At 56.8% G+C, this 115343-nt stretch carries 87 protein-coding genes (2 of these 87 cut by a window edge); 37 read left to right on the top strand and 50 right to left on the bottom strand.

Annotation, left to right across the window (positions count from 1 at the left end; genetic code table 11):
* Positions 1–437, top strand: the 3' portion of a protein-coding gene (locus tag H9I52_RS08435) for a PA2169 family four-helix-bundle protein (RefSeq protein ID WP_139516936.1). The gene continues 10 nt to the left of window position 1, outside the view; only the last 437 of its 447 coding nucleotides appear in the window; its start codon lies beyond the left edge, outside the window; its stop codon occupies positions 435–437.
* A 133-nt stretch (positions 438–570) separates the two neighbouring features.
* On the opposite strand, the gene H9I52_RS08430 is transcribed toward H9I52_RS08435, so the two are convergent.
* A complete protein-coding gene (locus tag H9I52_RS08430; RefSeq protein WP_139516935.1) occupies positions 571–2526 on the bottom strand; it encodes a DEAD/DEAH box helicase in 1956 nt (651 codons plus the stop codon).
* 428 nt (positions 2527–2954) lie between these two features.
* A complete protein-coding gene (locus tag H9I52_RS08425) occupies positions 2955–3146 on the bottom strand; it encodes a cold-shock protein (RefSeq protein ID WP_139516934.1) in 192 nt (63 codons plus the stop codon).
* A 260-nt stretch (positions 3147–3406) separates the two neighbouring features.
* Between H9I52_RS08425 and H9I52_RS08420 the strand changes: the two genes are divergently transcribed.
* A complete protein-coding gene (locus tag H9I52_RS08420; protein ID WP_187453502.1) occupies positions 3407–3829 on the top strand; it encodes an acyl-CoA thioesterase in 423 nt (140 codons plus the stop codon).
* 124 nt (positions 3830–3953) lie between these two features.
* On the opposite strand, the gene H9I52_RS08415 is transcribed toward H9I52_RS08420, so the two are convergent.
* The gene (locus tag H9I52_RS08415; protein WP_222940441.1) at positions 3954–4436 is read right to left on the bottom strand and encodes an HNH endonuclease signature motif containing protein; all 483 of its coding nucleotides are present in this window, start codon (positions 4434–4436) and stop codon (positions 3954–3956) included.
* Positions 4437–4788: 352 nt separating this feature from the next.
* On the opposite strand from H9I52_RS08415, the gene H9I52_RS08410 reads away from it, so the two are divergent.
* Both H9I52_RS08410 and H9I52_RS08405 read left to right on the top strand, forming a co-directional pair.
* On the top strand, positions 4789–8217 hold the full coding sequence (locus H9I52_RS08410) for a UvrD-helicase domain-containing protein (protein WP_187453501.1): 3429 nt from the start codon (positions 4789–4791) through the stop codon (positions 8215–8217).
* Between the two features lie 151 nt (positions 8218–8368).
* Complete coding sequence (locus H9I52_RS08405) at positions 8369–9631, top strand: TCR/Tet family MFS transporter (protein ID WP_187453500.1); 1263 nt, start codon at positions 8369–8371, stop codon at positions 9629–9631.
* Positions 9632–9699: 68 nt separating this feature from the next.
* On the opposite strand, the gene H9I52_RS08400 is transcribed toward H9I52_RS08405, so the two are convergent.
* From H9I52_RS08400 to H9I52_RS08375, 6 genes are all read right to left on the bottom strand, one after another.
* Complete coding sequence (locus H9I52_RS08400) at positions 9700–11157, bottom strand: TolC family protein (RefSeq protein WP_187453499.1); 1458 nt, start codon at positions 11155–11157, stop codon at positions 9700–9702.
* A gap of 39 nt (positions 11158–11196) precedes the next feature.
* Positions 11197–14361, bottom strand: a complete 3165-nt coding sequence (locus tag H9I52_RS08395; protein WP_187453498.1) for an efflux RND transporter permease subunit — start codon at positions 14359–14361, stop codon at positions 11197–11199.
* Positions 14362–14426: 65 nt separating this feature from the next.
* The gene (locus H9I52_RS08390; RefSeq protein WP_316248014.1) at positions 14427–15551 is read right to left on the bottom strand and encodes an efflux RND transporter periplasmic adaptor subunit; all 1125 of its coding nucleotides are present in this window, start codon (positions 15549–15551) and stop codon (positions 14427–14429) included.
* A 95-nt stretch (positions 15552–15646) separates the two neighbouring features.
* Positions 15647–15919, bottom strand: a complete 273-nt coding sequence (locus H9I52_RS08385; RefSeq protein WP_187453496.1) for a hypothetical protein — start codon at positions 15917–15919, stop codon at positions 15647–15649.
* 141 nt (positions 15920–16060) lie between these two features.
* Positions 16061–17455, bottom strand: coding sequence for a sensor histidine kinase (locus H9I52_RS08380; RefSeq protein ID WP_187453495.1), 1395 nt, complete (start codon positions 17453–17455; stop codon positions 16061–16063).
* An 8-nt stretch (positions 17456–17463) separates the two neighbouring features.
* Positions 17464–18141, bottom strand: coding sequence for a response regulator (locus H9I52_RS08375; protein WP_187453494.1), 678 nt, complete (start codon positions 18139–18141; stop codon positions 17464–17466).
* A gap of 310 nt (positions 18142–18451) precedes the next feature.
* Between H9I52_RS08375 and H9I52_RS08370 the strand changes: the two genes are divergently transcribed.
* Complete coding sequence (locus H9I52_RS08370) at positions 18452–18784, top strand: hypothetical protein (RefSeq protein WP_187453493.1); 333 nt, start codon at positions 18452–18454, stop codon at positions 18782–18784.
* Here the strand turns inward: H9I52_RS08370 and H9I52_RS08365 are convergent.
* Positions 18773–19693, bottom strand: coding sequence for an alpha/beta hydrolase (locus tag H9I52_RS08365; protein ID WP_187453492.1), 921 nt, complete (start codon positions 19691–19693; stop codon positions 18773–18775). The two genes, H9I52_RS08370 and H9I52_RS08365, sit on opposite strands and share 12 nt — an antisense overlap.
* A gap of 95 nt (positions 19694–19788) precedes the next feature.
* Here H9I52_RS08365 and H9I52_RS08360 point away from each other — a divergent pair, with 95 nt between their 5' ends.
* Entirely contained in the window at positions 19789–20445 is a 657-nt protein-coding gene (locus H9I52_RS08360; RefSeq protein ID WP_187453491.1) for a VOC family protein, read from the top strand.
* Positions 20446–20486: 41 nt separating this feature from the next.
* Here the strand turns inward: H9I52_RS08360 and H9I52_RS08355 are convergent, their stop codons facing one another.
* Genes H9I52_RS08355 through H9I52_RS08345 form a run of 3 tightly spaced genes read right to left on the bottom strand, consistent with a single transcriptional unit; the run spans position 20487 to position 26345 of the window.
* A complete protein-coding gene (locus H9I52_RS08355) occupies positions 20487–23780 on the bottom strand; it encodes an efflux RND transporter permease subunit (protein WP_187453490.1) in 3294 nt (1097 codons plus the stop codon).
* Between the two features lie 22 nt (positions 23781–23802).
* Entirely contained in the window at positions 23803–24972 is a 1170-nt protein-coding gene (locus tag H9I52_RS08350) for an efflux RND transporter periplasmic adaptor subunit (RefSeq protein ID WP_187453489.1), read from the bottom strand.
* A gap of 11 nt (positions 24973–24983) precedes the next feature.
* Entirely contained in the window at positions 24984–26345 is a 1362-nt protein-coding gene (locus tag H9I52_RS08345) for a TolC family protein (RefSeq protein WP_187453488.1), read from the bottom strand.
* A gap of 522 nt (positions 26346–26867) precedes the next feature.
* Here H9I52_RS08345 and H9I52_RS08340 point away from each other — a divergent pair.
* Complete coding sequence (locus tag H9I52_RS08340) at positions 26868–29843, top strand: PD-(D/E)XK nuclease family protein (RefSeq protein WP_187453487.1); 2976 nt, start codon at positions 26868–26870, stop codon at positions 29841–29843.
* A 100-nt stretch (positions 29844–29943) separates the two neighbouring features.
* Positions 29944–30378: a nucleoside deaminase gene (locus tag H9I52_RS08335; protein WP_139516916.1), complete on the top strand. Its 435-nt coding sequence runs from the start codon at positions 29944–29946 to the stop codon at positions 30376–30378.
* 138 nt (positions 30379–30516) lie between these two features.
* Here H9I52_RS08335 and H9I52_RS08330 read toward each other — a convergent pair whose 3' ends face one another.
* From H9I52_RS08330 to H9I52_RS08305, 6 genes are all read right to left on the bottom strand, one after another.
* Positions 30517–31530: a methyltransferase gene (locus H9I52_RS08330; RefSeq protein WP_187453486.1), complete on the bottom strand. Its 1014-nt coding sequence runs from the start codon at positions 31528–31530 to the stop codon at positions 30517–30519.
* An 86-nt stretch (positions 31531–31616) separates the two neighbouring features.
* Positions 31617–32870 carry a radical SAM protein gene (locus tag H9I52_RS08325; protein WP_187453485.1) on the bottom strand — a complete coding sequence of 418 codons (1254 nt, stop codon included), beginning with the start codon at positions 32868–32870 and terminating at the stop codon, positions 31617–31619.
* Positions 32871–32878: 8 nt separating this feature from the next.
* On the bottom strand, positions 32879–34573 hold the full coding sequence (locus H9I52_RS08320) for a hypothetical protein (protein ID WP_187453484.1): 1695 nt from the start codon (positions 34571–34573) through the stop codon (positions 32879–32881).
* 18 nt (positions 34574–34591) lie between these two features.
* Positions 34592–35455, bottom strand: a complete 864-nt coding sequence (locus H9I52_RS08315) for a hypothetical protein (protein ID WP_187453483.1) — start codon at positions 35453–35455, stop codon at positions 34592–34594.
* 102 nt (positions 35456–35557) lie between these two features.
* Entirely contained in the window at positions 35558–37174 is a 1617-nt protein-coding gene (locus tag H9I52_RS08310) for an FAD-binding protein (protein ID WP_187453482.1), read from the bottom strand.
* A 17-nt stretch (positions 37175–37191) separates the two neighbouring features.
* Positions 37192–37527 (bottom strand): hypothetical protein, encoded by a 336-nt coding sequence (locus H9I52_RS08305; RefSeq protein WP_187453481.1) that lies wholly within the window; start codon positions 37525–37527, stop codon positions 37192–37194.
* Between the two features lie 531 nt (positions 37528–38058).
* On the opposite strand from H9I52_RS08305, the gene H9I52_RS08300 reads away from it, so the two are divergent.
* Together H9I52_RS08300 and H9I52_RS08295 are read left to right on the top strand one after the other, a co-directional pair.
* Complete coding sequence (locus tag H9I52_RS08300; RefSeq protein WP_187453480.1) at positions 38059–39183, top strand: MBL fold metallo-hydrolase; 1125 nt, start codon at positions 38059–38061, stop codon at positions 39181–39183.
* 258 nt (positions 39184–39441) lie between these two features.
* Positions 39442–40068, top strand: coding sequence for a superoxide dismutase (locus tag H9I52_RS08295; RefSeq protein ID WP_262386032.1), 627 nt, complete (start codon positions 39442–39444; stop codon positions 40066–40068).
* 137 nt (positions 40069–40205) lie between these two features.
* Here the strand turns inward: H9I52_RS08295 and H9I52_RS08290 are convergent, their stop codons facing one another.
* Complete coding sequence (locus tag H9I52_RS08290) at positions 40206–41453, bottom strand: cysteine desulfurase-like protein (protein WP_187453478.1); 1248 nt, start codon at positions 41451–41453, stop codon at positions 40206–40208.
* Between the two features lie 36 nt (positions 41454–41489).
* Positions 41490–41780, bottom strand: a complete 291-nt coding sequence (locus H9I52_RS08285) for a YciI family protein (protein WP_139516906.1) — start codon at positions 41778–41780, stop codon at positions 41490–41492.
* 288 nt (positions 41781–42068) lie between these two features.
* On the opposite strand from H9I52_RS08285, the gene H9I52_RS08280 reads away from it, so the two are divergent.
* Positions 42069–44267 carry a penicillin acylase family protein gene (locus H9I52_RS08280; protein WP_222940440.1) on the top strand — a complete coding sequence of 733 codons (2199 nt, stop codon included), beginning with the start codon at positions 42069–42071 and terminating at the stop codon, positions 44265–44267.
* A 77-nt stretch (positions 44268–44344) separates the two neighbouring features.
* Here the strand turns inward: H9I52_RS08280 and H9I52_RS08275 are convergent, their stop codons facing one another.
* The 7 genes from H9I52_RS08275 to H9I52_RS08245 all read right to left on the bottom strand — a co-directional run bounded on the left by H9I52_RS08275 (position 44345) and on the right by H9I52_RS08245 (position 54451).
* A complete protein-coding gene (locus H9I52_RS08275; RefSeq protein ID WP_187453477.1) occupies positions 44345–45868 on the bottom strand; it encodes an NCS1 family nucleobase:cation symporter-1 in 1524 nt (507 codons plus the stop codon).
* Between the two features lie 178 nt (positions 45869–46046).
* On the bottom strand, positions 46047–47444 hold the full coding sequence (gene preA, locus H9I52_RS08270) for an NAD-dependent dihydropyrimidine dehydrogenase subunit PreA (RefSeq protein WP_187453476.1): 1398 nt from the start codon (positions 47442–47444) through the stop codon (positions 46047–46049).
* A gap of 29 nt (positions 47445–47473) precedes the next feature.
* The gene (locus H9I52_RS08265) at positions 47474–48805 is read right to left on the bottom strand and encodes an FAD-dependent oxidoreductase (RefSeq protein WP_187453475.1); all 1332 of its coding nucleotides are present in this window, start codon (positions 48803–48805) and stop codon (positions 47474–47476) included.
* Between the two features lie 95 nt (positions 48806–48900).
* The gene (locus tag H9I52_RS08260) at positions 48901–49767 is read right to left on the bottom strand and encodes a nitrilase-related carbon-nitrogen hydrolase (RefSeq protein ID WP_187453474.1); all 867 of its coding nucleotides are present in this window, start codon (positions 49765–49767) and stop codon (positions 48901–48903) included.
* A 129-nt stretch (positions 49768–49896) separates the two neighbouring features.
* Entirely contained in the window at positions 49897–51273 is a 1377-nt protein-coding gene (gene hydA, locus H9I52_RS08255; protein ID WP_187453473.1) for a dihydropyrimidinase, read from the bottom strand.
* Between the two features lie 190 nt (positions 51274–51463).
* Positions 51464–52816, bottom strand: coding sequence for an aminotransferase class III-fold pyridoxal phosphate-dependent enzyme (locus tag H9I52_RS08250; protein ID WP_187453472.1), 1353 nt, complete (start codon positions 52814–52816; stop codon positions 51464–51466).
* Between the two features lie 162 nt (positions 52817–52978).
* Positions 52979–54451 (bottom strand): CoA-acylating methylmalonate-semialdehyde dehydrogenase, encoded by a 1473-nt coding sequence (locus H9I52_RS08245; protein WP_262385993.1) that lies wholly within the window; start codon positions 54449–54451, stop codon positions 52979–52981.
* Positions 54452–54725: 274 nt separating this feature from the next.
* Between H9I52_RS08245 and H9I52_RS08240 the strand changes: the two genes are divergently transcribed.
* From H9I52_RS08240 to H9I52_RS08230, 3 genes are read left to right on the top strand one after another with little or no spacing between them, the layout of a single operon-like run.
* Entirely contained in the window at positions 54726–55544 is an 819-nt protein-coding gene (locus tag H9I52_RS08240; RefSeq protein WP_187453471.1) for a phosphatase PAP2 family protein, read from the top strand.
* 34 nt (positions 55545–55578) lie between these two features.
* A complete protein-coding gene (locus H9I52_RS08235; RefSeq protein WP_187453470.1) occupies positions 55579–56616 on the top strand; it encodes a YncE family protein in 1038 nt (345 codons plus the stop codon).
* A complete protein-coding gene (locus H9I52_RS08230) occupies positions 56613–57320 on the top strand; it encodes a phosphatase PAP2 family protein (protein ID WP_187453469.1) in 708 nt (235 codons plus the stop codon). The genes H9I52_RS08235 and H9I52_RS08230 overlap by 4 nt, the downstream gene beginning before the upstream one ends.
* A 177-nt stretch (positions 57321–57497) precedes the next feature.
* On the opposite strand, the gene H9I52_RS08225 is transcribed toward H9I52_RS08230, so the two are convergent.
* From H9I52_RS08225 to H9I52_RS08215, 3 genes are read right to left on the bottom strand one after another with little or no spacing between them, the layout of a single operon-like run.
* Positions 57498–60665, bottom strand: coding sequence for an efflux RND transporter permease subunit (locus H9I52_RS08225; RefSeq protein WP_187453468.1), 3168 nt, complete (start codon positions 60663–60665; stop codon positions 57498–57500).
* An 11-nt stretch (positions 60666–60676) separates the two neighbouring features.
* Positions 60677–61642 (bottom strand): efflux RND transporter periplasmic adaptor subunit, encoded by a 966-nt coding sequence (locus H9I52_RS08220; RefSeq protein ID WP_187453467.1) that lies wholly within the window; start codon positions 61640–61642, stop codon positions 60677–60679.
* Positions 61643–61673: 31 nt separating this feature from the next.
* Complete coding sequence (locus H9I52_RS08215; protein ID WP_187453466.1) at positions 61674–62984, bottom strand: TolC family protein; 1311 nt, start codon at positions 62982–62984, stop codon at positions 61674–61676.
* 231 nt (positions 62985–63215) lie between these two features.
* Here H9I52_RS08215 and H9I52_RS08210 point away from each other — a divergent pair, with 231 nt between their 5' ends.
* The 4 genes from H9I52_RS08210 (at position 63216) to H9I52_RS08195 (ending at position 68458) form a co-directional block, all read left to right on the top strand.
* A complete protein-coding gene (locus H9I52_RS08210; RefSeq protein ID WP_139516893.1) occupies positions 63216–63893 on the top strand; it encodes a response regulator transcription factor in 678 nt (225 codons plus the stop codon).
* Positions 63890–65140 carry a sensor histidine kinase gene (locus tag H9I52_RS08205; protein WP_187453465.1) on the top strand — a complete coding sequence of 417 codons (1251 nt, stop codon included), beginning with the start codon at positions 63890–63892 and terminating at the stop codon, positions 65138–65140. Before H9I52_RS08210 ends, H9I52_RS08205 begins: the two co-directional genes overlap by 4 nt.
* 288 nt (positions 65141–65428) lie before the next feature.
* Positions 65429–65878, top strand: a complete 450-nt coding sequence (locus tag H9I52_RS08200) for a PepSY-like domain-containing protein (RefSeq protein ID WP_139516891.1) — start codon at positions 65429–65431, stop codon at positions 65876–65878.
* 105 nt (positions 65879–65983) lie between these two features.
* On the top strand, positions 65984–68458 hold the full coding sequence (locus H9I52_RS08195) for a TonB-dependent receptor domain-containing protein (protein ID WP_187453464.1): 2475 nt from the start codon (positions 65984–65986) through the stop codon (positions 68456–68458).
* A gap of 46 nt (positions 68459–68504) precedes the next feature.
* On the opposite strand, the gene H9I52_RS08190 is transcribed toward H9I52_RS08195, so the two are convergent.
* The 11 genes from H9I52_RS08190 to H9I52_RS08140 form a co-directional block, all read right to left on the bottom strand.
* Positions 68505–69413, bottom strand: coding sequence for a sensor histidine kinase (locus H9I52_RS08190; protein ID WP_187453463.1), 909 nt, complete (start codon positions 69411–69413; stop codon positions 68505–68507).
* A gap of 3 nt (positions 69414–69416) precedes the next feature.
* On the bottom strand, positions 69417–70097 hold the full coding sequence (locus H9I52_RS08185) for a response regulator transcription factor (RefSeq protein WP_187453462.1): 681 nt from the start codon (positions 70095–70097) through the stop codon (positions 69417–69419).
* A 152-nt stretch (positions 70098–70249) separates the two neighbouring features.
* Positions 70250–72625 carry a SulP family inorganic anion transporter gene (locus H9I52_RS23010; protein ID WP_187453461.1) on the bottom strand — a complete coding sequence of 792 codons (2376 nt, stop codon included), beginning with the start codon at positions 72623–72625 and terminating at the stop codon, positions 70250–70252.
* 343 nt (positions 72626–72968) lie between these two features.
* A complete protein-coding gene (locus H9I52_RS08175) occupies positions 72969–73829 on the bottom strand; it encodes a DUF5694 domain-containing protein (protein ID WP_262385992.1) in 861 nt (286 codons plus the stop codon).
* Between the two features lie 124 nt (positions 73830–73953).
* Positions 73954–76419, bottom strand: a complete 2466-nt coding sequence (locus tag H9I52_RS08170; RefSeq protein ID WP_222940438.1) for a glycoside hydrolase family 2 TIM barrel-domain containing protein — start codon at positions 76417–76419, stop codon at positions 73954–73956.
* A gap of 106 nt (positions 76420–76525) precedes the next feature.
* Positions 76526–77698, bottom strand: a complete 1173-nt coding sequence (gene uxuA, locus H9I52_RS08165; RefSeq protein ID WP_222940437.1) for a mannonate dehydratase — start codon at positions 77696–77698, stop codon at positions 76526–76528.
* 20 nt (positions 77699–77718) lie between these two features.
* Entirely contained in the window at positions 77719–78534 is an 816-nt protein-coding gene (locus tag H9I52_RS08160; protein ID WP_187453460.1) for an SDR family oxidoreductase, read from the bottom strand.
* A 5-nt stretch (positions 78535–78539) separates the two neighbouring features.
* Complete coding sequence (locus H9I52_RS08155) at positions 78540–79736, bottom strand: glycoside hydrolase family 88 protein (RefSeq protein ID WP_187453459.1); 1197 nt, start codon at positions 79734–79736, stop codon at positions 78540–78542.
* A 60-nt stretch (positions 79737–79796) separates the two neighbouring features.
* Positions 79797–80993 (bottom strand): alginate lyase family protein, encoded by a 1197-nt coding sequence (locus tag H9I52_RS08150; RefSeq protein ID WP_187453458.1) that lies wholly within the window; start codon positions 80991–80993, stop codon positions 79797–79799.
* Positions 80994–80998: 5 nt separating this feature from the next.
* Positions 80999–82420, bottom strand: a complete 1422-nt coding sequence (locus tag H9I52_RS08145) for a RagB/SusD family nutrient uptake outer membrane protein (protein ID WP_187453457.1) — start codon at positions 82418–82420, stop codon at positions 80999–81001.
* 29 nt (positions 82421–82449) lie between these two features.
* Positions 82450–85518, bottom strand: coding sequence for a SusC/RagA family TonB-linked outer membrane protein (locus H9I52_RS08140; RefSeq protein WP_139516883.1), 3069 nt, complete (start codon positions 85516–85518; stop codon positions 82450–82452).
* A 337-nt stretch (positions 85519–85855) separates the two neighbouring features.
* Here H9I52_RS08140 and H9I52_RS08135 point away from each other — a divergent pair, with 337 nt between their 5' ends.
* The 4 genes from H9I52_RS08135 (at position 85856) to H9I52_RS08120 (ending at position 91286) form a co-directional block, all read left to right on the top strand.
* Positions 85856–86914 (top strand): LacI family DNA-binding transcriptional regulator, encoded by a 1059-nt coding sequence (locus H9I52_RS08135; RefSeq protein ID WP_187453456.1) that lies wholly within the window; start codon positions 85856–85858, stop codon positions 86912–86914.
* A 164-nt stretch (positions 86915–87078) separates the two neighbouring features.
* Positions 87079–88395 carry a family 1 glycosylhydrolase gene (locus H9I52_RS08130; RefSeq protein WP_187453455.1) on the top strand — a complete coding sequence of 439 codons (1317 nt, stop codon included), beginning with the start codon at positions 87079–87081 and terminating at the stop codon, positions 88393–88395.
* A gap of 158 nt (positions 88396–88553) precedes the next feature.
* Positions 88554–89381 carry a mechanosensitive ion channel family protein gene (locus H9I52_RS08125; RefSeq protein WP_187453454.1) on the top strand — a complete coding sequence of 276 codons (828 nt, stop codon included), beginning with the start codon at positions 88554–88556 and terminating at the stop codon, positions 89379–89381.
* A gap of 126 nt (positions 89382–89507) precedes the next feature.
* Positions 89508–91286 (top strand): chloride channel protein, encoded by a 1779-nt coding sequence (locus tag H9I52_RS08120; protein ID WP_187453453.1) that lies wholly within the window; start codon positions 89508–89510, stop codon positions 91284–91286.
* Between the two features lie 51 nt (positions 91287–91337).
* Here the strand turns inward: H9I52_RS08120 and H9I52_RS08115 are convergent, their stop codons facing one another.
* Positions 91338–92528 (bottom strand): hypothetical protein, encoded by a 1191-nt coding sequence (locus H9I52_RS08115; RefSeq protein WP_187453452.1) that lies wholly within the window; start codon positions 92526–92528, stop codon positions 91338–91340.
* Between the two features lie 42 nt (positions 92529–92570).
* On the opposite strand from H9I52_RS08115, the gene H9I52_RS08110 reads away from it, so the two are divergent.
* Positions 92571–93902 (top strand): TIGR03862 family flavoprotein, encoded by a 1332-nt coding sequence (locus H9I52_RS08110; RefSeq protein ID WP_187453451.1) that lies wholly within the window; start codon positions 92571–92573, stop codon positions 93900–93902.
* Between the two features lie 49 nt (positions 93903–93951).
* Here H9I52_RS08110 and H9I52_RS08105 read toward each other — a convergent pair whose 3' ends face one another.
* The gene (locus H9I52_RS08105) at positions 93952–94200 is read right to left on the bottom strand and encodes a hypothetical protein (protein ID WP_139516876.1); all 249 of its coding nucleotides are present in this window, start codon (positions 94198–94200) and stop codon (positions 93952–93954) included.
* A 223-nt stretch (positions 94201–94423) separates the two neighbouring features.
* Here H9I52_RS08105 and H9I52_RS08100 point away from each other — a divergent pair, with 223 nt between their 5' ends.
* A complete protein-coding gene (locus H9I52_RS08100) occupies positions 94424–95875 on the top strand; it encodes a diadenylate cyclase (protein WP_139516875.1) in 1452 nt (483 codons plus the stop codon).
* Between the two features lie 76 nt (positions 95876–95951).
* Here H9I52_RS08100 and H9I52_RS08095 read toward each other — a convergent pair whose 3' ends face one another.
* On the bottom strand, positions 95952–96941 hold the full coding sequence (locus H9I52_RS08095; protein WP_187453450.1) for an aldo/keto reductase: 990 nt from the start codon (positions 96939–96941) through the stop codon (positions 95952–95954).
* 158 nt (positions 96942–97099) lie between these two features.
* On the opposite strand from H9I52_RS08095, the gene H9I52_RS08090 reads away from it, so the two are divergent.
* The 5 genes from H9I52_RS08090 (at position 97100) to H9I52_RS08070 (ending at position 100273) form a co-directional block, all read left to right on the top strand.
* The gene (locus H9I52_RS08090) at positions 97100–97609 is read left to right on the top strand and encodes a DUF4112 domain-containing protein (RefSeq protein WP_187453449.1); all 510 of its coding nucleotides are present in this window, start codon (positions 97100–97102) and stop codon (positions 97607–97609) included.
* Between the two features lie 91 nt (positions 97610–97700).
* Positions 97701–98138 (top strand): hypothetical protein, encoded by a 438-nt coding sequence (locus H9I52_RS08085; RefSeq protein ID WP_187453448.1) that lies wholly within the window; start codon positions 97701–97703, stop codon positions 98136–98138.
* A 44-nt stretch (positions 98139–98182) separates the two neighbouring features.
* On the top strand, positions 98183–98827 hold the full coding sequence (locus H9I52_RS08080; protein ID WP_262385991.1) for an SCO family protein: 645 nt from the start codon (positions 98183–98185) through the stop codon (positions 98825–98827).
* Entirely contained in the window at positions 98824–99243 is a 420-nt protein-coding gene (locus H9I52_RS08075; RefSeq protein ID WP_187453446.1) for a c-type cytochrome, read from the top strand. Before H9I52_RS08080 ends, H9I52_RS08075 begins: the two co-directional genes overlap by 4 nt.
* A 73-nt stretch (positions 99244–99316) precedes the next feature.
* Entirely contained in the window at positions 99317–100273 is a 957-nt protein-coding gene (locus H9I52_RS08070; protein WP_187453445.1) for an enhanced serine sensitivity protein SseB C-terminal domain-containing protein, read from the top strand.
* Between the two features lie 102 nt (positions 100274–100375).
* Here the strand turns inward: H9I52_RS08070 and H9I52_RS08065 are convergent, their stop codons facing one another.
* Complete coding sequence (locus H9I52_RS08065) at positions 100376–100897, bottom strand: DUF2062 domain-containing protein (RefSeq protein WP_165699439.1); 522 nt, start codon at positions 100895–100897, stop codon at positions 100376–100378.
* 98 nt (positions 100898–100995) lie between these two features.
* Here H9I52_RS08065 and H9I52_RS08060 point away from each other — a divergent pair, with 98 nt between their 5' ends.
* From H9I52_RS08060 to H9I52_RS22830, 3 genes are all read left to right on the top strand, one after another.
* Entirely contained in the window at positions 100996–101937 is a 942-nt protein-coding gene (locus H9I52_RS08060; protein ID WP_187453444.1) for a YihY/virulence factor BrkB family protein, read from the top strand.
* An 81-nt stretch (positions 101938–102018) separates the two neighbouring features.
* Positions 102019–103404 carry a DEAD/DEAH box helicase gene (locus H9I52_RS08055; RefSeq protein ID WP_139516866.1) on the top strand — a complete coding sequence of 462 codons (1386 nt, stop codon included), beginning with the start codon at positions 102019–102021 and terminating at the stop codon, positions 103402–103404.
* 153 nt (positions 103405–103557) lie between these two features.
* The gene (locus H9I52_RS22830) at positions 103558–103773 is read left to right on the top strand and encodes a hypothetical protein (RefSeq protein ID WP_222940436.1); all 216 of its coding nucleotides are present in this window, start codon (positions 103558–103560) and stop codon (positions 103771–103773) included.
* A gap of 194 nt (positions 103774–103967) precedes the next feature.
* Here H9I52_RS22830 and H9I52_RS08045 read toward each other — a convergent pair whose 3' ends face one another.
* Positions 103968–104405 (bottom strand): hypothetical protein, encoded by a 438-nt coding sequence (locus H9I52_RS08045; RefSeq protein WP_187453443.1) that lies wholly within the window; start codon positions 104403–104405, stop codon positions 103968–103970.
* Positions 104406–104791: 386 nt separating this feature from the next.
* Positions 104792–105028 (bottom strand): hypothetical protein, encoded by a 237-nt coding sequence (locus tag H9I52_RS08040; RefSeq protein ID WP_139516864.1) that lies wholly within the window; start codon positions 105026–105028, stop codon positions 104792–104794.
* Between the two features lie 417 nt (positions 105029–105445).
* Here H9I52_RS08040 and H9I52_RS08035 point away from each other — a divergent pair, with 417 nt between their 5' ends.
* The 5 genes from H9I52_RS08035 (at position 105446) to H9I52_RS08015 (ending at position 113530) form a co-directional block, all read left to right on the top strand.
* Positions 105446–106387: a zinc-dependent peptidase gene (locus H9I52_RS08035; RefSeq protein WP_187453442.1), complete on the top strand. Its 942-nt coding sequence runs from the start codon at positions 105446–105448 to the stop codon at positions 106385–106387.
* 209 nt (positions 106388–106596) lie between these two features.
* Entirely contained in the window at positions 106597–108450 is a 1854-nt protein-coding gene (locus H9I52_RS08030) for a M2 family metallopeptidase (RefSeq protein WP_187453441.1), read from the top strand.
* 225 nt (positions 108451–108675) lie between these two features.
* On the top strand, positions 108676–110016 hold the full coding sequence (locus H9I52_RS08025; protein WP_187453440.1) for a rhamnogalacturonan acetylesterase: 1341 nt from the start codon (positions 108676–108678) through the stop codon (positions 110014–110016).
* Positions 110006–111061, top strand: a complete 1056-nt coding sequence (locus tag H9I52_RS08020; protein ID WP_222940435.1) for a glycosyl hydrolase — start codon at positions 110006–110008, stop codon at positions 111059–111061. The genes H9I52_RS08025 and H9I52_RS08020 overlap by 11 nt, the downstream gene beginning before the upstream one ends.
* An 81-nt stretch (positions 111062–111142) precedes the next feature.
* Positions 111143–113530, top strand: a complete 2388-nt coding sequence (locus H9I52_RS08015) for a glycosyl hydrolase family 95 catalytic domain-containing protein (protein ID WP_222940434.1) — start codon at positions 111143–111145, stop codon at positions 113528–113530.
* A 102-nt stretch (positions 113531–113632) separates the two neighbouring features.
* On the opposite strand, the gene H9I52_RS08010 is transcribed toward H9I52_RS08015, so the two are convergent.
* Together H9I52_RS08010 and H9I52_RS08005 are read right to left on the bottom strand one after the other, a co-directional pair.
* Entirely contained in the window at positions 113633–114352 is a 720-nt protein-coding gene (locus H9I52_RS08010) for a pirin family protein (protein WP_139516859.1), read from the bottom strand.
* A 192-nt stretch (positions 114353–114544) separates the two neighbouring features.
* Positions 114545–115343, bottom strand: partial view of an XRE family transcriptional regulator gene (locus H9I52_RS08005; protein ID WP_187453438.1) — the 3' portion only. Its footprint extends 8 nt past the window's final position; 799 of the gene's 807 nt are visible here — the last part of the coding sequence; its start codon lies off the right edge, out of view; the stop codon is at positions 114545–114547.

The raw sequence follows: 115343 nt of genomic DNA, 5'->3' as shown, positions 1-115343 counted from the left end.
AAACAACAACGGCCGCCCTCAACGAATTACTCGAAACGCTAAAAGATGGCCAGAAAGGCTATGCAGAAGCCATGACCGACGTGGAAGACGCCGATCTGAAAGATACCTTTAAGAAATATGCTGCCCAGCGCTCCAGCTACATCACCGAGTTGGAAGACCAGATGTTCAAGCTGGACCTCAAGCCAGACGAAAGCAGCTCCGTAACCGGCACCGTGCACCGTGCCTTTATCAATCTTAAAGGGCTGGTGACCAGCAAAGACCGCCATAGCATTCTGGCAGAATGCGAGCGTGGCGAAGACTACGCCAAGAAGGCTTACGAAACCGCGCAAAAAATCCAGGATCTGCCGGGCGAGCTGAAAACCATCATCGACAAGCAGGCTGCTGGTATCAAGCAAGGCCACGACGAAATCAAGGCTCTGCGCGATTCGTCAAAATAGTATTCGACTCCTGAGCAATCAGAAGCCATTTTTCACAATTCCTTAACTATAAGGTAGTTGTGAAAATAAGATAAAAAGAAAACGCCCCGACTGCCAAAACAGTCGGGGCGTTTTCTTTTTATGCTAAGCGATACTATTCGTCAAAGCTTTGGTTGTCGCGACGGCCTTTATAGCCACCTTCGCTGCTGCCACCGCGGCTATTGCCACCGTAGCTTCCACCGCCGCGGTTGCCGCCGTAGCTGCTACCGCCACCGCGGTTGCCACCAAAGCTGCTGCCACCGCGGCTTCCGCCGTAGCTGCTGCCGCCTTCGCGACGGTCGCCGTAGCTTCCACCGCCGCGGTTGCCACCGTAGCTGCTGCCACCACCGCGATTGCCACCGTAGCCACCACTGCCACCCTCGCGACGATCACCAAAGGGAGCGCGACGAGCCGGACGGTTTTCATCGGCGCCGAAGCTGCGACGTTCGCGGTTGCCGCCTTCCTCCTGTGCATCTCCTTCTTGACGAGGAGTGGCGATGTTGAAGGAAACCGGACGGCCTTGGATGGAGGTGCGGCCCAGCGCCGAGATGATCTCATCGGCAAACTCGGAAGGCACTTCTACAAAGCTAAACTTATCGTAGAGCGCGATATCGCCAACTTTACCAGCGGTGAGGCCGGTGTTTTCGGCGATCAGATCCACGATGTCACGTGGATGCACACGGTCTTTTTTGCCCATTGTCACGAACAAACGCGTGAAACCCGGACGAACGGCGCCACGCTCGCGGTCAGCTTCCAGGCTTTTTTCAGCCTGTTTGCCTTCCTTCATGGTCATTTTCAGCAACGCAGCTGCAATGTCCAACGAGGTAGTTTCTTCTTCCTGGTCGAGCAGACGCTGCACACGGGCAACGTACTTTTCTAAGTTGCCTTTCTCGATGATTTCTTTGATCTGGTTCAGGAACAGCGTGGTTTTCACCTCCGATACGTCCTCAAACGACGGAATGCGTTCCTGCTTGATCTGCGCTTTGGTAAAGCGCATGATGTCGCGCAGCTTGTAAATATCGCGACCCGACACGAATGTGAAGGCGCGACCCGATTTGCCGGCGCGGCCCGTACGACCAATGCGGTGCACGTAATATTCTTCGTCGGCGGGAAGGTCGTAGTTTACAACAGCTTCTACATTTTCTACGTCGATACCACGGGCGGCTACGTCGGTGGCTACCAGAATTTCCAGCGTGCCTTTGCGGAACTTATCCAGCGTGTTCTGGCGCTGCTGCTGGCCCATGTCGCCGTGCAGTCCTTCGGCAAAATAGCCTTTGGCTTGCAGGTCGCCTACGATGTCGTCTACCATGCGCTTGGTGTTAGCAAACACAATGGCTGACTTCAGGTTGAACATGTCGATCAGACGGGTGAGCACGTCCTTTTTCTGCGGACCTCGCACTTCGTAGTAGCTCTGCTCGATGTTCGAGACGGTCATTTCCTGATGATTGACCTTCACGATTTGCGGATCGCGCTGGTACTTCTTCGTCAGTTCCATGATCGGCTTGCTCATCGTGGCCGAGAAGAACACCGTCTGGCGTTCGGCCGGCATCTTCGAGAGCACCGTTTCGATGTCGTCGCGGAAGCCCATGTCGAGCATTTCGTCGGCTTCGTCGAGGATGACGGTTTTCACCTTGTCAAGCTTCAGCGTACCGCGTTCGATGTGGTCCATCACACGGCCGGGCGTACCGATTACGATTTGCACGCCGCGCTCCAGAGCACGGAACTGACGATCGTAGCTCGAGCCACCGTAGATCGGCACTACGGCCAGACCACGCTTGTACTTGCCGAGTTTCTGAATTTCACCCGACACCTGCACAGCAAGCTCACGGGTGGGGCACAGCACCAATACTTGCACGTCGCGCGAGTCGGAATCGACGCGCTCAATGGCGGGGATACTAAAAGCTGCGGTTTTGCCGGTACCCGTTTGGGCCTGACCAATTACGTCTTTGCCTTCCAGCAAAACGGGGATAGCAGCGCTTTGGATTGGCGAAGCCTCTTCGTAGCCTACTTCCGTGATAGCGCGCTGCATCTCCGCAGAGAGCGCGAGCTCGTCAAATTTTACTTTTTCCATGTCAATGGTTGATGGAGAATAAACAATGCTCTGAAAACAGCAGATTCAGCGACGTTCTTCTCCCACTCAACAACAACGACAAGCGACGGAAGCAACGGACGGAAGACGGTGACGGCCAGTATGTTAAACAAAAGCAGCCGTAGCTGCGCGGAACGGGGCCATTCTCAATGCGGCTGCAAAGGTACGAAAAATATAGTACAATATCTAGGTTAGACAGAAAATCTCTAAAAGACGCCGCATGGCACAGAAAAACAACCCTCTGCTTCTTCTTGCTGCATCGTTAACGTAAACCAATTTTTATAGTTGGGCTACGCAACTCCTCGCATAAACATAATACATTGATAATCAAGTGTTTACACCTAAGCATTAAAACAAAAAAGCATGCCAGATAGCATGCTTTTTTGTTTCGACTATGAGACGAAATCAGCTTACGCCAACTTCACCTTTACAGCGTTCAGGCCTTTTTTGCCTTGGGCTACTTCATACTCAACTTTGTCGTTCTCGCGGATATCATCCACTAGGTCGCTTACGTGTACGAAAATGTCTTCGCCAGTAGCGTCGTTTTTGATGAAACCAAAACCTTTGGTGTCATTGAAGAATTTTACAGTTCCTGTCTGCATGATGGGTTTGTAAGAGTTTCTTTAAGATAATGCAGCCACTGAAAAAACTGCTGAAACTCTAGGCATCTGGCAGGCGAAACGAAGCTCATTCTCTTAAGTTGAGTCAAAGATACTATATAATTTCCTGAATTGATGCAATACCCCCCATAGAAACGTTGTTAGGGAGGCGAGTCGGACTGCTGTCTTCCGCCCAAAACCAATCGAAAATCGCCTCTTATTCGTCTGAAAGGCACATTTTCTGCTGCCGCACTTTTTTCTATATGACTGACCTTACTGGCCCTGCTTTTCGCTTTTCCCGCACATTTCAAGTCGTCGAAAGCGACATTGACGAGCTTGGCCACGCCAATAATGTGCAGTATGTGCGTTGGGTGCAGGATACGGCCGGCGCCCATTGGCTCACGGCCTACCCGCCGGGCGAGCGCGAAGCTTATATATGGGTAGTGCTCGAACATCGCATTCGTTATCATCGCTCGGCCTTCGCTGGCGAGGAGCTACGTGCTACTACTTGGATCGGGGAAGTAAAAGGCGCGCAAAGTCAGCGCTTTGTGCACATAGAGCGCGTTTCAGATGGGGTGCTGCTCTGTGAGGCTGAAACGCAATGGGTACTGCTTGACCCCGCTACTCAGCGGCCGAAGCGTGTGACGCCGGATTTGATCGAGCGGCTGTGGGGACCGGTGGGATAAAAAGAGTAGAGCAAACAGTAAGCTAAGTATACAGCGCCTATAATCATTGGTTATCGAACGAACAACTGATAGCCCACTTTCTTCTATGCTAAACCCCAGAGGATGCGTCCTATACTGTTTATGTTCACATAATATGACTGCTCTTTTGCCAATTATGCCTAGCGCATAGTAATTGAATATTGTCGGCTCTCAGGGATGTACCACCTTTAGAGAAAGGGAGGATATGATCAAAGTGTAAATTATCAGCGCTTCCACATTGAATACATTTCCCATTATCCCGTTTCCATACCTCCAGTTTAACAGAAGTCGGTATCAATCTATTATGACCAATATCTTTTAGTTCTTCAACCCGCTTATTCTTTTGATCAATACTTCTATCCGTCACATGGAGCTTGAATTTAAATACATTTCTATCCTCTGATTTTGATTTTTCAATCCAAGAATCGATCAGTTCGAATACGCCGTTATATACCCAAATACCATCTTTTATTTTCTCATATACCTTGACCAATTCAGGAGAGCGCCCATTTTTATACCCTTCTGCTGCCTGAAAGAATTTCCCATTTTGTGTGAGCCGGCCACTTGGCAATACCATTGGCTGATTCATTTTTTGGCACGTCGTGTCCTTCGTAGATAAGGACGTCTCCATTATTCTCAATTCTATCAGCGTACGGAGCACCTTTCCGTAAAGACATCAATATCACACTCACCTCGCCTCCCACTTGGAAGTTCATTCCTCTTTGCAATGAGTATCCTACTTCAAGGCACATCTCATTATAACAAATTATATCGCCCGGTTGTGCCATGGTATTAGTCGTGAGTGCTAAGATGCCCTAAGTAGTTGCCTGTATATCTCCCGATTTTATTGGCATAGTGCGCAATTAGGGCCAATCTACTCAAATGGGCTATAGTGACATTACTTCTGCTTTACTTTTGCAGAAAGCCACTCTCCTTCCAAAATGCCCCAAACCTTTCGCATCTATTCCTCTTCCGCCGGCTCTGGCAAAACGTACCAGCTTACCAAGGAATACCTGAAGCTGGCGCTGGGCTCCGAAGATCCAGCGTATTTCAAAAGCATTCTGGCGATCACGTTTACCAACGATGCGGCTGGGGAAATGAAGCATCGCATCATCGAGGCGTTGCGGCGCTTTGCATACCCTATTGATAATCAGGAGGATGTATTGCTGCGCGAAATAGCGGAAGAATTAGCGGCGGACGGCCACTTGCCGCGTCATGCCCAAACTGCCGCGGAGCGGCAACAGGAGCTGCGGCGGCGGGCGGCGGCTACGTTTCGGCTGGTGCTGTATCACTACGCCGATTTTGCCGTCAGCACCATCGACTCGTTTGTGCAACGCATTGTGCAGACGTTCACGCGAGAGCTGGGCTTGCCGGCTACGTTTGAAGTAGAGCTAGACAGCGACACCGTTCTACAAAGTGCTGTGGCACTGTTACTTGATAAAGTAAACCGCGATCCCAACAGCAAGCTCCTCTCCCGCTCTCTGGCCGACTACGCCCTGACCAAAGCCGACGAAGGCCGTAGCTGGAACAACCTCTCCGACGAGCTAGTCCAGTTTGGCCGCTTTCTGCTTAGCGAACCCGTTCACGAAGCCGTGGCCCAACTGCAGCAACTGTCGTTGCAAGATTACCGCCGCCTGCACGAGACGCTGCGCAAACGCAAGGAAGAAATCGAAATTACATTTCAGGCCGTCGCGGCGCGGGCACTGGCCACGTTGGACGCGGCAGGCGTCATGGAGGCTGATTTGTACCAAGGCAAGAGCGGCATCATTGGCTACTTTGCGAAGTGGCAGGAGCGCTTATTGCCTGATAAAGAAGCCAATAGCTACGTACGCGCCACCATCGAGCAAGACAAATGGTACAGCGGAAAAGTCAAGACGGCGGCCGACAAGCTGCGTGTGGATGCAGTAAAAGCCGATGTAACCGCTGCTTATCAAGAGCTTGAAAATCTGCGTGCCGCACAACTATCAGATTATCTGATAGTTACTGGGATGCTGCCGTACCTGTTTCAGGTATCGTTGCTGAGCGAACTGAGCAAGGCCGTGGACCAGCTCAGCCGGGAGCGCGGCGTGGTGCTCATTGCCGAGTTCAACCGCCGCATTGCCCAGATTGTGTTGCGCGAGCCGGTGCCCTTTCTCTACGAGCGCATGGGCGAGCGCTACCTGCATTTGCTCATCGACGAGTTTCAGGATACCTCTGTGCTTCAGTGGAATAATTTGCTGCCGTTGGTAGAAAATGCTGTTTCGACCGGCAACCTTTCGCTGGCCGTGGGCGACGCCAAGCAGGCCATTTACCGTTGGCGCGGCGGGGAGATGGAGCAGATTCTGCGGCTGCACAAAAATCAAACAGAATACCTCTACGGGCGCATTGCCGACGAGGAATTACGCGATCTGTTGCAGAGCCGCTACATCACCCTCGACCAAGCGCTGGAACCCCGACAGCTCAATGTAAATTACCGCTCGGCACCGGGCATTATCCAGTTCAACAACGACTTTTTCGGGCAAGTAAGCCAAACGCATCCGCAACTGCCGTTGGTGCAAGGTATTTACGATGAGGAGTTTGGGCAGGAGTCGCCCGACCGACTGCCTGCTGCCTCGGGCTCACCGGGTCATGTTGAACTGCTCTTTACCGACAACGACACGCTTGCCCGTCGCTACGACCCCGCCACCGGCGCTTACACCGAGGAGCCACTGCCCGGTCTTGCGCCCAACCACGTTTTCGACTACGACGAAAGCACGCTTTACCTGACGCTGCAATTGGTTGAGCAAGCCGTGCACGACGGCTTTCGCCTTCAGGATATTGCCGTGCTGTGCCGTCGGCGCGACAGCAGCCGGCGCGTGGCTAAGTTCTTGAAAGAGAGAGGCTATCCTATCATTTCTGCCGATTCGCTTTCGCTGGAGTTTGCGGAGGTGGTCAATTTGCTGGTGGCGGTATTTCGGGTGCTCAACCAGCCCGCCGATACGCTGGCCCGCGCCGAGGCCTTGTTGCTAGTGGACAAAGTGGTACGGCGCGTGGCGCCGACACCGGCCCGCGCCCGCCACATCGCCGGGCTGGCCAACGAAGCGCATGCCCTGCCCTTCTTCGACGAATTGCGCACGCTGGGCTACGACGTGCAGGAGCGCGAAACCGGCAATCTGGGCCTGTACGAGCTCACCGAGCGGCTGATTGGCACGTTTGGGCTATTGGGCCGCAACGAGGAAAGCGAATACCTTTTCCGCTTCCTCGACCTGACCTTGGAATACAGCCTGCGCTTCGGCAACAATCTTAATAACTTCTTGTCTTACTGGGAGTTAAAGAAAAGCACTTTGAGTATCAATGCGCCCGCCGGCCGTGATGCCATCACCATTACCACGGTGCACAAGGCGAAAGGGCTGGCGTACGGCGTAGTCATCGTGCCCTTCGCCGACTGGTCGCTGACGCCCTACCGCGGCACGCTGTTGTGGGGCCGGTTGACGACCGATGAAAAACCAGTGCCCGAGATGCCCGCCGTGGCCGTCGTCAGCCAGACGCAGGCGCTGACGTGCACGCCCCTCGCCTTGCAATACACCGAGGAGTTGGAAAAGACGTTTCTGGAAGGCCTCAACATGCTTTACGTGGCCTTCACGCGGCCGCGCCACCGCCTCTACGTCATCACCCGGCAGCCCAAACCAACCAAAGCGACCAAAGAGGGCGATACTACGGATACGCCCGAACAGGCCCGTACGGTGGCGGAGCTTTTGCATCGCTATTTGGTGGCTACCCACCAGTGGGACGACGAGCGCACGGCATATATCCTTTCCGACGGCCAAAATGCGGTTCCGAGTGCTAATAAACAGGCTCTTAGCCCCGACCTGTATCCTCTTACCAACTTGGCCAGCACGCCTTGGGAAGAGCGCCTGCGGCTGCGCCGGCATGCCAACACCGTCTTTGATTTCGACGATCAACAAGTGCAGCGAGAGTGGAACCGCAAGCTTCATTACGCCCTGCGCCGCATCATTTTAGCCATTGATGCCGACCGCGTGGCCGCGCAATTGGTGGCCGAAGGACTTGTGAGCACCCGCGAGCGCGCAGAGCTGGTGGAGAAGCTGCACCACGTAACCCAGCACCCGCAAATGGCGCACTACTTCAGCCATTCGGTGTTGGTAGAAACGGAGCGGGAGATTCTGGTGGGTGGCGCGCGCCGCCAAGATTACAAGCCCGACCGCATCGCCTTCGAGCCCAACATGGGACTGGCACCCGGCCGCGTTACGCTGGTGGATTTTAAAATTCCGCCGCCCGAAGCGCAGCACAAACGCCAGTTGCAGCAATATGCCGAGCTATTTCGCCAGCTGGGCTACTCCGATGTGCAATGTGTGCTGTATTATTTTGACACGGAGGAAGTACTTGTGTTTTAAGCAGTTACCTAGGCAAGTTACCTGCCGGTCATAATCAAGACTACTTCCAAATTTTTTAGTTTTATGCTAATAAAATTAGATATATTGATATTTATTCGTATCTTACAGCATGCAGATGCGTAGTCTGCACTTGTCTAAATAGCAGAGAACTATGTCCGATAAACGCCAAGCTGCCCTCGGCTTCATCTTCGTAACGCTGCTGCTGGACGTCATTGGGTTCGGCATCATCATTCCGGTTATCCCTAAGCTCATCAGTCAGCTGACGGGCGGCGGTATGAGCGAGGCGGCCAAGTACGGCGGTTGGCTGGGCTTTGCATTTGCCAGCATGCAATTTCTGTTTTCGCCCGTGCTCGGCAACCTCAGCGATCAATACGGACGGCGGCCGGTGCTGTTATTTGCGTTGTTTGGCTTTGGGCTCGACTACTTATTTGTGGCCTTTGCGCCCAGCGTGGGGTGGCTGTTTGTAGGGCGCATCATTGCGGGCATTACGGGCGCCAGCTTCACGACTGCCTCGGCCTACATCGCCGACATCAGCCCACCCGAAAAACGGGCGCAGAACTTCGGCATGATCGGGGCCGCCTTTGGACTAGGGTTTATTATCGGGCCTGTAATTGGCGGGTTGCTGGGGCATTTTGGGCCGCGGGTTCCCTTTTTGGTAGCCGCAGGACTCACAATGCTCAATTGGCTCTACGGATTCTTTGTGCTGCCCGAATCGTTGGCCACCGAGAATCGGCGCCAGTTTGAGTGGAAACGCGCCAACCCGGTGGGGTCGCTGCGGCAACTGCAACGTTACCCCGTCATCATGGGCATGGTGGGCTCGCTGGTGCTGCTCTACATTGCGGCCCACGCCGTGCAGAGTACGTGGTCGTACTTTGTGATGTACCGCTTCAACTGGAACGAAGGCTGGGTTGGGGCTTCGCTTGGGGTGGTCGGGCTGCTGACGGCACTGGTACAGGGCTTGCTCATTCGCGTTCTGAACCCAAAGCTGGGAGCAAAACGCTCCGTGGCGCTCGGTCTAAGCCTGTATGCCACTGGCTTTCTGCTCTTTGCATTTGCCGACAAAAGCTGGATGATGTTTGCCTTTTTGGTGCCTTATTGCTTGGGCGGCATCGCCGGACCGGCGCTCCAAAGCATCATTTCCACGCAGGTGGCGGCCAACGAACAAGGCGAACTGCAAGGTGCGCTCACCAGCCTAGTTAGTTTGACGGCCATTGTCGGGCCGCCGCTCATGACCAACCTGTTCTCGTATTTCACGGGTCCGAGTGCGCCGGTGCATTTCCCAGGGGCTGCGTTTCTGGCCGGTGCTGTGCTCACGATTATCAGCGTGCTGCTGGCCATGCGCTCCTTAAACAGGAATTCCGGACACGTAATTATTCCAGAGGAAGTGGCGGCGACTGAAACGCCTGTCCACTAACTTCATTTCACAACGTGCTCGTTACCAAGTATTTAACAAAAAACTAGGTAATGAGCACGTTGTCTCGGTTACCGCGTTACACCCCAGCCGCCGCCCAATGCCCGGTACAAATCAATGAGTAGGAAGAACTGCTCGCGGCGGGCGTTGGTGAGCTGCAATTCGGCTTCCAGTACGCTGCGTTGGGCCGTTATCACCTCCAGGTACGTGGCGTAGCCAGCCACAAAGAGGTCGTTGGAGATGGACACGGCTTTGTTGAGCGAGGTAACTTCCTGCTCTTTAAGCTGATACACCTGCCGGTAGTTATCGATACCCTGCAAGTTGGTTACCACTTCCTGATAGCCCGTGCGGATAGCTTTTTGGTAGGCATAAAAGGCGCCCACGTTGTCGGCCGTCGAGCGGACGTACTCGGCTTTCAGGGCGGCGCGGTTGACGAGCGGCGCGGTTAGGCCACCCACGATACCGTACGCAATTGATTCCGGCCCCTGAAACAGCAGCGAAGTTTTGAAGGCGTTGAAGCCTACATACGGCGACAACGTCAGGGAGGGCAAAAACGCGGCACGAGCCGCCGAAATATCGGCGCGTGAGGCAGCCAGCTCTAGCTCAGCCTGTTGCACATCGGGCCGACGCAGCAGCATCGTGGCCGGCAAGCCCGCCGAAACGGTTGCCGGCAACTGCTGCTCCCGAATGGGCTGGCCGCGCACAATGGGCTGCGGATAACGCCCCAGCAGCAGATTCAGCTGGTTTTCGACCCGCACAATTTCCTGGCGGCGCGCAAATTCGAGGCTGCGCGTGTTCAGCAGCTGCGCCCCGAACTGCTGCACGGCCAGCTCCGTAGCGCGGCCACCCAGCTTTTGCACCTGTACAATTTCGTAAGCTCGCTGTTGCAGCCCCACGTTCTTCCGAATTACATTCACCTCATTATCAAGGGCTAGCAACTCAAAATACAGGCGGGCTACTTCGGCCACGAGCGCGGTCGTGATCAGCTGCCGGCCTTTTTCGGTAGCCAGCAGGCGGGTATAAGCAGCTTTGCGGCGGTTGCGCAGCTTCCCCCAGATATCCAGCTCCCAGGAACTGCGCAGGCCCAGGAAATAGTCGGGGGTGGGATTGGGAATGCGCTGACGCCCATCGATGTTAGGCGACAGGTTCGTGTCGTAATTGCCCACGCCGTTGAGCGTGTACTTGCCGTATCGCTCCACTCCCGCCGACGCCATGCCATTGACGGTGGGAAACAGGGCGCCTTTGGTAATCAGGACGTTAGCACGGGCAACTTCGATGCGCTGAATGGTGGTGAGCAGGTCGAAATTGCGGTTGAGCGCCGTGTCGATCAGGCTGACCAAGTTCGGATCGGTAAAGAACTGCGACCAGGGCATATCGGCAATGCTGGCCGTGGTATCGGTGCGATTGAGAAACGAAGCCGGGGCCTTCGGCAAGGACGGCAGCTGCGGGGGCGCCGCCACTTTGCACCCCGTAACGAGCGCGGCCGAGCAGATAAAAAGCAAGAAGCGCTTTAATAGTTTATGTAACATATTTACTCTGAGCATCTTATCAAATAGCTATGCGCTGCCCTAAGCCCGCGCAACTTCCAGTTCTTCGGTCGCAGGCTGGCTCTCTTTTCGGCCTTTTTTCTCCGCCAGCTTCGCGAACAGCACGTACAGACCCGGAATCAGCACCACGCCCGCCACGGTGCCCACTAGCATGCCCGACGCGGCCGCCGTGCCGATGGAGCGGTTGCCCAAAGCCCCGGCGCCGCTGGCCACGCACAGCGGAATCAGACCCGCAATGAAGGCGAACGAAGTCATCAGGATAGGCCGCAGACGCGACACGGCGCCTTCCACGGCGGCGTTGAGAATAGAATGGCCTTCCCTCTGACGCAGCACCGCAAACTCGATGATGAGGATGGCGTTTTTGCCCAGCAGCCCAATGAGCATCACGAGCGAAACCTGAGCGTAGATGTTGTTTTCCAGCCCCAGTAGCTTCAGCCCCAGAAACGCCCCGAAGATGCCCGTCGGCAACGACAGCAGAACCGGCAGCGGCAGCAGGAAACTTTCGTATTGGGCTGCTAATAAGAGGTATACAAACACCAAGCAGACCGCAAAAATGTAGATCGCCTGGTTGCCCGACAGGATCTGCTCGCGCGTCATGCCCGACCACTCGAAACTATAGCCGCGGGGCAACTCTTTGGCGGCCACTTCCTCGATGGCGTTGATGGCATCGCCGGAGCTGTAGCCGGGGGCCGCGTCGCCGTTGAGCATGGCCGAGGTGTACATGTTGTAGCGCGTGAGCTGCTCGGGGCCGTACACGCGTTCCAGCCGGATAAACGTGGAATACGGCACCATCTCGCCGCGGTCGTTTTTCACGAAAAGCTTCAGCAAGTCTTCGGGCTTGGTGCGGTAGTTGGGCGCAGCCTGCACCATTACCTTGTACATCTGCCCGAAGCGGATGAAGTTGGAGGCGTAATAGCTGCCCATCAGGGTTTGCAGCGTACTCATGGCGTTTTCGATAGTGACGCCTTTTTTGGCGGCCATATCTTGGTCAACGTGAATGAGATACTGCGGAAATGTGGGGTCGAAACCCGTGAAAGCGCTCCCGATTTCAGGGCGTTGGTTGAGGGCGGCAATGAAATCTTTGGCGACTTTATCGGTCTGCTGCAGATCGCCACGACCGGTCTTGTCGAGCAGGCGCAGCTCAAAGCCGCTGGAGTTACCGAAGCCGGGCACGGTAGGCGGCGGGAAAAACTGAATCTGAGCGTCGGTGATGCCTTTGGTTTTGGCTTCCAGCAGCGTAATGATCTCACTGACAGACTCTTTTCGTTCTTCCCACGGCTTGAGGTTGATCATGCCCATGCCGTAGGAAGCACCCGCCACTTCGCTCATCAGGCTGTAGCCGGCCAGGTTCGAAACCGACTCCACGGCATCGATGCCTTTGGTTGCCTGCTGGATTTTGTCGAGGACGCGATCGGTGCGCTCCACGGTGGCGCCGGGCGGCGTGGTTACGTTCACGTAAATCATGCCCTGATCTTCGGTCGGGATGAAGCCGCCTGGCAGAATCGCACTAACCCCCCAAGTAGCCGCGCAGAAAAACAAAAACAGCCCAATGGTGATAGCACGGCGCCGCGCCACAAAGCTTACCAACTGCTGGTAGCGAGCCGAAAACGCTGCGTAGCCTCGGTTGAACCAAGCGAAAAAGCGGTTGATCAGCCCTTTCTTTTCGGCCTGATTCTCAGGATCATACTTCAGGATGAGTGCACACAAAGCTGGCGTCAGAGTCAGGGCGTTAATACCTGAGATCACGATGGAAATGGCCAGCGTTAGCGAAAACTGCCGGTAGAATACGCCCACCGGCCCGGTCATAAACGCGACCGGCACAAACACGGCCGACATCACCAGCGTGATGGCGATGATGGCGCCGCCCATTTCGCCCATAGCGGCAAACGTAGCTTCGCGAGGCGACAAATGCTGCTCGTGCATCTTGGCGTGCACGGCCTCCACTACCACAATCGCATTGTCGACCACAATGCCGATGGCAAGCACTAATGCAAAGAGGGTCAGCAGGTTAATCGAAAAGCCAAAGAGCTGCATAAAGAACAACGTGCCCACCAACGCCACCGGCACGGCCAGCGCCGGAATCAGGGTGGAGCGCCAGTCCTGGATGAACAGGTACACCACCAGAAACACCAGCAAAAATGCCTCGAACAAGGTGCGGACCACTTCATGAATGGAAGCGTCGAGGAAGCGCGACACGTCGTAGGCGATGTTGTAGGTCATGCCGGGCGGAAACGAAGTGCCTTTTAGCTCGGCCATGCGCGCTTTCACATTCGCAATTACTTCGCTGGCATTGGAGCCGGGGCGCTGCTTGAGCATGATGGAGGCTGAGGGGCGCCCGTCGGTTTTGGAGAGCATGCCGTAGCTCATCACGTCGAACTCGACGTCGGCCACGTCCCGAAGCCGGAGCACCGAACCGTCGGCGTTAGCCCGAAGCACGACGTTTTTGTATTGCTCCGGCTCAAACATTTTGCCGGTGTAGCGCAGCACATATTGCAGCATCTGTGGGGCTTTGCCGGAGCTTTCGCCCGTTTTGCCAGGGGCCGCTTCCACGTTTTGATCGCGGATGGCTTTGATAACTTCATCGGCCGACACGCTGTACGAAGCCAGTCGGTCGGGCTTGAGCCACACGCGCATCGAGTACTCGCGCGAGCCCATGATCTCGGCGAAGCCCACGCCGTCGATGCGCTTGAGCTCCTGCAACACGTTGATATCGGTGAAGTTATAAATGAACTTCTCGCCTACCGCCGGATCGTCGCTCATCACGTTGAGGTAGAGCAGCATGCTGTTGACTTCCTTCTCGGTGGCCACGCCGGCCTTAATCACTTCTTCCGGCAGCTCGTCGATTACCGTTTGCACGCGGTTCTGCACGTTCACGGCCGCCACGTCGGGGTCAATGCCTACCTGGAAGAACACCGTAATCACCGTCAGGCCGCTGTTGCTGCTCACCGACGACATGTACGACATGCCCGGCACTCCGTTGATGGCACGTTCGAGCGGCGTGGCCACGGCTTTGGCGCATACCTCGGCGTTGGCGCCGGTATAGCGCGCCGTCACGGTCACGGAGGGCGGCACAATGTCGGGAAACTGCGTAATGGGCAGCGTAAAGAACGCCAGCAAGCCCAAAAACACGATAACAAGCGAAATAACCAGCGACAGAACGGGCCGCCGGATAAACAGATTAAACATATGCGGAAGTTGACGGTGGCACGAAACGCCTCAAGGGCCGGTCGCAGATACAGGGGCGGCGGGCGTTAGTGGGCGCCGGCCAGGATCTGCCCCATCAGCACGGGGCGCGGCCGGATGGTAGCCCCTTCACGCAGATCCTGCATGCCTTCGTACACGATTTTTTCGCCCGGCTTCAGGCCCGATTTCACCACGTAGAAATACGACAGCCGTGTGCTCGGCACAAAGCTTTTCTGCTTGACTTTGCCGGCGGCGTCCACCACGAAGACGTAGTTTTTGTCCTGAATTTCGAACACAGCTTTCTGGGGCACCAGCACCACGTCGTGCACGGTATTGCTGAGGCGCACGCGGCCCGTCGCGCCGTGTTTTAGGATTTTGTGGGGGTTATCAAACCGTGCGCGGAAGGAAATAGAGCCTGTTCCTTCGTTGAACTCACTCTCAACGGTTTCAATTTTGCCCGGCGGCGTGTATTGCGAACCATCGGCCAGAATCAGCTGCACCGCATTGTTGTTGCGGCTGGGGTGCTGCTGCCGCGTCTTGATATATTCTAAATACTCGCCCTCCGACACGCCAAAATACGCGTACACGGCGCGGTTGTCGGAAACGGTAGTGAGCAGCGTGCCGTTGTCGACTAAGCTCCCGACTTTCAGCGGAATACGGTCGATGATGCCATCGAACGGCGCCCGTACCATCGTGTACGACAGGCTCAGGGCCGCCGTAGACTGCGCCGAGCGTGCTTCGTCAATCTGGGCCTGGGCAGCGCGGAGCTTGGCTTGCGCGACTTCCAGCTCGCTTTTGGCAATGATCTTTTTGTCGACCAGCAGCCGTACCCGCTCGGCTTCGAGCTGCGCGACTCTGGACTGCGCAACAGCATTGCTCAGGTTGGCGCGGGCTTTGGCCAGCTGCGTTTTGTATTCGGCGTCGTTGATGCGGAACAACGGCTGTCCGGCCTTCACTTCCTTGCCTTCGTCCACGTAGATTTTCTCAATAAATCCTTGGACACGCGCCCGCACTTCTACGTTTTTAATCGATTGGATATCAGCAACATAATCGTGATGCAAAACCGTATCCTGCGCCACTAGCTCCAGCACGGGCAGCACCTCGACCGCCACGGCCGTTTTGGTGTTGTCGGCCTGGCTGGTTTCGGTGCAGCTGGCCCCGGCTACACTAAGCGTGGGCAGGAGCAGCCACACAAGAGATCTACGATACTTTGGCGACATGAGAAGGGCGTTAAAACGAAATTTTATTTTGTAAATATCTTATGATCAATGTATTACCAAAACCATAGTCAGTACTGCGCCCGCGTTGTCAGCGGTTCGATGTGGTTGAACACCTTCACCAGCAGGCTGTCTTTGCGCATCTGTTCGGCTTGGCAATGGGCCAGCATCGAGCGCGTGAGTTGCAGCTCCGCCTCCGACTCGGTTGCGTCGTCGCTGAGCAGGCTTGTTTCCGACAGGTTGTTTGTTAAAGGACTGAGCAGATAGCAGTTAAGTCCCACAGAAAGCACAATGGCCCCGATCAGCAGGTAGATCAGCACCAGATGACGGTTGTCCTTGAGCATCGGTTTTGAGCGCTAGTTGTGCTGCAAAGGACCGCCCACGACATTAAAACCGTCTGAGAAGGAGATTAGAAAACATTAAAAAAGCGAGGTGCCTGTCTGGTACAAGCACCCCGCTAGCGGTCAGATAATTTACTTGGTCAGCTACGCTTTATCGCTGACAGTCATCCTGTTACGAGGCACGGGCAGCCGCACGGTAACCGTAGTGCCCTCTCCTACCCGCGACGCAAGGTGCAGCTGCCCGCCGTGGCGCTGAATAATCTTGTATGTGATGGCCAGGCCTAGGCCATAGCCGGGCATGCTTTTGCCGTTTTCGCCACGGTACAAAGGCTCCAGAATGCGTTGTTGCTCTTGCAGCGCTATGCCAATTCCATTATCTATAACCTTGATAATCAATGCACTGTCTTTTGCATAACCAAACTGAACGGTTACGGCATCCTGCGAATATTTGCAGGCATTTTCCAGAATATTGAAAAGCGCTGTAGTCAGCAGGTGCGCGTTACCCTGCACGGTGAAAGCATCGTCGAGCTCTTTGGGCAGCGGGCCAAATTCCAATTTTAAGGTGCGGCCGGGGTACTTAGTTTCGCAGTAGCCCATGGCCTGCGTCAGGCACTCGTCGAGGCGCACGGGCTGGCGCTTGAAGGAGGTGTCGTCGGCTTTGGCGAGCGCCAGCAGGCCGTTGGTGAGGGCCACCAACCGCTTGATTTCCTCCACGGCCGAGCCGATGCTTTGCTTGGTTTCGGACAGGTCGGTGTCGTAGGCCTGAGAGGTTTCGAGCGTACCGAGCAGGTTGGTCAGGGGTGTGCGCAGCTCGTGCGACGCATGCGAAAGAAAGCTTTTTTGCGACTCAAACGCCTGCTCAACGCCGCTGAGCATCTTGTTGAACGTGATGGCCAGCCGCGCGATTTCGTCCTGCTGGTTGCCCTCGTCGACGCGCAGGCTCAGGTTGGAAGCCGTGATGCGCTCCACCTGCCGAATTACGCGCGCAATGGGTTTCAGCGACTCATCGGCAAAGTACCAACCCGCCACAATGATGAGCACCAATGACCCGACGTTGCCCACCACCAGCAACAGCAGCAGCTTCCGAAACTGCTGATTACCAAATTGATCGTAGCCCGAAACAAACAAGAAGTACGTTTGGCCCGCGTGGGGGTAGCGCAGCCCCACGGTTTCCAGCTTACCCTCTTCGAAACGCACAAACTTCTCCTTATCTAACACCTTGCTATACAACACATTACTGGCCAAAGCCGGCGCATCGCCGATATGGTACAGCAAGCGCCGGCGAACATCGTAGATGCTAATGCGCTCGTCGTGCATGGTCATCATGTCTTTCCTGCGAAAGCTGCGCAGCATCTCGTCGCGCAGGTTGGCCCGCCTAATCAGGAGGCTGGCCATGAGCTGCGCTTTGGCTTCGAGGCGGTGGTAGTATTTCTGCTGCCGCGATACGGCGTTGAAGTAGTAGATAAACGCAGAAAAGCAGAGCTGAATGGCCACCACCAGCAGCATAAACCGCAGTATCAACTTATTGCGAATCAGCATCTTCCGGTTCACCCTTCGCGCATTACGTAACCCATGCCTACCACCGTGTGAATGAGCTTGGGCTTGAAATCGCGGTCGATTTTCTTGCGCAGATAGCTCACGTACACGTCGATGACGTTGGTGTTGGTATCAAAATTCAGTTCCCAGACCCGCTCGGCAATATCGACTCGCGAAATGACCTTGCCGCGGTTCAGCAGCAGGTATTCGAGCAGCGCGTACTCCTTGGTAGTCAGGTCGATGCGCTGCTGGTTGCGCGTCACGGTCTTGGAGTCGAGATTCAGCTCCAGGTCGGCAATGCGCAGCAGGCGCTTTACGCTGCCGGCATCGGAGTTGCGTTTGGCCAGCGCCCGCGTTCGCAGTAGCAACTCTTTGAATTCGAAAGGTTTAACCAAATAATCGTCGGCACCGGCCTCGAAGCCGCTTACTTTGTCGTCGAGGCTGTCTAGAGCGGTGAGCAGCAGCACGGGCACCTGCGGGTCGTCGGCCCGGATGAGGCGACACAGCTCAAACCCGTTGATATAAGGCAGATTGATATCGAGGATAATCACCTCGTAGGCATGCTGCTGAAACAGCGAGCGGCCCATGCGCCCGTCGTAGGCAATATCCAACTCATAGCCTTCATTCTCAAAGCCTTTCTTTACGAATGAGGCCAGTTTGGGCTCGTCTTCTACCAGCAGTATTTTCATAGGCGATGGGCAAAAGTAGCTTTTCCGTCGCTGAGTGGTACGCAATTGCGCCGCAGGCGGCGGCTCAGGCGCACAGGTAATTCCGCGCTTGCTGAGGCATCCTTTTCGCTGACTTTCAAGTACTTCCTTATACCTATCGAGCAAGCATGCAGAGAATAAAACAAGGTCTTGGAGCCGCGGCAACCACAAGATGCTCTACTATATTACTTTTCTGCTGATACCATTCATAGAACCTTATGCCGAGAAGGAGCAAAGCATGACCGCCAGGGAGGTTATGCAATCGGCCCTACGCCCCTTACAAAAATGCAGCATGGCTAAGCAACTTCTGCTGACTGTAGCGTCCAGCTTCCGCCTGACGGGCTTGGGGCTATTGGTAACTCCACAAGAAGGTAACACACAGTCCCTGAGCAAGTTCGACCTGCATACCAAGCTGGAAGTAAACTTGGTTTTCCCCGACGGGCATCAGGAGGCAGCCACGGCCAGCATAGAGGAAATGTCGCGGCAAACCGGCGCAGACGACGCGCCGGCTTACCACGACGAGCATGTATTGTTGCTGGAAAGCGACCTGATTCGGGAAGTGCCCGTTGGCACCGAAATCTGGTGGGCCGGGCAGGCGTACGACCCGTATGCGTTACTTCGTTAGCCAGCCGTTGGCATCAAACCAATTTTGCAGGCTGGCCACCCAATCGTCTTTGGTGGTTTTGTTGTGCATCCCGAAACCGTGGCCGCCTTTCGGGTATAGGTGCATTTCGGCGGGCACTTGGTGGTGCAGACAAGCTTCGTAAAATACGATGCTGTTTTTCACGGGCACGGTTTTGTCATCCTGCGCATGAACTAAGAAAGTAGGCGGCGTTTGGGCTGAAACTTGCAACTCATTGGAATACAGCTTCGTCTGGGCTGCATCGGGCGTTTTGCCAATCAAGTTATCGCGTGAGCCGGCGTGTTTGAGGCTGTCGGAAAAGCTGATGACGGGGTAGAGCAGCACCAGAAAATCGGGGCGCACGGAGGTATTATCCTTGGTGTCGCCCACGGGCTTCGTGAAGTGCGTGCCGGCTGTAGAGGCCAGATGCCCACCCGCCGAAAAGCCCATGATACCCACGCGCTGCGGGTTAACGCCGTACTTCGCGGCCTGCTGACGCACCATGCGCAGGGCCTGCTGGGCGTCGAGCAGTGGCGCGATGGACTTATCGACCTGGCTTAGGTCGTCGGGTAAGCGGTACTTCAGCACAAACGCTGTGACGCCCATCGTGTTGAGGCGCTGAGCCACTTCGCGTCCTTCCCCGTCAATAGACAAGCGGCTGTAACCTCCTCCCGGACAGATAATTACGGCCGTGCCGTTGGCCTTGCCTTTCTCCGGCTGATACACCGCCAAGGTAGGCTGCACCACGTTGCTGATGCGCTCGGTGCCATCGGCCACTTTTATACTTTTTTCCTGAACGCTGCTGGGTTTCGAATCCGGAATGGTGCCGGGATAGAGCGGAAGAATCTGATTCTGAGCCAATAGAAGATGCGTAACAAAGCTTAAGGCAGCGGCAAGAAGCGGTTTTTTCATGGTAAATTAGGGTAGGTCAGGGTTGATACGCCCAAATTACTGGAACGGATGAAAATCGAGAATCAAACAAGGGCCACGCTTTCAAACTCACCGCTATGATTCTGAAAGAAGTGCATTTGCAAACTGCGGATCTGGCTGCCACCACAGCCTTTTACGCCGAACTGCTGGAGTTGCCTGTTCAGGCCCAAACAGAAACGGCGGTGGCGTTTCGGGTGGGCTTCTCGCTGCTGAGTTTTCGTCTTTCCAACGCTGCCCAACGCCCATTTTATCATTTTGCCTTTACCATTCCCAGCAACCAAGTAGCGGAAGCTCATGCTTGGATAAGCGCCCGCACGACCATCCTGCCGGCTCCAGAAGGCGGCACCATTCTCGATTTTCCCAACTGGAACGCCAAGGCGTTTTATTTTCACGATCCCAACGGCAACATTCTGGAGTGCATCGCCCGCTTCGACTTGCCCAACGCCGTTGCGAACGGCTTCTCTTCGGCTTGCTTTCTGGGCCTGAACGAAATTGGCCTTCCAACCCCCAATGCGCCGCAGAGCGCCGAGGCGATCCACCGACAATACGACGTGCCGTACTTCGTGCGCGGTCCCCGCTTGCCCGAATTCGTGGTAATGGGCGATGATACTGGCCTGTTCATCATGCCGACCATCGGGCGAGGCTGGCTGCCCACTGGTCGGCCCGCCGAGCGTTTCGGAATCAGGGTAGTATTTGAAGAGAAGGGCAAAACACAAGTTATTGATAATCAATAACTTGTGTTTTGCCCTTCTCTAGTCAACTTATTTAGTCAGGCTTAGGTGCCTAGCTCCGGCGGCGTTTGCACTTTGCGTTTTTTCTCTTCGGTCACGACGTCGTTTTTAGCGTCTTCGGCCGGGCCTTCGGGCGGCGTATTGGGCTCCTTGGAGCCGTGGACCGCGTGGCCATGCTCTTCCGGTTTGTACGTAGCCTCAAGCTCAGCCAGTTTTTTCTTGCCGTAAGCCAGCTTCGTAATGCCGACAAACAGCACCGGCACCGTGAAAATGGCCAGGAACGTAGCCGCCAGCATCCCGCCTGTCACGGTCCAGCCGATAGTTTGGCGCGATACGGCGCCCGCGCCTGAGGCGAATGCCAACGGTAGCACGCCCAAAATAAACGCCAGCGACGTCATAATGATCGGGCGCAGGCGCAGCTTCACAGCTTCCATGGTCGCCTCGACCACGTTCATGCCCCAATCGACGCGCTCTTTGGCAAATTCGACAATCAGAATGGCGTTTTTGGCCGACAAACCAATCAGCGTAATCAGACCGATCTGGGCATACACGTTGTTGGTGAGTTTGGGCAAAAACGTAAGCGCCACAATGGCCCCGAAAGCGCCCAGCGGCACGGCCAGCAATACTGAAAACGGCACCGACCAGCTTTCATAAAGCGCTGCTAGCAAAAGGAATACAAACACAATCGACAACGAGAAGATGATGATTGTGCTGTTGCCGGAGCTGATTTCCTCGCGGCTCAGGCCCGAAAAGTCGAAGCCGTAGCCAGCGGGCAGCGTTTCGGAAGCCACTTCCTGCAGCGCCGCAATAGCCTGCCCCGAACTATAGCCGGGTTTGGCATCGCCGTTGATCTCGGCGGCGCGGAACAGGTTGTAGTGCGAAATCAAGGGCGCGTTCTCTACTACTTTGGTGGTAATCAGCGAGCTAAGCGGTACGTTTTGCCCTTGTTGGTTGAGCACGTAATAGCTGCCCACGTCGGCAATGTCCTTACGATAGAAGGTATCGGCCTGCGCGACGACGCGGTAGTTGCGGCCGTATTTGGTGAAGTCGTTGATGTAGGCGCTGCCCATGTACGTGGAGAGCGTCGTGAAAATATTAGTCAGCGGAACGCCCAGCTTTTTCGCCTTCTCCCGATCGACAATTACTTGGTAACCAGGCGTTTTGGCGGTAAAGAAGGTGAACGCCCGCCCAATTTCAGGACGCTGATTAGCGGCGGCCACAAACTTATTTACTACCGCTTCAAAGGCCTTGATATCGGTGTTGCCCTCGCGCTGCTCCAGCTGAAAGCTGAAGCCGCCTGTGTTGCCCAAGCCCGGAATGGCCGGCGGCGGCACCACCACAATATTGGCGCCTTTGATCACCGAAAATTCTTTTTGGAGCCTAGCAATCACGCCTTGTAGCTGGTCGGCCTCGTCCTTGCGCTCTTCCCACGGCTTCATCTGGATAAAGAAGGTACCGCTGCTGGGCTTAAACGAAAAGTTCAGGGCGTTCAGGCCGCCCACCGCCGTATAGGCCCGGATGGCGGGCACCTTCTCCCCGATGATCTTTGACATCTGGTCCAGAATGGCCTTGGTACGGGCGCTGGAAGCACCCTGCGGCAACTCGACGGAGATAAACAAGCGGCCTTCGTCCTCGGTCGGGATGAAGCCCGAAGGCTTGGAGCGAAACAGCAGGAACGTGCCCGCATACACGCATACGAGCAGAATCACGACAAACGGCGTGGCTTTCAGGGCACGTTTTACGCCGTTGGAATAGTGTTCGGTGGTGCGTTCAAACCATTTGTTGAATCTATAAAACAGCTTATTCAGGCCCTTCGAATCCTCCCGTTGCTCGGTCGGGCGCATCAGCAGCGAACACAGGGCTGGCGTGAGCGACAAGGCCACAAAAGCCGAAATCACCACCGAAATGGCGATGGTAATGGCAAACTGCTGGTACAATTTGCCCACAATGCCCGGAATGAAGCCTACCGGCACAAACACCGCCGCCAGAATCAGGGCAATTGCAATTACCGGCGCCGTAATGTCCTTCATGGCCTTGGACGTGGCTTCGCGGGCCGAGATCTGTTCGTTGTCGATGTAGTGCTGCACGGCTTCCACCACCACAATGGCATCGTCGACCACGATACCAATGGCCAGCACGAAGCCAAAGAGCGTCAGCGTGTTAATAGTAAAGCCCAGCGGAATAAACAGGATGAACGTGCCCACAATTGCCACCGGAATGGCCAGAATCGGGATGAGCGTCGCGCGCCAGCTTTGCAAGAAGATGAACACCACCACGGTTACCAGCGCCAAGGCTTCGAGCAGGGTTTCTATTACTTCCTTGATGGACACCTGCACCACCGTAATCGACTCAAAAGCAGCCTTATACGTAACGTCGGGCGGGAACTTCGCCTTCAGGTTATCCATCGTTTCGTAAATGCCCTTCGCCGTTTCGAGGGCGTTACCGCCGGGCGTTTGGTTGATGAGCAGCAGCGTCGTCGGGATGCCGTTGGTGGTGTTGTAGCGCGAGTAGTCAAACTGGCCGAGTTGCACGCGGGCCACGTCTTTGAGGTACACCACCGACCCATCTTCGGGCTTGGTGCGCACCACGATGTTCTCGAACTCCTCGACTTTGTTGAGGCGCCCGTTCACGATGATCGTGTACTGAAAAGCCTGACTCGAATACTGCGGCGCCGTGCCCACCGAGCCGGCTGCCACCTGCACGTTCTGCTCGCGCAGAGCATTGGTCACGTCCGTTACGTTGAGGCCGAGTTGGGCCATCTTGTCGGGCTTGAGCCAGATGCGCATGCTAAAGTCCTGACCCAGAGCCGTAACGTCGCCTACGCCGGGCACGCGCAAGAGGGCGTCGCGCACGTACACGTTGGTATAGTTGTCGAGGAAAGCGGTGCTGTGGCTGCGCTTGGGCGAATAAATCGCCAGCACCATCAGCGTGGTCGGGTTCCGCTTCTTCACCGTCAGGCCCAGGCGCTTAATCTCGTCGGGCAGGGTGGGTTCGGCCACGCTTACGCGGTTCTGCACGTCGAGCGCGGCAATGTCGACGTTGGTGCCAATGTCGAAGGTGACGTTGGTCGAAACGCGGCCGTCGTTGGTGCCGTTGCTTTGCAGGTAGGCCATTCCGGGCGTACCGTTTACCTGCGTTTCGATGGGCGTCATTACGGTTTGCTCCACCGTTTGGGCATCGGCCCCGGTATAGCTACCCGAAATCTGGACGACGGGCGGCGAAATATTAGGGTATTGGCTGACCGGTAGGTTCAGGATCGACAACACGCCCACAATCAGAATGACAATGGAGATGACGATGGCCGTAACCGGGCGCCTGATAAAAACGTCTGAAATCATGCTTTGCGGGCGCTAGAATACATTATTTGGCCGCCGTGGGCTTGCCTTCCTGAGGCGCCGCCGCGGGCTGGTTGGGGTCGCCGACACGGACTGCGGCCCCTTCGCGCAGGTTCTGGATGCCCTCGCTGACGATGGTTTCGTTTTCCTTAAGCCCCTGACGCACTACTACTTTGTCTTTTACACGCGTGCCGAGCGCTACTTTGCGCTGAGCTACTTTGCTGCTGTCGCCGAGCACGTACACGAAGTACTCGCCCATTTGCTCGGTTACGGCCTTAAACGGGATGGTAAGTTGGTTGCCCGTATCGGAGTTGAGCACGCGCAGCGTACAGTTCATACCAGCTTTGAGCATGCGGTCGGGGTTTGGAAACTGAATCCGGACGCGCAGCGTGCCGGTTTGCGGGTCCACGGCCCGGTCGATGGTCACGATTTTGCCGGCTTGCTTATATTCTTGATTACCAGGCAGAACCAGCGTAAACAACGAGTCGCGGTGAATGCCGGCGTTTTGTTGCAGCTTGGCAAAGCGCGGAATGTCCTGCTCGGCAATGCTCACATCCACCGCAATTGGGCTCTCCGACGAGATAGTGTTTATCAGCGTAGTGCCCTGACTCACCAAGCCACCCAAGCGCACCTGCGTAATGCCGATGGTGCCGCTGAGTGGGGCCGTGAGCACAGAATGGCGCAGGTCGAGGGCCACGCTGCTCACGGCGGCGCGGGCCGCCGCAATCTGCGAGGCGGCGTTGGCGGCGTTGGCGTTGGCCACGTCCACTTGTTGCAGGGCAATGGCGTCTTGCTGCGCCAAGCGGTTGTAGCGCTGGGCGTCTTTGGCCACGCGGGCGTAGTTGGTTTGGGCTACCTGTAGCTGCGCCTGGGCCTGGTTGTAGGCCGCCGCATAGCGGGTACGGTCGATGGCGTAAAGCTTCTGCCCTTTGGTAACGCGCTGACCGTCTTTTACATAAATATCTGTCAGATAACCATTTACCTCAGCCCGTATTTCCACTTCGTTCAGCGGAACCACCGTACCAGGATACGTATCGAGTGCCACAACAGGCTCTTCGTCTACTTTGTACACGGCCACCGAAACGGGCGGCGGCGGGGCATTCTTTTTGGCCTCTTCTTCCTTCTTGTTGCCACACGAGGCAACGAGTACGGAGCTTATAAGTACGGGCAACAGCCGCGTGATATTCCGATTCATGAGAGCCGATTTTACGGATTGAAGGTGATGTCGCCGAGGGCGCGCTGCACATCCAGCTTGCTGGAGAGCACGTTAAACATGGCGTTGTAATAATTGAGCTGGGCCGTACGCAGGTCGGTTTCGGCGATGATCACGTCCAGAAACGTGCGAATTCCCTCGCGGTATTGCAGGTTGAGAATGCGGTACACTTCCTTGGCATCCTGCAGGTTTTGCTGCAGCACGTTCAGCTCGTTGAAAGCGCCTTTATAAGTAGCCAGCGCTTGCTGGTATTCGGTATTGATCTGGTTTTTAGTGTCATACAAATCCAGGTCGAGCCGGTCTTGCTGGAGCTGCGCGATCTTCAGGTTTTGCAGCCGCCGTGTGCCGGTAAATATGGGCACGGCCAGTTGCAAGCCCGTTTGCGAGTTCGGAAACGCCCGGCTGTAGAGGTCCGAGAAGTTATTGTTCTGGTAAACCCGGTTGTAGTTGATGTAGGCGTTGAGCGAGGGCAGAAAGCCGTAGCGGTAGTAGTCGATGTTGATGCGCTGCAGATTTTGCTGCGTCTGGAGCTGCTGCACCTCAATGCGCTTTTCGTAGGCCAGCTGGGTAGTCGTGTCGAGCAGAACTTCGCGCGCCATCTGGAGCGTGTCGTAGGTCAGGGCCAACTTATTTTCCGGCGACAAGCCCATTAACTGCTTGAGGGAAGCATACTTACCAGTAAGCGATTCGGCCGTAGTGCGACGCTGGGCGTAGGCGTTTTTCAACGAAATCGAAGCCCGCAGAAAGTCGGTTTTGTCGACGATGCCCACGTTGTACTGGGCCTGCGCATCCTTCACCTGCCGCTCCTGCCGCTGAATGTCTTCAAGCAAAATCCGCAACTGCTCCTGCGTGAGCAGAATGTCGTAAAAAGCCTTGCTCACACTGGTCACCACGTCGATTTTGAAAGCCGTGGTGTTTTGGCTGGTGCGCAGCCGGATAAAGCGCGCCGAGCGGGCGGCCAGCAGCACGTCGTTGTTGAACAGCAACTGATTGCCGGTCAGGCCCAGCGTAGACGTATTTTTCAGGCCCACGCGCACCAACTGCGGGCCGGCGGCCGGGTCCTGAAAGTTGGGCAGCACCGACGTCGGCAGCAGCAGGTTATGGCCGTAAGTGGCCGTGCCCTGAATCTGGGGCAACCACTCGGAAAGCCCGATCCGGATGTTGCGCTCCCCTATCTCCTGGTCGATAAGTGATTGGCGGATAACGGGTTGGTTGCGCAACGCAAATTCTACGCATTCTTGCAAGGTCGCTTGCGGCGGTAAGGTACCAGCCGGTTTCACCTGCGCCCTGGCCGGGCCCGACATGATAAAAATCAGTCCCAGCCACAGCAGCAGAACCTGTTTGGTGTATTTCATTACAAAGTGTTTGAACCGAATGCATCCCCCGAGCCCGTTGCCAGTGGCACCCCTGTCGGCGTACAACGAGGGCTTTCTACGTTGGCGAAGCTGGAGCAGTTAGCTAGTCTTGTCAACAGAATATAAGTACTTGATTATCAATTTGTTATAAAACAAGCTAAAAGCCTATGCCCGGCGCTGCAATGGTCGGGCATGTGGGAAAAGCGCCAGACCCGTCAAATTGTTCTGGAATTTTTTCAACTGCCTGGTGATGCGCGCCGCCAAATACTTGTTGATCAACTTAGAAAGCCGGTTTCCGCACCGGAAAAAAAGTACTGCCTTGCCGCGCCGCCAGCCCCATTTGGCTCCCCTCTTCGTGGTCAAACAGCAGGCCGGGGCAACTTCAAAAGCGGCGCGGCAGGCGGTACCAAGCACCAGAGACACCGGATGCGATGGCTCCGTTGCATCCGGGCGGCGGGCCTCATTGGCGCGGCGATCCGCCGAATGCGCCGTACCTTTAAAGGATAGTTTACCGCTCGCTTTATGCCCTCTACCCTCTCCACGCCGCCCCTTTCGCCTTCGCTGGAAGCCACCGCTACATTGCCTTTTCTTACCCAGACGGCCCGCGATCTGGCCACGCGGTTTCCCGGCTCCGAACTCTCGGACTTGGTAGTGGTGGTACCGACGCGCCGGGCGGTGGTATATCTTAAAAACGAGCTTTCCCTGGCCGCTGATGCGGGTTCGGCGCTGTGGTCGCCGCGGGTGGCGGCCATGGAAGACTACATGGTGGAGCTGGCCAGCGTGCAGGTAGAAGAACCCATTGCGCTGCAACTCTTGCTGTTCGACATCCTGCGCGGCGTCGACAAAAACCTTGATTTTGACCAGTTTGTGGGTTGGTCGGGGCTGTTGCTGCAAGACTTTTCCAACCTCGACCAAAACCTGGCGTCACCCGCCAAGGTGTTCGACTACCTGACCCAGGCCAAAGCCCTGGAGCGCTGGGACTTGACCCTGGAACCTGCTGAGGCCAGCACCACGGCCCAATATTTTCGCTTCTGGGACGACCTGGAGAAAGTGTACTGGCGCTTGCGCAAGCGCATGGAACAAGACCGGCTGGCCTATCCGGGCTTAGCGTATCGCTTGGCGGTCAATAGAATGCAGAACCGCTTGGAAAACGGCGACGCAGTGGCGAAGCATATTTTCCTGGGCTTGGGCTCGTTGTCGCGGGCCGAGGAAAAGCTCATTCGCTTGCTGCTGAAAGAAGGCCGCGCCGAGGTGCGCTTCGATGGCGACGCGTTTTACATGGACAACGACTCGCCTAACCGCGCCGGCCAGCACTTGCGCCGCTACCGCAAGCAGTGGGATTTGCCCAACGAAAACTTCGGCGGCCCGGCCGATTTGTTGCGTTCGTTGCCGCGCGAAGTGCAGTTTGTAGGCGTGGCCAATGCCTCCATGCAAGGCAAAGTGGCCGGGCAGTTGCTGGCCGAATCGCGCCGCCAGAACCCGAAGGCCAAAGTAGCCGTGGTGCTGCCCGACGAAACGCTGCTCTTGCCCGTGCTCCACGGCCTGCCGCCCGATGCTGTGCCGGAGTACAACGTGACGATGGGTTTGAGCTTTCAGAGCACGCCGCTGTTCAACCTAGTCGATCTGCTGTTTGAAGTGCACCTGACCGGCATTCGTGAAGGGTCGCCGGAAACCGGCTACGGCGTGCCGCGCTACCATCATTTGGCGGTCACGAAGCTGCTGCAACATCCTTTTTTGCGTCGTTACCAGCAATGGCTTGATAAACAAGCCGATACCCCGCAATACCAAGCCCTGCTGGAGCACGTCTGCAACCAGATTGTGAAGCGCAACGCCGTGTTACTGCCCGCCAGCGAGCTGCTGGAAATTGGCAAGCAGCACCCGCTGATTCAGGCGCTCTTTGCTACCTGGGACAACTGCGACGACATCATCGCGGCCTGCTACACGCTGATTGATCTGCTCAAGAAGGCGTACCAAGATCAACATTCGGCTATTGAGGCCGAGTACTTGTTCTTGTTTTTCACGCTGGTCAAGCGGCTCGATTCGGTGTTCGACTGCCGAGAGCAACGGCTGTCGGTGCGCTCGTTTCGGCGGTTTCTGTACGAGCAGATGGCCCGCACGCGCCTGCCCTTTTCCGGCGAGCCCATCGCCGACGTGCAAGTGATGGGGTTGCTGGAAACCCGCGCCCTGGACTTCGACCACATCATCATTCTGAGCTGCAACGAAAACGTGCTGCCCGCGCCCAAGCGCCACAGCTCGCTTTTCCCCTACGACGTGCTCACGCAGTTTAAAATGCCGACTTACGCCGATCACGAAGCGGCGACCGCGCACCAGTTCTGGCGGTTGTTGCAGCGCGCCCGCAAGGTCGATCTGCTGCACGTGCTGCCCGGCGCTGAGGGCACGCGCACTGGCGAACGCAGTCGGTTTTTGCTCCAAATTGAGAACGACTTGCTGCCCCAAAACCCCAGCATGGTGCTGCGCGACTTGGTGGCCAGCGTGGCAGACGATGCACCTGACTCGGCCGGGCACCGCGAATACGGCGGCGATCTGGTGCTGGAAAAGGACGCCGAAATGCTGGCGGGTTTGCGCGGGGTATTGGAGCGTGGCCTTTCTCCTTCGGCACTTAACCAGTTCATTACCTGCTCGTTACAATTCTACTTCGCACGACTGGCCAAGTTTCAGGAAGCCGAAGAAGTCGAAGAGCGTCTGGGCGCGGATGGTTTCGGCACGGTGGTGCACGAGGCGCTGGAAAACCTGATGCGCCCCTATCTACAAGATAAACAGGCCATTACGGCAGCCGACATTCCGGGCTTGCTCAAGCTGGTGCCCGCCGAAGTAGAGCGGGCCATGCGCAAGGAGGAAAAAGACCGCCACGCTCGCCCCGACGAAGGCCTGAATCACGTGCTGGGGCAAGTCGCGGCCCAACTCGTGCGGCGTTACCTCGAAAGCCTGCTTGAGCAACCCGGCGCCTTGCCGCTCCGAGTAGCCGCGCTGGAAGAGATTCTCGAAACGTTCGTACCTGTGACGTTGGCCGATGGCGAAGCGCTCATGGTGCGCGTGTACGGCTTCACCGACCGCCTCGACGAGCTGCCCGACGGCCGCTTGCGCGTGGTGGACTACAAAACGGGCCTCGTGCAGGCCTACGACCTGAAGCTGCAAAAGCGCGGCGAAGATGCCGCGGCGGCCACCGAGCGCTTGGTCACGGAGGCGACTACTACCGCCGACAAAGTCCGGCAGCTCTGGCTCTATCGCTTCATGCTGGAGCGCGAAAACCGGCCTGCCGCCAACGCAGCCATCATTTCGCTGCGCAACCTCAGCGCCGGCCCGATGACAGCCGACATGGAGTTCCTGACCCAGGATGGGCAGTCGTTTGTAGAAAAAGGCGAAGCCCTGCTCGCGCGTTTTGTGCAGACCATCTTAGATCCGGCGGAGCCAATCCGGAAGACCGATGATCTGGAGCGGTGCGTATTTTGCCCCTACCGGGGCATTTGCGCGCGGTAGCTTTTCGGCCTCCCTGTCCGAATTTGCCCTATTTTGCAATCCCAAACTGCTATTTCTCACCCCAGGCTGTGCTGAAAGGCACTACCTCAACTACTACCCCATGGACGAATTCATGCAAGCCGCCATCGACGAGGCGCGCCAGGGCCGCCGGGAAGGCGGCATCCCGATTGGCTCCGTGCTCATCCGCGACGGCAAAATCGTGGCCCGTGGCCACAACAAGCGCGTTCAGGAAGACAATCCCATCAAGCACGGCGAAATGGATTGCCTGTTCAACGCCGGGCGGCAGCGCACCTACCGCGACACCGTCATCTATACCACCCTGATGCCCTGCTACATGTGCGCGGGCACCATCGTGCAGTTCAAGATTCCGAAGGTGGTGGTAGGTGAGTCGCGGACGTTTGGCGAGTCGCGGGAGTTTCTGGAAAGCCACGGCGTGGAAGTAGTCGATCTCAACCTCGACGAATGCGTGGAAATGATGCAGGAGTTTATCGAAGCCGAGCCCACCCTTTGGAATGAAGATATTATGGAGCTGTAAGCTTGCCTTATGAAACTTCCGAAACGGGAGCGGCTGCGTAGCCGCTCCCGTTTCGTTTGTAGCCAATTGAGCCTAAGGGTCTATTTATACAACCCATTGACAATCAATATTTTATGTAGATAAAATATTTAAACTTCTCTATTTGCCAACCCCTTCCAAAACGCTGAAAGGCGACATCGTGGGTACGATGCGGGCCAACTCGAAGCCTGCTTTATCAAACAGAACGCGGTATTCGGCTTCCGTACGCTCGCAGCCCGGCAACAACAGAAGCATCTGTAAATCAAGGAATTTGGCGGGCGAGGGCGCGTTGCCTTCCGGCACTACCATTTCCACCACCAGCACTTTGCCGCCCTTGTTCATGGCCCGGCGGCAATTTTGGAGGATGGTCACGCATTGCTCGTCGTTCCAGTCGTGGATGATGTGCTTCATGATGTAGGCATCGCCACCGGTCGGCACTGACTCGAAAAAATCGCCGCCTTCAATCGTGCAGCGCTCCCGCACGCCGTGCGCAGCCAACAGCTTTTCGGCATCGGCGGCAATGACGGGCCGATCGTAGAGCAAACCCTGCACGTTGGGGTAGCGCGCCAAAATGGACGCCAGCAAAAAGCCGTGGCCGCCGCCCACGTCTACTAGCTTGGAGATACCCGAAAAGTCGTACCCGTTCACGACCGCAACGCTGGAAAAAGCGCTGTTGCTGGTCATGGCGTCGTTGAACACTTGGCCGGCTTTTTCGTGGCTCCAGAAATACTCAAACGACGTCATGCCGTGCACTTTGTCGAACGCCGGCTTGCCCGATTTCACGCTGTAGGGCATCTCGGCCCACGTCTGAAACTGCCAGTCAGTCGTGATCATAATGGCGAAAGCCCGCAGGCTTCCCGGCACATCGCTTTGCAAAGGCTCGGCCATGGGCGTCAAGGAAAACCGCTTGTCGGCATCTTCCGCATACACGCCAATGCTGGCACAAGCCCGCAACACCCTGTACAACGAGCGCGCATGAACGCCGGTAAGCTGCGCCAACTCTTCGGCTGTTCTAGGGCCGGCTTTCAACAAATCCGCAATGCCCAGCTCGGCTGAAACACTTATGGCACGCGACGCGGCAAAGCCAAACAGCCTTTGCATCAATTGGTCTGGGGGCGCAAGATCTTGTGCCATAAGCGGTTATGTTTTAAGGTGATTCGGGTAGGCGTGAATAGTCAGCATCAGGTTACGCGCAAGGACGCCGCGCACCATGCCGAAATTCAAATTGAGGAAGGGTGAAACAACTGGCACCCGTTGCTGCGGACCTGCCCCAGCGACTCGTCGAGGGAGGCACAGGCCAGCGCGCTGCCGCTTTTTTTCTGGCAGAACGGGCACGCGTGCATGTCGCCGTCGGTATCGACGTATAGGAAGCGGTCGGCGGCCCCACTGCAACCCAGCCGGCGCTGGTGGTAGCCGTAATAAGTAACCATGGGCCAATCGTGGTACGCCGGATCGAAATTTAGCTGCTCGTAAAACTCGTCGAGCAGGGCTGTTTGGGCGGCGCTCAGGGCTACGTCCTGAGCGGCGTAATGCCCCACGGCGCGCGGCTCCAGCAGCTGAATAAACGCTACGCCCAACTGGCGGGCTAACTGCGCGTATTTCAGCAAGTTATCCGCAGTCGTAAACTCTCGCGTCACGCACACCGCCAAGTTGACGACCAACCCAACTTCCTGCGCGAACGTCGCGGCCTGCATGGCATTTTCAAAGGCTTTCTCCGAGCCGCGGAAGGTATTATGCCGCTCGGGCAAATAGTGATCGAGGCTAATGGAAACACCCGTGAGGCCGGCCTGCTTGAGCTTGCGGGCGTTCTCAAATGTGAAATTGAAGCCCGACGTGATCACCCAGAAATCAGTGCCGGGCTGGGCCGCTGCAATTACCGGCACTAGGTCGTGAATGCGTAGCATGGGCTCGCCGCCGCTGAAAAAAATCTGGGTGACGTTTTTCTGCTGGAAGGTGGCCACCAATGCGTGCAAGTCGGCGAGCGTGAGCTTTTCCTTTTGGTTAAGGGCCTCCCACTCAAAGCAATGCTCGCAAGCCAGGGGGCACTTTTTGGTAATGGCTAGAAACACCATGTTCAGAGTGGCTGCCGGGGCGGGGCGAAACGGCACGATGCGGTTGATGGCCGTAGCTACGTAGGACGTGTACGCCGCCGAGGGCCAGCCCGGACTGTGGTAGCCGCGATAATACCGGCCATCGACGCAGGCCATTTTCTGCGGCACAAATTCGCCAAAGTATTGCCGTCGAAGCACTTGGAGTTGTTTCAACGCCTGCCGGGCCTTAGCTGGGCTGCGCAGAAAGCGCACCAACAGACCAGCTTCGACCAGCGCAAAAAGGCCGCCGAGCAACCGCTTTTTCAGCCGCGAAGTCAGGATGGTCGGCCGCAACGTGGGCACGGAATACGGGCGGGCGGCCACCGGGGCCTTGGGCAGAGCGGCATCCAGCACCGGGAGCGCGAAAAGAGTAGAGGCTTCCATAGAGAGCGTTAGCGTTGCATCGCGGTGAGGTGAAGCTGTTGGGCCATTTCGTGGTATTTCTCCTTCGAAAATTCCACGAAGCGCCCCGGCTTGCGGAAGGCGTATAGCTCGGGCAGATTGGGCAGTCCTTCGTACCGACGAATGTGCTCGTAGTAGCCGCGGGTGTGCAGGAAGGCAGTTCGGCGGGTCTGGGCGGCCGGGGCTGCACGTTTGGTTTGGTAGGAAAGCGTGACTTCCGTGCCGGGCTGCAACTGTTGCAAGTACCGGCCGTCGGTGGCGGCTAGGTTGTCGCGCTGGTCGATGCCTTTTTCGTCAATGGCACGCTGGGGCAGGCATTTTTCCAGTGTAATCGGCTGATCGGGGCTGCTGTCCAGGGCGGCGTAGTCCAGCTCCCAAAACATAAAGCCCGCCTCCAGCTTCACGCGCACCTGTGAGGAAGTCACGTTCGCTAAATCAATGGGTATCAGCAGGTCACGCGCGGCCAATGGTCCGACCGTGGGAATGTGCTCCACCAATTGCCAGCCCTGCTTTGTTTCGACGTACACCTTCAGCGGCAAGCCCTGGTCGAGCATCCAACGGTTGATTTCCGCGGCCGGGAGCTGTTTCTCTTTGAGCGCCCACGCGGTGTAATACGAGCCGAATTTCTTGGCAAACTCGCCGTAGAGATAATCCAGCCACAGCGAGTTTTGCGCCCGCAACACCAGCTTGGCCGTACTTGCCTGCGCGGGTTTGTCAAAAGTCAGCGTCAGGCTGTTGGGGGCGGCGTTGGCCGGCTCTTCGTTGAACAGAAACGCATTTCGGTCGGGTGCCCGCAGTTGGGGCGAGCAGTCAAGCCCCGCAGCCGATACGGCGCTAACGGCCGCCTGCGGACGGCTGATGGTGTGCGCCCCACCGCGCTGATCCAGCAGTACGTTCGTGTTGGCGGGGTGCTCAACTACCAACAGCTCAGCCAGATTGGTAAACTGGCGCTCCTGTAGTTCGTTGCTCAGCTTTAGCCGATATTGTTGTCCCACCGCCTGAATACCAGGCACCGGCATGTAGTCGTCGCGCTCCAAGGGAGCGAAAATGGCGCCGCCATAAGCTTCGCCTACGAAGTGGTACTGGCTGCCATCGTAGGCATATACAAACGGGCACGAGCTTTTGGTGAGTGCCACGATGATGCCCACGAGCACAAACACGCCCGCCGCAATACCCAAGCCCCCGAGCAGGTACGAAGCCGTGGTTTTGCCCGTGTCGCTTTCCACCAGATCAATGCGCTGAATGGCGGCCACCGGAATGCGAATCTGGGAGCCCTCGCCCTCTTGGTATTCCGAGATGTAGACGTGTACCAGGTTCAGAACCACCTTTTTGTCTTTGAGCAAGTAGCGCGGAGAAGTACCTTGCGCTCCGGTCTGGTCGTATTTGGTAAGCGGCTCGTAGAGCTCGGTTTTGGTACCTTCGAGCATCTCGCTGTTGAGGCGCGGGTTGGCCAGCTGCCAGATAAGACTGCCCTGGTGCACCAAAAACACTTTAGAAGCCGCCAGCGTGGTCAGCACGGGCGCGCTTACTTCCTGGCTGCGGGTGCGGTAAAAGTTGTGGCAGCTCAGGTGCAGCGGCAGCATGGCTAGCAGCGTAAACCAAGAAAAAAGCCGGGCTACCGGGCGCCGACGCAGTACGGAAAGCAGCCGTGCCCGCAGGCAAGCCGAAAGGAGCGCATGGTTCATGGAGTGCCGTTGCTGAGGTTAGAATTGATAGCCCAAGTTGAGATTGCCCGAAACCCTGAACCAGCGATTAGTATCTAGTTGACTTATAATGAACGTGTTACCATTTCGGTCAATTTTCTTGGTTTGCCACCCTACGCCGCCGTCGGCGGTGAAGACCAAGCGCTCGTTTAGCTGATACCACACCCCGGCATTGGCCAGGATGGCCCAATGCTGCCCCACACGATTTTGCATTTGGGGCGGCTGGCCGCCGGTGTAGTCGTAGGGTCCGACGTACAGATAGCGGAAGCGCCCCCATTGCACGGCAGGCCCCACGAAATAGCGAAAACGCTCGGCGGGGCTGAGGTAAAAGTTCACTTCGAGGCCGGTGCTGAAGACTTTGTTGTGCTGATAATAGGCCGAGCTGAAGTCGTAGCCCGGCCCACGGTGATTGATGCCCACGGTAACTGGCACTTTGATGCCCAGCCGGTTGGCGCGCAACAGCCGTTCGTAGGCCAGAGTCAGGTTGGTAAAAATCAGGTCGGCGGGCCGGACGGAAACGATGTTCTGCCCCAGGTTCACGGTTTCGACCGGCAACGTGCTGGCCGCAGGCGTGTGCTGCTCGAAGGTGCGCTTCACGCCATTCTGATACAGAATGTACTGCACGTATTCTGTGCTGAGCACCACGGTAGGGCCGTCGCGCTCGGCCCACTTTTTATAGAAAATCTGGGTGCCTTTTACGTCCAGCACCTGCGCTTCAAGGCTTGTTCCGTTGGAGCGAACGATCAGATCTTGGGCCTGACAGGGATATAACCAGCTTAAGCACAACATTATACATACGCTCACCACCGCGGGCAGCATGCTGCGTCGGGAGATGCTGCTTTGAAGCGACAAGGTATTTCGCATAAGTTTTCCGTCGAAAAGCGCTGACACTCAATTCAATAAAGAGGTTTTTACATACAATCTTATTATTAACTATTTGATTACTAAGAACTTGCATTTTTTACGTCAAACAGGAGCGACATCACGGACGGCGTCGGCTAGGCCGCAGCTCTCCATGAAACCGTTGGTGAAAACTTCCCGGGTGGGTGCATCCAGAAGCACGCGCCGCGCCTGCAACCAGCTGTCCACGGCGGCGTTGCCGTACATGCGCCGTAAGCGGGGCGCGGTCAGGTTGAAGTTGAGCTTGCCCCAATGCAGCGTGTAAGAGATGCCCAGGATTTCGAGCCGGTTCCAGATGCGCTCGAAGAAGTCGCGCGTCAGCTTGGCCTCGATGCCATCCAGCTCAAGTACGCACGTGATCGGAAAGCGCGTAAAGCCCAGTGTCGCAGCCGTTCCTTTCACGTAGCGCAGGCCCAGAATACCCGGAAAAGGCGTTTTGGAGTTCAGATCCACGATTTCTTCCAGCACGCGCGGACTATCGGCAGCGGCAATGCCAATAGCGGCGCTGGCAGCTTTGCCCCGGATGTTGGTGTTGCTAAACGTTTCGCTCATGGTGCCCGCCACGCCATTGGTGTCGTCGAGGGCCAGCGGGTAGAGCTTATTGACCATGGCCGGCACCAGCAGCGGCGCCACCGCGCCCAGTTTGTCGAGTACCGTCTGGATGATGCCCATCGTGTCGTCGCCGTAAGTAAAACCCGGTTTGGGAGGCGGCCGATGCGGGTAAATCGGCCGGTAAGGCGTATGGTATAGGATGCGCACATAAGCGCCACGGGTGGGGTTGCCCATGTTGGCGTCGAACTGGTGCGGGTTGACGATGAGCTGAAAGTGCCAGGGTTTCTGCGTATCGGTGGGCGTAGGCAGGCCCAGCACGTTTTTCAGGCCGCTGAAGTCGAGCCGCGTCATGGCTTGTTTCAGGCCTACGTTGTAGGGCACCCGCTTGGAGCTGTAGTCTTCGAGCAGAAACTTGTCCGACACTTCCAGCAGCAGCCCGTGAATAAAGCCAAAGCTGCCAAAGCCGATGATGGCCGCGTTGAATAAGGCGTCGCTGCGGTGCACTTCCGTCACGCCGAGCCACTCCGTGAAAGCGTCGGAGGCCACGGGGTACGACTCTCGTTCGAGCCAGACGTGACGATCGGGACCGCACACCACATGCAGGCCCACCACGGTATCGTGCACGCCGCCTACCTCGAATCCCGCGCCGTGCGTGCCCGTGGAGGTGGCCCCGGCAATGGTCTGCCCGTTGCTGGCTCCGGAGGCGCGCAGCGATTTGCCGCGTTTTTCCAGGTCGCGCTCCAGGCTGATGACGTTGTTGCCGCACTCCGTAAACCACAGATTATCAACCTTTCCGCCGGCCTGAATATACTTCGGCGCCACCATCGATTCGGCCACCCCAAACGACTGGTGCAGGGCAGCCGTGTCCACAATGCCGCCGTTGGTGACGGCCACTTTCGCAAACGACCAGTTACTGCCCATGGCCCGCAGCCGCACCTTGTGGGTGATGCCGTAGGTAATGAGCCACTGGAAGTTAGCCGTCGTTTGGTGGTAGCTCTCCTGCCCGACGGGCATGCCCGTCGGGATACACAGCTTGAAGCAAGCCGAGGAAGTGACGGGTTGCTCAAAATTCTGGTGCCGATTGGGGAGCAAAGTCATCGGCGCCGCAAAAATTCCGTTGGGAAGTGCCATGAGCCAAGCGGTGGAAGTTAGGGCGTTTTGGGAGGCGGCGGTGGCGAGCCAATGACGCCGGGCTCCGGGTGAAACGGCGCGCAGCACCACGACATGCGCTGTTTTACCACAATGCCCAGCGTAACCGTGGCCAGCAGGTAGTAGCCAAACGTGGTTTTCACCGTCACGCCGTTGAGGTGGTTAAACCGGTCATCGCAGGGCGGCTTGAAATCGGTGGGCTGCCGCAGGCCCCAGAAATAGGCCGTGCGCACGGTATCGGTGCGCGTGGTGGCGGCCGGCGAGTCGCAATCGTCTTGGATGGTCGTGATGCGGTTGGTAATGCAGCCCGCATTCAGCCCAACCACTAGCAGCAACAGTGCAGGCTTTACTTTACAGAATACAACTGTTTCATTACCAAATACTTGCATATCCTTGTCAAAAAGCATTCTTCTGCTGACACGATCCTCGGAGGTTACAATTCGACGCGCCAGCGAAGGTGCCGCGTTGCCAGAGCCGGCGCCTCGGGTACTTGTTTGATCACCACGCCGCCTCATAGCGGAGGCATTGTGGTGAGTCGTCGAAATCTTCTTTAGATGCAACTAGGTGCGGGAAGCGGTGCTGGGAAGCCCATTTGAGAAAATGCCGCTTTCCGAATGCGAACGCGTATTTCTGTGTCAGTCTATCGCGGGATGCTTTTACCGGCACAGCGTCAGGTATAGAATAAATATATAGTTTCCCTGTATAATAATCAAGGGCCCTGAATTATAATAGTATAAATTTTTATTTGATTATTTCAAAATAACCGCGAGGAAAGGATAGTCATTTGGTGCTTTTCGCTGTTGTGTTTTTCTCTGAGGCCGCGGGCCGCTGCCCCTACCCCTACTGATTTCTTCACCCAAATAAGCATGAGCAAACCCCTGAAAGTGATTGGCCGCTTGCTAGCTAGCGTCGTTGCGCTGCTACTGGTTGCGGGTGTGGCCTTCGCCAATCTGAGCCCGGAGCTGGGCGGCAAACCCACCAAAGTCCAGCGGGCCGCCTACGCCAAATCCGGCCATTACCGCGACGGCGAATTTCAGAATTTGGTTCCCACCACCCTCATGACGGGCGGCAGCACGTTCTCGGCGCTCTGGCGTTTCTTGTTCAAGAAGGAGCCCAACACCAACCCTGCTAAGCCGCTGCCTATGCAACGGCTTGACCCTCTGGTTATTATCAAAAAGCCACTAGATTTGGTACGCGTTACGTGGTTTGGCCACTCCGCGAGCCTAGTAGAAATAGAGGGGCAGAACATCCTGCTCGACCCCATGCTGAGCGTAAAAATGGGGCCGCTGCCGTGGGTTACGCCCAAGCGCTACAACCCGGAGCTGGCCATCACGGCCGAGCAGCTTCCGCACATTGACGCAGTGCTGATTTCGCACGATCACTACGACCACCTCGACTACCAGACCATCCGCCGGATCAAGGATAAAGTTGGTCATTTTTACGTGCCGTTGGGCGTAGGCGCGCATTTGCTGGCTTGGGGCGTGGAGCCGGCGCGCGTAACGGAAATGGACTGGCGCGACTCGGTGAAGCTGCCCCACCTGACCATCGTGAGCATGCCGGCCCGCCATTTTTCGGGGCGCGGCCTGACCAATCGCAACTCCACTTCCTGGAGCTCCTGGGTGATCAAGTCGGCCACGAAACGCATATTTTACAGCGGCGACGGCGGCTACGGGCCGCATTTTCAAGCCATCGGCGCCCAATACGGCCCCTTCGACCTGGCCCTGCTGGAATGCGGACAATACGACGCCCAGTGGAGCCAGATTCATATGCTGCCCGAGCAAACGGTGCAGGCAGCGCTTGATGTGCGAGCGCGGGTGTTTATGCCGGTTCATTGGGGCGCCTTCACCGAAGCCCATCACGCCTGGAACGACCCTGTCCGGCGGGCAACGGCCGAGGCCGCGCGCCTGCGTCAGCCCATTACTACCCCGGAGCTCGGCCAGCCCGTCACGCTCGGAGCCGGGCCGCTGCCGCAGGCCACCTGGTGGCAATAATGCCCCAGATATTTCATGCAGTCTACATACTCAAACGCTATACATGCGTTTGAAAACGTCAATCCGTAGAAACCGCTTCATTTGCATAAGCGAAAACGCAGTTCCGCTTGCTTCTCTCCCACTTTATTCAATAGTCTTATGAACAAACGTGATTTTTTGCAGAAAGGCTTGTTGCTGGCTATCAGCGGCTTAGTAAGTCCGGCCCTGCTGGCTCGTGCTCGCGACGAGCGGTTCTTGGCCGAAGCGCGCGCTACGCCCATGGCCGACGGCCCCTTTACGTTGCCGCCGCTGCCCTACGCGTTCAACGCGCTGGAGCCGCACATCGACGCGCGCACCATGGAAATCCACCACGACGCGCACCACAAGACCTACGTTTCGAAGCTTAACGAAGCCGTAGCGGGCAAACCGCAGGAAAAAATGCCGCTGGCCGACCTGCTCGCTTCGGCCAGCAAGCAGCCGGATGCCATCCGCAACAACGCGGGCGGCCACTGGAATCACTCGTTGTTCTGGCAATTGCTGGCGGCAAAAGGCGGCGGACAGCCCACCGGTGCTCTAGCAACGGATCTGACCAGCACGTTCGGCTCGTTTGAGAAGTTTCAGGATGAATTTTCGAAGGCCGGCGTCGGACGGTTTGGGTCGGGTTGGGCGTGGCTGAGCGTCGATAAGCAAGGCAAGCTGTTCATCTCCTCAACTCCCAACCAAGACAATCCGCTGATGGATATCGCAGGCATTCAGCACGGTACGCCCATCTTGGGCCTCGACGTGTGGGAACACGCCTACTACCTCAAATACCAGAACAAGCGCCCCGACTACGTGAAGGCTTTTTGGAACGTCGTCAACTGGTCGGAAGTAGGCAAACGTTACGAAGCTGCTAAAAAAGGCTAAACGGACTAACGTCATAACTATTTGACAATCAAATAGTTATGACGTTAGTCCGTTACCACAAGCCCCAGCGGGGCGGTACCTCAATTCTATACGAGTTGGGATGCCGCCCCGCTGGGGCTTGTAGCTTTTTGGCTATGCTATCTTGCTGATTGACAATACTTTTCAATAAACGCCAGCAAGGCCGTTTTGAACAGCTCGATTTCTTCGTCTGTGTTGTAAGGGGCGAGGCCCAACCGAATCCAGCCGCCCATCGCGTTGACGTGCATTTTCTCGGCTAAGGTAGAAGCGTAGAAATGACCATCAGCGATACACATGTTGTAAGTATCTGCAAACCAAGCCGCTGCCTCGCGCGAGTTCACCTGATCCAGCGTAAAGGCCAGTGTGGGCGTTTTGCGCGTGCCGGCCGGGGCGCGGTACAGGCGCACCTGCGGAATACCTTGCAGAAACTCTTCCAGCTGCTGCGCTTGCTCCTGTTCGCGTTCTTCAACGGCCTGCATGGCGCTGCGCAGGCGCTCCTTGCGGGTGGCACCTTGGCCTAAGGTTTGAATAAAATCTATGGCCCCGATCAGGCCGGCGATGGCTTCGTGGTTTTGGGTGCCGGTTTCGAGCTTGTCGGGGATGTTGGTGGGGGCCGGAGCCAGCTTATAGACTGGCAGGTTCTCGAATAACGCGGCCGAAACCACCGCGATACCCACATGCGGCCCGAAAAACTTGTAGGCCGAGCAAAACAGCACATCGGCGCCCAAGGCCCGAAAGTCGATCGGGAAGTGCGGCACGGCGTGCACGGCATCCAGCACCACCATGGCGTTGACGGCTTTTGCCCGCCGAATTACCTGCTCCACGGGCGTCACGGTGCCCGTCACGTTCGACGACATACTGACGGCCACGAGCTTGGTTCTTGCCGTGATTAATTCGTCTAACTGGTTTATTTCCAGCGTGTACGTGTCCGTGTTTACGGGCAGAAACTTAACCACCGCACCGCGATCTTTGGCCAGCGTCACCCACGGATCGACGTTGGCCCGGTGGTCGAGCTCGGTGACGATGATCTCATCGCCAGCCTGAATAAAGGAGCCCAAACTGCGCGCAATGGCAAAGGCCAACGAGGTCATGTTTTGCCCAAAAGCCACTTCTTCGGGCTGGCAATTCAGCAGATCGGCGATGGCGCGCCGGCCCTCCAGAAGCACTTCATCGGTGGCACGGCTGGTCGCAAACGTGCCGTGCAGGTTGGCCATGCCGCCCCGGATGTAGCCCACCATCGCCTCGATGGCCGGCTGAGCCATTTGGGTGCCGCCGGGGCCATCGAAGAAGATAAAAGGCTTATGTTCAGGGCGCTGCTGCAACGCAGGAAAGGCGGCCCGGACGGCCTCAATTGGGAAAGAAGACATGCAAAAAGCGTTTATACCAAAGCGGATGCGAAAGGCTTACAACTGAGCCGAGCGGAAGGGCTCAATCGTAACTTTCTCCCACACTTTTTGCAGCAGGTAGGGCTCATCCTGCTTCCAAGCTTCCAGCCCGTCGGCCGACTCGAATTGCATAAGCATCATAGAACCAATCATTTGGCCTTCGGGGCTGAGAATGGCGCCGCCTACCACTAGCGTGCCGTCGGCTTTGAGTTTGCTAGCGCGGGTCAGATGCTCGGTTCGGGCGGCCATGCGGCGTTCGAGCGCTTTGTCGTCGGTATAATCGTAGGCCGTAATCAGGTACTGGTTCATGCGTAAGAAGAAAAAAGGAAATTTGGCCCATAAGGTATGCAGTGTCTCGAACTTGCCCTACTTTCCCCGTAATGTTCTTTGGCCATCTGCTTGTGGGTGCGTTGGGTAGCACGTTGCCCACAGCCGGCCGAACGGCTTTTTACCGGCGCGTGATACTTTTACGTTGCTAGGCAAAAGAGGCCAGAAACCCCATTTTCATAAGTAATTCACAACCAAATACTTACAAACACAGGGTTTAAACGCTCACTGCCGCCCACACCCGCCGCCCAGTCTTCTTATCTTCCTGAAATGATGCGACTCCTTTTTGCTTTGCTGCTGGTTCTGCCCGGTTTCGGCGCCCAAGCGCAGGCATTCCAACCCGACGAAATCGCCCGCTGGCAGCAGCAGGCCAAGCAAGTAAACATCGTGCGCGACAACTGGGGCGTGCCGCACATCTACGGCAAAACCGACGCCGACGCGGTGTTTGGGCTGCTGTATGCGCAGTGCGAAGACGATTTTGCCCGCGTCGAGGACAACTACCTCACCAACATCGGGCGCTTGGCCGAAGTACAGGGCGAGGCCGCCCTGTACAGCGATTTGCGCGCCCGCCTTTTTCTCGACAGCACGCAGGCCATCAGCATTTACAAAAAAAGCCCGGTCTGGATGAAGCAGCTGCTCAACGCCTTCGCCGACGGCACCAACTACTACCTCTACACGCACCCCACCGTGAAGCCCAAACTGCTCCGGCGCTTCCAGCCCTGGATGCCGCTCATGTTCAGCGAAGGCAGCATCGGCGGCAACATCAGCGTGGTGCCGCTGGAGCGAGTCAAAGCATTTTACAGCCAACGGAAATCGACGTCGTGGGTGCGGCCCGATTTTGAGAAGCAAGACCGCGAACCGGTGGGCTCCAACGGGTTTGCTATTGCGCCCGCCAAAAGCGCCAGCGGCCACGCTCTGCTACTGATCAACCCGCATACGTCGTTCTATTTCCGGCCCGAAGTGCAGGTAACGAGCGAAAACGGCCTCAACGCCTACGGCGCCGTTACGTGGGGGCAATTCTTTGTTTACCAGGGCTTTAACCAAAATTGCGGCTGGATGCACACCTCTAGCTACTCCGACTCGATGGACGAGTACCTGGAAACCATCGAGCAGAAAGACGGCAAGTACTATTACAAGTATGGCAAGAAGCTGCGGCCCGTGCAGGTGCAGAAAATCTCGCTGCCGTATAAGCAAGGCAACCAACTCGTACGCAAGGAGTTCACTACGTACCGCACGCATCATGGCCCGGTGGTGGGCCAGGAATCTGACACTAAATGGGTGACGGTGCGCATGATGGACACGCCGCTGGAGGCCCTGGAGCAATCGTACCTGCGCACCAAAGCCACTGATTACGCCAGCTTCAAAGAGGTGATGAGACTTAACGGCAATGCGTCCAACAACACCGTTTTTGCCGACAGCAAGGGCAACATTGCCTATTGGCACGGCAACTTCATCCCCAAGCGCGACCCTAAATTTGACTGGAGCCGCCCCGTCGATGGCAGCAACCCTAAGACCGAATGGCAGGGGTTGCACAAAGTCGAAGAGTTGGTGCAGGTGCACAACCCGGCCAGCGGCTGGATTCAGAACTGCAACTCGACGCCCTTTACCGTGTCGGGTCCCAGCAGCCCGCAGAAAGAGCGCTTCCCGGCCTACATGGCGCCCGACGCGGAAAACTACCGCGGCATCAACGCCGTGCGGGTGCTGAGTCGCAAAAAACTATTTACGCTCGACACCCTGATTGCAGCAGCCAAAGATCCGTATCTGGCCGGGTTTGAAGAGATGATTCCGGCTTTGGTGATGGCCTATAAATCCACGCCTGGCGTGGCGACTACGCAATCGCAAGAGGTGAAAGAAGCCGTTGAGGTGTTGCGCGCCTGGGACCGGTGCTATAGCAAAACCTCTGTAGCCCAGACCCTTGCAATTTATTGGGGCGAGCGCATTCAGCGGCTGTCGCGCAGCCGCGTACCGGCCGATCAACCCTTTGATTACCTGACGTTTACAGCGTTCACCATTCAGCATACCACGCCCCAAGAAAAGCTCACGGCGCTGGCCGAAACCCTCGAAGAACTCACGCGTGACTTCGGTACTTGGAAAACGGCGTGGGGCGAAGTCAATCGCTTTCAGCGCCTTACCGGCAACATCGACGAAGTGTACGACGACCAGAAGCCGAGCATTCCGGTGGCGTTTACGTCGTCGAAATGGGGCTCCTTAGCGGCGTTCGGGGCGCAGACGTATCCGGGCACTAAGAAGCGGTATGGCAACATCGGCAACAGTTTCATTGCCGTCGTCGAATTTGGTCCGCGCCTCAAAGCGCGCTCGGTACTCACCGGCGGCGAAAGCAGCGATCCTAGTTCTCCTCACTTCACCGACCAAGCCGCGCTGTATTGCGAAGAGAACTTCAAAGACGTGCTGTTTTACCCCGAAGATGTTCGCCAGCACGCCGAAAAAACCTATCACCCCGGCGAATAGGCACCGGGGTTAAAATGGAACGGGCCTATGTGCAAGTAATTGACAGTCAATTACTTGCACATAGGCCCGTTTTTCAATTAGGTGATGCTAATCTGATATTCTTCGCTCGGAAAGCTCATGCTTTGGTTGATGGCTCTGCGCTGCTTGCTCATCATGAGCAGGTACGAAACGCCGGAAATAAAGAACCCAACAAACCAGGCGTAGCTGTAAAGCGATACCAGCCAGGGCCAGACTGCTTCTTTCGGCACGGCGCCCACGGTGGTCAGGAAGCCCGGTATATTGGGCAGAATACCAATCACCAACGCCAGCAACGCACTGGTATTGAACCCGTTGCGATAGGTGTAGCGCCCCGTATACTGGTAAAGCTCCTGAACGTGGAGTTGCTGCTTCCGGATGAAGTAATAGTCCGCGATCATGATGCCGCCAATCGGGCCTAGCAACCCCGAATAGCCCACCAGCCAGGTAAAAATGTACCCCGAGGGATCGGCAATGAGCTTCCACGGGAAAATCAGGACGCCGATGACGCCGGTGATGTAACCCCCGACTTTGAAGCTGATTCGTGCGGGCGAAAGGTTCGCAAAATCATTGGCGGGGCTTACGATGTTGGCGGCAATGTTGGTGGCCAGGGTTGAGAGCGCCACGGCAATCATGGCGAGGCTCACCAGCAGCTTGCTGTCGAAGCGGCCAGCCAGCACGACCGGATCCCAGATGGTTTTGCCGTAGATAATGAAGGTAGCGGAGGTGACGACCACGCCTACAAAGGCGAACAGCGTCATGGGCAGCGGCAGGCCCAAGGCTTGGCCCACTACCTGCGCGCGTTGACTTTTGGCGTAGCGCGTAAAGTCCGGAATATTGAGCGATAGCGTAGCCCAAAAGCCAACCATGCCGGTCAGCGACGGGAAGAAGAACGTCCAGAACTCGGCTGACGATTTGAACTTTGACGGCTGCGCCAGAATGGGGCCCAAGCCGTGCCCCGCGCTTATGGCCCACAGTAGCAAGGCCAGAGCGGCAAAAGGCAGGAAGAACGCCTTGAAAACCAACAGCTTTTTGATGCTGTCGACACCCAAGTACACCACGTACATATTGAGCAGCCAAAACAGCAAAAACATGACCGCTGGCCCGGTTTCCAACGACCAGGAAGCCGGAAAAACGGCCGGCAGACGGTCCAAAGCCGGAACCCAAAGCCGGGCCATCTGGTAGAGCGCGTAACCGCCAATCCAAGTCTGGATGCCAAACCACCCGCAGGCAATGATGGCGCGCAACATGGCCGGCACGTTGGCGCCGCGCACGCCAAAACTAGCCCTTGCAAACACCGGAAACGGAATGCCGTACGTGGCGCCCGCTCTCCCGTTCAGGATCATGGGGGCCAGTACAATGCTGTTGCCCAAGAAGATAGTCAGGATCGCCTGCCACCAGTTCATGCCCCCTTCGATCAGGGAGCTGGCCAACATGTACGTTGGGATGCATAAGCTCATGCTGATCCAGAGCGCGGCGTAATTCCAGGTATCCCAGGTGCGTTTGGGGAGGGAAACCGGGGCGAGATCCTCGCTTATCAGGCCCGTGTTCGGCTGGCTGGCTGCTACTTCCTGTGTCGTTTCCATACGGGAGCAGTTATGAAGATGAATCTAGGCTACAACTCTTTGATTTATTGATGTTTACACAATACACTAAACGTGATTACAATCTAGCAAAACAATTTTCAGGTCGTCATGCAGAGCGCAGCGAAGCATGACGCTTTAGCTCTATTATATATCATTGATAATCAAATAATTATCGAGTCTAAGACTCGTTCACTACATCGGTAGCCGGGGCGGGGTTTCCTAACTGGCGGGCCTTTCCGGGCAACGTCTTGTGCTTTTCTTTGCCGAGCGCCGCCGTGGGTTCGGGCACCCAATGGTGCAGGCCCCCGGCGCGGTCGTCGTTGAAAGTCGTCGGGATGGTTTCAGCCTCGGTGCGCTCTTTCCAGGTAAGGTGCTCGGTGCCGCTGTCGGTGCGCTCCATCGTGATGCAGTTTTCCACGGGGCAAACCAGCGAGCATAGGTTGCAACCCACGCAGTTTTCCTCGATGATTTCGGGCACGCGGGTGCCTTCGCGCAGGGCAATGGCTTGGTGCGCGCCGTCTTCGCAGGCCGTGTAGCACAGCTGACAACCGATGCACTTGTCTTCGTGGATGTTGGCCGTCACCTTGTACTTCAGGTTCAGTTCTTCCCAATGCAGCACGTTGGGCAGCGCCTTCCCCACCATGTCGTAGATGGTGTGAAAGCCCTTCTCCGTCATGTATTGCTCCAGGCCGGCGGTCATTTCGCGGATGATGCCGAAACCGAAGTGCATGGCCGCCGTGCACACTTGTACCGAGCTAGCACCCAGCAAGATATGCTCCACGGCATCGCGCCAGTTTTCGATGCCGCCGATGCCCGAAATCGGCAGGCGCACCTCCGGGTCCTGGGCGCAGTTCTTGATCATGTTCAGGGCGATGGGCTTTACGGCGGGGCCGCAGTAGCCGCCGTTTGTGCCTTTCCCATCCACGATTGGGTAAGGCGCAAACTTATCCAGATCGACGCCCACGATGCTCTGAATGGTGTTGATGAGCGAAATGGCATCGGCACCACCTAGACGCGCGGCCCGAGCCGGCTCGGTGATGTCGGAGATGTTGGGCGTCAGCTTCACAATCACCGGAATCTGGGCTACTTCCATTACCCACTCCACAATGGTTCGGAGCACCTCGGGCTCCTGCCCCACTGCCGACCCCATGCCCCGCTCGCACATGCCGTGCGGACAGCCAAAGTTCAGCTCAATGCCGTCGGAGCCGGCGTTGGTGACGTCGCGTACAATCTGGTGCCACTCTGCGCGGCTCTGCACCATCAGGGAAGCAATGACGGCGTGGTTGGGGAAGTATTTTTTCACTTCCTCAATCTCGCGGAGATTGTCAACCAGCGGGCGGTCTGAAATCAGCTCAATGTTGTTGAAGCCGATCATGCGCTTGTCGCGGTAATTGACGCTGCCGTAACGGCTCGACACGTTCACGACCGGCACGCCCAACGTCTTCCACACTGCCCCGCCCCACCCGGCGTCAAAAGCTTTCATGACCTGATAGCCCGAGTTGGTAGGCGGCGCCGAGGCCAGCCAGAAGGGATTCGGCGACTTGATTCCAGCAAAATTTATAGAGAGGTCCGGCATAGTGATCGGAGCTTAGATTAAAGCTAGCTCTAGTTTGTACTGGTCAGATAAGTGTGAATGCCGCGGGCGGCTACTTTGGCTTCGGCGGCGGCATTTACCACTTCGGCGCCGCCGTTGCGGGCGTCGCCGGAGGCGAAATATTTGGGGTTGGTAGTTTGTCCAGTGTGCGCGTCAGCAACGATACGCCCCTTACTATCTACTTGCAAACCAGGTATATAACTCAGGAAGTGTGTTTGTTTGGCTTGTCCGGTTGCTTTGATGACCATGTCGCAAGGCTCCACAAATTCGCTGCCGGGCACGATTTGCACCTGCCCGTCGACGGTGGCCGTACGGATGAATTTTACACCTTCCACCTTCCCGTTACCTACAATTTCGATTGGAGCCACGTTGAACAGCCCTTTCACGCCGACGCTCTTGGCCAGGTCGTATTCAAAATCGTACGCGCCCATCTCTTCTTTGCCGCGTCGGTAGGCCAGAATTACATTTTCCGCCCCCAGGCGTGACGATTCGGAGGCGGCATCCATGGCCGTATTGCCGCCGCCCAGTACGATCACCTTTCGGCCGACGGCTACCCGGTGGTGCTGCTGACGGAGCTGCTCGATAAATTCTACCGCGCCCACGCAATTTTCGCGCTCCTCACCGGGCAGCAACAAAGCATTTGTTTTGCCCAAACCGATGCCTAGGAAAATGGCGTCGTAAGCTTCCTCTAAGGCCAGTAAGTTTTCCCGGGTCGTAATGGGCGAATTGTACTGTACCCGGTAGCCAAACTGCGCTTGCAAATACGCCACCTCGGCCAGCACCTCTTCGTTGGTGATTTTGTAGGGTGCCACGCCGTACACGGTGAGGCCGGAGGGTTGTGATTTGGCTTCAAACACATCTACCTCATAGCCCAAAGCCCGGAGTTCGCAGGCGCAGGAAATACCTGCCGGACCGGCCCCAATCACGGCTACTTTGCGCCCATTCGGAGTACCCGGCCCGAACAGCTTGCGGTCGCTTTCAATCACCTGCCTAGTCGCAAAGCTCTGCAACCGCCCTATTTCTATCGGCTTAACATCTTGCAAGTTATACACACAAGCTCCCTCGCAAAGCACCTCCGTCGGGCAGACTTTGCCGCAGGCGTTGCCGAAGTAATTGGCCTCATAGATCGTGAGGGCAGCGCCCGTGACGTTGCCGGTGTTGATCTGCCGAATAAACTGCGGAATATCAATGCCCGTCGGGCAGGCCTTGATGCAGGGCGCGTCGAAGCAAAACAGGCACCGCGAGCTTTCGTACAGCGCCTCGGTGTTGTTCATCCGAGGCTTGATCTGAGCGAAGTTCGCGTGGAATTCCTGTTCGGTGGTTGGGGGAAGGTACTCGGCCATGGCGCAGGCTGTAAATAGCAGACTATACAAGGTAAAAAGTTGTCATTCTGCACTTTGCGCAGAATGACAACTGTAAGAAAAGCCGCAGCAGAGGCTTATAGCTCAACCAACTTCTCGTAGGTTTCGGGGCGACGATCGCGGAAAAACTGCCAGGTGGCGCGCACTTCCTCGATCATGTCGAGGTCGAATTCGGCGACTAGCAGTTCGTCTTTGTCCTCGGAAGCTTGGGCAAAAATCTGTCCGCGGGGATCGACGAAATAGGACGAACCATAGAACCGACCCAAGTTCCAGGGCTTCTCCTCACCTACCCGATTGATGCAACCCATGAAGTAGCCATTGGCCGCGGCGTGGGCCGGCTGTTCCAGCTTCCAGAGGTATTGCGAGAGGCCGGCCACCGTAGCCGAAGGGTTGTACACGATCTCGGCGCCGTTGAGGCCGAGCACGCGCGCCCCATCGGGGAAATGCCGGTCGTAGCAGATGTACACGCCTACTTTGGCGTATTTAGTCTGGAATACGGGGTAGCCAAGGTTGCCGGGTTTGAAGAAGAATTTCTCCCAAAAACCAGATGTGTGCGGGATGTGGTTCTTGCGGTATTTGCCGAGGTACGTGCCGTCGGCGTCAATCACGGCGGCCGTGTTGTACAGGAAGCCTGCGGCCTCCTTTTCGTACACGGGCACGATCATCACCATATTGTACTTTTTGGCGTATTCGGCCATGCGCTCGGTGGTTGGGCCCGGCACTGACTCGGCCGAAGCATACCACGCTTTGTCCTGGCCCGGACAGAAATACGGGGTGTTAAAAATCTCCTGCAAACACAGGATTTGGACGCCCTGCCGGCCGGCTTCCTCAATCAGCGGAATGTGCTTTTGCACCATCGCTTCCTTGATTTCTGCAATGGTGCCTTCGCCCTCGGTCATGGGCAAACTCATCTGAATTAGACCGGATTTGATGATTCTGGGCATTTAGTTAAGTGTTTGATTATTTGATACTTATGATATTGTGATTTTCTCTACCCGGTCACCCTGAACTTGCCAAAGGATCTCTCCCGGCAGCAAATCCATTGTCCGCAACGAAGCGGACAGCAGCGAGCGCTAAAAGCTCGTTTTGCCGCGCTTAATAAATTGGCCGTAGCCTTTTTCCACTTTGGCCTGGCCGTCGTGCACGGCTACCTGGCCGCGTAGGAGCACGGTTTCGATCTTGCCGGTGAGTTCCCAGCCTTCGTAGGCCGAGTAATCGACGTTCATGTGGTGCGTGGCGGCGGAGATGCTGTGCTTCCGTTCGGGGTCGATGATGACCAAGTCGGCGTCGGCGCCGATGCCGATGGTGCCTTTGCGCGGAAACATGCCGAAGATTTTGGCGGCGTTGGTGCTGGTCACTTCCACAAATTTCTGGGGGGTGATGCGGCCCTTGTTTACGCCTTCCGAAAACAGCAGTTCCATGCGGTGCTCAATGGCGGGGTGGCCGTTCGGAATTTTGGAGAAGTCCTTCTCGCCCAGCTTCTTCTGCTCCCACAAAAAGGGGCAGTGATCGGTACCCACCACCTGTACCAAGCCTTGGTTGATGCCCGCCCACAACGTCTGTTGGTCCTTTTTTTCGCGTAAAGGCGGCGACATTACCCACTTGGCCCCGTCGAAATCCTGCTCATAGAGCGAGGCATCTAGCAACAGGTACTGAATGCAGGTTTCGACGAACACCCGTTGGTTGCGGCGCGTGGCTTCGCGCACTTGGTTGAGGGCGCCCTCGCAGGTCAGGTGCACAATGTAGGCGTTGACGCCAGTGTAGTTGGCGATGTCCGTGAAGCGACCCGAGGCTTCGGCTTCCGTCACTTCGGGCTGCGAGAGGTAGTGGTAGAGCGGCGAAAGCTTGCCCTGCGCGCGATGTTGGGCCACGAGCGTGTCGATCATGTCGCCGTTGGTGGCGTGCACTGTTACCAGCGCCCCGTGCTTTTTTACTTCCTGCATCAGGCCCACCATCTGCGCATCGTCGATCATGAGGGCGCCTTTGTAGGCCATAAAGGCTTTGAACGACGTGATGCCCTCGGCCACCATTTCCGAGATTTCCGCTTTGGTTTGCTCGTTGAAATCCGTGACGGCCATGTGGAAGGAATAATCGCCTACGGCATTGCCAGTGGCGCGGCCCTGCCACTCGGTGAGGGCTTCGCGCAGGGAATGGCCCTGTTTCTGAAGCACAAAATCGATGACGGTGGTTGTGCCGCCGTGCAGGGCGGCGCGGGTGCCGGTTTCGTGCGTGTCGCTGCTGAACGTGCCCATAAACGGCATGTCCAGATGCACGTGCGGATCGATGCCGCCGGGCATCACCAGCTTGCCCGTAGCGTCGATAACCTGATCGGCTTGCACGGGCAGATTTCGCCCTAGGGCCACGATGGTTTCGCCGTCAATCAGCACATCGCACACACCGTCGGAATCGGCCGTCACGACACGGCCATTTTTGATAAGCAGAGACGACATGGAGTGGAAGGAAAGAGAGAGGGAATGAAGACGAAAAATATATAATTTTTTCTCTACAAATTCAAACACAAGGGGTTAGCTATTTCCCGAATACAAAAAACAGCTCCCTGTCTCCGGCATGAGCGGGAGTTGACGGGTAAGAGAAAAACAAGGGAAAGCGCTGATTATTAACCGCGCTTAACGGCTGCTATCAGTGCACGTACTCATCAGCGATGGCGATGGCTTGCGAGATGATTTCTAAGCCTTCATCTACCTCTTCTTTAGTAATGGTAAGGGGCGGCGCGACGAAGATGTAATTCCAGCGCACGAAGGTGTACATGCCCAGCTCGCGGATTTTGGCCGCTACCTGGTTCATCACTTCCATCTGATTCGGGGCCGCATTCCACGGGGCCATCGGCTCTTTGGTTTCTCGGTTTTTTACTAGCTCGATGCAGCCCAGCAGGCCCGTGTTGCGAAAGTCGCCGATGCTGGGGTGACGCTCGGCCATTTCGGCCACGCGCTGTTCAATGTAGCGGCCCATTTCGGCGGCGTTTTCGATGAGGTTTTCCTCCTCATATATGTCCAGCACAGCCACGGCAGCAGCGCACGAAACCGGATGCGCCGAATAAGTCAGGCCCAACGGCAGCGGCTTATCGTCAAAGGAATGCGCGATTTTCTCGTCTACCATCACGGCCCCCAGCGGCAGATAGCCGGCCGTGATGCCTTTGGCCATCGCCATCATGTCTACTTTAACGCCGTGGTGGTCGGAGCCAAACCACTTGCCAGTGCGGCCAAAGCCGCTCATTACCTCGTCGGCAATGAGCAGGATGCCGTGTTTGTCACAGATTTCGCGCACCCGTTTCCAGTAGCCGGGCGGGTATTTGATGCAACCCGAGGTGCCCGACTCCCCTTCCATCAGGATGGCGGCCACGTTACCAGGGCCCTCGTACTGAATGACGCGCTCCATGTGGGCCGCGGCCCGTTCGGCGCACTCTTCGGGCGTGCTGCTGTACCAGGGGCAGCGATAGAAATACGGGTTTTCGACGTGCACCACCCCAGGCATGGCCTGGCTGTCGACGGCCAGCTTGCGCGGGTCGCCGCCGGCGCTGATGGCCCCGTACGAAGCGCCGTGAAATGACAGATACAGCGTCACGATTTTGTGTCGCCCCGTGTACAGACGGGCCAGCTTAATCGCGTTTTCAATGGATTCAGCCCCGCCCAGCGTGAAAAACGCCTTCGTCAGGTTGGCGGGCGTAATCTCGGCCAGCTTTCTGCCCAAGTCGCCGCGGGCCTTGGTGATCATGCCCGGGTACACGTAGCTCAGCTCCTGCATCTGAGCAGCCACCGCCTCCGTTACCTTCTGGTTGCCGTGGCCGATGTTCACGTTCATCAACTGCGACGAAAAATCGAGGTAGCGCTTGCCATCGCGGTCGTACACGTACACGCCCTCGGCCCGCTCGGCGCTGATGGGGTTCAGTCCCGTCTGCTTCGACCACGAGAAAAGCGTGTGCTCAAGGTTGTCGTGCAGAATCTGCTCTTTATCGATATCGGTGGAGGTTTCCATGGGGAGGTGGGGTGGGAATTTCGTTTTTACCGATCTGTCATCCTGAGCTTGCGAAGGACCTTATCACGCCAGAACAACAGGTGTCAGAAGGTCCTTCGCAAGCTCAGGATGATAGACGATTTAATCTATAATTTTTTGATTATCAACATTCTATTCAAAACCCTAACTCATCCAATTAACCCTCGACTCCGGGTTCCACTTGGTGGTCACCTTCTTCAACTGCGTCCAGAATTCGATTGAGCTTTTGCCGGTGATGTCGCAGGCGCCAAACTTCGATTCGTTCCAGCCGCCGAACGAGAACGGCTCGCGGGGCACCGGTACGCCGATGTTGACGCCAATCATGCCGGCCGATGCGTTTTCCATCACGTAGCGCGCCAGCCCGCCGCTTTGCGTAAACACGGAGGCGGCGTTGCCATAATTCGAGGAATTTTCAATGTCCAGCGCTTCGTCGAGATTTTCGGCGCGGATGATGGCCAGCACTGGTCCGAACACTTCTTCCTTGGCAATGGCCATGTCGGGCGTCACGTGGTCGATGACCGTGGGGCCCACGTAATAGCCGTCTTCTTGCCCGGCTACCACCGCGTTGCGGCCATCGAGCAGCACTTTGGCGCCGGCTTGCTCGGCTTCCGTGATGTAGCGCTCGATGCGCTCTTTGGCCTGCTGGCTAATCACGGAGCCCAGGTTTTTGCCCGGCACAATTTTGCGAGCTTCTTCTACCAGCCGCGTAATAATATGATCGACAGAGCCCACGGCCACCATCGCCGAACCGGCCATGCAGCGCTGCCCCGCGCAACCCGACATCGAAGCGGCTACGTTGGAGGCCGTCATGTCGACGTGCGCATCGGGCAGCACGAGTAGGTGGTTTTTGGCGCCGCCCAGCGCCACGCAGCGCTTCAGGTTGGAAGTCGCGCGCTGGTAGACCACCTTGGCGATTTTGGTGGAGCCCACAAACGACACCGCTTTGATGTCGGGATGGTCGCAGATGGCTTCCACAATTTCTTTGTCGCCGTTTACTACGTTGAACACCCCGTCGGGCAAACCGGCTTCTTTCAACAGTTCGGCAATGCGACCGGCACTGATGGGCACTTGCTCGGAAGGCTTGAGGATCATGCAGTTGCCCAGGGCAATGGCGTTCGGAATGGTCCAGTGCGGCACCATGTTGGGGAAGTTGAACGGCGCAATAGACGCTACCACACCCAGCGGCTTGCGCTCGACCCGGCACTCCACGCCCTGGCTGACTTCCAGCAATTCGCCAGCCACCAGCTGCGGCAGCGAACACGCAAACTCCGTCAGCTCGATCGCCTTCTCGACTTCGGCGCGGGCTTCGTCGAGGGTTTTGCCGTTTTCTTCGTGCACCAACATTGTGAGCTCCTGCAAGTGCTTGTCGAGCAACGTTTTGTATCGATAGAACACCTGCACTCGCTCTTTGATCGGCATCGCCGACCACGCGGGAAAAGCGGCTTTGGCGGCTTCCACGGCTTGGTTCAGAGCCTCGCTCCCGCTGAGGGGCACCGTGGAAATAACGGCGCCGCTGAGGGGGCTGAAGATGTCTAGGGTGCGCGGGTGCGCATCTTCTACAAATTGTCCAGCAATGTAATTACGCACTGCCGGGAATTTCAAAACGTCGACTTCCATGAGATAAGCGGGTTAATCGCCTGCAAGTAAAGAGTTTGTTGGACAAATGCAACTTTGGGCAGGGTCTCCAAAAAACAGCTTCTACACCCGATAATCTTGAAAAAGCCCAACGGTACGCAGCCGGCTTTGCGTTGGGCGACACGCCCGGCGCAAAGCCGGCGGGACTCTGCAGCGGCTTCCACAGAATTCCTACAGAATCGCTGCGTACACTCTTTTCCTGACCGATTGGGCAGGTCATCGGAACGATGATGGACCGTATTATAAGTTACTGTTGATGAACTCCTTATGGTATCGTTTTGCCTTGGCAACGACGCTGACGGTGTCGGCGATTTACCCGGTTGCGGCTCAGGTTACGCCACCCGTTTCTGCGCCGGCGGACACGACGCACAAGTTTGAAAATCCGAGCGGCATTCCGTCCGCAGTGAAAAAGCCTTGGTACCGAGGCAAACTGGTCAAAGCCGCCGTTGTGCCGGCCGTGATGATCGGTTACGGAGCGTATACCTTCAACGGGGGCGGTTTTTACACCAATCAACAAGCCAACCGCGACATTCACAAGCTCTTCCCTACTTACCACACCAGCCTCGACAACATCCTGATTTTTGTACCCTACGCCGAATTAGGCCTCGTGGCCCTGTCCGGCGTGGAGTCGCGCGACGACCGCATCAATACGCTATTGGTGATTGGCAAGTCGGAGCTGATTATGCTGGCCAGCACGTATGCCGTCAAATTTATGTCGCATGAGCGGCGGCCCGACGGCTCGGATAATCTCTCGTTTCCGTCGGGCCACACGGCCCAGGCGTTTCTGGCCGCCAGCATCGTGCACACGGAGTTCCGCGACAAAAGCCAGTGGTACGGCGTAGGGGCTTACACCATTGCTACTGGCGTGGCCGCCCTGCGCATGATTAATAACAAGCACTGGCAAAGCGATGTGGTGGCCGGCGCGGGCTTCGGCATCCTCTCGGCCCACCTGGGCTACCTGACCCACCGCAACCGCTGGGGACGCCAGCCGCATATTCTGGAAGACACCAGCTTCTACCCTGCTTGGCAACCCGGCGGCATGGGCCTCGGCCTGACGTGGCACCCCAATAAATAACTGACTAACAGTAACTTATATCTCCTCACTTTTCATGAAATCATTTCTCTCTTTCCTGCTGCTCGGCGGTTGCGCTGTGGCGGCGCAGGCCCAAACCAAGCCTGCTACTGCCAGCAAAGCAGCGAGCTACCACCTGCTCCAGACAACTACTGTGGGCGGCGAAGGCGGCTGGGATTACCTCGCCGTCGACCCGGTGGCGCAGCGGCTTTACCTCTCGCACGCGACGCAAGTAGAGGTGCTCGACCTGCACACCCACCAGAAAGCTGGCGTTATTTCGAATACGCCCGGCGTGCACGGCATTGCGCCTGTGCCGAAGCTGGGCCGCGGCTACATCACCAATGGTCGTAGCAATACGGTCACGGTTTTCGACCTGAACACCCTGAAAGAAACCGCGTCGCTGCCCACCGGCACCAAGCCCGACGCCGTGTTCTACGACGAGTATTCGGGCCGTGTGTTCGTGTTCAACAACGGCGGGGCCAGCGCCACCGTCATCGACGCGGCTACCGATAAAGTAGTAGGCACCGTGGCGCTGGGCGGCGCACCCGAAGCGGGCGTTTCCGATGGCAAAGGCCAAGTATTTGTTAATCTGGAAGATACCAACGAGATCGTGGTTTTCGACGCCAAAACGCTGGCCGTAAAGCACCGCTGGTCGGTGGCGCCGGGCGAGGAGCCCAGCGGTCTGGCCTTCGACCGGGCGCATCACCGCCTGTTCAGCGTTTGCGGCAACGGCAAGGCCATAGTGCTCGATTCGGAGTCGGGCAAGGTGGTAGCGCAGGTACCCATTGGCAAGGGCGTCGACGGAGCTGTATTCGATGAGGCCGCGCAGGCAGCCATCACGTCCAACGGCGAAGGCACGCTCACGGTCATTCACGAAGACTCGCCCGCCCGCTTCCGAACCGAAACCATTGCTTCGGCGCGCGGGGCCCGCACCATTGCCCTCGACCCCACTACGCACCACCTGTTTCTGAGCACGGCGCAGTACGGAGCCACGCCGGCCCCTACTACCGAAACGCCGCGGCCCCGGCCCAGCATTGTGCCGGGTACGTTTCAGGTTCTGGAATTTGGCCGATGAACGAACGCCTGTTTCTGTTTTATCGGAAGGTACGCGCGGCCCTGCGCGGGCAAGGGCCGTTGCTGGCGTTGCTGGTGCTGGGCATCGCGGCGCCCTGGTTTATTTTCGTGGAGGTTGCCGAGGACATTTGGGAAAGCGGCGGCTTTATCGGCGACCAGCCCATTTTGCAGTGGCTGCACCGGCAGGAAAGCCCGGCGCTCGATAAGCTTGCCGTGGCGCTTACCACCGTAGGCGGCCCTGAGGTCATGACCATCATCGCCGGGGTTATTGCGCTGAGCTTGCTGGTGCGGCACTACCGCATGCAGGCGCTGTTTTTCACCCTGTCGGTGGGCGGCGCGGTGGTGCTGAACGTACTGGCCAAGACGATTTTCGGCCGGCCGCGCCCGGCGTTGTGGGTGTCTATTGCCCCGGCCAAGTTCTACAGCTTTCCCAGTGGCCACGCCATGGGCTCAGCGGCGCTTGCGGCGGCCTTGGCGTTTCTGCTCTGGCGAAGTCCGTGGCGCTGGGTGGTTGGCATGGCCGGCGGTCTGTTTGCGTTGGGCGTGGGCCTTTCGCGCATGTATCTGGGTGTACATTATCCTTCCGATGTGCTGGCCGGCTGGGTATGCTCGGTAGGCTGGGTGGCGGGTCTGCACCTGCTGTTCTCGCCCGATTTCCATCAACTGCGCACATGGTGGCGGGCCGGAGTGGCCTATTGGCACTGACCTGTGTAACTATCTATCTATTAATACTTTGTCCGTTATAATCTCTTCAATCGGACTGGTGCCGGAGAGTGGCCCCCGCGGGGTGCCATGTCGGTAGAACCGGAAGCGACAAAAACGAGTTAGTCACAGATGTTTATACAAACATCTGACTACCAATCATTTATATAATTCAGGATTTTATGCCACGGCCACGGCCGGCGCGGCTTTTTCTTTGCGGCTATAAGCAATCCGCAGCAGACTCGGCAGTACCACCAACAGCAATGGAAGCGCCAGCAGCAGGCCGCCAATTACAGCGATGGCCAGCGGCTGGTGCAGCTGTGCCCCCGCCCCGATGCCCAAAGCCAGCGGCAGCAGGGCCGCAATAGCCGAGAGGGCCGTCATGAGCTTGGGGCGCAAACGGGCTGCGATGGCATAGCCGATGGACTGCTCGATGGGCGCGTCGCGGCGGGCATCGTTGAATTGCTGGAAGGTGAAAATGGCGTTCTCGCCGATGATGCCGACCACCATAATAAGGCCGGTGTAGGAACCCACGTTCAGGGGCGTACCCGTGAGGTAAAGCGCCAAACTACCCCCGGCCGGGCCCAGCACCGCCACCAGCAGGATGAGCGCCGCCGCTTTCAGGTCGCGGAACAGGAATAGCCCCACCGCAAATACCAACAGGCAGGCGCTAATCAGGATGGTCAACAGCTCCTGAAACGACTGCTGCTGCTCGGCGTAGCTGCCGCCATACTGAATGAAATAGCCCGGTGACAGGTTCAGTTGGCGGTCGAGCTTCTGGCGAATGTCGCTCATTGCCGAGCCCAGGTCGCGGCCGTTGAGGCGGGCCGTCACGGCGGTCATGGCCTGCAGGTTTTCCCGCTCCAATTCGGCCCCGCCCGACGTCACGCTCACGTCGGCCAGGTCGGAGAGGCGGCGGCGTCCGCCATTGGGCAGGAAAATGGGCTGTTGGCGTACTTCCTGCAAGCTGGCCGTGGTGGCGCGCGGGTAGCGCAGCCGAATGTTTAGCAACTGCTCGCCTTCCAGCACATCGCCGGCCACTACGCCTTCGAGCTGGGTCTGGAGCTGCGACTGAAAATCGGTGCCGGTGATGCCAAACTGCGCCAGCCGGCGCGGGTCGGGCCGCACGTCGATGGAGGGTCCTACGCGCAGGATGCCGTTGTACACATCAGCTGTGCCATCCGTATGCTCCACAATATCAGCCACTTGCCGGGCCAAGGCATAACGCCGGGTGGCATCGGGGCCAAATACCTTAATCTCAATGGGTTGCACCGTGCTCATCAAATCGCCGAGCATGTCGCCGATCACCTGCCCAAAATCAATAATCAGGGCCGGCTGCGAGCTTTCGATGCGCTGCCGGATGTCGTCGATGACTTCATCGGTGGTACGATCGCGGTTGGTTTTGAGGCTGATCAGGAAGTCCCCGCTGTTGGGTTCGGTGATGAAAAAGCCCATTTGCGTGCCCGTGCGGCGCGTGTAGCTGGCCACTTCGGGCACTTGCAAAATGAGCTTTTCGGACGCGCGCAGCATTCGGTCAGTTTCTTCCAGCGACGTGCCCGGCGGCGATTCGTAGTCGAGCACAATGGAGCCTTCGTCCATTTCGGGCAGAAAACCAGTAGCCAGGCGCGGAATGATAAACCACATGAGCCCTACTAAGACGACCACGCCCACCACACTGTAGGCTGGGTGCCGGATCACTGAGCGCACCCACGGAATCTCGTGGTGGGCGGCGTCGATGAGGCCGGGATCGGCAGCTTCATCGACCAGGTGGCCGGCGGCATCGGGCACTAGCAGTGCCGGCGATGGCTTAGGAAATGGCTCCGGCTGATCGAGGCGGTCTTTGGTGCGGGTTTCCTTTGGCTGGCGGATGCCTAGGCTGGTGAGCAGCAGATACAGCACCGGCAAGCCCAGCCACGCCACCAAAAACGAACAGATAAGGGCAACTACCATCGTGGTAGCCAGCACTTTAAAGTACGCTCCGGCCACGCCGCCCAGCAGCGCAAAAGGCAGGAAAATCACGATGGTGCTCAGCGAAGACCCGATAAGCGCCGGCAGCAAATGCTGTACTGAGCGGGCCACGATTTCGGAGGTAGAAGCCGCAGGGTGCTCCTCGCCCACGCGGTGCAGCTGCTCCACCATCACCACCGCATCGTCGATCATCAGGCCGATGGCGGCGGCTAACGCGCCCAGGGTCATGATGTTAAAGGAATAGCCCAGCCCGAAATACAGCACCGCAATGGTAAAAGCCAGCGCCAGCGGAATGGTCAGCAAAATGGTGAGCGAAGCGCGCCACGAACGCAGAAACAGCGCCGTAACGGCCAAGGCAAGCGCCAGGCCAATCCAGAGTGAATCCTGCACGGAGCGCACTACTTCCGCCACAAAATCGGCCTGGTCGTAGTAGGGCCGCAGCGTAATGCCTTTGGGCAGGCCGCCTTGCAGGCTTTTCACCTTGGCGCGCACCCCGTCGGACACCTGCACCACGTTGGCGTCAGGCTGGCGCAACACTGAAATCAGCACCGCATCGTGGCCGTTGGCGTTGATGCGGGTGTATTCCTGCTGCTCGCCGAGGCGCACGGTGGCCACGTCGGCCAGACGCACGATGCGGCGGCCGTCGTTGCGCAGAACCACGTTTTCGAGGTCATCTTTGGTGTGGATGGTAGCGTCGGTGGTGGTCAGGTAGAGGCGGCGGTAGTCGGACAGATAGCCGTTCGACTGCACGAAGTTGGTCTGCCCAAGCATGGTACTCACGGCGTTGGGCGTCAGGCCCAAGGCCGCTAGCTGGTCGGGCAGCAGCTCCACCTGAAACTCCTTGGTGCGTCCGCCCTGCACCTGCACCGCCGACACGCCATCTACCTGAGACAGAAAGGGTTTGATGGTGTACAGCGCCAGCCGGCGTAGCTCCAGGGCGCTGCGGCCCGGCGCTTCCAGGGTATAGCCCATCACTGGCAAAATGGCCGGATTCATGCGCTCGACGGTGATTTGGGTGGTCGGCGGCAGGTCGGCACGAATCTGATTCAGGCGCGATTCGATGGTTTGCTGGCTGCGCACGACGTCCACGTTCCAGTCGAGGTAGGCCGAAATTTCGCAGCTGCCGCGACTCGTGGTCGAGCGTAGCAGCGTGAGGCCCGGCACCTGCTTCATGGCATCTTCCATGGGCTTGGTTACCGTAACCATCATTCTATCAACGGGTTGCAGACCGTTATCGGCAATGACCTTTACCTTCGGAAACGTCACTTCCGGAAACAGCGCCACGTTGATGCGCTGGTAGGCCAACACGCCCATTGCCAGCCCCAGCGCCAGCAATACGGCAATCGGGGCTTTGTACGCTTGAAAGACAGATTGGCGCATGAGGGGCGGCGTTAGCGGGTGAGCTTCACCGCAGCCGTGTCTTCCAGGCCGTAGTTGCCGGTGAGCACGATGCGGTCTTGAGGAGAAAATTTCGGGCTGAGGACCACCACGCGGCCGTTTTGCTCGGGACCGGTTTTCACCGGGACTTTCACGGCGGTGCTGTCATTGAGCAGGCGCATCACCCAGAAGTTGGTCTGGGTTTCGTCGGTGAGCACGGCTTCGCGGGGCAGCGTGTTGGCTACTTGCGGTGCAGTTTTGTCGAGATCTACCGTAACCGCTAGGTTTTCAGGCAACTGCGGCACCTTCCCGACGGGCCGGATGGTGTAGCGCTGGGTCTGGATGCTTACGTCGGCGGCGGGCAGGGCTTCGGCCACTACGCCTTCCAGTACGCGGCCGTCGGGCAGCGTGATGCGGCAGTGCTGGCCAGTGCGCACGTAGCGCAGCTGGGTTACGGGCACGTCGAGCTGAAAGCCGAACCGGGTTTGGTCGTACACGGTGCCGAGCTGCTCGCCGTCCTGCACGTAGTCGCCGGCCAGCTTATCCACGGTAGCGATCACGCCCGCCCGCGGACTCGGAATGCGGATAATGCCGCTGAAATGCAGCCGCGGATCGCCGGTGAGCTTGTCGAGGTGCAGCGTACGCGACTCTTTGGTTTGCAGGGTAAACACCGTTTGCCCAGCTCCTACGCGCTGGCCCAGCACCGGCACCGGCGCGATGAGGTAGCCGGTAGTGGTGGCCCGCAGCACATCTTTTGCCGGATAGGCCGTCACGGCGCTCAGGTGTAGCACGTCCGTCACGGTGTCCGGCTGCACACGGCCCACCGTAACGGCGGCGCGGGCATGCACTTCTTCCACGGCATCGGCTTCGTCGGCTGGGGCAGCGCCGCCACACTGCGTGAAAAGCAGCAACGTCACCGCCAAGCCAACTCCTCTTAGGGCTGAATGTGCTCGAAAGAAGTAAACAAGTAACTCATTCATATACAATGTCTTACAGAATACGCTTCGCAACTTATTCCGCGAGGTAGTCGAGAGCGTAGAGGTTGCGCAGGCGTTCGGTTTCGGCTTGCGCGAGGCTGAATTGCAGGTCGCGGTAGCTGGTGATGAGCAGCAGGTAATCGAGAATGGAAATGTCGCCGGCGGCCAGTTGGCTGCGGCCCGCTTCGATGAGGGTGTTGGCAATGCTGATTTGCTGCCGAATAGTAGCCAGCAGCCGGTCGGAGGCGCGGGCCAAGCCCGAAAGCTGGTCGTATTGCTGGCGGCGCTGGCGCGTGAGAAAGGTACGGTAGCCCTGCCGAATCCGGTCGTCCACGGCCAGCCGACTGTACGCAATCTGGCGCTGGTGTCCGTCAAAAATCGGCACCGACAATACCAGGCCGCCGCTGAAGCCCGCGTGGTTGCCAAACCGCTGAAGCGTAGAGGATTGCAAACCAATATCAGCCACCCAACTCACCTGCGGACGGTAGGTCAGGTCGATGGCGCGGCGGGCCAGGCCAATCCGCAGACTGTCCAGCACATACTGCTGCTGCGTGATTGAGCCCAGGCCGGCCAGCTGTCGGTGCGTGGGCGGCGCGGGCCTTTCGACCAGCAGTAACGTTGTGTCAATCACCCCGCTCAGGTAGCGCAGCGTGCCTAGCTCGCGGCGGTAGCTGAGCTCGTTTTGCAGCACGGTCACCTCTTGGTTGCGCACTGAGGCATAGTAGGTTAGGTATTGGGTTTGCTTGTACACGCCTCCGTTTACCAGGCGGCGCAACAGTTCATCTTGCTGCCGCAGCTGCCGCAGCAACGACTGGCTGTACGACCATTGCTGCTGGGCGGCAAAAGCAGTCAGGAACTGATCGGTGATGGAGCGGCGCAAGTCCAGCGCCGCCAGCCGGCCCGTGTTGCGCAGGGCCACGCCCTGGTTGGCCAGCACCTGGTAATCGTTGCGGAGCGTGGGGGCGTTGAAAAGCGGCTGCGTGGCGCCCACGTAGGCAGTGTAGTTGCCCCCGTTCGATACGGCTTCGTCGTAGCCTAAGCCGCCGTCGCCGGTAGTAGTGTTGCGCCGGATGATGGGCGCCGCCACGGCCGCGGCGTTGCCAGTTACCTGCGGGCGTTGCAAAGCACGTCGGCGCAGGCTATCGAGGCGGACCTGGGCCACCTGCCCGGCGTTGTCGAGCAGCAGCGGGCTGTTTTGGCGGGCCAGCTGCAAAAACGCATCCAGCGTCCGGACGCCGTCCTGCGCCTGAGCCGGACAGCCGGGCGTTATTATGCAAAGCGCTGCAAAACAGATAGATACCCAGCGCCAGCGAGAAAGAAACGAAGTTAGGCTATATACAGACAAGGGCAGCAAGCAGCAAGTGGACGTTGCAAAGGAGAAGCTTGATTCTGAGGAAAACCTGACGAAAGCCACTCTGTGAATTTAGGATGCCGGATGTTAGGATGCGCTCTCCTACGCCTCGGCCGGGCTCAAGTTGCGTTCCTTTGCAACTACAGCCTATCTTCAGAATTCAAGCTTTGCTTGGCCGATCGATATACCCCACATTTTTCTACTGTTCCTCTTTTCGCCGTTGCTTTGAAAGTCTTGATTGTTGAAGACGAAGTGCCGCTGCGCACAACGCTGCTGGAGTTTCTGCGCCACGGCGGCTACGTGTGCGAAACGGCTGAGAGCTACCAGCAGGCGCATGAGAAAATCAAGCTGTACCAATACGACTGCGTGCTCATCGACCTGACGCTGCCCGACGGCAACGGCCTGAACTTGGTACGCACCCTCAAGGCCGATAAGTCGGAGGCAGGCGTGCTCATCATCTCGGCCCGCGATGCCCTCGACGACAAGGTGCAGGGCCTGGAGCTGGGCGCCGATGACTACCTGCCAAAGCCTTTTCATCTGGCTGAATTGAACGCCCGCCTGCGCGCCATTTTGCGCCGGCGGCAGTTTCAGGGGCAACGCCACCTTGCTTTCCGCGACCTGACCGTGTTTCCCGAACAGGCCTTGGTTCTGGTTCACGATCAGCCGGTTACGCTCACCCGTAAGGAGTACGACTTGCTGCTGTTTTTTCTGGCTAACCCCAACCGCGTGCTGACAAAGGAAGCCATTGCCGAGCACATCTGGGGCGACGCGGCTGATATGGCCGATTCGTTTGACTTTATTTACACGCACCTCAAAAACCTGCGCAAGAAGTTGCAGGAGTTGGGTGCCGATAATTACATCCGCACCATTTACGGCCTGGGTTACAAGCTGGAAACCGAGTGAAGCTGCTCACCACTACCAATCGCTATTATTTGGCCCTGGCCACGGTGCTGTTCGTGCTGGGAACGGGCGTGCTGTATGTTGGTATGCAGAAAATTCTGGCTGACGAGGTAGACGAGCAACTGGAATTGCACCAGTCCTATGTGAGCAAGCGCATCCAAGAAACCCGCGCGCTACCGCCCATCACCGACCCTACGGAGCTCACCCTCAGCCGCAAGGCGCACCGGACCGGGCTTGGCGACACGGTGCTCTTCGACCCCGTGGAGCGCAGCAGCGTGCCCTTTCGGGAGCTTACTTTTCCGGTAACGGTGCAGGGGCAGCCGTATTGGATTACGCTGCGCAAATCGCTGATCGAAACCGAAGACGTGCTGGAAGTGGTCCTGACGGTGATGCTGGTGGTTATGGGCTTGCTGTTCAGCAGCTTAGTGCTGCTAAATCGCTGGCTGTCGCGGTGGCTGTGGGCGCCGTTTCAGCAGACGTTGGGCGTGTTGCGCGGCTACCAGCTGCAACAGCCGCAGTCGTTGGTATTGCCGCCCACGCCCATCGACGAGTTCAGCGAGCTAAACCAAGCCGTGACCCAACTCACGCAACGCGTGGCCGCCGACTACCGGGCCCTAAAGGAATTCACCGAAAACGCTGCCCACGAAACCCAGACGCCGCTGGCCATCATGCAAGCCAAGCTCGAGCAGCTCATGCAGCTGCCCGAGCTGCCCGAAACGGCGGCGGAGTCGGTGCACGATCTCTACCGCGCCGCCCTGCGGCTGTCGCGGCTGCATCAGGCGCTTACGCTACTCAGCAAGATTGAAAACCGGCAGTTTACCGACGCCGCGCCGCTGCGCCTCGACGAGTTGGTGGCGGACAAACTCGCGCAGCTGCAAGACTTTCTGGAAGCCAAAGAGATCGAGCCGCAGCTCCTGCTCACGGCTCCACTTGCGGTGGTTATGCACCCTTCGCTGGCCGATTCGCTGGTCAGCAACCTTCTGCAAAATGCCATCAAGCACAACCTTCAAAAAGGCGGCCTGCAGGTAACCGTTACGGCGAACACGCTGGAGGTCGTGAACACTGGCCCGCCCCTCAGCGGCGACCCAATGCAGCTGCTCGGCCGCTTCCGCAAGCACAACGCCGCCTCCGATTCGCCGGGCCTGGGCCTATCCATTGTGCAGCAGATTTGTACGCACTACGGCTTCCGGCTACGTTACACATTTGCCGCTCCAGAGTCGCTGCACACATTGCACGTAGAGTTTCGATAAAGATATAAATTATTGATTATCACTTATTTATATAACCAAAGCAGTACAGAAATATGTGGCCAGCAGGGACATAAAAGGCGGCCATGCAGAACGGGAGCGCAGCACCTCTACTGCTGACGTGGCAGTAGTAATTTCAACGAAGCGGCAGCGATGCTGCGCTCCTGCTCTGCATGAGGTGCTATTGACAGTGTGCGCCTGTACGGCCACATACTCTAGCGCCCCTCAGAAAAACTACAGAAAGCGTAGGTAAGCTTGCAGCCTCACCCTCACTGACTTCCTGTAATTCTTATGAAAAAGATCCTGTTGCCAGTCTTACTCGCCGCCCTGTCGCTGACTGCCCAAGCCCAGACTATTCCCGCCGCCAAAGTCCCTGCCGCCGCCGTAGCCGCCTTCAAAAAAGCCCATTCCAACGCCAAAGAAGTGAAATGGGAAAAGGAAGACGGCAATTACGAGGCTGGCTTTAAACAAGGGAAGGATGAAATGTCGGTGGTGATAACGCCAACTGGCACCTTATTGGAAACAGAAACCGAACTACCTGTTAGTCAGCTACCTGCCCCAGTACGTACTACGCTTGCCAGCCAGTACAGCAGCTACAAAGTGACCGAAGCCGCCAAAATCGTGACGGCCGCTACCGGTGCCACTACCTACGAAGCGGAAGTAAGCAAAGCCGGCAAGAAACGGGACGTGCTGTTTAACGCCGACGGCAAGGAAGTGAAAAAAGCCTCTGAGGCGCAGTAAAACAAAAAGACTCAGGTTAATAGCCGTCGGGAAGCTCGCGTTTTTGGCTGCCCGACGGCGTACTTTTGCAGGATGGTTAAGTTTATAAGTTCATATCGGTCGGCAGTGTTGCTGGCTCTGTTAGTTGGGTTATTTCCGTTATTAGTGCAGGCCCAGACAGGCGCTATCAGGGGTACTTTACTGGATGCTGCCACCAACCAGCCTTTGCCTTTTGCCAACGTTGTGCTGTTGCGGACCCAGGATTCCAGCTTTGTGGCCGGCGCGCAAACCTCTGACAATGGGGTATTTAGCCTTGTCAATGTTGCCGTTGGCAGCTATTCACTACGGGCGACGGCGCTGGGCTACCGCACCGGCCGCAAGCCCGTAGCCGTAACGGCCACCGCACCCGATCTACAGTTGGGCATTCTGCGCCTGCGCGCTACTGCTACACAACTCAAGGACGTGGTAGTGCAGGGCGAGCGCGCCGTGGTGCAGGGCAACCTCGACAAGAAAGTAGTAAACGTGGCCAAAGACCTGACCGCCGTGGGCGGCACGGCTTCCGATGTGCTTCAGAACGTGCCCTCCGTCACGGTGGACCAAAACGGTTCAGTGAGCCTGCGCGGCTCCAGCGCCGTTACCATCTTCATCGACGGCAAGCCTTCCGGAGCGGCGGGCGGCGGGCGGGCCACTTCGCTCGACCAGATCCCGGCCTCGCAGATTGAAAGTGTGGAGGTAATCACCAATCCATCAGCACGTTACGATGCTGAAGGCGCGGCGGGCATCATCAACATTGTGCTGAAGAAGAACCGCAAAGATGGCCTCAACGGCGTGGCCACCGCGGGCATCGGTTCCAAGGACAAGTACAACGGTTCGCTGAACCTGAACTACCACAAAGGCAAGGCTAACGTATTCAGTACCTACGACTTCCGCCAGGACCGCCGGACTGGCTATGGCTCCCTTGACCAAACCACGCGGGGCCAGGTTACCCGCACCGGCTCCAACGGGCTGCCGCAATCGACGGAGCAGCTGCTCACGCTGCGTCAGAACCGCCACGGCGTCAACTACAATACTTCGCATGCCCTGCGGGTGGGGGTCGATTACAGTTTTACGCCTGAGCAAACGCTGACTTTTTCGGTGCAGCCGCGCTACAACGAAGGCCACAGCTGGGAGAACATCTACTCGCGCCAGACCCGGCAGCTCTACGGGCAGGTTTCGCCCGACTCGGTAGGCACCAACAACCGCTACAACAGCACGCACAGCCAAAACCGCTCGGCCGACATCACGCTGGACTACCGCCGTACCTGGGCCGAGCACAAGGGCCGCGAACTGACGGCCAGCGCCATTTACACCCCTTTGCGCGGCCAGAGCACCCTCGATTCGCGCCTGTTTTACCTCGATGGCGGCGCCACGCCACAGCAGCAGCAATCCTTCCGCAACCAGCTCAACCAAGGCTCCGGGCAGGTGGATTACGTACAGCCTTTTGGTGAAAAAGGGCGGTTTGAAACCGGCGCCAAAAGTGTGTGGCGCCGCTACGACAACGATTATCGTTTCACCAGTTCCGTACCCCTGCGCTTCGACCCTTCCAACCGCTTTCTCTACCAAGAATATATTCAGGCGGCTTATGCTACTTATGGCAACGCCAGCGGCCACCTGAGCTACCAGGCAGGCTTGCGCGCTGAGCAAACCAACACCCACGGCGAGCAGCTTTCCACGGGCCAGCAGTTCCGGCGCAGCTACCTGAACATTTTCCCTAGCGCCGTACTGGCTTACGAGCTGAGCGAAGATCAGCAGGTGCGGCTGAGCTACTCCAAGCGCGTGCAGCGCCCCGACCAAGGTGAGCTGAACCCCTTCACTGACCGCTCCGATCCGCTCAACCTCAATACCGGCAATCCGTATCTGCTGCCCGAATACATTCACGCCGTGGAGCTAGGGCACCAGAAGTTTTTCGGTAAAAACAGCTCCTTCACCACCACGGCCTTCTACAACCTCGAAACCCAGACCATCAAAGGGTATCGGGAGGTTATTGCCGACCCGCTCACCGGCAACCAAGTCACCAGCAACACGCGCCTGAACCTGGGCGACGAAACCAACTATGGCCTGGAGTTGGTAGGCGCTACCAGCCTCGCTTCCTTCTGGAAGCTCAACGGTACGGCCTCGGCTTTTCGCCGTATCATCAAAGGAAGTGGCCCCAGCTCCGACATCAACAACAGTAACTTTGTGTACACCAGCCGGCTCAACACCACGATTACGCCCGTGAAAAAGCTGGATTTGCAAGTGTCGGTGAACTACCGCTCACCGGTCGTGACGGCACAGGGCCGTCGGCAGACGTCATTCAACACCGACTTTGCCGCCAAGTACACTGTCCTCCACGATCGGGGCAGTCTCTCGCTACGCGTTTCGGATGTGTTTAATACCCTGCGCTTTAACTTCGACGCCTATGGCCCCGGCCTCGACGCCGTAAGCCACAACAAGCGCGAATCGCGCATCGCGTTCCTCTCGTTCAGCTACCAGTTTGGGCAGCAGAACGCCGACAACGCAAACCAGCGCCGACGCCCGCAGCAAGGCCCTTCTGAAACAAACAGCGCCAACGGATTTGAATAGCGAGAATATCAATAATCAATTGAATATCAATCACTTGTGAATGTTCTCACAATGGTAGCCGCACGATAAAAGTAGTACCTACTTCCGGCGCCGGCGCTACTTCAATGCTTCCTTGGTGCAGCTGCATCACGCCCTGCACCAGCGCCAACCCAATGCCGTGACCCGGCACCTGCCGCGCATTTGCTCCCCGAAAAAAAGGCTCGAAAATGCGCGGCAACTCGGGGGCGGCAATGCCGCTGCCGTGGTCTTGAAATTGTAGAACGGCGTGTTCTGCGTCCAGCCCCAGTTCCACGCGCACTTGCCGGTCGGGCGAAAACTTGCAGCCATTTTCCAACAGATGCAGGAAGGCTTGCTCCAGCAGATGCGCGTCGCCGGGTACGGTGAGGGGGCCGTCGAGTTCGTCCAGCTGTGGGGCAAACTCCAGCTTTATTTGGTAGCTGGGGCGCCGGGCTTTCAGTTTGGCACCGGCCTGGTAAATCACTTCGTCGAGCGCTACGGGCTGCGGAACCAAGCGGAAGCGGTCGGCGCTGAGTTGGGCCAGTTCCAGCAGGTCGTTGGAAAGTTGATTGAGGCGCGAAATATCCTGCAACACCGAGCGCCACGTTTGCTCGTGCTCCTCGGCGGTGCGCGCTTTGATGAGTGTGACCTCTATTTGGCCGGTGATCATGGTGAGCGGCGTGCGCAGCTTGTGCGACGCGTTGATCACAAAGCTGCGTTGGCTCTCGAACACGTTTTGCAGGCGCGCAAGCAAGTTGTTGAGGCTATGGAGTAGCGGCGCCTCCGCTCCTGATTTCGCATCAAGTGACAAGCGCTGGTTGAGGCTGGAAACGCGGATTGCTTCTACTTGAGCCGCCATTTCCTGCAACCTTCGGCGCGTGCGCTGGCGCTGCCAACCCATCACGCCTCCCACCAAAGCCGCGCCCGCCAGAAAGCCCAGGAACAAGAACAGAATCATGTGTTACGCGTGGCGGTCTTCGAGGATGTAGCCGATGCCGTTCAGCGTATGAATGAGTTTTGGCGAGAAATCCTTGTCGATTTTTTTGCGCAGGTAGTTCACGTACACGTCCACTACGTTGGTGCCCGTATCGAACGACAGATCCCAGACTTTGCCCACAATTTCCTGCCGCGTGAGCGCACGCCCTTGGTTCAGCATGAAAAATTCTAATAATGCTAACTCTCTGGCAGTCAGATCAATACGCTTGTCACCGCGTTTCACAAGTTTGCTGCTGCCGTGCAGCTCTAAGTCGGCCACTTTCAATACGCTCTCTTCACCCGCGCCGGCGTAGCGGCGGTGCAGAACCCGCAGCCGCGCCAGCAACTCCTGAAACTCAAAGGGCTTGACCAAGTAGTCGTCGGCGCCGGCGTCGAAGCCCATGAGCTTGTGGTCCGTCGAGCCCATGGCCGTGAGCATGAGCACGGGCAGTTGGGCGTACTGCTGGCGAATGAAGCGGCACAACTCAAACCCGCTCATTTCGGGCAGGTTAACGTCCAGAATAACCACGGTGTAGTCGGCGGCGGCCAGCATCCGTTGGGCCGAAGCGGCATCCAGCGCCACGGCCGCTTCCAGCCCGTAGTCTTGCAGCCCGCTTTTCAGGAAAGAAGCTACTTTCAACTCATCCTCTACGATCAGTATTTTCATCACAAACGGTTCAGGATTAGCAGGTTTGAAAAAATAATGACTGCCGATGCTACGACTGTGGGTGGTGTTTTTACTATCGCGGGAGGGCTTGGCAATACGTTTTGAACAAGTTAATGTACTACAGGTTTTGAAATTTTCGGGGCCCCACGCCCCTACGGCACGCCCAGCGCATCGTCGCCGTCGAAGGGCGGAATGGCCAGGATGGGGCTGCGCCCGGCACCCGTGCTCATCGAGTAAATGGAAGGCGCCTGAAACAGCTCACCAGACAGTTTGCGCAGCCCCTCAGGCGCTACCTGATACCGAAAAATCGTGTCGTATTCGGCAAAATCACGCCGCACATCCACTTCCAGATCGCGGATTACGCCGCCGTGCAGGTCGTACACCCAGCCGTGCAAATGCACTTTCGCCTGGCGCTGATATGCCTGTTGCAGGGTGTCGGTCTGGTGCAGATTATAAACCTGCTCGATCACGTTCAGCTCCACGAGGCGGCGGTAGCGTTCCTCTTCAGTTTCGAGCTTGCCCAACTCGTGCTGGTGGCGTTGCATCACCTCCCGCACGCTGCTGAGCCAGCTGCTAACTACCCCGGCTTCTACGTTTTGCATGGCGGCTTTCACGCCCCGGCAGCCGTAGTGTCCGCACACGATAATATGCTGAATGTGAAGCACATCCACAGCGTACTGCAACACCGACATCAGGTTTAGATCGGTACTCACCACCAGGTTGGCCACGTTGCGGTGCACAAACACTTCGCCGGGTGCTGTGCCCGTTATCTCACTGACGGACACGTGGTTATCGGAGCAGCCAATGAACAGGAACTTGGGGGTTTGCTGCGCCGCGGCCTCGAAGAAACGCGGATTGCGCCGTAGCTTTTCGGCTACCCAGTTGCGGTTGTTTTCGAAGAGCTTGTAATAGGCCTCGAAGTCGGCTTCTTTGCCACTGACGTGCGGCTGCTCGGCGATGGTTTGGGCGTAGCTGTCGCCGGTGCGCAGAAAAATCAGCTGGATGTTGCGCTGCCGGGCTGTTTCGCGGAAGTTCTCGATGGCTGCCACCACGTCGCGGTCGATGTAGGCGGAGTTGGTGCCGTCGATTTCCACGGTCGTGTCGGCCGGAATGTCTTTGAGCACGGTCATGATGCTGGCTTTGTTCAGAAACGACACGTGCTCGCCCAAGCTAATGCGCAGGTGCTCTTGGCCTTGTACCGTATAGTGCTGAAAAAAGTGAGCGTTCTTGTAGGTTTCGCGCAGGATAAAAAACAGCCCAACCACCGCGCCGATACCGATGCCAATCAGCAAATCGGTGAGCAGAATGGCCGCGATGGTGACGATGAACGGCAGAAACTCGGTCAGGCCGGCTTGGAAGTGCTGCTTGAAAACGCTGACGCGCGCCAGTTTGTAGCCCGTAATCAGCAGAATGGCCGCCAGTGCCGCCCACGGTACCATGTTGAGCAAGCGCGGAAACAGCACCACGCTCAGTAGCAGAAAACTGCCGTGCATCAGAGCCGCCAGCTTGGTGCGCCCGCCGGCGTTGATGCTCACCGAACTGCGCACGATCACCGACGTCAGGGGCAAGCCGCCCAGCAAACCGCTCACAAAGTTGCCGACACCCTGGGCTTTTAGCTCGCGGTTGGTGGGCGTTTTGCGCTTCAGCGGGTCTAGTTCGTCGGTAGCTTCTACGGCCAGCAACGCTTCTAAACTAGCAACCAGCGCAATTGCGACGGCCGCCTGATAGACCAGTGGATTAGTGAGTTGCGAAAAATCGGGCAACGTAAACAGGCCAACAAACTCGGCAGCGCTCTGCGGCACGGGTAGCTGCACCAGGTGCGTACCGCCCAAGGCATACGCCGGGTTGAGTGCCCGCGCCACTTCGTTTAAGCCCACGCCCAGCAGTACCACCACCAGCGCGGCCGGGATTTTCGAGAACACGGCATGCGTCTTAACAAAAGGTCGTTCCCAGCCCAGCAGTACGGCCAAGCACGTCGCAGCAATTGCCAGCGCCGTAAGGTTGATCTGGCGGATGGCGTGCGTGAGCAGGGCTTCGAGGTTGCCGCCGTTCCACGAAAACAGCGCTAAAGATTCTACGGCGTCGGCGTCGTAGCCGAGCAAGTGCGGTATCTGCTTCAATATCAAGATGATACCGATCGCCGCCAGCATTCCTTTGATCACTGACGAAGGAAAGAAGTTGCTGATGATGCCGGCCTTCGCCACGCCCAGTACGAGCTGCATCACGCCGGCCACGCAGATGGCCAGTTGCAGGGCTTTAAACGAACCCAGTGATTCTAAGCCACTCACTACCACCAGAATAAGGCCCGCTTCCGGCCCCGAAATACTCACGGCCGAGCGGCTCAGGGCGCCCACCACCAAGCCGCCCACGATGCCCGCAATAATGCCGGCAAACAGCGGCGCCCCGGAAGCCAGCGCTATGCCCAGGCACAGCGGCACGGCCACCAAAAACGACACCAGGCCGCCCTGTAAGTCGCTTTTGAAATAAGAAAAATCCCAGCTACGGGGTTTTGCAGATGCAGTGTTCATAGGCGTTCGGAAAAGGCATGAGGGAGTTGGCGCTGCCCAAAAGCAGCGTTGCAACAGGATGTCTAACAGGAAAAAACGGGCCGATCCGCTACAATCGGCAGCGCCGGGAGCTGTATTTAACAGGACTGCTCATCGGCTTAGCGGGCAAAAAAGCGTCGAAAACAGAAGGTTGAATTTTCTTCTACAAAGGTAAAACCAAACCTTATAGCCAGAATTAAAGCCAGGTTATAAGGCTATTAGAATTTCGTTAGAACATTATTAGAAAACGATAAGAACGCCGACGCCCCTCGCGCAGCAGGGCACGCGAGGGGCGTCGGCGGACTGTAAGCGGTGCCGGCCTTTGTTACTGCTTGGGCTGCAACAGCTTCGTCTGGTTCGTTTTCAGATACTTAGTGGCGTGCACCACTTGATAATCGGGGTTGGCGGCCAGCAGTTCTTCCTGTACGCCCACATGGGCCAGACCCAGCATCACCAGCACGCGCCGGGCCTGAGTCTTTTGCTGGGCCCGCAAAATATTGGAGTAGATTTTCAGGTTGCGGTTGTAGAACAACGTGATGTAATGTGCCCCCACGTAAGCCAAATCCACTTTGCCTAAGTCGTTGGTATTCGTGCCGGTAGCGGAAAACGCGCCGTTGGTGACCAGCGCCGGCGTATTGAATTGCACCCGATGGATCAGCGAAACCATCGTGGGCGTGTTGGCCAGGGCAATGTAATCGTAGACCGACAGGCTATCGTGCTGCACCAGCCGCTTCAGCGGCCGGGAAGTCGTCTGCAACTTCAGCAAGCCTTGCTTGAAGGCCTCGATGTTGTCGCCGGTGGCTAATAAATTTTGCGACGTAGCGGCATAGTAATCAACGCCTTGCGGAGCCGGCAGATCTAGCTCTTTCGCCAGCGCAAAGCCCACCTGATACCGTTCGCTGCGCCCCGTGGGCAACGCCGAAAGCTGGAGTTGTCCGCTCCGGTACAAGGCGTACAAGCTGTCGATCTCGGGTTGCTCCTTGGGCTCGGCTTCCAGCAGTATAGCATCGGGCCGAAACTGCTTTAAGCGCGCGCGCAGCTTGGCCAACTCCGCCTGCTTTTTGGCGCTGAACACATCCGAAGAAGGCTGCTTGTTGTAAAGCTGGTTTAGGTGATCGAAACCCACCACCATCACCTGGATCTCGTCGGGGCGTGTGCGCTGGGCATTTGCCGCCGACGTAGCCAAGGCAAGGAGGCCAAGAAATACAAACGCTTTATTTATACAAGTATTTGATAATGAGATATTTATGTTAATCATTATTTAATTTCAAAAGTATACCTGCGCAAACTAATCAAGAAACCGGATTTCTCTAGAGGGGCAGCAAGGCCGTAGCCATCCCCTCCGACTGCACGCCGACCACGCTTTTGCCGCCGTTGGTTTTCATTCGAATAACGGCTCGCCCGTTGTAGACCTGCACCTTGCGCGAGCCCGACGACGTGCCTAAGTCGTCTAGCAGTTGTCCGTCGCCGCTGAGCGAAAAGCTCACCCAATTGACGGCATCTAGGCACTGCACGCCATGGGCATCGAGTAGCTTCACCTGCACCGTGGCGAGGCCATTTTGCTCAGCTGTTTTCTCCAGAATGAGCTTGGCGGGTTTGCTCCATTTGGCGGTTTGGTAGCGCTGCCGAATCTCGTCCTGCACCACCGTTTTGCCCTGGCGGGCTACCACTTTAATGGTGTTTTCGCCCGCGTTATCGAAGGTCACCAGCCACCGCAGGCCCGCCGCCGGGAAATCCTGGCTGTTGCGCTTTTTCACGCCGTAGCTTTTGCCATTGACAAACAGCTCAGCCTGCTCGCAATTCGAGTACACTTTCACCATCTTCTGCTCGCCGGCCTCGCCCCAACGCACCGGCCATGAGTGCCCGTAGATGTGCGCCATCGGCGTGGTGGTCCAGTACGACTGAAAGACGTAATACGCTTCTTTTTTGGTGAAATCGCGCTCGATCACGCCCTTCTGGTTCATGTACGGTATGGGATTGTCGGGGCGAACAGGCGTCGAGAAATCCTTGAAGGGCCAATACGCCGTGCCGCTGAGCCAGGGCATGGTTTCTTGCTCCTTCAGGTGCCAATCGACGAGGTTGCAGAGGTAGCTTTCGCTCCAGTCGCCGTCTTTCGATACGCGCGCGCTGCCGCCAAACAGCGACGCGTCGCCGGAGCGCTCGTCGGCGCCCTGCCCCCGGCTGATTTTGGCCAAAGCATTGTCGGGGTTTTCGGAGTGTCGGCCGGCGTGGCTGTCGCCGCCCCACTCGACGTGCAGAAAGCGCTTCACGCCCTGAAACTCCTTCTCTGTCACTTCTTTGTACTCGGTGTAGATGCCGCGGTACCAGCCCGCCCAGATCGAGGGCGAATACACATCGGGGATATCCTTGCAGAAATCGCAGCGGCGAATGGCCGTGTAGCGCGAAGCATCGAGCTGGTGCGAAAGCGCGTTCAATTCCTTCATGAACGTGCGGATTTTCTCCTTATCAAACTCCGGAAAATCGCCGGGCCAGTCGTTCTCGTTGCCCAAGCCCCAGATGATGACCGCCGGGTGGTTGTAGTGCTGCTCAATCATGTTGGTGAGCATGCGCTTGGCCTGGCTCTGGTACACCTCTCCGCCCAAGCCGCCCCGGCACCACGGAATTTCCTCCCATACCGTAATCCCCAGACTATCACACAGTTGCAAAACAATACGCGATTGCTGGTAATGGCCCAACCGGATGAAGTTGACGCCCATTTCCTTCATCATGCGCATTTCCTGCCGAATCATCGGCTCGGTCATGGCGGCGGCCACGCCGGCGTGGTCTTCGTGGCGGTGGGTGCCGCGCAACAGCAGGCGCTTGCCGTTGAGCAGAAACGGCCCTTTTTCAACAAATTCGATGTGCCGAAAACCTACTTTTTCGGTCTGTACATATGCATCGGAGCCGGCTTTCACCGTCACCTGCACTGTGTACAGATTTGGCTTGTCCGGCGACCACAGCTGCGGGTTTTTGACCCGAAAGGCATGAAGCTCCTGCTTCCCTGCTTTTACCGCCACACCAGCCTGATACCTCTCAACCTGCTTGCCTCTGGGGTCGAGAATTCGCACGTTGATTTCGGCTTTGGCCAGCTGGTTGGGGTTAAAGAAAGTTGCTTTGATCGTGAGTTGGCCCTGTTTTCCGGCTTTATCTACTTCGGCTTTGGCCGCTATTCTTTCCAGCGAAAGCGTCGGCACATACACCAGATTCAGGTAGCGATAAATGCCGCCGTAGACGTTGAAATCCGACAGATCAGAAGGGATCATTTCCAAATCGCGGGAATTATCGCTGCGAATGGAAAGCGGAATTTTGCCCTTGAACTGCGTTTTGTAAGCCTCCGTTTTCTGAAAATCGGCCACGGCCTGTGTGATGTCCACGGTCCACTCGTCGTAACCGCCCACGTGTCTCCCGACTTTGGTGGTGTAAATGTAGACCTCGGTTTTCTGGCCGGCGCCTTCAAAATGCAGCAGCGTGCGGCCGTTGGCGTAGGGGTTTTGCACCGTGAGTTGGGTGCGGTACCAGCCCGGGCCCTGGTAGTAATTCACGTCCGGATCGACGGCGTCGCGCGCGTTAAAACAATGGGGCAGCGTCACTTTTTGCCACAGCGGCACGCTTTCGGGGTTGCCCGCTACCACGGGGCGCACCGCTTCCCATACGCCGCCCAAGTCCTGCCGGACGAATTCCCAGTCGTCGTTTAGCCGGGTTCGCTGCTGGCCAAACGCAGTCGAAATGCTCAGCACCAAACCCAGCCAAAGCAGCAGTAACCTTCTATGTGTCAATGCGATAATAATTCCGTTTTCACTTTGAAAGCTCTTGTAAAACGCCGATCCTGCTTCGACTGCGCTCAGCAGGATCGGCGTTCTTAAGTTGATGGGCGTCAAGAGTCTAAAACAGGCTCTTTTGAATGCCCATTTCCAGCCCGCGCAACTCGGCTAAGCCCCGCAGGCGGCCGATGCCGGAGTAGCCCGGATTGGTCTTTTTGTGCAGATCGTCAAGCATTTGGTGGCCGTGGTCGGGCCGCATCGGGATGGCCAGGCCGCGTTGCTGCATGACGCCGAGCAACTCCCGCACCACGCCATGCATGTCTACGTCGCCTTCCAGGTGGTTGTCTTCGTAGAAATCGCCCTGCTCGTTGCGACGGGTGCTGCGCAGATGCACGAAGTTGATGCGCTCGGCAAACTGCCGCACCATTGCCGGCAAATCGTTGTCGGGCCGCACGCCGAAGGAGCCGGTGCAGAAGCACAGGCCGTTGCTCGGAGAAGGCACGGCGACGAACAGCGCCTGCACGTGGGCGGCGGTGCTTACTACCCGCGGCAACCCCAGAATTGGGTACGGCGGATCATCGGGATGAATGACCAGCTTCACGCCCACTTCCTCGGCCACCGGCACCACTTGCTGTAGAAAATAAATCAGGTTGGCCTGAAGCTTAGTCGCGTCGATTCCATCGTAAGCGTCGAGCGCCTGCTGAAACTGCTGGAGCGTGAAGCTTTCTTCGCTGCCTGGCAACCCGGCAATGATGTTGCGCTGAAGTTGCAGCTTGTCCGCCTCGCTCATGGCCTCGAAGCGGGCCTTTGCCACGGCTAGCTCTTCGGCAGTGTATTCCTGCTCGGCATGGTGCCGCTTCAGGAGCAGCGTGTCGAACGCTACAAAAGCCGCCCGCTCGAACCGTAGCGCCTTCGAGCCATCGGCCACAGTGTAGCTCAGGTCGGTGCGCGTCCAGTCGAGCACCGGCATGAAGTTGTAGGTAACGACGTAGATACCACAGCTTGCCAGGTTGCGCAGGCTCTGCTGGTAGTTTTCTATATATGTCTCAAAACCAGAACTTTGAGTTTTGATGGCTTCGTGCACCGGCACGCTTTCCACCACGCTCCAGAGCAGGCCGGCCGCTTCAATTTCTGCTTTTCGCCGCTGGATTTCCGCTACCGACCATATCACGCCATTCGGGATGTGGTGCAGGGCGGTCACGACGCCGCCGCACCCGGCCTGCCGGATATCTGACAGGCTCACGGGGTCGTTGGGGCCAAACCAGCGCATGGTTTGCTGCATGGAATACGCCATATTTTTTGCTTTAGATTAGGTTAAACACCCCCAAAAATGGAGAATCCACCGTCAACGCAGATCATCGAGCCGGTCACAAATTGCGAGGCGTCGCTGAGGAGCCACACCAACGCCCCTTGCAGCTCGTCGGGCTGGCCAAAGCGCTTGAAGGGCGTCTGGCGAATGACCAGTTCCCCGCGCGGCGTGAAGCCGCCTTCCGGCGTGGTGAGCAGGTTGCGGTTCTGTTCGGTGAGGAAGAAGCCCGGGGCCAAGGCGTTCATGCGCAGCTTGTCGCCGTAGCGATTGGCCATTTCCACGGCAAACCACTGGGTGTAGCAATCTACGGCGGCCTTGCCCATGTTGTAGCCCAGTACCTTGGTGATGGCGCGCTTTGAGTTCATGGACGAGATGTTCACGATGCTGCCCTTGCCCGACGCGGCCAGGGCCGGCCCGAAGACCTGCGTGGGGATAATCGTGCCCCACAGGTTCAGGTTCATCACCCGCTGCATGCCGGCAATGTTCAGCTTGAACACGTCTTCGGCCGGGTCTAGCACGCCGTCGGGCGCGTTGCCGCCGGCCCCGTTGACCAGCCCATCAATCCGGCCGAAGGTGCTGAGCAGCAGCTCGCGGGCGGCCACCAACTCGGCTTCCTGCAACACATCGGCGACCAAGGCCACCGCCCGGCCCCCTTGGCGGGTAATGGCGTCGGCCCGCGCGTGGGCGACCTCGGCGTTGCGGCCCAAAATGCCCACGGCTCCGCCCGCGGCCACAATGCCGTTGACAAACGAATCGCCCAGGATGCCCGTGCCACCGGTCACCACGATTACTTTCTCGCGCAAGGAAAAGCTGTCGTTCATGATACTTACTTAAGGGTTAGAGTCGAGTAGCTTTTGTAGCGCCACAGCGCTTCCAGGAAGTAGTAATCGGCGTACGCCAAGGGGGCATCTACTTCCGATTTGGAGGGTTTGTTACCGGTGCTGTGCTTGAGGAGAAAGTAATTATTGGTGCCGGGCGCGGCTAGGTATGTATCGGAGCACAAGCTGGTTAGCATTGCAACCGCAGCGCTATAATACTTCTTTCCTCCCTTAGCGTACTTGCTCAACTCCAACATTCCGGATGCCGCTACAGCCGCGGCCGAAGCATCGCGCGGCACCTGCGGAATGGCGGTATCGTTGAAATCCCAATAGGGAATGTGGTCGGCGATTTTGTTGGTCTGCTTAATGAAATAATCGGCCGCGCGGGTGGCTGCCTGCAAGTATTGGGGGTTGCCGGTTTCGCGGTAGAGCATCGTGTACCCATAAATAGCCCATCCCTGCCCGCGCGCCCAGCACGAGTTATCGGCAAAGCCCTGATGGGTCATTTGCCGGAGCAGCTTGCCGGTGGCCGGGTCAAAATCCAGTACATGGTAGCTGCTGTTGTCCTTCCGAAACCGGTAGCGCAAGTCGGTGTTAGCGTGCGATTTAGCGATATGAGCAAAGGTAGAATCCCCGCTCGCCTTCGACGCCCACAGCAGCATTTCCAGGTTCATGAGGTTGTCGACGATCACGGGGTACGAATACTGCGGAAAATCCCAGGAACGAATGGCGCCCACCACCGGACTGAAGCGCCGCGACAACGTAGTCGAGGCCTGCAACAGCACGTCCCGATACTTAGGGTTGTGCGTTTGCTGGAAGCCCTGCCCGTACGACGAGTACAGGATAAAGCCCAAATCGTGGGTGGTGGTCACGTTTTTTTCGGGTTCCAGCGTTTCGGTCCAGGCGGCGGCGCGGCGGCGCCAGGCCTCTTGCCCCGTGAAGCGGGCCACGTACCACAGGCTGCCGGCGAAAAAGCCGCTGGTCCAGTTGCGTGAAGAAGTCAGCAGAATCGAGCCGTCTTCTTTTGTGCTGCGGGGGTGCTGGGTGCTATCCGGATAGTGCTGGAGATAAGCCAGATACTGCTTTTCTGCCAGCGCAACAACGCGCTCGACCGGCACCCCGCTTGTTGTCGGCTGAGCAAACAACGCTTCGCCCGAAAGCAATAGCAACAACAGCACTAGCGCAGGTTTGAAAGTCTGAATCATAGGCAACAAACAGAAACGAGCCCTCGGCTAAGCGGCGCTCAACGGAAGGTTAGTCGCGGGTCAGAAGGCCCAGGGAACTCTGACGTAATCGGGATAAAGGGCGAATACTTTGGCGACTTCCAGCTCCGGATAAACGTGGCCGGCGTGGTTGTAGAGAGCCAGAATGGTGTTATTGTTCGTAGGCGCAACGTCCGGTCGCTCCATCTGTTTTTGCTGCAGCAGATAAGGCCGAAACCATGCTACGGCCTGACGCAAGCCGCGGCCGTCGGAGGTTGCATAGTGCCACAAATCCACGCCGGCCTTCGGGGCAAGCAAGGCCAGTTCTACCCAGCCCTGCAAATTCATGGTGGTGTAGTTCCAGGGCCGGGTGCGGGCTAGCTCCAACGGCTGCGAGCCATCGGGCTCTATCTGCGAAGCCAACCGCGGAATAGTCTGTTTTTCAAGGTGTTGCTTTGCCTGAGCTTTATCACCTGTAAATAACAGATAATCAACCACTTGCACATCGTAAAATGTACCGTGGTTATTTTTATTGTTGCCTTCCTCACGCCCGATCTGGCTGGTCAGTAGCCATTGCGTGAACTGTTTATACCAGCTTTTCAGGCCGCTTACCAGGTTGGCATCGCTGCTTTTGGCGCCGTTCATAAGGGCCAAGGCATCCGGAATTTCCGTCAGATGCCGGCTTTCGATGATGCCGTAGCTGCGCCCCTCCGCCATGCCCGGAATGCCTTGCCCAAAATTCAGATTTGGGTTCATCCGGGTGTCGGCATCCAGAAAAAACACGCGGAGCAGCTTGCTAGCGCGCGCAGCGTATTTTTCTTCGCCGGTAAAATAATACGCTAGCCCTAAGGCCTTTACGCCCTCGCAGACTTTCGTCAGGCTCTCGCTGTCCTTCAGGTTAGTCGATTCCGGGTTTTTCAAGCCGTCCTTCTGGACGTAGGGTTTTCTGTCGGGCTTGGTGGGGTCGGGCCACCAGTACGGAGCCTGCGACATGTAATCGTGTTTGTTGCCGCTGGGCGGCGATTGCACTTTGAAAGTAACTGCGTAAGGACCAGCACTTAACACTTTATCAGCTTCCGTTATGAGCGCCTTCACTTGCTTTACCTCCGAGGGACTACCCTTTGCATAAGCCGCTTTGTAAGCGGCCATTTGCGAGGCTTCAAGCAGCAGAAACGGGCTTGCGGGGGCGGCATACCCTGCCATCGCAACGGCCTGCAACAGCAGTACCACCACCCAGCCAAGCTTTCGTATTCCGCGCATCCGCATTAGAAACCAGGATTTTGTGTCAGATTGGAGTTGAGCACGATTTCGGATTGCGGAATCGGGAACAGCAAGTGGTTGTCGTCGATGTCGCGGTTGAACGTGGCTTTCTCGATCTGCTTCAGGCGGTTCAGCCGGATCAGGTCGTAGCGGCGGTGGCCTTCGTCGCAGAGCTCCCAAGCCCGCTCCTTCACCAACAGATCCACGAAAGCGTCTTTGCTTGTAGCCGTCAGAGGCAGCGGCGCCACGCCGGCCCGCGCCCGTACCTTATTGATGCCCTGGTACTTAGTAACATCGCCCGCATTCAGGTTATTCAACGCTTCTGATTGCATCAGGAGCACGTCGGCAAAGCGGGTGATGAGCCAGTTAACGCGCGAGTCGTTGCCGATGCGGCGGTCGTCGCGGAACTTGTTGAAGTAATACTGGGGCAGCGTAGCGGTACCAGCTTTGTTGCTCAGATTCCAGTCTTTGCGCACATCGTTCGGGACGTAGGAATTCACGAAGGAATCTTCGGCCGTAAACGAAGCAAAACCGCCCAGCGCCGCCGGCAGGTTTTGCCGCACGATGATGTTGCCGACGTTCGGCGGCAGGTCGAACTGCACGGAGAAAATATGCTCCGGGCCGTTTTCCTTGTCCGGCAAAAACACGTCGCCATACACCGGCGACAAGCTGTACAGGTTGGAGTCGATTACGCGGTTGCAGGCCGCCAAAGCGTCTTGGTTGTCAGTGCTTTTGGCATCGGCAGAGCTGCCGCGGGTCAGGTAGACTTTGGCCAACATGGCCGCCGCCGCACCGCTGGAAACGCGGCCTTTGTTGCCCGCTACGATCTGGTTCTCTTTCAGGCAGTTCGTTTCCGCGAATTTCAGGTCGGCAATGATTTGCTCATATACCTGCGCCTTGGCCGTACGGGCCGGCCGCAGGTCGTCGTTGGGCCCCTTCACGGGGTTCAAAATCAGGGGGACATCGCCGAAGCTACGCACCAGTTCAAAGTAACCCAGCGCGCGCAGGAAGTAGGCATTGCCCAGAATGTTGTTTTTGCGGGCCTCGTCCATGCTGATGGGCGGCACCTTCTCGATCACGTCGTTGGCCCTACTGATCATGCGGTAAGTATTTACCCACCAGAACGTTATCTCGCCGTTGTTAGCGGTGTAGGAATAGCGGCTAAGCTCGGCACGGTCGCCGGTGGTGGCGCCCACTACGGCCATGTATTCGCCGGGCAGCTCCGTGACCAGCCACACCGTGCGGCCGTAGTGCGTCTGGGCCTGCATCGTGCTGAACACGCCGTTGAGGCCAGCAATGGCGTCGCTTTCGTTTTGGTAAAAGTTGGTACCCGTCAGGAAATCATAGGGCTTTTCCTCCAGAAATTTCTCGCAGGAAGAGAAAAGCCCAAGCGAACATATGCCGAGAAGAATGATCTTCTTTTTCATGTCAGTAAAGATTGATACTTAGCTAGTTATTAGAATCCGATCTTCACACCAGCAATGAATGTGCGGGTGCTCGGGAAGGCGTTATAGTCGGTGTTTAGGCTCAAGCCGGAGTTGCCAAACGAGTTGACTTCGGGGTCGTAGCCGGAGTATTTGGTAATCGTGATCAGGTTCTGGCCGGTCACGTAGATGCTGGCCGATTTCACGGTACCCGTTACGGTTTCGGGCAGCGGCAGCTTAAAGGAGATGGTGGCCGTTTTCAGGCGCACGAAGCTGCCGTTCTCTACGATGTCGCTGGTAATGCCAGTGTTGCGGCGCACCACGCTGTTGGCCTTCGGAATGGTGTTGCTGGTGCCGGGGCCGGTCCAGCGATTTACCACCGTTGCCAGCTTATTGGTCGTCGTAAAGCCCGATTCCAGTTCGTAGCGGTTTAGGTTCAGCACGTCCGAACCCTGCACGCCCTGAATGAAGATGTTCAGCCCTACGGGCCCGAAATTGAAGCCGTTGGTGATGCCGTAAATAAACTTCGGCTGGGCCCGCCCGATGATGGTGCGGTCGTTGGCGTCAATCTTCTTGTCCCCGTTCAGGTCGGCGTAGCGTGGGTCGCCGGGGCGCACCACGTTGGTGATGCCGCTGGCGGTGATCTCCTCTGGCGTTTGCCAGATGCCCAAGAATTGGTAGCCGAAGAACGAACCGATCGGCTCGCCGACGCGCAGTACGCTGGTAGCGCCCGTGGCGCCGGGGAAAATGCTGGTGCTCGACTGGCCCACAAAGCGCTGGAATTCACCGTTTAGGTCGAGGACTTTGTTGCGATTGAGCGAGAAGTTGAGGTTGGTGTTCCAGGAGAATTTCTTGCTGTCGAAGTTTACCGTGTTCAGCGAAAACTCGAAGCCTTTATTCTGCACACTGCCCGCGTTTTGCAGAATGTTGGAGAAGCCCGAAGTCTGCGGAACGGACACCTGCAATAGCAGATCCTTGGTCTTTTTGAAGTAGTAATCGGCCGTTACGCTGATCCGATTTTTCAGAAAGGCGATGTCAACGCCAAAGTCGGAAGCGGCCGTTGATTCCCAGCTCAGGTCGGGGTTTGGGATGTTGGAAGCCGACAAGCCCACCAAGCGCGTGGTGCCCGAGGTGTAAGCATTCAGGCCGTAGCGACCCAGCGACTGATAAGAGCCGATTTCCTGGTTGCCGGTGATGCCATAGCTAGCCCGCAGCTTCAGGTCGCTGATGCTGGTGATGCCCTGCATAAATGGCTCATCAATAACGCGATACGCAAAGGCCGCCGAAGGGAAATAGCCCCACTTATTGTTAGGCCCGAAACGCGAGGAGCCGTCGGCACGCATCGTGAACGTGAACAGGTAGCGCTCAAACAGGCGGTAGTTGACGCGCCCGAAATACGAAGCCAGCGTGTTGGCATTCTTGCCCGAAACCGGCGTCAGCACATTGGCCCCGATGCCAATGTTGTCGCTTCCTAATGCGTTGGTAAAGAAGTTATTAGCCGAAGCACTGTAGTTCTCGTTTACAAACTGCTGGAAGGTCAGACCCGCGACCACGTTCAGGGCATTGTTTTCGTTGAGCTTGCGGTCGTAAGTCAGCGTATTTTCATTGAGCCAGCTGTAGTTGTTTACCGAAGCTTTCGTGGCCGAACCGTTCGTGTTTTGGCCCACATACACCGTGGACGGGATGTACTGATTGCGCTGGTTGTTGAACAAGTCGGCGCCCGCCGCGATCCGCAGCTTCAGACCTTCAATGATTTGGTATTCGCCAGCCAAGTTGAGCAAGCCCCGCAAGGTGGTCAGGTTGTCGCGCGAACCTTTGGCGTAGGCAACCGGGTTGCCGGCAATTTCGACGGCCGGCAGCGGCTGGTTCTGGAAAGTATAATCGCCGTTGGCATCCTTCACGGGCTGAATGGGGCTGAAACGCAAGGCATCCAGCACCACGCCGCCGTTGCTGCCGCCGTTGGTGTTCACCGACGTGATCTTCTGGAGCGTGCGGGAAATCTGGCTCGAAAATGTAACGTTGATCTTGTTGCTCACCTTCTTATCCAGGTTTAGGCGCACCGAGCCGCGCTGGAAGCCGGAGTTCAGAATGATGCCCTGCTGATCGAAGTAGTTGAAGCTCAGGTTGTAGCGTGTGTCTTCGTTTCCGCCGTTAAAGCCCAGTTGGTAGTTGCTCATCCGGCCCTGCCGAAAAATGGCATCCTGCCAATCGGTGCCTTTATCCATGGCGGCAATCTGCTGCTGGGTGTAGGGCAGCGCCGTGGTCGTCTTGTTTTCCAGGTTGTTGAGCGTCTGAACATCGTTCAGGTAGCTGGCAAACTGCGGCGCGTTCATCAGATCGTACTTTTTGCGCACGTTGCTGATGCCGGTATAAGCCTCAAAGCTGATGGTGTTCTTTCCGGCCTTGCCTTTTTTGGTGGTAATAATCACAACGCCATTGGCGCCGCGGCTGCCGTAAATGGCTGTAGCCGAGGCATCTTTCAGTACCTCAATCGATTCGATATCGCTGGGGTTGATGGAGTTGAGATCGCCGGCGCCCGGAAAGCCGTCTACCACAAACAGCGGCTCGTTACCGGAGTTAATAGAGTTGGTACCCCGAATCCGGATCGAGACGTTGCCGCCCGGCTCCGAGTTGGTTTGCGTCACCTGCACGCCGCTCACGCGGCCCTGCAAAATCTGGTCGGCCCGCGCGATAGGCGTTTCGGCCACCTGCTCGGCCGTGACCGAGGCCACGGAGCCGGTTACGTCGCGCTTGCGCTGGGTACCGTACCCAACCACCACCACATCATTCAGGGCTGTGGTTTTTTCTTTCAGCGTCACGTCTACCGTCGAGCCACTGCCGAGGCGGGCTTCCGTGGCATCGTACCCAATGGATGAGAACACCAGCACCCCATCGCCGGAAGCAGGAACGGCAAGCGTAAACTTGCCGTCGTTGTCAGTGGCCGTGGCCGTTGTCGTTCCTTTTAACACTACCGAGACGCCAGGTAGCGGCGACTTATCGGTGCCGCTAAATACCCTGCCTGTCACTTGTCGGGTCTGCCCTTGCGCGGTCAGGGCAATTACGGATGCGAGTAGCATCAAAAAGAGGCGAATTCTGTTCATAGCCGATCCTATTAACTCTATTAATTATAGGTTTTGGATGGCAAGTACAGGAAACTCAACTTGGTGAAATGCGAAACCGAAGTGTTTTTTTACGAAAACGTTTGCGAAGACGTTTGCGGGCTGTATTTTTTGTCCTAAACTAATATTTTTATAACTATTCTTGGGTAAAACAGGAGTTGTAAAAGCAAGTTTTTGCCTAACCTTGCGATAGTTCGCCCAAAACAGGCCGCACAAAAGAAGCTGGCGTTGTACGGAAGCTAGATTCAACTGGGATAATGCTTTACTTGACCCATCTCAACCAGAGTAGGCTTTTGGAGTACTTCTTCGCATCATCGTTATGGCTTCCGTCAATCTGAAAAGGCTTGCGCAGGAATTAAACCTGTCCATTTCTACCGTATCCAGGGCTTTGAGCGATAGCTACGAAGTCTCGCAGGAAACCAAAGATCGGGTGCGCGCACTGGCGCAACAGCTTAATTATGAGCCCAATCCGTACGCCAGCAGCTTGCGGCGGCAGCGCAGCAAAACCATTGGGGTAGTCATCCCAGAGGTTGCTAACAACTTTTTCTCGCTGGCAATCAACGGCATAGAGGAGATCGCCCGCCACAACGGCTACCATGTACTCATCTACCTCACCCACGACGACTACAGCCGCGAGCTGTCCATTGCCCAACATTTGGCCAGCGGCCGCGCCGACGGCATTTTGATGTCGGTGGCCAGCGAAAGCCTGGACTTTTCGCACCTCGACATCCTGAAAACCAAGAACGTACCTCTCGTTTTCTTCGATCGGGTGTGCGAAGAGATTGCCACCGCCAACGTAACCACCGACGACTACGACAGCGGCTATAAGGCCACGGAGCACCTGATTTCGGTGGGCTGCCGATCGATAGCTTACTTATTGGTATCCAGCAACTTATCCATTGGCCAGAAACGCATGCAAGGCTACCTCGATGCCTTGCGCGATCACGGCTTGGCCGCCGACGCCGACCTTGTAGTGAACGGCGGCAACGAGCACGAGCAGAACGTGGCCCTCATCAAGGCATTGTTGCAGCGCCGGCCGGATATCGACGGTCTTTTTGCTTCGGTAGAAAGCCTTGCCATGAGTAGCTACCAAGCCTGCCAGGATTTGCAACTCTCTATTCCACAAGACATTAAAATCATCAGCTTTTCCAACCTGGAAATTGCGGCGTTGCTGGGCCCGTCTCTCACTACCATCACCCAACCTGCCTACGACATTGGCAAGGAGGCCGCCAAAATCCTGTTTCAGGCCATCACCAAAAACAGACCGGTTTTGCCAAGTCACAGCGTCGAGCTGAAATCGGAGCTTATCGTAAGGGGCTCTACCACAGTTGCTTACAAACCAACTCCTACAGCTAATCAACCTACCGAGGCCAGCTAAGCGGTTAGCATTGGCCCACGGCGGTAGCAAACCCTGCACAGGAGGCCCTAGGCGGCAGACGGATGAAGTGCCCGTATTAATTTATGGGCCAGCAGACGCGAGGATGCAGCGAAACCAGAACCGCGACCGTAGAAAGGGAATATTCCGACGAAGTCCCTTTCGATATGACACCTCAATTCCTCTTTGCCACGGGCATCGAAAACAGCAATCCCACGATTCAGGGCGGCAAAGTCCGCGTGGATGAGATGGAAAAATGCGGCCATTACGAACACTGGCGCACCGATTTCGACCTGGTGCAGGAGTTGGGCATTTCGTTTCTGCGCTACGGCCCGCCTATTCACACCACGTTTCTGGGACCCGGCAAATACGACTGGACTTTTGCGGACAAAACCTTCAACGACCTGCGTCGGCGCGACATCGTGCCCATCGTGGATCTGTGCCACTTCGGGGTGCCCGATTGGATTGGCAATTTCCAGAATCCCGATTTTCCGGTCCTGTTCGCGGGGTACGCCTGCGATTTTGCGAAGCGCTACCCGTGGGTACAACTCTACACACCTGTCAATGAGATGTACATCTGCGCGGAGTTTTCGGCGTTGTTTGGGTGGTGGAACGAGCAGCTCCACTCCGACCAGAGCTTTGTAACGGCACTCAAGAATATTGTGAAAGCCAACGTGTTGGCTATGCGTGCCATTGCCAAAATGCGCCCCGATTCCATCTTTATCCAGAGCGAATCGTCGGAATATTTTCACGCCGAAAACCCGGCCGCCATTCACCCGGCGGAGCTGATGAACTCCCGCCGGTTTTTGTCGCTCGACCTAAACTACGGCCGCCGCGTCGATTCGGAGATGTATGAATACCTGATGGACAACGGCATGACGCGGGCAGAATACCATTTCTTTTTGCGCAATAACCTCAAGCACCAGTGCATCATGGGCAACGACTACTACCGCACCAACGAGCACCGCGTGTGCGCCGACGGTACCACCCGCGCTGCAGGCGAAGTATTTGGCTATCACGTTATTACGCGCCAATACCACGACCGCTACCGGCTGCCCGTCATGCACACCGAAACCAACTTGTGGCAGGGTCCCTGCGGCGACGAGGCCGTAAATTGGCTCTGGAAAGAATGGGCCAATGTACTACGCGTACGCAACGACGGTGTGCCCATCGTGGGCTTTACATGGTACTCCCTCACCGATCAGGTAGATTGGGATACGGCGCTGCGCGAAAACAACGGCAAGGTCAATCCCTTGGGGCTCTTCGACTTAGACCGTAAAATTCGGCCCGTTGGGGAAGCCTATAAGCAGTTGATCAAGGACTGGCGGCAGGTGTTGCCGGCTCAAAGCGTGTGCCTGCAAGTGCCCATCATCATGCCCAGCGAAAGCAACGAAGAATGGGCGCAGGAAAAACAAGACCAAGCCCAAAAAGCTCAGGAAGACCACTCGACGGCACCAGCCAATGTAGCGTCGGTCGAACCATAAGCGGCTTATAGCCAATAATTTATCTAACATCTGATAATCTTCCGGGGGCAAAAGGGTTGGCTCATGGCTCAACCCTTCGCCCCTTTTTGCGCGTACATCGTTAGCTCCGAAGGGCTTGCGGGTGGTATGCGGGCCCGTGGCTTACCTTATCCTGCTCTATGGTTCACGACTTGCAACGCGTACTTTCTGATTACTGGGAACAGTTTTTATACCTGGCACCCAAGCTGTTAATTGCTTTAGTAGTAGTATCGCTGACGATATTTATTGCCAACCGCATCAGTACGGTGGTGGGCCGGCGGCTCCAGCGACAGTCGCACGACGCATTGCTGGCCGAGTTTCTGACGCGCCTGAGCAAGTGGGTGCTGTTGCTGGCTGGGGTGCTGCTGGCCATGCAGGTGATCGGCATGTCGGGAGTGGTGACGGGGCTGGTGGCGGGCGCCGGCCTCTCGGCATTCATCGTGGGTTTCGCTCTGAAAGACATAGCCGAAAACTTTCTGGCGGGCGTGGTGCTGGCGTTCAACCGACCCTTCCGCATCCACGACACGGTGCAAATCAAGGACTTACTGGGCCATGTGGAGGCGCTTAACCTGCGCACCACACTTATCAAAACGTTCGACGGCAAACATATCTATCTGCCCAATGCCATGGTGCTGCGCGAGCCGCTCGTCAACTTCACCCGCGACGGCTACATCCGGCAGGATTTCCTGGTGAGCCTCGACTACAGCCCCGACCCCAACCCCGACCGGGCTATCGACCTGATTATCAACTATGTCAATAGTAAAAAGGATGTCGCCAGCACCGAGGAGCACGTCAACTACATCACCCTCGAAAAAAGCACCGGCACCACCGCCGACCTGCGCGTGTATTTCTGGACGTTTTCGGAAGACTACCGTCGGCAAGTGCTTGAGCTCAAAAGCGACCTGATGAAAGAGATCCGAAGCAAGCTGCTAGAAGCCGGTTTTGCTCAGCCGGCTACGGTGCAGTAAACCTGCCTCGCACGCTTTTTGCAGACCGCGCGGTGTAGCTCACTTGCCTTTCATCTTCATTGCTATACCTTGAGCGGCAGAAGCTTGCCCAAGCCCCAGGTATAACGCGTCCTTGTTCCGCGCCCGATGCCCAGACGTACCTTCCACCGTGTGCTCAACCCGTTGCTGCTGTGGCGCCTCCGGCACATCAACGACCGGGTCTACCTGATCATCCTGAGCGTCATGGTGGGATTGCTGGCGGGCCTGGCCGCTGTGCTGCTGAAAACGTCGGTACACCACACCCAGGACTTGCTAAACACTTGGGTACCAGAACAATACCGAGTATTCACGCTTTCCCTGTACCCAATCATCGGGATCGGGCTTTCGGTGCTATTTACGCAGTACTTTCTGGGCGGCAACCTGAGCCGCGGCATTGGACCTATTATTTATAACATCGCCCGCCAAGGCAGCGTGGTACCCCGCAGCAAGCTGTATTCGCAGCTTATAAGCTCTTATCTCACAGTTACTTTCGGAGGCTCGGCAGGTTTGGAGGCCCCGATTTCGGTAACGGGTTCTGCCATTGGCTCCAACCTGGCGCGCATCCTGCGCATCGGGCGGCGCGAGCGGCGTCTACTGGTGGGGTGTGGAGCGGCGGCGGGCGTGGCGGCCATTTTCAACAGCCCCATTGCGGGCGTGCTGTTTGCGGTGGAAGTGATTTTGTCGGAGCTGTCGGCGCCGTTTTTTATTCCCTTATTGATTTCTTCGGCCACGGCCACCGTGGTCTCGAAGGCGCTGTACGCCGGGCAGCCGTTCGTGCTAATTACCACGAGCTGGCCGGTCGAGGGCATCCCATTTTACGTTATGCTGGGCCTGTTTACGGCCCTGCTCTCGGTATATATGATTCGGGTGTATTTCGCGGCCGAAAAGCTGTTTGAACGCTGGCACGGCAACTTCCGCAAGGTGCTGCTGGGAGGCTTGGCGCTAGGCTTGCTGGTGTTTATTTTCCCGCCGCTTTACGGTGAAGGCTACAATATCGTGCAGCTGTTGCTCAGCGGCCAAGCCTCACACCTCGTCGATGGGTCGCTGTTTTCGGTGTACCGCGACGAGAGCATCTGGCTGGTGCTGGTGGTGGCCGTGGGCAGTATGTTGCTGAAGGTGGTGGCCACCACCATTACGGTGGGCTCGGGGGGCAATGGCGGCATGTTTGGCTCGTCGTTATTTGTGGGGGCGCTGGCCGGCTTCATTTACGCCCGGCTGATTAACATGAGCGGCGTGTACCCGATTTCGGAAGTGCATTTCATCGTGCTGGGCATGGCCGGCATGTTGGCGGGCGTTATTCACGCCCCACTGACGGCCATCTTCCTCATCGCGGAGATTACCGGCGGTTACGCGCTTTTCGTGCCCTTGATGGTGGTGGCATCCAGCTCGTACTTGGTGACGCGCTACTTCGAGCCGTATTCGGTTTATACCCGCAAACTCGTGAAGCGCGGCGTGTACATGCACGCCGACCGCGACCGCGGCCTGCTTTCGCAGCTCGATTTGCTGGCGTTGGTACAAACCGATTTTGTGCCCGTGCACCCCGACAGCACCCTCGGCGACTTGGTGACCGTCTTCCGGCACGCCACGCGCAACCTGTTTCCAGTGGTTGATGACGACGGGCACCTCGCCGGAATCGTAACCCTGGATACGGTGCGCGATGCCCTCTTCGACGACGAGCACTACACAACCACGCGCGTCCGCGACCTGATGAGCGAGCCGCCCGCCGTGGTCAATACCGACGATACCATGCTGGACACGCTGCGCTGCATGGAGCAGGTAGATGCCTGGGCGCTGCCCGTGCTCAATCAGGGCCGCTACATCGGCTTTATTCTGAAAACTACTATCCTAGCCAATTACCGGCGGCAGCTTCTGAAGGAAACGGAGTAACTATTTGTTAATCAAATAGTTATAAACATCAGCTTAGGCGCTGACAGCCGGTCATACTTCCTCCCTCTCCGGCTCGCCGGGGGTCATCAACAGGCCCACCATCATCATCAGACCGGTTAGCAAAATCACGACGAACAGGATGTTTTCGCTAATCTGGCCAATGTTGTGCGTAGCCGGAATACTGTAGTATAACAAAATGGTAATAAGGCCTTTAGGCGCAATAAAAAGCTCCGGAATGAGATCGGTGCGGGCGATATAGCGCAGGTAGAAAAAGCGAATCACGGTCAGGACAGCTACTACCGTCAGCCCTTGCAGCAACAGCTTGCCACTCAAGAGGTTACCCAGCGTAATGGAGTAGCCGAACAGCAAAAAGAAGAACGTCCGGATCAGGAACGCCGATTCGGCGGTGATGCTTTTGAGCTGGTGCAGTTCCTCGCTCAGGCGTTCGGGCCGAAACCAGCGCTTCAGTCTTGGGCCTTTCAGAAACATCTGGGCGTTGTTGACCGCCAAACCAAATACCAGCACCAGCAGCAACGACGACAGATGCAGCTCTTTCGACAGGCTGTACATCAGAATCAGGAACGCAAAAATCAGGAAGAACTTGATATGCAGCCGAATACGATCGAGCAGAAAGGCCAATACGGCCGTACTCACCACGGCCACCAGCAGGATGGCGATCACGTTGCGGGAGAACGTCACGATCGACGTACCCTGGGCGAAATTCTCCTGGAGCGCAAAGTTGAAAAACATGATTCCCAGAATGTCGGAAAACGTGCTTTCGTAAATGATAAACTCCTGTTTCTCACCTTGTAAGTTTGCCACGCTCGGAATCGCAACGGCACTGCTAATCACGGCCAGCGGCACGGCATTCACGAGGCAGCTTTGAAACGAAGCGCCTACATAAGCTTCCAGCAGCAGGGCAATGGCCACCGACTGCACCAGCAAAATGAAGGCCGCCGCAAAAAACGAGCGCCGCACCAATGCGCCTTTGTCGCGGGAGAGTTTCAGGTTCAGTGACTCTTCTAATACGATCATGATCAACCCGATAATCCCGAACAACTCCAGCACGACCTGGGGAATGGTGAAGGAAAAATCAGCGTATTCGGCGGCTTGGCGCAGGGCAATGCCGGTGAGCAGCAGCATAAGCACCGACGGAATTTTGGTGGCCCGCGCCGCCAAATCAAACAGGTACGACAGGATGACGGCGATACTCAGGCCTATCAGGATGGAATACGGACCCATGCGCTAGAGTTTGAGGTAACGATTCGAAAACTATACGGGCGAATGGGTTATACCGCCGAGTTGCGGCCGGACGCACCCAAATCCTCAGCCCGTTTTGGCTTCACTTGGCCGAGCAAAATCAGCTTACTTTGCGGCGTGTTGTCCACTTCTCTTTCTGCTTCTGTTGTCGTGATTGGGGGCGGTCCGGCGGGGCTGCTGGCGGCTGAGCGGCTGGCCGAAGCCGGCCACCAAGTAACGCTTTACGAAGCTCAAGCTACTGTGGGCCGTAAGTTTTTGGTGGCCGGCCACGGCGGCTTCAACCTGACCAACAGCGAACCGCTGCCTGACTTTGCGCCGCGCTACGGCTTGCAACGAACACAGTTTGCTGAGTATCTCAACTATTTCTCTCCCAATGACTTGCGCCAATGGGCTGCGGCATTGGGCATCAATACGTTTGTGGGCACTAGTGGGCGCATTTTCCCTACCGAAGAGCACAAGCCCGCGCAGCTCTTGCGGGCTTGGGTGGAGCGTTTGCAACAGCTTAATGTTCAGCTATTTACAAAGCACCGTTGGCTGGGGTTTACACCGAATAACGGCCTGCTGCTCCGCGACGAAGCCACCGGACGCGAGATGGAAACCCAAGCTGCCGCAACGGTACTGGCACTGGGCGGCGCTAGTTGGGCCAAAACCGGCTCCGATGGGCGCTGGGCCAGCATCTTAGAACACATTGGTATCCAGTGCGTTGCGTTTGCACCTTCCAATTGCGGGGCAGAAGTGCCGTGGTCGGCCTTTTTCCGGGAGAAGGTAGGGCGGGCACCGCTCAAGAACATTGCCCTGCGTTGTGGCACCGATGCGGCCCGGGGCGAGCTTTTGCTCACGGACTACGGTGTAGAAGGCACGCCGGTGTATGCCCTTACGCCGGCGTTGCGTGCAGCCCTGGCCCACAACTCAACCGCGCAGCTGGTACTGGATTTGAAGCCAGATCTATCTGATGCACAACTTCTTGAGAAGCTGCGCAAACCCCGTGGCGGCAAGTCGCTGGCTACTTTTCTGCAACAAACGCTGCGCCTGGCTGCCCCCGTCCTGACGCTGCTGCGCGAAGTAGCGCCAGCCGAAGCGCTGGCCACGCCCGAAGCCTTGGCGCGGCGGCTGCGGCAAGTGCCGCTCCCGGTTACGTCGCTCCGCCCCCTGGATGAAGCCATTTCAACGGCCGGCGGCGTGGCGTGGGAGGAAGTTGATGAGCACCTGATGCTGCGGCGCCGGCCCGGTACCTTTGTGGCCGGCGAAATGCTCGATTGGGAAGCCCCAACGGGTGGCTACCTGCTTCAGGGCTGCTTTAGCACCGGCGCGTGGGTCGCGCGCGGCGTGCATCGTTGGCTGACGCAACAACAATAAGCCGATCGGCTTCATCAGCGGATCGGCTTAGCAATTGATTATCAGAAATTTACTTTTCGATTCTGTTTATCTCGGCGGCGGCCAGAATGCGTTTGGCTTCTTCCAGCAATTGTTCGCCGGGGTTCAGCTGTTTGCGGCAAATAAGGGCAAACAGAATGAAGAAAGAGAAGATAGGCAGCACGCAGCCCAGCGCAAACCACAGCCAAAACGAGCGCCCATAGCTATACGCACAGTAGCCCGTGGTGAGCGGCAGAAACGACAGTGCGCATACGAACCCAAACAGTAAATCGACAAACATGACAGCGGCGTTTGCGCGGGCAACTTATTCTCCGAAGATACACGAGACCAGGACGTTTCACAACTCGATTCGTCGCCTTTCCGGCACAATAACCTGCGCCGCCTTCAGATGTTATACGAGACTGGCCGAAATGTTGCGGTAGAATTTGTTAACGTCTGGTGCTTTTTCACGTATTTCTCAAACCGCACCTGCCCCACCGTTTTTCCGCCCGACCCATACCCCTATGTGGGAACACCAGAGTCTGTTTCGCGTCACGGCCCAGTTATTTGCCGAAGGCGTTTTCAATCTACTTGATCGCAATCTAAAGCCTGAAGTGCTCTTGTTGGGCTTCGCCTCGGCCAAAGAAGGCGACGAGCCCATGGCCGTGGTAGTAGAGCCCCAAAAACACCGCTATTCGCCCGCCGATTTTGCCGATGTAAAGTTGCGCGCCGCGGCCCTCGAAGCCGATGGCCCCCGCGAGGTAGTGTACCACCTGCACCCCGGCGACCACGACCGCTTCGAAAAACTTCGCTGGTACGAGTTGCTGCGCCGCGCCACCGAAACTACACTGCGGGAAAAGGCCATTGAGCGCAACGAAGACCGCCTTACCTTCTGCTCCTTGCCGGTGAGTGTGCACGGCTACCTGGTGCTGGTGGTGTTGCAGCTGTCGACCGAAACATTGAGCAGCTACTATCACCTGCCGGTGGTGAGTGGGCCGCGGGCCTCGTCGCTGCTGGCGGCGGCGGTGCAGGAATTTTTGCAGGATTGTGCCCGCGCCCTGCGCGAATCGGATACCGACGACGAAGACCACCCCGTACTCGACCGCGACTACAACGAAGTGCTCCGTGCCGCGGGCCGACGCTTTATGCTGCGTGTGGCCGCGGGCACGCACGGCCTCTACGATGCTTGCAACGGCGTGGCCGCGCTGCGCCACGAGGGCGACGAAGGTGTAGGTACTATGTTGGTAGTCAGGCGCCACCACCCGGCGGTGGTGCCTGTGCTGACGTTGGAAAACCCGATTCCGCTACGCGACCACCGTTCCATCCGGAAGCTGCTCGAACTCAGCGAGGACCGCACTTCCCTGATCACCGACGCCACCGACGTATTTGGCTTGGGCTACCTAGTCGAGCCCGACGACCCGCAGTACGAGCCGGTGTTTACGGTGCATTTCACGAAACACTACAGCTGGGAACTGAGCCACGACCGCAACCTGATGATGAAGGTCGTGTCGAATACGCCGCGTTTGCCGCAGGGCACCATCGACGCCGAAAACTTCGCCCGCGCCGTAAAGCGGGTGTTTCCTTCGGTGGACGAAGCCGGCATCTCCTATCTCTGGCAACTCACGCAAAAGGCCACTTCCCAGACCAACGGCACCATCCTCGTCATTTCGGAAGGGGCGGCTAAAGAGGCCGTTCGCCTAACGCGGCAAAGCTTCCGCGTTTCGCCGCGCCTGATGACGCCCACCGTGCTCCGTCTGGTCACCAACATCGACGGTGCCGTCCTTATCGAGCCTTCCGGCGTTTGCTATGCCATCGGCGTCATTCTGGACGGCTTAGCGACCGAAAAAGGCGATTCTTCCCGCGGCTCGCGCTATAATTCGGCCCTGCGTTATGTGGAAAGCAGCCGCTACGCTTGTCTGGCGGTAGTCGTCAGCGAGGACGGCTTGATTGATCTTCTGCCGCCCGTTCGCAAGTAATTGATTATCAATTAATTATACAATACATAAAAAAGCCCCGCCTCAACTGAGGCGGGGCTTTTTTATGTGGCTGAGGTTACCCGTTTACCGAGTTCATCATAGCTTCCGGGTAGCGGGTACCCGCTGCGGCACCTTTCGGCGCGATTTCGTCGATGCGGTGCAGCTCTTCAGGAGTCAGTTTTACGTCGAGGGCGCCTACATTTTCCTCTAGATAGCTTACCCGTTTCGTACCCGGAATAGGCACGATGTCATTGCCTTGCGCCAGCACCCAGGCCAACGCTAACTGGCCAGGTGTGCAGCCTTTTTGCTCGGCTAACTGCTTAATGCTGGCCACCAGATCGAGGTTGCGCTGGAAATTTTCGCCCTGAAACCGCGGGGTAAAACGCCGGTAATCGTCGGGAGCCAGATCTTCAAACTTTTGGATTTGGCCCGTCAGAAATCCGCGGCCCAGCGGGCTGTAAGGCACAAAGCCGATACCCAGTTCACGGCAAGTTTGCAGGGCACCGTCTTCGGGATCGCGGCTCCAAAGCGAGTATTCGCTTTGCAACGCGGCAATGGGATGCACCGCATGCGCCCGGCGGATGGTATCGGGGGCGGCTTCCGATAGCCCGATGTGCCGCACTTTGCCCTCTTTCACTAGCTCAGACAGCGCACCAACCGTTTCTTCGATGGGCGTGTTGGGGTCGACGCGGTGCTGGTAGTAAAGGTCGATGTAGTCGGTGCCGAGGCGGCGCAGGCTGTTTTCACAGGCTTGCTTCACGTATTCGGGACGGCCGTTGATGCCGCGCACGTTCGGGTCGTTGGGGTCGCGCACGATGCCGAACTTCGTGGCAATGACCACCTTATCGCGTTTGCCCTGAAACGCCTTCCCGACGAGCTCTTCGTTTTTGAAGGGCCCGTACATGTCGGCCGTGTCGAAGAAAGTGATGCCCAGATCCAGGGCGCGCTGCAACGTGCGGGTGCTTTCCGCGTCGTCGCGGCCGCTGTAAAAATCGGACATGCCCATGCAGCCTAAGCCGAGGGCCGATACTTGTAAGCCGTTGCGGCCCAAGGTGCGAGTTTCCATAGGGATGAGTAGTTTTTTGGTGGAAGGTCGGAAGCCAGAATAACCGACAGCAGCCGTATTAGTTGCGCCGACTTGGCCTCGTAAGCCAGTTGACCTTCTCAAATCGCTGTCTTTCACCCTTCAGCACTCGTTTCCGTTAAAGGACAAACCCATTCCCTATGCCCGTCCGCCCCCAACCCGTACTCCGTACTCCTTCCTTCGATGCCGACGAGCGGCTGCGCTGGGTAGAACGCGTTGCCCGCCTCATGGACAGCCAGTTTCAGCTGCCCGGCACGTCCTTTCGCTTCGGCCTCGACCCGATATTGGGGCTGATTCCCATCGTTGGCGACTTGTCGACGTTTGCCGTTTCCGGGGCGCTCATCCTGACCATGATGCGGCACGGCGCCAGCGGCAGCGTGGTCGTGCGCATGCTCCTCAACGTACTGATTGACACCATCATAGGCGCTGTTCCCATCTTAGGCAATATCTTCGACTTCGCCTACAAAAGCAACGACCGTAATGTGGCGCTGCTGCGTCGGCATTACGCCGAAGGCCGGCACCAAGGCAGTGGTAAAGGCCTGATGGCGTTGGTGTTAGTGGGCTTTGTGGCATTCTTCGGGCTGCTGATTTGGGGGCTATGGACATTGGGCGTCTGGATGGTGCACTACGGGCAGCAACATTGGCAATAGATTTAGCTGAGTAGCAGGGCACAACGGCACCCGCATAATTGTTCTGGGTGCTGTTACGGTATCGCGATTGCTGCCGTGCTACCTTTGCGCCGTGAAAGTTTCCCGCCTCCTTACCCTACCCTTCTTCCTGCTTCTGATTGCTGCGATGCCTGGCTGCCTTTCGCTCCAGAGCGACGAGCAAAAAGAGGAAGAAGCCGAAAAATCGGTGCTAGCCAAGCACGACGAACTGATGGCCCAGATGGACCAGCTCTACACGCTCCGTCAGCAGCTCCAGAAAGCACCGGTATCGTACATGGCCGTTGTGAGCCAGCGCCGCCGCTCGCTGTTGGCCGCCGACGCGGCCATGATGGGTTGGATGCACCAATACCGCAAGCCCGCCGACACCGTAGCGCACGAGTCGAAGATGAAATACTTCGAGGCACAGCACACCAAAATTGACTCCGTTGCCCGCGTCATGCGCGCCAGCATCGACTCGGCCCAACTAGTTTTGAAGCAGGTCGAGACCACCGCAAAACCCTCCGCTCAATGAAATCCATCTTATTGTATAAGTATTTAATAATAAGCACTTTATCTTTGAGCAGCGCATTCTTATTGCCGGCCTGCTCGGAGAAAAATACGGCCGATGCTGCCGCTAATCAGCTTCCTTACATCGGCGAACGCGAGGTGAAGCCCCGCGCCGATGGCGGCGCGGCGGACACAGTGTACGCGACCATTCCCAACTTTACGCTCACCGACCAAGCCGGCAAAACCGTCACCAACGACACGTTTCGGGGCAAGGTCTACGTGACCGATTTTTTCTTTGCGACCTGCCCTAGCATTTGCCCCAAAATGCAAAGCGAAATGCTGCGCGTGTACGAGAAATACAAAGGCGACCCGCGCGTAGTTTTTCTCTCGCATACCATTGACCCTGAGCACGATTCCATTCCGGTGCTGCGCGATTATGCCGAGCGGCTAGGCGTGAAAGATGCCTCGCGCTGGCACTTTGCCACGGCTCCGCACGATACCATTTTCAACTTGGCCCGCGCTTACATGACCGGCGCCATGCGCGACAAGCAGGCGGCAGGCGGCTTTGCGCACAACGGCACCTTCGCCCTCGTCGATCCGGAGCGCCACGTGCGCGGCCTCTACGACGGCATGGTGCCGGCCGAAGTCGACCGCCTGATTCAAGAGTTGCCCATTCTGCTGCAAGAGGTGGAAGCCTCCAAGAAGGCTAAATGATTTCGCGGTGGCTGCGTTTGGGCGGCACTGCCGTGTTGTTGGGGGTACTGGCAACGGGCTGTTTTACAGAACGTAAGAACGAAGGAGCCCGCCTCTACAAACAAACCTGCGCCAACTGCCACGGCGAGCAGGGCCAGGGTTTGCGCCGCCTGATTCCGCCCTTGGCCGGCGCCGATTACTTGAAGCAACACCGTGCCGAGCTTCCCTGCCTGATTCGGCGCGGTTACAAAGGACAGATGATTGTCAACGGCGTCGACTACAATCAGGTAATGCCTGGTAATGAACCCCTTACCGATTCGCAGATTACCAACATCCTCAATTACATCCAGACGGCCTGGGGCAATAAAGGCGAAGTCTACACCATTCGGGAGGTTTCGCAGCAGCTAGGTGCCTGCAACGGCAGCGACGGCCAATAGCTGATTCGGATGGGGTCAATTTGGGCCGAAATGCCTAGTTTGGCACTACTAATTTTTTATTCTCTTTTTCGCAATGGGTCTTTTCGACTTCCTGAAATCCAAGAAACAACCGACTGAAGCGCCGGCCACCCCGGCTCCGTCGTCTACGCCTACCCCTTCGGCGCCCGCTTCCGGGCCGCGCTATAAGGGCGCCAACTACACCATGCCGGCTCCGGCGGCTTCCCCCTCTTTGCCACCGCCTCCACCCATGCCCGCGCCACCGCCGCCCTTTCAGCCCACCAACCGGCTCGAGGAAGTGCTGCTGCAAGCGGCTGCTACCAACGATGCGGCTTCGCGACTTGCGTTTTACCACGCCCTGTTGGAAGAAGATCTGTTGGTGCTGACCATTCCGAAAGAAGGCTTCGATGCGGGCGAACAGCAAATCGAGGCGGGTACGGAGATTCAGTTGCAGGTGCTCAACGATGGCAAATTGCCCGTTTTCACTTCGCAGGACCGCATTTTTGACGCCGAGGTCGTGAAGGAACAAGTGCCCTTCCTGCGCCTGCGCGGCCACGATTTGTTTTCGATGGCCCAGGGTGCTGAGTTTGCGCTCAACCCCTTCTCGACGGTGGGCAAGCTGTTGCAGGCCGACGAGATAGCGGATATGCTGAGCGGCCGCATCTTCCAGGGCCACGACGGGCAACCAGCAGAACCACAAGGCATGCAGGTGATCTTGGGGCCACCTACTGAAGACCTTTCCGAACTGATTAGGGGGCTCAGCGAGTTCTGCGCGGCTCACCCGCCGCTTCAGGCGGCCTACCTCACCCAGATGATTGTGCAGAACGCGCCTGAGGCTCCGCGTCTGTTGCTCGCCTTCCGCTCCGACAACAGCGACCCAGCCTTCTTAGAAGAGCTTGGTCCGGTCATTCAAGCTGGCTTGCAGCAGAAGGAGATGGCCGTGGATATGATGCTACTCGACCCGGCTTCGCAAGAGCCTATCGTTCAATACTTTACGCAAATAGAACCGTTCTACCAACGGGCAGAAGTGTAGAGTACGTTTCCTTTTTTGAGAAAGCTTCTGCTGAGCCGAATCCCTGGAGAGTTTCTTTGGAGTTGCGGCTTGGCAGGAGCTTTTTTACTGCAACAAAACCACTTATTGCGCCGCTTTTTGCCGGGCTGCAACGTGGCGAAACACGGGTCGCAGGCCAAAATAAAGCCCGGTAACCAGCGGCACCATCGCGGCGGCCCAGAGCAGGAGCGCGCCCAGTTCGGCCCGCCACAGCAGGCTCCAGGCAGCACCCAAATCATGCGACAGCAGGTAGCGCACTTTGTCTAGGGTCAGCTCGGCGGCTTGCGAATTGCCCAGTAGTTTGGCACCCCATTGCAGCAGCGGAATGAGCAGCAGCAGTTGCAGCGGGCTCATCAGGTGGGCTACCAGCAACATGGCCGCTACGTTCAGGCGCAACCGCAGCGCCAAAAAGGAACCCATAACAGTTGTTACGCCCAGCAAGGGCACCAGTCCGCAGCCTACGCCAATGGCCACAGTAAGAGAAAGTTGCGCGGGCGACAGCCCCTGCTTGAGCAAATTCAGCAGTGGGTCCGCGATTTGCCGCCGCATCCAGCTGCTACGCTTTACCGGGGGAGTAGAGGAAGAAGGCGGGGCTATCAAAATCAAGCGGTTTTTGAAAGTATAAACGAAATGATGCGACGCCGGAATAGTAACTTCGCAACCCGCGCGCCCGGCCGGCACATTGCCGACATTACGCGAGATCGATGACAAAAGTACGCGAGCCAGGCCAGCCACGGCCAAAGGACTGGACTGATTTCTTCCTGCTGCTGCGCCGCGCCGCGAGCGAGCTGGCGGCCAACGACCCGTTGCGGTTGGGCGCGGCTACCGCTTTTTTTACCACGTTTGCCCTGCCGCCCATCCTCATCATCTTAATTCAGGTGATGGGATCGCTCTATTCTACTTCAATAGTTAGAACCTTGTTGCTCAACAAGTTATCTTCTTTGCTGGGTACCTCGGCCGCTGAGCTTGTAGAGCAGATTCTGACCAACGTCACCAACGGCCAGCGCAGCCGCCTCGTGACGTGGGGGGGCTTTGCTTTCCTGCTTTTCGTGTCCACTACCTTATTTGTGGTCATCCAGAATTCGCTGAATCAGCTCTGGCAAATCCGGACTACTAAGCTGGAGGGCCGCTTTCACAAAATTCTCTCCGAACGGTCGCGGTCGTTGGGCCAGCTGCTGAGTACGGGCGTCCTGTCCATTCTGGCTTTTCTGACCGACGCCGCTCTCTCATTTCTTTCGGATTATATCAAAGATTTCGATCCGACATTCGGCTATTTCGTCATCCAGGGCCTCAACCAGATTACTTCGCTCCTGATCCTGGCCGTCTGGTTTGCCATCACGTTTCGTAACCTCAGCAACGCCAAAGTGCCGTGGCGAGCCGTGTTGCGCGGCGCCGTCCTGACGGCGGTCATGATTGATTTGGGTGAGTTTCTGCTGGGGTACTTGCTGGTTCCCCGTAATCTGGGCCCGATCTACGGGCACGCTTCCAGCATCGTGCTCGTGCTTCTGTTTGTGTTTTATTGCGCCATGATTTTCTACTTCGGTGCCGCTTTCACGAAAGTGTATGCCCACTACGTAGGAATGGACATTAAACCCAAAAAAATGGCCGTTCGCTACCGCCTCGTCAACATCAACGAAGCCGAATAACGGCTGCTTATCCGTTCGCGGCAGGGCCAAAACCAATTTCCACGCGAAGGCGCAGTACCTTTGCGGAAATAAGTCAGCCCTATGCCCTCTTTTTCCGACCTCGGTCTTGCCCCTTATCTTCTTCAGGCGCTCGAAGAATTAAACTTCACCGCTCCTACGCCTGTGCAGGAGCAAGTCGTGCCGTTGGCCTTGGCCGGGCAAGATGTGGCCGGGCAGGCGCCCACGGGTTCTGGCAAAACGGCGGCCTACGGGCTTTCCATTCTGCAACAGCTTGATATCAAGACCGATGCCGTTCAGGTGATCGTGTTGGTGCCGGCCCGCGAACTGGCCCTGCAAGTACGCGACGCCCTGAAAAAACTGGGCAAATACCTACCAAACCTCCGAGTGGTGGCCTTCTACGGAGGCCATGCCTTCCGTGATGAAACGGTGGCCCTGAAGCAACCACCGCACGTCGTGGTAGCCACTCCGGGCCGCTTGCTCGACCACTTCGAGCGCCGCACGATTGTCCCGAACCAGTTGAAAGTCCTGATTTTAGACGAAGCCGACAAGCTTCTGGAACTGGGCTTTCAGGACGAGTTGGTAGAGATCGTGAAACGCCTGCCCCGCCGCCGTCAGACACTGCTATTCTCGGCCACGATGTCGGACAAAGTACTGGCCCTGATTCGCGCCAACCTAACGCGTCCGCGCGTGGTATCGGCGGGCGAAGAAGAAGGCGGCAACCTACCCGAAAACCTGACGCTGCTCGGCCATGTAGGCCCCATTGAGAAGAAGCCGGCTGCCCTGTTGCACCTGCTCCAAAAGCCCGAAACCGGTCGCGCCCTCATCTTTTGCAACACCCGCGAACGCTGCGTAGAGTTGGCTCGCTTCCTGGTTGGCCGCGGAGTTGCGGCCGAGGTGCTGCATGGCAAAATGCCCCAACCCGAGCGCGACAAAGCCCTCATGAAGTTGCGCAACGGCTCCTCGCAGGTATTAGTAGCCACCGACGTAGCCGCCCGCGGCCTCGACGTTACGGCCCTCGATACGGTCGTGCAGTACGAGTCACCGGACAAAGCTGATGCCTTCCAACACCGCGCCGGCCGCACCGCTCGCGCAGGTGCCGTGGGTACTGCACACATCCTTACCACCCCCAAAGAGCAAGAGCACGTTCAGAAATGGCCTGTGGCTGAGACAATTCAGTGGAAAGCTATGCACGCGCCTGCTTTGCCGCCCGCCGCACCCAAAGCCCCCCGCCCCACCAGTGCCACGCTGCACGTATCGGCCGGCCGCCGCGACAAAGTGAGCGCGCACGACTTGGTGGGCACTTTTGTAGCGCACGGCGGACTGGAGCGCGAAGCGGTCGGCCACATCGAAGTATTCGACCATTACAGCTACGTGGCCGTGCCGCGCGAGCAAGCTACTGACGTTGCCCAGCGCGTCACCGGGGCCAAAATCAAAGGCCGCAAAATCCGCGTATCCTTAGTTGAATAACCACGATAAATATTTAATTACCTGAAGCTTACGGATAGGCATCTTCTATTTATTTGTAGCCAGAACCGCTGGCGCAGTCTAACCGCTGAACGCCTCTTTGACGGGCATCCGTACTACGAAGCCCGCTCAGCGGGCACCGAGTCGGGTGCCCGTGTGCGCGTCACGGCGGGGCACTTGGGCTGGGCTGATGTCATTTTCGTGATGGAAAAGCGCCACGCCGACCGCCTACGCGAAAAGTTTGCCGCCGCGATAGCCGGCAAGCCAGTCATTTGCCTGCGCATCCCCGACAAGTTTCAATTCCTCGACCGTATTCTTCTCGATCTGCTGCGGGAGCGCCTACGCGACCATCTGGGGGCGGAGGCACTGTAAACCTCATTGCTCACTTTTAAAAAGCCAGTTTATCTGGCTTTTTTCATGATAAAGCAGGTGTATTTTTAGTAGTGTCTAAATCAACATGATAGCCCAAACCAGTCCCTGTAAAACTGTGTATAACAAGATTTTATTTAACAGAGGCAATCAGTTTGTTGCCATTCTTTGCTTAACCTTCTATTTGTTATCAGGTTTCACCTGTGCCCAGCAGAATACAAAAATGCACCTATTGAAGCCACTAATAAATCAATCGGAAGTAGTTGGTCTTTTGCAGTGAGTAGCAGAAGCAGACCTAAAACAGCGTAGAAATCCTCTCCACGATTTGCGGCAGAATGCCAAAGCTTTATGCCAAATTTAGATAACCACTCGATCGCTAATATATACCATGGTGCACGAAACAGGCGCTTATTTATAGACGAGGAGAGGATTCGCAGTTTAGGCTCAGGATGTGAGCTTTTAAATAGAAAACACCAAGTCGGAACAAAGTAAAAGCCTTGCATGAGCATAGCGTTAGTGCCTTTATCTGCGATCAACGAAGGTATTTGGTTAGGAATAGATATTTCGTTCCCTAGAATTTGCAATGACAGTTCTTGAATATAGGGTACAGCAAATTCCTCAAATGACGTCTTCAAGGTGCCTTGGAGAAATTCTACGATGATCTTAAATAGAACAATTGACGCAATGAGGCTTAGTTAGTTGATAAAAATAATGAGATAATTTTTATGAGGCAAATTCGCTAGGAGTTGAGCGAACTGGCTAATTAATAGCGACACAATTTTTGCAAGAAACACAATCAAAATCGTAACTATCTAGCAATCAATTGATTATTAAATAGTTTGCAAGTCTTTTTTATCTACATTTAAGCACGCAAAAGCGGATAGACTGCATACACCGTAATTTTCCTGACAGCGGACAATTGAAAGTTATTTAGTCCGATATGCTGAACAAAAGCAAGTAATAGCAAAGAAAAACCCGCTCATCTTTCGATGAGCGGGTTTTTCTTTATTCAACAGAGTGACTACTGAGCTGACTCGCTTTTCTTCGGACGACCACGACGGCCCGTACCAGTCGAGCCCTGAGCGCGTGGCTTACGCTCTTTCTGCTCAGGCTTAAAGCCGGGCTCAAGCATTGCATTGACCTCAGCCATCAGCGAATTGACCTTTTCAATGTTCTTGCGAATCAGAGAAATAGTTTGCGCGTTGTTTTCCGCGTTAGTAATGATTTCCTGGAGCTTGTTTAAATTAACGTCAGCCATTTGCTTGGGACTTAAAGCAGTTGAAGATTATATAACAGGGGCAAATAAAAGAAATTAAATTTAATTACCAGCCAAAGCCATTTTTACAAATGTATTCTAAGATTGCTTTGACAGGGTTGTTCTAGAATTCCCTTACGCACTACTTTTCAAAATGTTGGTATTCCCTTGCTTCATTTGATATTCATTTAGGGGCTTGAGCGCCGGGTACTACTTTGTTGAGGCTGCCGTAATAAGGTTTTACCGTGCGTTTACAGCCACGCTTTACGGTTATTAGCCCAGCCTACTATTTATATGCTGTGCTAAAAGACCAGCATGAAACACTGTTTTGTTGCTTAATCAAATAGAAAGTATTGCCAGCAGAAAACGTCCGCAGATAGCTCAAACGCGTAAAGGATGCTGTTTTTGCTTTCACGCCTTATGAATTATCTGTTCTGGCTGGCCGTTTTTGCCGGTGTTATCTTGCTTTATTATCGCTACGTCACTCGCGAATCGAGGCAGCGAAAAGCTGCTTTGGCGGCTGATTTCCCGGCACCTTGGCGCCAGATTTTGGCTGAGCGCGTGGCTTTCTATCTGTCCCTAACCAAGGACGACAAACTGCGTTTTGAAAAGCAAGTGCAGGTGTTCTTGGCCGAAACTCGCATTACCGGCATCGAAACCAAGGTCGACGACGTCACCCGCATTTTGGTAGCTGCTTCCGCCATTATCCCCATTTTTGGCTTTCGCGATTGGCAATACGGCAACCTCGGCGAGGTGCTGATCGTACCGGACGCCTGGAAGCTGGAAAACGACCCCGATAAGGAAGTCAAGCCCTTGCAGGGCACACTGTTAGGCAGTGTACAAAATTTTCAGAATCAGCACTATATGCGGCTGTCGAAAGCCTCTTTGGAACAAGGGTTTAAAGACACGTTGGATAAGCAGAACGTGGGCATCCACGAGTTTGCCCACATGCTCGACGAGGCCGACGGCGTAATCGATGGCGTGCCGAAGCTGGCCCTTCCGCCCGAGCTGCTTAAGCCGTGGGCCGAGGTGATGCAGCGCGAGATTGAGGCTATTCGGGAGGGCAAATCGGATATCAATTCCTACGGCGGCACCAACGAGGCCGAATTTTTTGCTGTGGTAATGGAATATTTCTTCGAGAAGCCGGAAAAATTGCAAGAAAATCACCCGGAGCTATACGACCTGCTTACGCGTGCGCTGCGCCAAAACCCCAAAAAACGCTACCTCCGCTTCAGCATCGACCCACGCGACTGGATTCGTAGTCTGCGTACCAAACGCAAGTTTGGCCGCAACGATCCGTGCCCGTGCGGCAGCGGCAAGAAATACAAAGACTGTCATCTGGCAAAACAACAAGCGGCATAAGGCATTACCATATAAATATTTGATTGTCAAGCATTTGTATGGTAATAATTCCGCTAAAAACTTTAATACTTTTCTTGCTAAGCATGGAGTAAAAACTTCGTTCGCCCGTCTCGGGGTAACAAAACAGGTACTTCCCGTTGGGTTAGTTATTTTCGGGATCGCAAACGAGAAAGGATCAGCGCTCGTTGGCAACGCACTTATTCCACCCCATGAAAAAAATCTTTCTCTCCGGATTCGCCCTGGCAGCACTGGGCTCCACGCTTTGGTCGTGCGCTCCGGCCGCCAAAACCACGGCCAGCACTCCGCCCGCCACAACTCCCGCTCCCGCCGCAGCTCCTGACTGGAGCCAGCAGGCCGATGCCTTTCTGCGCGAGTATTCTGCTACGTATCAGCGGTTGTATACGCAATCGTCGGAAGCCGAATGGCGCTCCAACACCCACATTGTGGCCGGCGACACTACCAACTCCGCCGCTACAGCCCGCGCCAACGAAGCCAGCGCTGCTTTTGCTGGCAGCACCGAAAATATCAAGCGTCTGCGTGAGCTCCTCGATCATAAAGACCAGCTTAATAACTTGCAAGTCAAACAGTTGCAAGCAGCCTTGTATAATGCTGCCAACAGTCCTCAGACCATTGCGGGCGTTGTAAAGCAACGCATCAAGGCCGAAACGCAGCAAACCGAAAAGCTTTACGGCTTCGACTATAAGTACAACGGCAAATCGGTTACCACCAACGACTTAGACAATCTGCTGCGCAAGGAGAAAAATCCGGCGAAGCGCCAAGCGATCTGGGAAGCCAGCAAAGCCATCGGCCCCACGCTGAAAGATGGCTTGCTAAACCTGCGCGACCTGCGCAACCAAACCGTGCAGGCGCTTGGCTACTCTGACTTTTTCACCTATCAAGCCTCCGACTACGGCATGAGCCGGGAGGAAATGATGCAGCTGGTGCGCAAAATCAACGAGGAATTGCGCCCGCTTTACCGCGAATTGCACACGTATGCACGCTACGAGCTAGCTAAGCAGTATGGCGTGAAGCAGGTGCCCGATTATTTGCCCGCGCACTGGCTGCCCAACCGTTGGGGCCAGGATTGGAGCTCGATGGTGGAAGTAAAAGGCCTGAACCTTGATCCGGTGCTGGCTAAGAAAGGCGCTGAGTGGCAGGTAAAGCAAGCCGAGCGCTTCTACCAAAGCCTTGGTTTTCAGGCCTTACCGGCGAGCTTCTGGGAGAAGTCGAGCCTGTATCCGCTGCCGGCCGGGGCCAACTATAAGAAGAATAACCACGCTTCGGCTTGGCACATCGACCTCAACAACGACGTGCGCAGCCTGATGAGTGTGGAGGCCAACACCGAGTGGTACGAGACGACGCACCACGAGCTGGGCCACATCTATTATTACCTCACCTACACCAACCCCGACGTGCCCGTGCTGCTGCGCGCCGGCGCTAACCGCGCCTATCACGAAGCCATGGGCAGCCTTATGGGCCTCGCCGCAACGCAGAAACCCTTCCTGACAGGCCTCAACCTCATCGACCCCAAGACGCAAACCAACCAAACACAAACCCTTCTGAAAGAAGCACTTAGCTATGCGGCTTTTATTCCGTTTGCGTCGGGTGTGATGAGTGAGTGGGAAAACAGCTTTTACGCCGAAAACCTACCCGCCGACCAGCTCAATGCCAAGTGGTGGGAGCTGGCTAAGAAGTACCAGGGCATCGTGCCGCCCACGGCGCGCGGCGAGCAATACCTCGATCCGGCTACCAAAACGCACATCAACGACGACCCGGCACAGTACTATGACTACGCCCTCTCTTATGTGATCCTATTTCAGCTGCACGACCACATCGCCAAGCAGATTTTGCACCAGGACCCGCACGCAACCAACTACTACGGCAATAAGGAAGTCGGTGATTTTCTGCGGGATATCATGCGTCCCGGTGCCAGCAAAGATTGGCGCGCGGTGCTGAAAGAGAAAACCGGCGAAGACCTTTCTGCCCGCGCTATGGTGGAGTATTTCGAACCGCTGATGACGTATCTGAAACAGCAGAACAAAGGCCGGAAATACACAATGTAATTCTCCGACCGACGCTGTTCAGCACGTAAAGTGGCCTTCCCAGTTCTACGCTTAAAGCGCGGATTGGGGAGGCCACTGTCGTAAATAGGCCGTGGGGAAGGCAAGGGGAGCTTGCTCAAACCAGCAGACTACAGGACGGCGGGCTAAGCGATGCGGCGCTACTTGAGTTTCGTAAGCTTCCAAAGTATACTGCTGAGCGCTCTAGTAGCGGGCAAACGTTCCCACATGAAATTGAAACTCCCTGTCTTTCTGCCAGTTTGCCTCCTTGGCATAGCTTTCCAGGCCAGCACGTTCGCCCAATCAGCCAAAACCGGCTTTAAGTTTGACTTTGGTCCAGGGAAAACAGCTACTGGCTACACAAAGATTTTACCCTCAAATACTTACGCCAAAGAAACCGGATACGGGTTTGATTTTGGCACTACGGTTTCGGCGGTCGAACGCGGCGGAAAAGATGCGGGGAAGGACGGCTTTGTGGCCAGCGACAAGCCGTTTTATTTTTCGGTAGCGGTGCCCGAAGGCAACTACAACGTCACGGTAACGCTCGGCGACGCGAAAGGCAAATCGGCGACGATGCTGAAGGCCGAATCGCGGCGGCTACTGGCGGAAAATATTTCCACCGAGTCCGGGAAGTTCGTGACGCGCACGTTCACCATCAACGTCAAAAGCCGCCAAATTTCGACGGGCGGCACTGTATACCTCAAGCCACGGGAGTTAAACAAACTGGATTGGGACGAGAAGCTAACCTTGGAATTTGACGGCACGACTTGCCTTAACGCCTTGGAAATCACGCCGGCAAAAGACGTCGTGACGGTTTTCCTGGCCGGCAACTCCACCGTCGTGAATCAGGATGACGAGCCGTGGGCGGCCTGGGGACAGATGATTCCGCGCTTTTTCAAGCCTGGTGTAGCCATTGCCAACCACGCCGAATCGGGCCTGACGCTGGGCAGCTTTCTGGGTTCGCATCGCCTGGAGAAGGTGCTGAGCGTGATGAAGCCTGGCGACTACCTATTTATCGAGTTTGGGCACAACGACCAGAAAGAAAAGGGCGTTAACGACGGCGCTTTTAAGTCGTACACCGAGCGGCTAAAGCTGTTTGTCAGCGAAGCCAAAAAGAAAGGCGGCATTCCGGTGATCGTGACCTCCACGGCCCGCCGCAATTTCGACGAGGCCACGGGCAAAAATGTGAACAGCCTCGGCGATTATCCTGAGGCGGCCCGCAAAGTGGCGCAGGAAGAGCAGGTTGCTCTTATCGACCTAAACGCCATGACCACAACGCTTTACGAAGCCATGGGCGTGGAGGAGTCGAAGAAAGCATTTGTGCATTACCCCGCCAACTCGTACCCCAACCAACCCCAGCCCCTGGCCGACAATACGCATTTCAACCCTTACGGCGCATACGAAATCGCGAAATGCATTGTGGAAGGCATTAAAGCTAACAGGCTTGCTATCAGCAAGTTTCTTATCAACGACACCCCTGCTTTCAACCCCGCCAAACCCGACGCGCTGACTGCCTGGCACTGGATCGAAAGTCCACGCAGTGCCGTCACGAAACCCGATGGCAACTAGCACTATGCGGCATTTTCTTCGTTGCCTATTGGTACTGTTGTGGCTGGTGCCAGCTTTTGCAGAAGCTCAGTCAAAATCGGCAGGCAAGCTCGCGCCCAAGCCTTTGTACCGCGATCCGGTGTTCGACGGGGCCGCCGATCCGGTGGTGATCTGGAATAAGCGGGAGCAGAAATGGTTTATGTTTTACACCAACCGCCGGGCCACCGACACCACGGCCACGGGCGTAACGTGGGTGCACGGCACGCGCATCGGCATTGCCGAATCCGGCGACGGCGGCGCTACCTGGCGCTACCGCGACACAGCTAACATCAACTATCGCCCCATACCTCAATACACGCACTGGGCGCCGGATGTGGTAGAGGCTAATGGCCTCTACCACATGTTTTTGACCTACGTGCCGGGCATTTTTACCGATTGGAATCACCCGCGCACCATCCTGCACCTGACCAGCACCGATTTGCTAAACTGGAAGTACGAATCGACGTTGGCGCTGTCTTCGGAGAAGGTGATTGACGCCAGCGTATTTCGTTTGCCTAATGGCACTTGGCGTATGTGGTACAACAACGAGAAGGATGGCAAAAGCATTTATTACGCCGACAGCCCCGATCTCTACCACTGGCAGGACAAAGGATTGGCCCTGAAAGAGCGCGGCGAAGGCCCCAAAGTCTTCCGCTGGCACGAGCGCTACTGGATGATCATCGACAAGTGGCAGGGCATGGCCGTGTACAGCTCCACGGATTTGCTGCATTGGCAGCCTCAGCCAGAACGGCTGGTCGAGCTTCCCGGCAAAGGCGCTGAGGACCAAGCCATTGGCGGCCACCCCGATGTGGTGGTGCAAGGCGATCGGGCTTATTTGTTTTACTTCACGCATCCCGGCCGAATTCCAGGCGCTCCTTCGGCGGCCACCGGCATTGCTACCAAACGCAGCCTGATTCAGGTTACGGAACTGCACTACCTGAACGGGAAGCTCACCTGCGACCGCAATCAACCTACCTATATGCAGCTTACCACCGGCGCAGCTAGCAAACGTGGCGGGAACAAGTAAATGACGCAGGCTTATGCCTTGTCATAAACATCTCATTATCAATTAGATACAATGATTAAAAATCTGGCTTTCTGGTTGGTTATGCTAGCAGCGGTACCGGGTTTTTCTCAGCGAAAAACCGAGCAGGAATTGTGGTACACCAAGCCTGCTAGTGTGTGGGAGGAAGCCTTGCCCATCGGCAACGGACGACTGGGCGCCATGATTTTTGGTCGGGTTGCGGAAGAGTTGATTCAGCTCAACGAAGAAACCCTCTGGACAGGCGGACCGGCCAATCTCAACCCCAATCCGGATGCGCCAAAGTATCTACCTGAAGTCAGGAAGCTGTTGTTTGAGGGCCACAACGACCAAGCAGTCAAGTTGATGCGCAAAATGCAGGGTCCGAATACCAATGCCTACCAACCCCTGGGCGATGTTATTCTGAAGCAGGATTTGAACGGCGAAGTCAGCAAGTATTACCGCAACCTGAACATCTCCAACGCCACCGCTTCGACGCGTTTTACGGCCAACGAGGTGGAATACACGCGGGAATACTTTGCCTCAGCGCCCGATCAGGTGATTGTGATTCGGCTGAAAGCCAGCAAAGCCAAGAGCCTAAATTTCAGCTTATCCACTCGCAACCAACTGGCCTTTCAGAAATCCATTGAAGGCCATGACGAGCTGGTACTGAAAGGCAAAGCCCGCATCTGGGGCGACGAGCGGCGCATTCCCAAACCCTTCCTCTACTCCGACAGCATAAGCTGCAACGGCATGCGCTACCAGGCGCGCATCAAGGTGGTGAGCACCGATGGCCACATCGCCACCGATAGCATTCTGCACATTTCAGGGGCCAGCGAGGCGCTCATTTTGGTATCGGGCGCGACCAGCTTCAACGGATTCGACAAATGCCCCGACAAGGATGGCAAAGATGAAAACCTATTGACAACACGCTATCTATCAGCCGCTTCGCAGAAAAATTTCAGGCAATTGCGCGAAGCCCACATCAAGGATTATCAGCAGTACTTCGACCGCGTGGAGCTGTCGCTGAACAACGCGACGCCACCTAATCTCCCCGTGGATGAGCGCCTGCAACGCTATAAGAACGGGCAGGACGACCCGGCGCTGGAAATGCTGTATTATCAGTTTGGTCGTTACCTACTGATTTCTAGCTCCCGGCCCGGCGGCGTACCGGCCAATTTGCAAGGCATTTGGAATCAGCAGATTAGACCGCCGTGGCGTAGCAATTACACGACCAACATTAACCTTCAGATGAATTACTGGCCCGCCGAGGTGTGCAACCTCGACGAGATGCAACAACCTCTTGTTGAGCACATTAAGCATTTGGCCGCCAATGGCACTGCGACCGCCAAAAATTACTACAACGCCCGTGGCTGGGCCGTGCACCACAACTCCGACATCTGGGCCCAAACCAACCCTGTAGGAGACGGCGTAGGCGACCCAAAGTGGGCCAACTGGTCGCTCGGAAGTCCTTGGCTGTCACAGCATTTGTATGAGCACTACCGCTTTACAGGCGACCGCAAATATTTGCAGGAAACCGCGTACCCTTTGATGAAGGGCGCCGCCGAGTTTTGTCTCGATTGGTTGGTCGAAAAAGACGGCTATCTGGTTACGGTGCCTTCGACTTCGCCAGAAAACAGCTATCTGCTACCCAACGGCAGCAAGGAAGTCGTCACGATTGCCTCCACGATGGACATGTCCATCATCCGCGATCTGTTCACCAACGTCATCGAAGCCGATTCTATCCTAGGAGTCGATCCGGAGTTTGCGCAACTGTTGAAGGAGAAAAAAGCTAGGCTTTATCCCTTGCACATTGGCCACAAGGGCAACTTACAGGAGTGGTACGGAGACTGGGAGGACGAAGACCCGCATCATCGCCACGTGTCGCACCTCTTTGGCTTGCATCCGGGCCGGGAGATCTCGCCCCTACTCGACCCGAAGTATGCTGCCGCCAGCCGCAAAACCTTAGAAATCAGAGGTGACGAGGGCACCGGGTGGAGCAAAGCCTGGAAAATCAACTTCTGGGCGCGTCTGCTCGATGGCAACCATGCCTACAAAATGTATCAGGAGTTGCTGAAAAACTCGACGCTGATCAACCTTTTCGACACGCACCCGCCCTTCCAAATTGATGGCAACTTTGGCGCCACGGCGGGCATATCCGAAATGCTGCTACAAAGTCAATTATCTGACATTCAACTACTTCCTGCATTGCCTAACAAATGGCAAACCGGCTACGTGAAAGGCCTCGTAGCACGCGGTGGTTTTGTAATGGATATTTACTGGGAAAACGGCAAACTGACCAAAGCCTCGGTTACATCACGAGTGGGGGCCCTGTGCCGTTTGCGCACCAACCTGCCGATACAAGTGAAAAGAGCTCAAACCACGGCCACGACCGCAAAAGTCCCCGCCGAAACACAGTACCTCACTTCCTTCCCGACAAAAGCCGGGCAGACGTATGAAATCGTAGTAAAATAAGTGCTGATACAACAAATCACAAATATTTCATTATCAAATACTTACAATAAAAAAGCCGGATGTCCATCCGGCTTTTTTATTGTAAGTTGGGTCTGAAGCGAACTAGTAGTTCGCTTCGTTTCCAGGCAAGTCGATCAGGATGAGTTGTGCATCTTTCTCAGCGCGAATCTCCACGACGTGTTCATCGGTCATGCGGGCTTGGTCGTTGGGGCCAAGTTCGGTGCCGTTGACGTAAATAGTGCCTTCCTTGACGTAAATGAAGGTATTACGAATCGGGAACGTCTTGAACATGACCGTTTTGTCGGCCGACAGATTGGCCCAGTATATGGCCGAGTTGGAGTTCATGTACACCACATCTTCCAACACTTTCTGGCCGGTAACGAGCGGAACCAACTCGTTTTTCTTACTCAGGAAATCGATGTCTTTTTGCTCGTAACTAGGTGCCAGTCCTTTCTGATTGGGCAGAAACCACAGCTGGTAGATGCGCAGCGTCTCATCCTTCTGGTTCATTTCGGAGTGAGCGATGCCGGTACCGGCAGTCATGCGCTGCACTTCGCCTTTCTTGATGGTAGTTTTGTTGCCCATCGTATCCTCGTGGCTTACTTCGCCCTCCAGCACCAGCGTCACGATTTCCATTTCGGAATGCGGATGCTGGGGAAAACCCGACTTGGGCGCCACCGTGTCGTCGTTGAATACCCGCAACGGGCCGAAGTGCATATTGCCCGGATCGTAATAATCGGCGAAAGAGAATAGAAAGTAGCTGCTGAGCCAACCCACGGGCGAAGCATGATAACGATCGGTAGCAGGAATGTATTTGAGCATGGCTTGAATGTTAAGAACAGGCGTTGCCCTTCGCATACGCATCTCCGCTGATTGGAGTTAAAAAGCAGCAGTCATTGCGCATCAAAAAAGCCCAAAAGCCCAGTTATGAAACCGGACTTTTGGGCTTTTCAACATATTGCGCGCAAGATGACGAGGAAGCCATCCCACTGTAATACACTGGCTACGAACTACTTACGCTTTTTTCAGCGTCGACATCTGCTGCTGTAGATCCAGTACGATGCTAGCCAAGCGGCTCAACGATAGATCGGCAATCGGGAATGTGCTGCTGATGTAAGCACGGGCTTCCCAGATTTCCACCACATCCTCCACGTCGATTTCGTAGGGCGAGTATACAGGGTTGTCGGAGTGCAGCGTGAGTACGGCGCTGTCTTTCAGGCGGTTGAAAATACGCTTGAACACAATGCCTTCTTTCCCGCTCACCACGATGCAAGGCGTCCCGTCCTTAATGGTCATCCAGTCGTCGACGTAACGGCCCACGATGACGGTACCACTGGCGATGGGTAACATCGAATCGCCGGAGATTTCGAAGGCGCGGTAAGTGCCGCCCTGCCCCAACATTGGCAGACGGAACTTAGGCAGTTCTTCCAAATACTCAGGGTCGGCGTACCCGTTGAGGTAACCGGCGCTGGCCTTGAGCGGTACCAGCTCGATATTTTCGTTTTCTTCTTTATCGACTGTCAGGGCCAGCACGCGCAGGTTATTGGCCGGGCGCGTAGGCGGACCAGGTGTTACCGAAGCTGGCTCGAGTTGGCGTAACGCAGCTTTGGCCACCGATTTTTTGCTGAAGTCGGTAGTAACCAGCGCGTCGAGGCTAATGCCAAACAGACGTGCCATGTTCACGAGAGTGGTGAGCTTGGGTTCTGCCCGGCCTTCCTCGTATGCGCCCACAAGGGAGCGTTTGATGCCTAATTTTTCGGCCATCTGGGCCTGCGTCAAGCTCAGTTCGCGCCGCCAGAATTTAAGGTTGGTG

Origin of the sequence: Hymenobacter sp. BT491 (assembly GCF_014349165.1) — a bacterium.
Lineage (GTDB): Bacteria > Bacteroidota > Bacteroidia > Cytophagales > Hymenobacteraceae > Hymenobacter > Hymenobacter jejuensis.
The sequence above is the reverse complement of the archived record's forward strand: the minus strand, read 5'-3'. Positions and strand labels throughout refer to the sequence as shown.

What these genes read in the sequence shown, in the direction of transcription:
- H9I52_RS08250 (WP_187453472.1), bottom strand. Translation starts at nt 52,816, where the DNA reads ATGGAAACCTCCACCGATATCGATAAAGAGCAGATTCTGCACGACAAC.
- H9I52_RS08355 (WP_187453490.1), bottom strand. Translation starts at nt 23,780, where the DNA reads ATGATTTCAGACGTTTTTATCAGGCGCCCGGTTACGGCCATCGTCATC.
- H9I52_RS08140 (WP_139516883.1), bottom strand. Translation starts at nt 85,518, where the DNA reads ATGAACAGAATTCGCCTCTTTTTGATGCTACTCGCATCCGTAATTGCC.
- H9I52_RS08285 (WP_139516906.1), bottom strand. Translation starts at nt 41,780, where the DNA reads ATGAACCAGTACCTGATTACGGCCTACGATTATACCGACGACAAAGCG.
- H9I52_RS08245 (WP_262385993.1), bottom strand. Translation starts at nt 54,451, where the DNA reads ATGGAAGTCGACGTTTTGAAATTCCCGGCAGTGCGTAATTACATTGCT.
- H9I52_RS08420 (WP_187453502.1), top strand. Translation starts at nt 3,407, where the DNA reads ATGACTGACCTTACTGGCCCTGCTTTTCGCTTTTCCCGCACATTTCAA.
- H9I52_RS08265 (WP_187453475.1), bottom strand. Translation starts at nt 48,805, where the DNA reads ATGGCCGAGTACCTTCCCCCAACCACCGAACAGGAATTCCACGCGAAC.
- H9I52_RS08115 (WP_187453452.1), bottom strand. Translation starts at nt 92,528, where the DNA reads ATGGGTCCGTATTCCATCCTGATAGGCCTGAGTATCGCCGTCATCCTG.
- H9I52_RS08330 (WP_187453486.1), bottom strand. Translation starts at nt 31,530, where the DNA reads ATGGCACAAGATCTTGCGCCCCCAGACCAATTGATGCAAAGGCTGTTT.
- H9I52_RS08415 (WP_222940441.1), bottom strand. Translation starts at nt 4,436, where the DNA reads ATGAATCAGCCAATGGTATTGCCAAGTGGCCGGCTCACACAAAATGGG.
- H9I52_RS08365 (WP_187453492.1), bottom strand. Translation starts at nt 19,693, where the DNA reads ATGAAAAAACCGCTTCTTGCCGCTGCCTTAAGCTTTGTTACGCATCTT.
- H9I52_RS08060 (WP_187453444.1), top strand. Translation starts at nt 100,996, where the DNA reads ATGACAAAAGTACGCGAGCCAGGCCAGCCACGGCCAAAGGACTGGACT.
- preA (WP_187453476.1), bottom strand. Translation starts at nt 47,444, where the DNA reads ATGCCGGACCTCTCTATAAATTTTGCTGGAATCAAGTCGCCGAATCCC.
- H9I52_RS08070 (WP_187453445.1), top strand. Translation starts at nt 99,317, where the DNA reads ATGGGTCTTTTCGACTTCCTGAAATCCAAGAAACAACCGACTGAAGCG.
- H9I52_RS08105 (WP_139516876.1), bottom strand. Translation starts at nt 94,200, where the DNA reads ATGTTTGTCGATTTACTGTTTGGGTTCGTATGCGCACTGTCGTTTCTG.
- H9I52_RS08220 (WP_187453467.1), bottom strand. Translation starts at nt 61,642, where the DNA reads ATGAATGAGTTACTTGTTTACTTCTTTCGAGCACATTCAGCCCTAAGA.
- H9I52_RS08360 (WP_187453491.1), top strand. Translation starts at nt 19,789, where the DNA reads ATGATTCTGAAAGAAGTGCATTTGCAAACTGCGGATCTGGCTGCCACC.
- H9I52_RS08240 (WP_187453471.1), top strand. Translation starts at nt 54,726, where the DNA reads ATGAACTCCTTATGGTATCGTTTTGCCTTGGCAACGACGCTGACGGTG.
- H9I52_RS08275 (WP_187453477.1), bottom strand. Translation starts at nt 45,868, where the DNA reads ATGGAAACGACACAGGAAGTAGCAGCCAGCCAGCCGAACACGGGCCTG.
- H9I52_RS08315 (WP_187453483.1), bottom strand. Translation starts at nt 35,455, where the DNA reads ATGCGAAATACCTTGTCGCTTCAAAGCAGCATCTCCCGACGCAGCATG.
- H9I52_RS08095 (WP_187453450.1), bottom strand. Translation starts at nt 96,941, where the DNA reads ATGGAAACTCGCACCTTGGGCCGCAACGGCTTACAAGTATCGGCCCTC.
- H9I52_RS08310 (WP_187453482.1), bottom strand. Translation starts at nt 37,174, where the DNA reads ATGGCACTTCCCAACGGAATTTTTGCGGCGCCGATGACTTTGCTCCCC.
- H9I52_RS08160 (WP_187453460.1), bottom strand. Translation starts at nt 78,534, where the DNA reads ATGAACGACAGCTTTTCCTTGCGCGAGAAAGTAATCGTGGTGACCGGT.
- H9I52_RS08325 (WP_187453485.1), bottom strand. Translation starts at nt 32,870, where the DNA reads ATGGAAGCCTCTACTCTTTTCGCGCTCCCGGTGCTGGATGCCGCTCTG.
- H9I52_RS08145 (WP_187453457.1), bottom strand. Translation starts at nt 82,420, where the DNA reads ATGAAAAAGAAGATCATTCTTCTCGGCATATGTTCGCTTGGGCTTTTC.
- H9I52_RS08400 (WP_187453499.1), bottom strand. Translation starts at nt 11,157, where the DNA reads ATGTTACATAAACTATTAAAGCGCTTCTTGCTTTTTATCTGCTCGGCC.
- H9I52_RS08395 (WP_187453498.1), bottom strand. Translation starts at nt 14,361, where the DNA reads ATGTTTAATCTGTTTATCCGGCGGCCCGTTCTGTCGCTGGTTATTTCG.
- H9I52_RS08110 (WP_187453451.1), top strand. Translation starts at nt 92,571, where the DNA reads ATGGGTTATACCGCCGAGTTGCGGCCGGACGCACCCAAATCCTCAGCC.
- H9I52_RS08225 (WP_187453468.1), bottom strand. Translation starts at nt 60,665, where the DNA reads ATGCGCCAATCTGTCTTTCAAGCGTACAAAGCCCCGATTGCCGTATTG.
- H9I52_RS08350 (WP_187453489.1), bottom strand. Translation starts at nt 24,972, where the DNA reads ATGAATCGGAATATCACGCGGCTGTTGCCCGTACTTATAAGCTCCGTA.
- H9I52_RS08300 (WP_187453480.1), top strand. Translation starts at nt 38,059, where the DNA reads ATGAGCAAACCCCTGAAAGTGATTGGCCGCTTGCTAGCTAGCGTCGTT.
- H9I52_RS08125 (WP_187453454.1), top strand. Translation starts at nt 88,554, where the DNA reads ATGGTTCACGACTTGCAACGCGTACTTTCTGATTACTGGGAACAGTTT.
- H9I52_RS08410 (WP_187453501.1), top strand. Translation starts at nt 4,789, where the DNA reads ATGCCCCAAACCTTTCGCATCTATTCCTCTTCCGCCGGCTCTGGCAAA.
- H9I52_RS08290 (WP_187453478.1), bottom strand. Translation starts at nt 41,453, where the DNA reads ATGTCTTCTTTCCCAATTGAGGCCGTCCGGGCCGCCTTTCCTGCGTTG.
- H9I52_RS08375 (WP_187453494.1), bottom strand. Translation starts at nt 18,141, where the DNA reads ATGAAAATACTGCTGGTAGAAGACGAGCCCAAACTGGCCTCATTCGTA.
- H9I52_RS08385 (WP_187453496.1), bottom strand. Translation starts at nt 15,919, where the DNA reads ATGCTCAAGGACAACCGTCATCTGGTGCTGATCTACCTGCTGATCGGG.
- H9I52_RS08260 (WP_187453474.1), bottom strand. Translation starts at nt 49,767, where the DNA reads ATGCCCAGAATCATCAAATCCGGTCTAATTCAGATGAGTTTGCCCATG.
- H9I52_RS08020 (WP_222940435.1), top strand. Translation starts at nt 110,006, where the DNA reads ATGGCAACTAGCACTATGCGGCATTTTCTTCGTTGCCTATTGGTACTG.
- H9I52_RS08090 (WP_187453449.1), top strand. Translation starts at nt 97,100, where the DNA reads ATGCCCGTCCGCCCCCAACCCGTACTCCGTACTCCTTCCTTCGATGCC.
- hydA (WP_187453473.1), bottom strand. Translation starts at nt 51,273, where the DNA reads ATGTCGTCTCTGCTTATCAAAAATGGCCGTGTCGTGACGGCCGATTCC.
- H9I52_RS08030 (WP_187453441.1), top strand. Translation starts at nt 106,597, where the DNA reads ATGAAAAAAATCTTTCTCTCCGGATTCGCCCTGGCAGCACTGGGCTCC.
- H9I52_RS08040 (WP_139516864.1), bottom strand. Translation starts at nt 105,028, where the DNA reads ATGGCTGACGTTAATTTAAACAAGCTCCAGGAAATCATTACTAACGCG.
- H9I52_RS08185 (WP_187453462.1), bottom strand. Translation starts at nt 70,097, where the DNA reads ATGAAAATACTGATCGTAGAGGATGAGTTGAAAGTAGCTTCTTTCCTG.
- H9I52_RS08130 (WP_187453455.1), top strand. Translation starts at nt 87,079, where the DNA reads ATGACACCTCAATTCCTCTTTGCCACGGGCATCGAAAACAGCAATCCC.
- H9I52_RS08425 (WP_139516934.1), bottom strand. Translation starts at nt 3,146, where the DNA reads ATGCAGACAGGAACTGTAAAATTCTTCAATGACACCAAAGGTTTTGGT.
- H9I52_RS08320 (WP_187453484.1), bottom strand. Translation starts at nt 34,573, where the DNA reads ATGAACCATGCGCTCCTTTCGGCTTGCCTGCGGGCACGGCTGCTTTCC.
- H9I52_RS08035 (WP_187453442.1), top strand. Translation starts at nt 105,446, where the DNA reads ATGAATTATCTGTTCTGGCTGGCCGTTTTTGCCGGTGTTATCTTGCTT.
- H9I52_RS08075 (WP_187453446.1), top strand. Translation starts at nt 98,824, where the DNA reads ATGATTTCGCGGTGGCTGCGTTTGGGCGGCACTGCCGTGTTGTTGGGG.
- H9I52_RS08100 (WP_139516875.1), top strand. Translation starts at nt 94,424, where the DNA reads ATGTGGGAACACCAGAGTCTGTTTCGCGTCACGGCCCAGTTATTTGCC.
- H9I52_RS08155 (WP_187453459.1), bottom strand. Translation starts at nt 79,736, where the DNA reads ATGATTCAGACTTTCAAACCTGCGCTAGTGCTGTTGTTGCTATTGCTT.
- H9I52_RS08295 (WP_262386032.1), top strand. Translation starts at nt 39,442, where the DNA reads ATGGCCGACGGCCCCTTTACGTTGCCGCCGCTGCCCTACGCGTTCAAC.
- H9I52_RS08015 (WP_222940434.1), top strand. Translation starts at nt 111,143, where the DNA reads ATGCTAGCAGCGGTACCGGGTTTTTCTCAGCGAAAAACCGAGCAGGAA.
- H9I52_RS08235 (WP_187453470.1), top strand. Translation starts at nt 55,579, where the DNA reads ATGAAATCATTTCTCTCTTTCCTGCTGCTCGGCGGTTGCGCTGTGGCG.
- H9I52_RS08230 (WP_187453469.1), top strand. Translation starts at nt 56,613, where the DNA reads ATGAACGAACGCCTGTTTCTGTTTTATCGGAAGGTACGCGCGGCCCTG.
- H9I52_RS08135 (WP_187453456.1), top strand. Translation starts at nt 85,856, where the DNA reads ATGGCTTCCGTCAATCTGAAAAGGCTTGCGCAGGAATTAAACCTGTCC.
- H9I52_RS08190 (WP_187453463.1), bottom strand. Translation starts at nt 69,413, where the DNA reads ATGATTCTGTTCTTGTTCCTGGGCTTTCTGGCGGGCGCGGCTTTGGTG.
- H9I52_RS08430 (WP_139516935.1), bottom strand. Translation starts at nt 2,526, where the DNA reads ATGGAAAAAGTAAAATTTGACGAGCTCGCGCTCTCTGCGGAGATGCAG.
- H9I52_RS08150 (WP_187453458.1), bottom strand. Translation starts at nt 80,993, where the DNA reads ATGCGCGGAATACGAAAGCTTGGCTGGGTGGTGGTACTGCTGTTGCAG.
- H9I52_RS08370 (WP_187453493.1), top strand. Translation starts at nt 18,452, where the DNA reads ATGGCTAAGCAACTTCTGCTGACTGTAGCGTCCAGCTTCCGCCTGACG.
- H9I52_RS08200 (WP_139516891.1), top strand. Translation starts at nt 65,429, where the DNA reads ATGAAAAAGATCCTGTTGCCAGTCTTACTCGCCGCCCTGTCGCTGACT.
- H9I52_RS08010 (WP_139516859.1), bottom strand. Translation starts at nt 114,352, where the DNA reads ATGCTCAAATACATTCCTGCTACCGATCGTTATCATGCTTCGCCCGTG.
- H9I52_RS08345 (WP_187453488.1), bottom strand. Translation starts at nt 26,345, where the DNA reads ATGAAATACACCAAACAGGTTCTGCTGCTGTGGCTGGGACTGATTTTT.
- H9I52_RS08120 (WP_187453453.1), top strand. Translation starts at nt 89,508, where the DNA reads ATGCCCAGACGTACCTTCCACCGTGTGCTCAACCCGTTGCTGCTGTGG.
- H9I52_RS23010 (WP_187453461.1), bottom strand. Translation starts at nt 72,625, where the DNA reads ATGAACACTGCATCTGCAAAACCCCGTAGCTGGGATTTTTCTTATTTC.
- H9I52_RS08380 (WP_187453495.1), bottom strand. Translation starts at nt 17,455, where the DNA reads ATGCTGATTCGCAATAAGTTGATACTGCGGTTTATGCTGCTGGTGGTG.
- H9I52_RS08335 (WP_139516916.1), top strand. Translation starts at nt 29,944, where the DNA reads ATGGACGAATTCATGCAAGCCGCCATCGACGAGGCGCGCCAGGGCCGC.
- H9I52_RS08340 (WP_187453487.1), top strand. Translation starts at nt 26,868, where the DNA reads ATGCCCTCTACCCTCTCCACGCCGCCCCTTTCGCCTTCGCTGGAAGCC.
- H9I52_RS08025 (WP_187453440.1), top strand. Translation starts at nt 108,676, where the DNA reads ATGAAATTGAAACTCCCTGTCTTTCTGCCAGTTTGCCTCCTTGGCATA.
- H9I52_RS08280 (WP_222940440.1), top strand. Translation starts at nt 42,069, where the DNA reads ATGATGCGACTCCTTTTTGCTTTGCTGCTGGTTCTGCCCGGTTTCGGC.
- H9I52_RS08405 (WP_187453500.1), top strand. Translation starts at nt 8,369, where the DNA reads ATGTCCGATAAACGCCAAGCTGCCCTCGGCTTCATCTTCGTAACGCTG.
- uxuA (WP_222940437.1), bottom strand. Translation starts at nt 77,698, where the DNA reads ATGGCGTATTCCATGCAGCAAACCATGCGCTGGTTTGGCCCCAACGAC.
- H9I52_RS08055 (WP_139516866.1), top strand. Translation starts at nt 102,019, where the DNA reads ATGCCCTCTTTTTCCGACCTCGGTCTTGCCCCTTATCTTCTTCAGGCG.